Origin of the sequence: Scandinavium sp. NPDC088450, from assembly GCF_044900545.1 — a bacterium.
Lineage (GTDB): Bacteria > Pseudomonadota > Gammaproteobacteria > Enterobacterales > Enterobacteriaceae > Scandinavium.
In genome coordinates, this window is the sequence record NZ_JBJDNI010000006.1 from 115,344 (window position 1) to 213,850 (window position 98,507).

Below are 98,507 nucleotides of genomic sequence, written 5' to 3' on the forward strand. Positions count from 1 at the left end.
AACTGATTCATAAATAATCAATCAGTTAGCGATAAAGCGTTTCTCTTCCGTCAGTACCTGAAGCAGCAAGCTCAGCTGCGGCTTCTGATCTTCAATCTGCTCGCCATCGCGATCCCAGGAACGGTAGCTGCCGTTATGGTTCAACACCACGGTGACCTTCGGCGTGGTGATCGCCAGGGCGCTGTTATTGGCGGCTGTCACCCAGTTGTGACGGCGCGCGGCGCTGAACAAGTCCTGACCCTGTGAGTATTCGTTTGCTGGCGTGCTGACGTGAAGCAGGCGCTGCATCAACGTGGTCATCACATCTTTATGATCCGTCAGTGTGTTGATTTGCTGAGCCGGGGTACCGGGCCAATGGATAATCAACGGTACCTGCAGCTGGTTACGGGACCACTCAAAGTTCGCCCCTTGTTTATCCAGCGCAACACCATGGGCGGCGGTGATGATCACGACCGTTTTTTCAAGCTTGCCGGAGTCTTTCAACGCGGTCAGCACACGATTGATTTGTTCATCCACATTCGCAGCGGCACGGCTGTAACGACGGTTAAAGCCTTGCTTCTGCGTGTCACCCAGTGTGGTGCCGTTGAACGATACCCACGAGAACCAGCGGTTTTCTTCCTGGGCGTAGCTGCCCAGCCAGTTGATCCACTGACTGGCGGTGTCTGCGTCGCTCTGCGTTTTTGACGGCGGCAGCGAGAAGTCTGACAACAGCGCCTGGCGATACATCGGGCTACTGAAGCCATCCGATGAGAACAGGCCGAGCTGATAGCCTTGCTGGTTCAACGCGGAAATGAGGGCTGCAGGAATACGTGCTGACAGCACACCGTCCATATAGCTCGGCGAAATACCGTAGAACAGGCCAAAGATACCGCTGTCTGCGGCATCACCGGAACTCATGTGCTGAGTGAAGTTAATGTTCTGCTGGGCGAAACTGCCCAACGCAGGCATCTGCTTCTCAAAGCGGGAATAGTTGAGGCTATCGACGGTAATCAGCAGAACGTTTTGCCCCGGCCCCATATCGCGATAACGCAAATCGCTCAGCGGATACTGCACGGAAACGGCTTCAGGATCGCCTTGCTCAATCAGGCGGCGCTGATAGTCCTGCGCATCCAACAGGCCATGTTTCTCCAGAAACTTACGCGCCGTCATTGGATAGGAGAGGGGCAGATTCGCGCGCTGCATGGTGATGGGGCGATAGAAATTCGCATCCGCCCAGATATACATCACGTGAGTGGCAACAAAGGCGGTAAACAGGAACCAGGCCACTGGGCGAGCGTAATGACGGCGGCGCGTCAGGCTGCGCAGCTTCTGCCAGCTCCAGGTGGCAAACAGCATCTCAATCAGCAAAATGACCGGGACGCTGATAAACATCAGCTGCCAGTCACGGGCCATCTCGTTTTGGTCAGGGTTGATAACCAGTTCCCAGACGATGGGATTGAGGTGCAGGTGAAAACGGGTAAAGACTTCGCTGTCTATCAGCAACAGCGTCATGCCTGTGGTGGCGAGAATGGCGGATAAGAAACGCATTAACCGCTGGGACATCACCACAAACGTGAGAGGAAAGAGGATCAGCAGATAGGTGGCAAACACCAGAAAGCTGAAATGCCCGACGAGGCTGATGTACGAGTACACGCGACCCGACAGCGTCGTCGGCCAGTCGGCGACAAACAGATAACGGCTACCCAACACCGAGGCCAGCAGAATGTTGAACAGGGCAAACCAATGCCCCCAACTGACCATCTGGGAGACTTTTTCTCGGTAGGGCTGACGATGAGTCACCATAAACTGTTTGTCGTCTTCCTTAGTTTGCCGGTTCGTCGCTTACAGAAGATTGCAGCGCCTGAGCAAAGGAGCGGGCAATCGCCTGACGCTGGGCGGGGGCGACGCTTGTGTTAATCAGGTTAGTCACCATATTGCCCAACACCATCAGTGACAGGTCGGTGGGTGCCTTGTGTTTTTCCAGCACGTTGGCTAATTCTGCGAGCAGCTGCTCAACGTGTTCATCACTGTAGCGGGAGAGTTGTGGCATAAATCAAAATCTGTTGTTCAGGAAAGGGCAACATATTACCGTAGCAGCATCTTTTTTTCCGCTTTTTTTCGCCTTTACACAGTTGCGCCTGCGGTGGTTGAATACCGCCCGGTCTAAAAGGAGAGTTTAACATGAGTCTGGATATCAACCAGATTGCCCTGCACCAGATGATCAAGCGTGACGAAGATAACCTTGAAGTGGTGCTGCGCGATAGCTTGCTGGAGCCAACGGCAACGGTCGAAGAGATGATGGCCGAGCTGCACCGGGTTTACAGTGCAAAGAACAAAGCTTACGGCATGTTCAACGAAGATAGCGAACTGGCTGAGTCGCTTCGCCTGCATCGTCAGGGTGAGGAAGATTTCCTGGCGTTCAGCCGTGCAGCAACCGGTCGTCTGCGTGATGAGCTGGCAAAATACCCGTTTGCTGACGGCGGCATCGTGCTGTTTTGCCATTATCGCTATCTGGCGGTGGAGTATCTTTTGGTCGCGGTGCTCAATAACCTGAGCAGTATGCGCGTCAACGAACAGCTGGATATCAGCTCCACTCATTATTTGGATATCAACCACGCTGATATTGTGGCGCGTATCGATCTTACCGAGTGGGAAACCAATCCGGAATCGACCCGCTATCTGACGTTCCTGCGCGGGCGCGTTGGGCGCAAAGTTTCAGATTTCTTTATGGACTTCCTCGGCGCGGGCGAAGGACTGAACGCGAAAAAGCAGAACCGTGCTTTGATGCAGGCCGTCGATGATTTCACCGCAGAAGCGCAGCTCGATAAATCTGAGCGTCAGAACGTGCGTCAGCAGGTGTATACCTACTGCAATGAGCAGCTTCAGGCAGGCGAAGAAATTGAAGTTGAGTCGCTGTCGAAAGAGTTGTCGGGCGTCGCCGAAGTGAGCTTCCAGGAATTTACTGCGGAAAAAGGCTATGAGCTTGAAGATAGCTTCCCGGCCGATCGCAGCGCGCTGCGTCAGTTAACCAAATACGCGGGCAGCGGCGGTGGGTTGACCATTAATTTTGATGCACTCCTGCTCGGCGAACGTATTTTCTGGGACCCGGCGACCGATACACTGACCATTAAAGGCACGCCACCGAATCTGCGCGACCAGCTTAAACGTCGCACTGGCAGCAATTAAGCCATAAAAAAACCCCGCCGAAGCGGGGTTTTTTCTCAACCAGTCAGCAGCAATTAAGCGCGAACGAAGTCGATGTGAGTTACTTTTGGCTTGTAAGCGTGACGCTGAACAGCCTGTACCTTCACTTTTTCTTCTTTACCATCAACAACCAGGGTCAGAACGTCAGCATAAAACTCGTCTTTAGACTGAGCGTTAAATACTTTGTCGTGAGCCAGTTCGATAGCTACCGGAGCAGCTGCGCCACCGTAAACGATAGCGGGAACTTTGTTAGCTGCGCGCAGGCGGCGGCTCGCACCCTTACCCTGCTCTTTACGTACTACTGCGTCAAAAGTAAACATTGAAGTCTCTCTTTAAATTAATCCTGTTACAGGCGACCCAGCAACAGGTAAGTGATCTGCTTTGCACATGCAAAAGCGGGCGGTATTATAGCCCCCAATCCTGCGAGGGGCAATGAAAAGAACGTCTTTGTTCATCCAGCGTCATTCCGGGCCGCCGCCGGAAATCGCGGCGGTCTTTAGCGCGGGACAACAAACAGGGCTTTGCATCCCGGGCACAGAATGGCTTGTCGGAGTCGAATTTTGGAGGAGGGCTGCGTCGATTTGGCCCCACATTCGGGGCAGGTAACCGTAGTGTTCGCTGTATTGCCGATGAATTTCAGTGCGTTATCGAACCAGGACATGATGATGAACCTTCCAGTGAACGGGATTCACCCTACCATGAAAGTGTGCAAAGCCTTTCACGGTATCGTCACAAAGCGGAAAAGGCCTCCTGCGAGGCCTGCTCTTGTTAAAGCTGACTGACTTTCCCCTGGAAAATCACCGGGCCGGAAGGGCCAGCCAGTTTCGAGCCGCCAACAGGTTCCAGACTGATGGCCAGCACGGTCTGATTATCCAGCGTCTCACCAGGCAACTTGAAGCTGTTTCGATCGTGATGAACGATAAGCCCCAATGAACGCGGTGCTGCGATGCCCTTAATAAGCCACAGCTGCAAGTTTTTATCCTGTGGGAGCGTGACGTTCAGTGCGGAAACCTGAATCACCGAAGCTGCTTTGTCCAGACTCACCACAAACTGTGCATTCGGCTGAGTCCCGTTCAGTACGGCGATAGGCTGCAGTTCTGGTGTGTTATAGACATGAGTGAAGATAACAACTCCCGTCATTGCTGCCGCCAGAGCCCAGCCAAGCCAGAACAGCGGGCGTTGGCGAGACGGTGAAATCACCGATATAGGGCGCTGAATCAGATCGTGCTCGATGTGCTGCCAGAGCGCAGGCGAGGGCGTGACATCACGAGTTGTCACGTCGATACCGCTGAAGGCTTTTTGCCAGTGCAGCACCTCGGCGGCAAAGTGTTCATCTTCATTAAGGCGTTTATCAAGCTGCTGCCGTGTCTGATTGTCGGTCAGCCCCAGCACATATTCCGCCGCGATAAGCGTTTCTTTGTCCTCGACACTCATAGGCCAATACACTCCCTGAGATGCGTCAACGCGCGGCGGATCCAGCTTTTCACGGTGCCTTCAGGCTGGCTCATGGAAAGGGCAATTTCGGTTTGCGACAGGCCGCGATAATAGGCCAGGGCAATGCTTTGGCGCTGCTCGGCAGGTAAGTGCTCCATGCAGTGCTGAAGGCGACGGGCTTCCTGATGAACGTCTTCGGCGGGTAATGGGGCCTGAAATCCTTCCTCTGCTTCGCTGATGTCGTCCACGGAACAGCAGCGATTTTCGTGCTTGCGAAGATAATCAATGGCCCGGTTTCTGGCGATGTGGCTGAGCCAGATTTGCGGCTCGCTGCGCTGTTCATCGTAATACATTGCCGATTGCCAGATTTGAATGAAGGTATCGTGCAGGATCTCTTCTGCCCAGTCACGGCGTCTGACCATTCGCAGAATAATGCCAAACAGCCTGGGGGAGAGAAGGCGATACAGTTGCGCCAGCGCGTCTTTATCCCCGCAGGCAATCTGGCTCATTAATCCGGCATTTATAGAGGGTGCGTTGGTTGTCATTCGATTCCCTGTTAAAGGTGCAGTCACACGAAACGTGACTGCACTCAGTATAGGCAACCGTTTATGGCATCAGCACAGTATCGATCACTTCAATCACCCCATTGCTCTGATTCACGTCGTAGGTGGTGATATTGGCAATATTGCCGCGCACGTCTTTCAACTGAATATTATGTGGCCCGTTGGCCATCACCCACAGGGATTCCCCATTGACGGTTTTCAGCTCCGCTTTGCCGCCACCGGCTTTGATTTTTTTCTCCAGCGCTTTCATATCCAGTTTCCCGGCCACCACGTGATAGGTCAGAACGCTGGTGAGTTTTTGTTTGTTTTCAGGTTTGAGCAGGGAGTCCACTGTGCCTGGAGGAAGTTTTTCGAAGGCGGTATTGGTGGGGGCAAAAACGGTAAAGGGCCCACTCCCTTCAAGCGTTGGCACCAGCCCGGCTGCTTTGACCGCCGCCACAAGGGTGGTGTGATCTTTCGAATTGACGGCATTCTGAACAATATTTTTAGAAGGATACATGGCCGCACCGCCGACCATGACGGTGTTGTTATCCATCATTGCCGCCTGAGAGGCGCCGCTAAAGACCAGAGCAGAAAAAAGCAGAGTTGGCAGGAATTGTTTCATTTTCACTTCCCTCATTCAGATTTTGGATGGGGCTGATGTGCCCTCATCTGTTAATACGATTGAGGAAAGAAAACGGATGCAAAAAAAACGAAAAATTATCGTAATTCGTTTGCCCGACGAAAACGCCCTTCATAATCAAAGACTTTTTCACGGACTTGCCAGAACTGACCTTTCTTACGGGCGACGACAAAATCGGGGTGCCGCAGCAAAACTTCCTGCGCAATGATATCAGCAGGGGTTATCCAGCGTAGCGGCACGCCGGGTGTGCGAGTATGCGGGCGGATAAACAGCTGTTCGAAAGCGGTCTTTTGCGCGGGTGTCTGCAGGCGGAAGCGCTCACTAACATCTGCCCCGTCTTCATCGTAATAGGTGATTTTTAGCCACGGGCCTTTTTCGTCCGCGCCATGTTGAAGTGACATCCCACTGCAGCGTAACACCAGGGCATCTTTCAGCTTCAGCGCGGCTTTCAGCATGTCGTCCGGGTCGACCAGGACCGTGTCACATTCCCGGCAACGGCGGGCGGCAATGTCGTTTTCTGCATTGCACTGCGGGCAGTTTTTAAACCGAAAACGAAAATCGCATTGCTCGCGATGGCCTTCATCATCTTCGAGCCAACCCTGACAGCGACGACCAAAGTGTTCGATTAACGTGCCGTCCGACGTGGTTTTGCCCCAGAAGGTGTTGGCAAACCCACAGGCCGGGCAAAAGACTTGTACCGGCACGTTGTCACTTTTGCCTTTTGGCGCACCGACTTCCGGGGCGAAAAGGTCGTGCGGATTACCAGCGTAATCCAGAATCAGGCAGTCGGTTTTTCCCGGAGAGAGGCGCAGGCCGCGGCCAACAATTTGTTGGTAAAGACTCACTGATTCCGTGGGGCGCAGGATAGCAATTAAATCGACGTGCGGCGCATCGAAGCCGGTCGTGAGTACCGCCACATTGACCAGATAGCGGAATTTCTGCGCTTTAAACTCTTCAATCAGGCGGTCGCGTTCCGGTGTGGGCGTTTCACCAGTAATCAGCGCGGCATCGCTCGCAGGCAGCAGCCCGGTTATCTCTTTGGCGTGTTCGACAGTCGAAGCGAAAATCATCACCCCTTGGCGGTTCTGCGCAAATTCGACAATCTGGCTGATGATATGCGGCGTCACTCGTTGCTGTTTTTTCAGCTCGCGATTAAGGTCTGACTCGCTAAACAGGCCATTACTTTGCACCTGTAAACGGCTGAAATCGTACTGCACCACCGGCATATCCAGGCGCTCCGGCGGCGTCAGAAAACCATGCTTAATCATGTAGCGCAGTGGCAGCTCATAGATGCAGTCGCGGAACAGCGCTTTTTCATCGCCGCGTACCATGCCGTGATAATGGAAGCGATAAATCCAGCCTTTGCCCAAACGAAACGGCGTGGCGGTTAACCCCAAAAGACGTAAGTGAGGATTCACCTGCCGCAGATGCGCCAGGATTTGCTGGTACTGGCTGTCGTCGTCATCGCTAATACGGTGACACTCATCGACGATAAGCAGGGAAAACTCACCCTTGAAATGGTCGAGGTTACGCGCCACCGACTGAACACTGCCAAACACCACTTTCCCGTGGCTCTCTTTACGTTTCAGGCCTGCCGCATAGATGTCAGCTTCCAGCCCCAATGCGAGGTACTTGGCGTGGTTCTGTGCGACGAGCTCTTTGACGTGAGCCAGCACTAATACGCGGCCGCGCGCAAGACGCGCCAGCTCAGCGATCACCAGGCTTTTGCCTGCGCCCGTGGGCAGAACAATCACCGCAGGCTGCTGATGCTGGCGAAAGTGGGCGAGGGTAGCGTCAACCGCTTCCTGCTGATAAGGGCGAAGAGTAAAGGTCATCTTTCCGGCGTCATTTTTCATTCGAATAAAATCAGGAAAATCAATTCATTGATTTTCGGCAGCCAAGCACAAAGAAGGAAAAACCACGCTTTTTCCTTCTTTGTTAGCATTCTAACAGTATGCCATGAATCTTTTCGCTTGAGTGGCTTAGCAGGGCCGTTATACTTGAACGCTGAAATTGCTTCTTTAATCGGGCCAGGCCCGACACCGCACTCTTACAGGCTAAAAATACTTCATGCGACTCGATAAGTTTATCGCTCAGCAACTCGGCGTAAGCCGTGCCATTGCCGGGCGCGAGATCCGCGCCAGCCGCGTTACCGTGGACGGCGAGATTGTCAAAAGTACTGCGTTCAAAATCCTGCCAGAACACGATGTGGAATACGACGGAAACTCGTTAGCACAGCAAACTGGCCCGCGTTACTTCATGCTGAACAAACCGCAAGGCTATGTGTGTTCCACGGATGACCCGGATCATCCGACGGTGCTGTACTTCCTCGATGAACCTGTAGCGCACAAGCTGCATGCAGCAGGGCGTCTGGATATCGACACCACCGGGCTGGTGCTGATGACCGATGACGGACAGTGGTCGCACCGCATCACCTCGCCGCGTCACCATTGCGAGAAAACCTATCTGGTCACGCTGGAATCTCCGGTTGCCGATGACACAGCTGAACAATTTGCCAACGGCGTTCAACTGCATAATGAAAAAGATCTCACTAAGCCTGCACAGCTCGAAGTGATCACCCCGACAGAAGTCCGGTTGACCATCAGCGAAGGCCGTTATCATCAGGTGAAACGTATGTTTGCCGCCGTGGGTAACCACGTGGTCGGGCTGCATCGTGAACGTATTGGTGAGATTAGACTTGATGACAATCTGGAGCCGGGGGAATACCGCGCGCTTACGGAAGATGAAATTGCCAGTGTCGGCCTGACGCCGCGCTAAATCAGGAGTATCTCAGTGACCACCAGGCAGCACTCATCGTTGGGTATCGTTTTCATCCTTGGCCTGTTGGCCATGCTGATGCCACTCTCCATTGATATGTATCTCCCGGCGCTGCCGGTGATCTCTGCACAGTTTGGCGTGCCTGCGGGCAGCGCTCAGATGACCCTCAGTACCTATATTCTGGGATTTGCCCTCGGGCAGTTGCTGTACGGGCCGATGGCAGACAGTATCGGGCGTAAGCCGGTTATTCTTGGCGGCACACTAGTGTTTGCTGGGGCTGCAGTAGCTTGTGCGTTATCGCAAACCATTGACCACCTGATTGTCATGCGCTTTTTCCACGGTCTTGCAGCGGCTGCGGCGAGCGTGGTGATTAACGCCCTGATGCGCGATATCTACCCGAAGGAAGAGTTCTCCCGCATGATGTCCTTCGTCATGCTGGTGACGACAATTGCGCCGCTGGTGGCACCCATGGTCGGGGGCGCGGTGCTGGTGTGGTTTAGCTGGCATGCGATTTTCTGGATCCTCGCCATTGCTGCTCTGCTGGCGTCGACCATGATCTATTTCTTCATCGACGAAACGCTGCCGCCTGAACGTCGCCAGAAGTTTCACATTCGTACCACCATGGGCAACTTTGCCTCGCTGTTCCGCCACAAGCGGGTGTTGAGCTACATGCTGGCCAGCGGTTTCAGCTTTGCCGGGATGTTCTCCTTCCTCAGCGCCGGGCCGTTTGTGTATATCGAACTGAACCACGTTTCACCGCAGCACTTTGGTTATTACTTTGCGCTGAACATCGTGTTCCTGTTCATCATGACCATTATCAACAGCCGCTTTGTGCGCCGCGTCGGGGCGATAAACATGTTCCGCGCAGGCCTGTGGATTCAGTTTGCGATGGCCATGTGGATGGTGATAACCGCGCTGCTTGGCGCTGGATTCTGGTCGCTGGTGGTGGGTGTGGCCGCTTTTGTCGGCTGCGTGTCGATGGTTTCCTCGAACGCGATGGCGGTTATTCTTGATGAATTCCCACACATGGCAGGAACCGCGTCTTCCCTGGCGGGCACTTTCCGCTTTGGGATTGGCGCGCTGGTGGCTGCGTTGCTGTCGATGGCGACGTTTACCACCGCCTGGCCGATGCTGATTTCCATTGCCGTCTGCGCCACCAGTTCCGTTCTCTTCTACTTCTACGCCAGCCGTCCCCGCAAGACCTCGCACTAAGCAAAGCATCGGCGTAAGAAAGGGGGCGATATCGCCCCTTTTTTGATGCGCATCAACCGCTACGCTTTTCGTACACCTAATCTATGTTTCTTTTATGTAAAATCAATTAGTGTAAAAAGTCACATTGTTGTAGATAAAAAAATTGTGTTAGATCACAAAAACGGGTACATATAGCGCCGTAGTGCATCTTGACATGAATTCTGATGACAAAAAGAGTGAGTTCTCCCGTTAAAGGGCGGTGAACGTTTTCTCTTCAGGATGCAGGACGTTTTGTAAACAGTGTGTTAATATGGATGTGAAATATTTGTGAGGCACTTTGCTTCCGGGGAAAAAGACGTGAATACATTACAGCTCTCTATCATACATCGACTGCCGCAGAGCTATCGTTGGTCCGAGGGTTTTGCAGGCTCCAGAGTTGAACCGATTCCGCAAAACGGCAACGCCGACGATAACAGCCTTGTGGCGCTGAAATTGCTTAGCCCGGCAGGGGATAAAGCCTGGCCAGTGATGCAGAAACTCAGCGAGGCGCTGACCGATATCGAAGTGCGCAGCTCCGTGCTGGAGTGCGAAGGTGAACCTTGCCTGTTTGTTGAAATGCAGGATGAGTTCGCCGCGACCTGCCGCCTGAAAAACTTCGGCGTGGCTATCGCAGAACCTTTCTCAGGCAACAATCCTTTCTGATTTTCAGCTCAGGGTAATCAGCTGGCGAGTGTACTCGTGTGCAGGCTCGTCAAACACGCGCTGACACTCACCCTGCTCGACGACTTCCCCCTGACGCAGCACCATCACCTGATGGCACAGTGAACGCACGACGTGCAGGTCATGGCTGATAAAGATATACGCCAGCTGATGCTTTTGCTGAAGAGACTTCAGCAAGGCCAGAATTTGCGCCTGAACGGTTCTGTCCAGCGAAGAGGTCGGCTCGTCGAGCACGATAAGCTGCGGTTTGAGGATCAGCGCGCGGGCGATAGCAATACGCTGGCGCTGGCCGCCTGAAAATTCTGCCGGGTAACGCCAGCGAGTCTCAGGATCAAGGCCCACTTCTTTCATCACGTTAATCACCTCGGCTTCCCGCGCTTCACTGGAAAGCGTCGGCTGGTGCACGCGTAACCCTTCTTCAATAATTTGCAGCACATTCAGACGCGGATTGAGCGACGAATTCGGGTCCTGAAACACTACCTGAATGCGGTGACGCAGGGGCAGCATTTGCTTGCGCGTGCGGCCTGCTATCGGCTGCCCGGCAAAGGTAATTTTCCCGGATGAAGCAATCAACCGCAGCAGCGCGAGGCCTGTCGTGCTTTTCCCCGAACCCGATTCGCCCACTAAACCCAGTGTTTCACCCGTTCGTAAGGTGAAAGAGAGGTTGTTGACCACGGTGTTCTCAGCCACGGTACGTCGCAGCAACCCCTTGCGAATGGGGAAGGCAACCCGAAGATTTTCGACTTCCAGCAACGGTGAACTGTCCGTTTTCAGGGGGATGGGTTCACCCGCTGGTTCGCTGTTCAGCAGTTTAATGGTGTAAGGGTGCTGAGGATGAGAAAACAGCTTCAGGGCGAAGCTCTGTTCCACGCAGCGCCCGTTTTGCATGACGGCAACGTTGTCGGCCAGCTTGCGCACAATGCTCAGATTATGGGTGATGAACAGCAACCCCATGTTCAGCTCTTTGCGAAGTTCGCGCAGCAATTGCAGAATTTGCGCCTGCACGGAGACATCCAGCGCGGTGGTTGGCTCATCGGCAATCAGCAGCTCCGGGCGTGTCAGAAGCGCCATGGCAATCATCACACGTTGACGTTCACCGCCTGAAAGCTGATGCGGATAATCATTCAGTCGCTGTCGGGCGTTGCGGATCCCCACGCGATCCAGACAGGTTAAGATCTCACCCCGAGCCGCTTCTTTACGCATCCCGCGGTGAATCGACAACACTTCATAAAGCTGTTTTTCAAGAGTATGCAGCGGATTCAGGGAAACCATCGGCTCCTGAAAAATCATCGCGATGCGGTTACCACGCACGCTTCTGAGCATGCGCTCGTCTGCCTGTAACAGGCTTTCGCCGTGGAAACGAATATCGCCAGTCGGGTAACTGACTGGTGGCTCAGGCAACAGGCGCAATATGGAAAGCGCGGAGACACTTTTGCCAGAACCTGATTCACCGACCAGGGCCAGCGTTTCCCCGGCCTCGATGTTCAACGACAGTTCACTCACCACGGTGCGAGCTTCGCCTCTGGCGGTGAAGGCAATCGAGAGGTTGTCGATGGCTAATAAAGGTTGTGTCATGTTAAACCGCCTTTCCGGGGTCAAAGGCGTCGCGCACGGCCTCACCGATAAATATCAGCAGTGACAGCAACAGGGCGACGGAGACGAAGGCGGTGATGCCCAGCCACGGAGCCTGCAAATTGTTTTTCCCTTGCAGCAGCAGTTCACCGAGCGAAGGCGAACCAAGAGGCAAACCAAACCCAAGAAAATCGAGCGAGGTGAGGGTGGTGATAGAGCTGCAAAGAATAAAAGGCATAAAGGTCAGTGTGGCGACCATCGCGTTTGGCAGCATGTGGCGGAAAATAATCGCCCGGTCGCTGACGCCCAAAGCCTGAGCCGCCCGAATGTAGTCAAAATTACGGGTACGCAAAAACTCCGCACGAACCACGCCCACCAGTGTCATCCAGCCAAAAAGGACAGTGATGGCCAGTAGCCACCAGAAATTAGGCTGCACCACACTTGAAAGCAGAATGATTAAAAACAGCGTCGGCATCCCTGACCACACCTCGATAAAGCGCTGGCCCCATAAATCGATTTTCCCGCCGTAATAGCCTTGCACCGCGCCTGCCAGCACGCCCATCACGCTGGAACACAGCGTCAACATCAGGCCAAAAAGCAGTGAAATGCGAGTGCCATACAGAATCCGCGCCAGCACGTCGCCGCCGTTTGCATCAGTGCCCAGCCAGTTTTGTGCGGAAGGTGGAGAAGGGAAGGGGTGGTCGGTTGCGAAGTTAATCGATGTCGCGCCAAAACGGATCGGTGCCCACAGGACGCGGCCGTGATCGCTCAGCTGCTTTTGCAACCAGGGGTCCTGATAATCCGCCGCCGTAGCAAACTGGCCGCCAAATTCTTTTTCGCTGTAGGTTTTTAGCGCCGGGAAGTAGATCTCGCCGTGGTATTCGACGATAAGGGGGCGATCGTTGGCGATCAACTCCGAGCAGAGGCTGCAGGCAAAAATAATAAGAAACAGAATCAACGACCAAAAGCCGCGTCGGTTATGACGAAAACGCGCCCAACGGGCCTGGTTGACGGCGTTTAAACGTGGCATCAGCGTCCCTCAAAATCGATGCGCGGATCGACCAGCGTGTAGGTGATGTCGCTGACAATATTCAGCAGTAGGCCTATCAGGGTGAAGATGTACAGCGTACCGAACATGACCGGATAGTCTCTGGACACGGTGGCTTCGTAGCCTAAAAGCCCAAGCCCGTTTAGCGAGAACATCACTTCGATAAGCAGCGAACCGGTAAAAAACATACTGATGAACGTGGCTGGAAATCCTGCGATCACCAGCAGCATGGCGTTACGGAAGATATGCCGCCAGAGAATATTTTTCTCGCTAACGCCTTTCGCCCTGGCGGTCACCACATACTGTTTGCGAACTTCATCGAGAAACGAGTTTTTGGTCAGCATGGTCAGGGCGGCAAACCCGCCAATCACTGTGGCGAGCACCGGCAATGTGATATGCCACAGATAGTCGGTTATCTTCTGATACCACGGCAGAGTGTCAAAATTAGGCGAAACCAGCCCGCGTAGCGGGAAGATGTCGTAATACGTACCGCCAGCAAACAGGACAATCAGTACGATGGCGAACAGAAATGCCGGAATGGCATATCCCACGATGATAAACGCGCTGCTCCAGGTATCGAAGCGACTGCCGTTTTGCACGGCTTTGCGTATCCCCAGTGGAATCGACACCAGATAGATTATCAGCGTGCTCCATAACCCCAGCGTTATCGACACCGGTAAGCTTTGCTTAATCAGGTGTAACACCGACGCGCTGCGAAACAGGCTGTCGCCAAAGTCAAAACGCACATAGTCCCAGAGCATCTTGAAATAGCGTTCGTGCATGGGCTTATCAAAACCGTAGCGGTGGGTTAATTCGGCGATCACTTCGGGATCAAGACCGCGGCCGCCACGATACTGGCTCTCACTGATATTGCCCACGCCTGTCCGCGCATGCGTTGCGCCCATGCCGGAGGAACCGCTGCCCGGCATCGCGCCTGGTTGACCAAACTCAATCGCCGCAATCGCCTGATCGACCGGGCCGCCAGGCGCAATCTGCACGATGAAAAAGTTAATGGTGATAATGGCCCACAGCGTCGGAATAATCAGCAGCAATCGGCGAATCAGATAGGCACCCATCTTCGTTCCTTAACGCCGGGCTTCCGGCAATTTCGCCGCTTTGTTCACGTCATACCACCAGGTGTCAAAGCCCAGAGAGTAGACAGGTCGCGTGGTGGGATGCGAGAATTTATCCCAGTACGCCAACCGGTCCGAGGCCATGTACCACATGGGGATCTGGTAGAAATTCCAGGTCAGCACCCGATCGAAGGCTCGACCCAGAGGCAGCAGTTTCTGCTTGTTGCCTTCCCAGCGAATCATTTGTTGAATCAGGTTATCAATCACCGGGCTGCTGACGCCAGGGCCGTTGTAAGACGAATTGATGTAGGCGGAAGACCAGTAGATTTGCAGATCGCTGCCGCTCGGCCAGGGCATTGCCCGCCACAGACGCGGCATCATGTCGTAGTCGCGGGAGCGCATCCGATTGGTGGCCTGTGAAATGTCCACCTGGCGGATGTCCATCTTCACGCCCAACCTTTCCAGGTTATGCTGGAAGGGCATCACCCACTGATTGTTGCCCGCTGAGGGCAGCAGCAGTTCAAACTGTAGCGGTTTGCCTGTGGCGGCATTCACTCGCTGCTGGCCTTTCAGCACCCATCCGGCATCGTTCAACAGCTTATCTGCTTTCAGCAGATTTTCTCGGTCAAAGCCATTGCCGTTCGATTTCGGTGGCTGGTAGATGGAAGTAAACACTTCCGGCGGCAAATCCTTTTTCATCGGTGCCAGCAACACCAGTTCATCCGCATCCGGGTAGCCTCGCGCCGCATACTCGGTATTCAGGAAGTAGCTGTTTGCCCGGCTGTACGCGCCGTAAAACAGGGCTTTGTTCATCCATTCAAAATCAAACGCCAGGCCGATGGCTTCACGGACTTTGCGATCCGCAAACACCGGACGTTGAATATTGAACGTCAGCCAACGAGCATCCTGCGCGGAGTCGTTTTTTTCTTTCTCTTTGACGATGTAATGATTGCTGAAGTTTTTGCCGATGTAGCGGGTCGCCCAATTTTTCGGGCTGGTTTCGGTGCGGTAATCGAAAGCGCCAGCCTTAAAGGCTTCAAAGGCAACATTGTCATCGAGATAGTAATCATAGCGAATCGTGTCGAAGTTCCAGCGACCGCGGTTCACTGGCAGGTTAGCGGCCCAGTAATCTTTCACTCGCGAATAAACCACGTACTGCCCCATGCGCCAGGCGGTGATTTTGTAAGGCCCGCTGGCTAATGGCGGTGTTGAAAGCGGATCGCTGAGCTTATGATTACGCCAGAATTTTTCTGGCATGACGGGCAGCGTGAAGAGGCTAAGCATGTCCTCTTTGCTCGGTTTGGCGAGTTCGATGCGTACGGTTAAAGGGGCGATAGCTTTTACCGTGGTGCCTTTATACACAATGCGGAATTGCGGGACGCCTTCGGTCATGAATTTATGGAAGGTGAACGCCACATCCTGAGCGGTTATTGGCCTGCCATCGTGAAAACGAGCGTGGGGATTGAGCGTGACTTCAGCCCACGAAAAATCGTCGGCATAGCGGGCCATATCGGCAATCAGCGGATAGTAGCTGCCAGGCTCATCATCAGACGTGGTAAACAGCGCGTCATACAGCGCATCGGTGCGTTCAGCGGCATTGCCGCGCAGGGCAAAGCGGTTAAAGTTGTCGTAAGCCCCTAACGCGGAGAGCGTCACCGCACCCCCTTTCGGTGCGGCGGGGTTCACATAGTCGTAGTGGGTGAAGTTAAAGGCATACTTCGGTTCGCCAATCACAGCAAACGCGTAGCTCTCTTTAATGGTTTGCGCGTGCACTGTCAGGGAAAACAGCGTCAGCAGCAACAGACCCATGCGCACAACACTCACCGATATCTCATCCTTCTGCGGTCATTAACAGGCAAGTAGACTCATCCTGTTGAATCATAAGTGACGCTCAGGCCGTTGTGAAATAATTCTCAGGTTTGGCATGGGCTTCTACCAGTTTTTCCAGCGTCAGCGGGCGGCTAATCCAGTATCCCTGCAGGAAATTAACGCCGTGCTGGCGCAGCCAGTTTGCCTGTTCCTGGGTTTCTACGCCTTCGGCAACGGTCACCAGACTCATCTTCTTCGCAAGCGTGAGCACGGCATCCAGCACCGGAGAGGTCACGGTCTCTGTACCGATAGCATTGACGAAGCCACGGTCGATTTTCAGGTAGTCAAATGAATAGCGTTCCAGATAGATAAGCGCGCTGTGGCCGGTGCCGAAATCGTCAATCGCAATTTCATACCCTTCATGATGCAGCCATTCAAAGAGTTTCATCGCCTGGCGCTGATTCAACATATCGCGTTCGGTAATCTCTAACACTAGCTGGAAATAGTTGGGCGGTAACATCGCACTGAGATCGCGTAAATCCTGCTGGAAACTCTCCGCCAACAAATGCGCTGGCGCGATGTTAATGCCAAGTTTCGCCCCTGGCGGCAGGAGTTGTTGTAAGACAGGGGCGTCTTTGGCGATGAGATCAAACAGATGACGCGTTAGCGGGACAATGAGCTGCTGAGCTTCCGCAAAGTTGATAAAAGCATCCGGCGGAATTTCACCTGCACTTGGGTGTTTCCATCTCATCAGCACTTCCACGCCGCGGATTTGCATGGTTTCTGCTTCTACGACGGGCTGGTACACCACATAAAACTGATTGCGCTTGATGGCCGACGTAATCTCTTTACCGGGGCGCAAACGTACAGTCAGCACGTAATAACAGAGCAAGCCCGTCAGCAGCCCGCACATCGCCCCCATCAGCAGCGAGAATTGCATATTCTCCGTCGCCCACGCATCGCCGTAAATGTAGATGGTGAGCGGCAATCCGTTGAGTTTGGCGACCCGCACGGGTTTGCCTTTGAGTGCTCTCTCAGATATGGGCTGAGGGCTAAACGTCGATATCGCCGTGCCATTGGCGACCAGTGCTACGCCGGTGAACTCATTTTGCCTGGAGGAATACAGGATCCACGGCATCAGGCTGGCGTTGATCGAAGCAAAGATCCCACGGTTTTCCATCAAAGGGCTACGGACCCACAGCGCGAAGGCCGGTTTTTGCGGCATCATCGGCGTGCCCGGCAGGATCTCCATATCGATTTTTTTATGGGTATCGACCTGCGGAACTAACTGCTTCATGGGCACATGCATTTCACCGGTTGCAGAGGAACAGGTGGCATTGTCATTTTCGACTAACAGAAACGCCCGTACGTTCAGGCTAAAGGCGGCCCGCGAAGTGAGCTCAGAAGCGACGTCCGCGCAGCGACTCAGGGTCAATGGCTGCAGTTTATCCATCGTGGTGAGCAATTCGCCAAAGTAATCGTTCAGATAGGATTGCAGGTCATGGGTGATGGTGTCGAACTGCGTGGAGCGCTTGTGGTGAAAGAGAGCTAACTGAATGCTTCCCGAAAGCAGGGCGACCACCACTCCCAGCAACAGGCTGGAGAAGAGGATTTTTCGACCGACCGAGAAGTAGCGGGTGAACATAGAGGTATTTTATCCGTGGTATTTGAAACGGTAATTCAACGCCTTGGGACGCCATGCACCGTCTTTCCAGCATAGTCTATTTCGCCATCCTGGCAGGCACGGACGAAAGAAGAAAAAAAAAGCACTGCTTAGCAGTGCTTTCATTTTGACTCTTGCTGTCAGCCAAGGGAAAACCGGCAGCAAGAGAGACATCAGGAACGGCTCAGGACGCGTCGCGCTTCGTTGTAGCGCTTGTTCCAGTAGGGCTCGTTCATGCTGGAAATCGTCACACCGCTGCTGGTGGAAGCATGAACAAACTGGTCATTACCGATGTAAATACCGACATGACGACCCGTAGAACCGGCACGGAACAGGACTAAATCACCGGTACGCAGTTTGCTGCGTGAGATTGATTTGCCCATTTCCTGCTGCTCATAAGTGGAGCGAGGCAGGTCCATACCAAACTGTTCACGGAAGGTACGCTGTACAAAAGCGGAACAATCGATACCACGTTTGGTGTCACCACCCAGACGATAACGAACGCCTTTCCAGCTTGCATATTGTTCCATCAGACGCGACTTAACGTCGAGATTACGCACCATGGATTCAAATTCATCCTGAGAGGCTTGCAGTGATGAAGGATCTTCAGATCCCACAGCATGCGTCTCAGAATGCATATTCTTTGCGGTGTTCGTGGTACTACATGCAGAAAGCAAAACTGCGACTGCTACCGCGGGGATGGCCCGCAGGATGTATCTCAAAATTGGTTGAGATGTGACCATATTGTTTATTTTCCCTTGAAGTCCTTAACGATAAAAACCGTTATAAAAATGCCAAACGTGACGAGACTAAATACCTGCCGACAATGAGACAATTCCCGATTCCCGGAATTGTGCAGTACCGCACAAATTTATTCACTTACTGAATAATTTATCTCTGAAAGGCAAAACGAGATTGAGAGTACCCTATCAGTCCCAGACTGACTAGGCCTTTTCTTGGTTTTTTTATAAGAAATTGTGATAGCGATTGCGGGGTTTCAACTAAGCGGAAAAATGGCGGCAAAACTGCGCGAAAAATAAGCAACCGACTCATTTTTAAGCAGATAATGATGACAGGAAGATGAACGCCTAAATTAAATTTCACTCAGAAAAAACTCAGGGATCCAAAACGATCCCTGATGAGTGCGATTATTTTTTGTTGGAAATTTGTTTAATTTTTGTTTGGGACTGTCGGGAGATGACGATCAAAGAGGGCAATCGTCTTATCGCTGAGCGGTGTCAACAGTATCCACGGCATCCCAATCAGCACCGCGGTTAGCGATCCGACAGCAATATCGGTAAACCAGTGAGCGCCGATCATCACGCGCGGGAAAGCAAAAACCACAAAAATAATCAGGGCAACCCACGCCGCTTTCTGGCCAAAATATCGCCACATAAAGGTCGCGAATATCAGCAGCATCATTCCGTGATCGCCCGGGAAACTGTCCTTCGACGCATCCTTGGTTGAAATATGCAGCAAATCGCTGACCCGATGCACATCAGGGAAAAAGAGAGAAGGGCTGGCGCGTTTTACCGGCATTAAATGTTGCGCTAACTGATTTACCACCACGGCGGAAAGTAACATCACCAGGCCGATAATCATGATTCTTCGACGCCCTGCTGAGGGTTCTTTCAGCCAGAAGCTCAGCATCAAGCCGCCCATGGCCAGCAGCGAGCACCCGTCAAAAGCGCGGTTATTGGTAATGGCCAGCAACCAGACGTAGGCTCGATTCTGCGCCACGCCCTGGTTGAAGAAATGAAAGATCGCGGAATCGACAGGGAACCAAAAGCCATGGTTTGGCATCAGGTACCAGCTGAGAAAGAGCGCAAAACCGGCGACATTAAGCAGTAAAATAAGGGGAATTCGAGTTTTCATAGCACAATCTTCAAGACAAAAAACAACGTCGGACCATACCGACGTTAACTTAAACGAAGCTTCAACAAGGCGGACTGCAAACTGTTCCAGTCCGTTTCGGTATCATTAATCAGTTCGATGCGGCTGTCCGGTGGCGCAACGGCCTGGGTTTCAATTCGCAGATCCGCACCCTGACGGTTGATTCTCACTAATCCTTCCTGGATTCGCAGCACACCTTTTACTCTGGAAACCGGCGCCAGACGGGCCCATTCCAAAATGCCGATGGTATCGAAGACGGTATCTGCATCAAAAATCCAGCCGCAGGCCTGATGGCCCTGACCGCTATTGATACTGCGACGCCAGTGCTGATGCTCAGGCAGAGATAATGCTGCCAGCCCTTTGTTGGAGGCGTGGCTGTGCGAATGGGCCGCGCTTTCCGGGAGCTGTGCCAGATTACGACGCGGCAAATCGAGCAGCGAAGCGTCGATCTCACCTTGAGTTGTTTCAACAAACTGACGATCGCCGCCAAAGTTGTCCCACCAGGTGCTGAAGGCGACTTTGCTTTCCTGCGTTGCCCGGTCGCTTTTGTTGGCCACAATGATGTCTGCCGCAGCGAGCTGATCGCGGAAGTTTTCATTGTTCACCACTTTCTCATCCAGCAACTGGCGAGGGTCGAGCACGCAAAGCGTGGCACGCAATTCAATCCACGGTTCATACACTGGTGCGGTCAGAATATCGAGGATCTGCTTTGGATGACCGAGCCCCGTTGGTTCAATCAACAGACGATCGGGTTTGGCCTGGCGCAGCAACGTATTAAGCCCAACTTGCATAGGTAAACCGTTGACACAACACATGCAGCCGCCGGGGATCTCTTTGAGCAATGCGCCGCTGTCGGCCAGCAAAGCGCCGTCGATCCCGACTTCACCGAACTCATTCACCAGCACAGCCCATTTTTCATTAGCAGGTTTGTTGGCCAGTAAATGGAGAATCGAGGTCGTTTTACCGCTGCCAAGAAAACCGGTAATCAGGTTGGTTATGGTCACGTGGGCTCCAGGTTGCATAACGGTGTCAGTGTAATACTGTAACAAGAACCCGTTATCCTGGCGAAAAACGACGGAAAAGAGAAGGGAATGCGCGGACAGAAGGGGATTCTGTCCGCTAAAAAGCAGGAACTGTTAAATCTTGAGGGTATTCTTCACCGCCTGACGAGCACCTTGCTGAACAAGTCGCTGCCAGGCTTGCTGAATTTCGGTCACAAATCGAGTGTTCTGCGGCAGGTCCTGGCCAAAAATCTCGCTCAGCGTGAGCAGGGCGGTGACGCGGTCGTCTTCGCTACTGGAGGCGACAATAGCTTTGATCTTATCCGCAAGCGGATCGCGAACATCAATAGCATGCCCGTTTTCATCGGTGCCGCTGACGTAACGCATCCAGCCCGCTACGCCCAGGGCAAGCAGGGGCCACTGGCTTTCGCGTTCCAGATGGACACGAATGCCCTCTAGCATGCGCTGTGGCAGTTTTTGACTGCCGTCCATCGCAATTTGCCAGGTGCGGTGTTTCAACGCTGGGTTAGTGAAGCGTGTGATGAGGCTGTCGGCATAAGCCTGCAAATCAACGCCCGTAATGCGTAAGGTTGGCGCTTGTTCCTGCATCATTAACTGTAAGGCGGCGTCGCGGAAATCCTCGTCTTGCATGCAGTCGCTGATGTGGTCATAGCCCGCCAGATAGCCAAGATAGGCGAGGAACGAATGGCTGCCGTTCAGCATCCGCAGTTTCATCTGTTCCCAGGGAAGAACATCACTCACCATCTGTGCGCCAGCCAGTTCCCACTCAGGACGGCCTGCGACAAAGTTATCTTCAACGACCCATTGAATGAACGGCTCACTGCTGATCGCGCAGGGATCTTCAACGCCCAGCGTCGCTGTGATTTCAGCTAGCGATTCTTCCGTTGCGGCCGGAACGATCCTGTCGACCATGGTGCCCGGAAAACTGACGTGTTCAGCAATCCACTCGGCGAGTTCAGGCGAACGCTTCTGTGCCATGCCCAGCACGGCATTTTTCACCACATGGCCGTTGTCAGGAATGTTGTCGCAAGACAGAACCGTAAACGGAGCCAACCCGCGTTCGCGGCGGCGATGCAACGCTTCCACCAGAATGCCAGGGGCAGAGTGGGGTTCTGCAGGATTTTCCAGATCGTGGACGATCCGCGGTTGTGTCACATCCAGACGGCCCGTTGCCGGATCGATGCAATACCCTTTTTCAGTGATCGTCAGGGAAACAATCGCCACCTGCGGCTCACAAAATTTTTCGATGATCGCCGCCAGAGAGTCGAGCTTTGCATTGAGGCACTCATGCACCGCGCCAATCACAATGGGCTGATTGCCGTCCGCCCCTTTTTCCAGCACGGTATAAAGATGATCCTGAGCGCGAAGCTGACTCATCAGCACATCGCCGCTGAACAGGCTGATTTCGCATAGTCCCCAGTCGCCACCTTTCGCATTAAGCACCCGGTCGGTCAGTAACGCCTGATGCGCACGATGAAATGCCCCAAACCCGAAATGCACAATTCGCGAACGGAGCTGCTGACGGTCATACTGAGGCAACTGTACGTTGTCAGGGAGCGTCGCGGTGGCAATCGTCTTCATTATATAAACACCTGCTTAACCATTAATTAACAACGAGCAGTGTAAAGTTATATGACAGCAAATTGAATTGGTGTGCCGTATTTATCCGGGGAATGTGAGCTGGATCAATCAATGTCAGGCCGAAAATTGACCCTGCTAAATAAACATGTATGGTAGTCGTCATCGAAGTGACCAATATTGGTATGACAACTTAAGAGGGTGAAACAATGGAACAAACCTGGCGTTGGTATGGACCGAATGATCCGGTTTCTCTTGATGATGTGCGCCAGGCTGGCGCCACCGGTGTTGTGACGGCACTGCACCATATTCCGAACGGTCAGGTCTGGCCGGTCGACGAGATTCAGGCTCGCAAGGCATTACTGGCCGAAAAAGGGCTGACCTGGTCGGTAGTCGAAAGCATTCCGGTACACGAAGACATCAAAACCCAGTCTGGTGAGTGCAAAACCTGGATTGCGAACTATCAGCAGAGCATCCGTAATCTGGCTGCCTGTGGCATTGATACCGTGTGCTACAACTTCATGCCGATTCTGGACTGGACGCGTACTGACCTCGAATACACGCTGCCAGATGGCTCAAAAGCGCTGCGTTTCGACCAGATTGCCTTTGCCGCCTTTGAAATCCATATCCTCAAACGCCCTGGCGCGGAAGCTGATTACAGTGCTGAAGAGCAGAAGCAGGCGCAGGATTACTTCAACAAGATGAGCGCGGCAGAAATCGAAAAGCTGACCCGCAACATCATCGCTGGCCTGCCTGGCGCGGAAGAGGGTTACACCCTCGACCAGTTCCGTCAGCGTCTGGCGGAATATGACCACATCAGCAAAGACACGCTGCGTGAAAACATGGCTGTTTTCCTTCGCGCCATCGTACCGGTCGCTGAAGAAGTGGGCGTGCGCCTGGCTGTGCACCCGGACGATCCACCGCGTCCAATCCTCGGTCTGCCGCGTATTGTTTCAACCATTGAAGATATGCAGTGGCTGAAAGAGACCGTCGACAGCATCAATAACGGTTTCACCATGTGTACCGGCTCGTACGGTGTGCGTGCAGATAACGACCTGGTGAAAATGATTGAGACCTTTGGCGATCGCATTCACTTCACTCACCTGCGTGCCACCTGCCGCGAAGAGAATCCGAAGACGTTCCACGAAGGTTCTCACCTGAACGGTGACGTGAACATGGTTGCGGTGGTCGATGCCATTCTGTCTGAAGAGTCTCGCCGTAAGAAAGCAGGCGATCTGCGTCCGATTCCATTCCGTCCGGACCACGGCCATCAGATGCTGGACGATCTGAAAAAGAAAACTAACCCGGGATATTCGGCGATTGGCCGCCTGAAAGGCATGGCTGAAGTGCGCGGTGTTGAGCTGACGCTCAAGATGACCAAATACCCTGAACTGCTGTAACGGACACTGCCGGATGGCGGCTAATGCCTTATCCGGCCTACAACACGTTTGGCGGTTCAAACCGTAGGCCTGCTAAGCGTAGCGCCAGCAGGCAATAAAAAAGGGCAACTCAAATGAGTTGCCCTTTTTCCGTTTCGGCATCGATCAGTCTGCGCGACCCATATAGCGTTTTTCTTCGATATGGATACGAATTTTCTCGCCAGCGCTGAGATATTCCGGAACCTGAACGACCAGGCCAGTCGTCAGTGTCGCAGGTTTGTTGCGGGCACTTGCTGACGCGCCTTTAATGCCAGGAGCCGTTTCTACAATTTCCAGATCAACGGTCTGTGGCAGTTCGAGCGCCAGTAACTGGCCGTCCCACAGAAGAACCTGCATATCCGGCATACCGCCTTCAGGAATAAAGAGCAGCTCTTCTTCAATCTGATCTTTGGTGAAGGTGTACGGCGTGTAATCTTCTTTATCCATGAAAACGTATTCGTTTCCATCGATGTAAGAAAAGTCCACGAAACGACGGTTGAGGCTCACGGTGTCCACGATGTCATCGCCTTTAAAGCGTTCTTCCACTTTCAGGCCGGTACGCACGTCGGCGAAGCGCATTTTGTACAGGGTCGCTGCACCACGGGCGCTCGGGGACTGGATATCGATGTCTTTCACAATCAGCAATTTGCCGTTGTAATTCAGCACCATACCTTTTTTGATTTCATTCGCTCTTGGCATTGCAATAATCCTGTTTCAAAAGAGTCAAAAATATCGCGTCAAAGTACTCGTGCCGGGGCTTTCAGGCAAGTGGAATTCGCCGGATTTGTGAAAAGGTGATAAGGTGCGGTTCCCGCTAAATGAGAGACTCAATGATGGATTGCCGACCGGACTGTGGCGCCTGCTGTACCGCGCCTTCGATTTCCAGCCCGATCCCGGGAATGCCTGAGGGCAAACCTGCTAACACACCCTGTGTGCAGCTTGATGCTCAACAGCGCTGTAAGATTTTTGGCTCACCGCTGCGTCCAAAAGTGTGCGCCGGGCTGAAGCCTTCCTTCGAGATGTGCTCCACCAGCCGTGAACTGGCGATGACTTACCTTATTCACCTGGAAGCCCTTACCGCACCTTAAACGTCTTTAATTTTTAACAGGCCGACAGCGCTCAGCACGCACATCACCAGCGCAATCCAGAACACCGCATGATAGCTCCAGATTTCTGCCACAACGCCTGCCATTGAACCCGCGATTATCCAACCCACACGCGTCGTGTTGCTGTAAAGCGTGGTGGCGGCTCCGGCCTGGCCAGGCATCAAATCCTGAAAATAGAGCATGCCAATCCCGGCGAGAATACCGATATAGATAGCGTTCAGCAGTTGCATTACCAGCAACAGAGCAGGGGAATGCACGGTGAGCATACCTGCATAAAACAGCACGCCAGCGACCACGGCGATACGCATCAGGAAGCGCTTGCCAAAGCGCTTTGCGTAGTAACCGGCTATCAGCATGGTAGGAATTTCAAGGCCCGCGGCGGTGCCCATCATCACGCCGACCAGTTTCTCCGGCAGATGCAATTCACTGATGATAAACAGCGGCATATTGATGATGTACAGGCTGTTGGTGCCCCACATCAGGGTGCAAATACCGAACAGCAACAGCGCATCGCGGCGGTTGGTGCGCGGCGCTTCAATATGCGTACCGGCTGCTGGGCGTGCTTTCAGCATGCTCGGCAGGAACATCCAGACGATGATTGCACAAACAATATAAGCCGCTGCTGCGGACAGATACATCGCGGTAAAACCAAACCCCATTGCCAGCGCATAGGCGATCGGCGGGCCAATCACCCAGGCCAGAGAAACCTGAGCACGCAGGATGGAGCTGAACATGACGGCTTCGCGGCCCGTTTTATCCGCATGCTCACGCGCCAGCGCGAACATTTGTGGGTTTGATGTCGAGCCGAAGCTGCTCAGAAAGACGCCGATAAACAGCAGAATGAAATAGTTCCGGTTCCAGGCGAACAGCACGCAGGCCAGCATGCCCAGCAAGCAGCAAAAGACGATGAGCTTTTTTCTGTCGCCCTGCCTGTCGGAACGCCCCGCCAAAAACTGGCTGACCAGAATGCCGATCACCGCACTGCCGGTAAAGAAGAACCCCACCATCGCCGGGCGGACGTGAACCTCTTCGGTCAGAAATAAGCTCAGCGTGGGCGTCTGCAATGCGCCGGCAATTCCTGTGAGGAAAGCGACGAGCAGAAAAGCGGAGGACGTCAGGTCAAATCCCCTACGAGGGGCGGCAGCGGTCGTGTTCAGCATGTTGGGTTATCAGAGGATCAGCAAGACGCAGGAGTTTACGCTGACTGTCAGAAAATAAACAGGGAGCGCGTCAAGTTAGACACGAAAAATCAAAATGGCATTTCACTCCTGAAATACTTGGCGCTGAAGGTGGCTGAACGAAGCGCTGAAACGCGTTTTGAGCTTCAGCAAATGTGGCGAGAATGATAATAAAATGTGCAGTAGCTCTAAATTCTTACATCAGAAAGCCAACTTTGCTTGCAGATTAATCAAGGCTGACACAGACTTCTTGAAACGTTTCAGCGTCGTTCTGAAGTCAGTACGCCTCAGGGTGGCGCATTTTTTCTCACCATGGCTGAAACGATTCAATTCAGCGAGAGAGGAGACCCATGTTCCAGTTATCAGCTCAGGATATTCATCCTGGCCAACAGGCCGGGAATAAAGAAGAGGCCATTCGCCAGATAGCGTCAGCGCTGGTGAACGCCGGCAATGTCGCCGGAGGTTACGTCGACGGAATGCTGGCTCGCGAGCAGCAAACCTCCACGTTTCTTGGCAATGGCATTGCCATTCCCCATGGCACCACCGACACCCGCGACCAGGTGCTGAAAACCGGCGTTCAGGTTTATCAGTTCCCACAGGGTGTGAGCTGGGGCGAAGGCCAGACGGCTTACGTCGCTATTGGTATCGCCGCCAGTTCTGATGAACACCTCGGTTTGCTGCGTCAGCTGACTCATGTACTGAGCGACGACAGCGTGGCCGAACAGCTGAAAAGCGCGACCACAGCGGAAGAGCTGCGTGCACTGCTGATGGGAGAAAAACAGAGCGAAGCGCTGAAACTCGATAACGAGACGCTGTCGCTGGATGTCGCGGCGACGGATCTGGTGACGTTGCAGGCACTGAACGCAGCGCGCCTGAAAGAAGCCGGTGCGGCTGATGCGGTCTTTGTGGCTCACGTCATTAATGACAAGCCGCTGAACCTGGGCCAGGGCATCTGGCTGAACGACAGTGCTGAAGGCAACCTGAAAAGTGCGGTTGCTGTCAGCCGTGCCGCGGCACCGTTTGCCGTTGACGGGCAATCAGCTGCATTGCTGGTGACCGTTGCCATGGCCGATGAACAGCCGACTTCGGTCCTTAATCGCCTGAGTGCGTTGCTGCTGGAGAACAAAGCTGAACGTTTGCTGAATGCGGACGCGGCGACGCTGCTTGCGTTGCTGACCAGTGATGAAGCGCCAGCGGAAGATGTACTGAGCGCCGAGTTTGTGGTGCGTAACGAACACGGTCTGCATGCACGTCCGGGCACCATGTTGGTCAACACTATTAAGCAATTCAACAGTGACATTACCGTTACCAACCTCGACGGCAGCGGTAAACCTGCCAATGGGCGTAGCCTGATGAAAGTCGTCGCGCTGGGTGTGAAGAAAGGCCATCGTCTGCGTTTCACCGCTCAGGGTGAAGATGCGCAGGTGGCACTGAATGCCATCGGTGAAGCCATCGCCGCCGGTCTTGGGGAGGGCGCATAATGAGCAGACGTGTTGCTACTATTACCTTAAACCCGGCCTACGATCTCGTCGGTTTCACACCAGAAGTTGAACGGGGTGAAGTGAACCTGGTTCGCACCACCGGCCTGCACGCCGCGGGCAAAGGCATTAACGTCGCCAAAGTGCTCAAAGATTTGGGCATTGATGTCACCGTGGGCGGCTTCCTGGGAAAAGACAACCAGGACGGTTTTCAGCAGCTCTTCAGCGAGCTTGGCATCGCCAACCGTTTCCAGGTCGTCCAGGGCCGTACGCGTATTAACGTCAAGCTGACGGAAAAAGACGGCGAAGTAACCGATTTTAACTTCTCCGGTTTTGAAGTGACGGCAAATGACTGGGAACGTTTCGTCAACGATTCCCTCACCTGGTTAGGGCAGTTCGACATGGTCTGCGTGAGCGGCAGTTTGCCCGCAGGCGTGAGCCCGGAAGCGTTCACCGACTGGATGACTCGCCTGCGCAGCCAGTGCCCTTGCATCATTTTCGACAGCAGTCGTGAAGCGCTGGTGGCTGGACTGAAAGCGGCGCCATGGCTGGTGAAGCCAAACCGTCGCGAGCTGGAAATCTGGGCAGGCCGTAAGTTGCCAGAGATGAAAGACGTGATTGAAGCCGCGCACGCTTTGCGTGAGCAAGGCATCGCCCACGTGGTGATTTCACTGGGTGCTGAAGGCGCACTGTGGGTCAACGCTTCCGGTGAATGGATTGCCAAGCCGCCGTCAGTGGAAGTCGTCAGCACAGTGGGTGCCGGGGATTCCATGGTCGGCGGTCTGATTTACGGCCTGTTGATGCGTGAATCCAGTGAACACACTTTACGTCTGGCGACCGCGGTGGCTGCACTGGCCGTCAGTCAAAGTAACGTAGGTATTACCGATCGTACCCAGTTGGCCGCGATGATGGCGCGCGTTGACTTACAACCCTTCAATTAACAGCAGGAGAGGCATAATGAAAACGCTGCTGATTATCGACTCCGGACTCGGACAGGCGCGCGCCTATATGGCGAAAACCCTGCTGGGGGCGGCGGCCCAAAAGGCCCATTTAGAGATTATCGACAACCCGAACGATGCTGAACTGGCTATCGTGTTGGGCTCTGCGCTGCCTGCTGACAGCGCGCTGAACGGCAAACAGGTTTACCTCGGCGACGTCAATCGCGCTGTGGCACATCCGGAACTGTTCCTGAGCGAGGCTAAATCCCACGCCGAACCTTATGCGACCCCAGCGGCGCTGGTTCCAGTTGCCAAAAGCGGGGCTAAACGCATTGTGGCCGTTACCGCGTGCCCAACAGGTGTGGCGCATACCTTTATGGCGGCTGAAGCCATCGAAACCGAAGCGAAAAAACGCGGCTGGTGGGTAAAAGTAGAAACGCGTGGCTCTGTTGGTGCAGGCAACGCCATTACGCCGGAAGAAGTGGCTGAAGCCGATCTGGTTATCGTTGCCGCAGATATCGAGGTGGACCTGGCGAAATTCGCGGGCAAACCGATGTATCGCACTTCCACGGGGCTGGCGCTGAAGAAAACCGCTCAGGAACTGGATAAGGCCGTTGTTGAAGCTCAGCCTTATCAGCCTTCTGGCAACGTCCAGTCTGCGAGCAAAGATAGCGGTAAGAAAGGCGGGGCGTACAGCCACCTGCTGACCGGTGTTTCTTATATGCTGCCGATGGTCGTCGCGGGCGGTCTGTGTATCGCACTGTCTTTCGCGTTCGGGATTACGGCCTTTAAAGAAGAGGGCACGCTGGCGGCGGCGCTGATGCAAATCGGTGGCGGTTCCGCATTCGCTCTGATGGTGCCAGTGCTGGCAGGGTATATCGCCTTCTCTATCGCAGACCGTCCAGGCCTGACGCCGGGTCTTATCGGCGGTATGCTCGCAGTGAGCACTGGCTCTGGCTTTATCGGCGGGATCATCGCTGGTTTCCTCGCGGGTTATGTCGCGAAAATGATCAGCACCAAAGTGAAGCTGCCGCCAAGTATGGAAGCGCTGAAACCGATTCTGATCATTCCGCTGCTTTCCAGCCTGATTGTGGGCCTGGCGATGATCTACCTGATCGGTAAACCTGTTGCGGGTATTCTGGCGGGTCTGACTCACTGGCTGCAAACCATGGGCACGGCGAACGCGGTTCTGTTGGGGGCAATCCTTGGCGGGATGATGTGTACTGATATGGGCGGGCCGGTGAACAAGGCGGCGTATGCCTTCGGCGTCGGTCTGCTGAGTACACAAACCTATGCGCCGATGGCGGCGATTATGGCGGCCGGAATGGTGCCACCGCTGGCGCTGGGTCTGGCAACGATTGTTGCACGCAATAAGTTTGATAAAGCGCAGCGTGAAGGCGGTAAAGCGGCGTTGGTGCTGGGGCTGTGCTTCATCACCGAAGGGGCGATTCCTTTCGCTGCCCGTGACCCAATGCGTGTTCTGCCTTGCTGTATCGTTGGTGGAGCAGTGACTGGGGCTATCTCCATGGCGATCGGCGCGAAACTGATGGCACCACACGGTGGTCTGTTCGTTCTGCTGATCCCAGGCGCTATCACGCCGGTGCTGGGTTACCTGATGGCGATTATCGCCGGTACGCTGGTAGCGGGTCTCTCTTATGCGGTGCTGAAACGCCCTGAAGCAGAAGTTGTGGCGAAAGCGGCTTAATTCAGACGCGTTAAAAAAGGGCCGACTATTCGGCCCTTGAGACTGATGACAGACCTCTAACGAATGCAGTTTGTCATTAGTGACCGAACAACAAATAAGGAAAATCAATTTATTGATTTTCGGCTGATAACCACAAAGAAGGAAAAACCACGCTTTTTCCTTCTTTGTCAGCAATAAGAAGGGCCGACTATTCGGCCCTTTTTCTTTTTATGCAGCGGCAACTTCTGTTTGCTGCGCCTTCAGCCAGGCAATTTCTTCCGCCCAGATATCCGGATTGATGGTTTCCAGAATCAATGGGATGCCGTCGAAGCGGTTGTCTTGCATTATCCAGCGGAAAGCATCATGTCCGATGTTGCCTTCGCCCAGACTGTGGTGGCGGTCGACACGGCTGCCAAAGGTACTTTTGGCATCGTTCAGGTGCATACCGCGCAGATAGTCAAAGCCCACGATACGTTCGAAATCGGCAAAGGTTTTTTCACACGCTTCGGCGGTGCGTAAGTCGTAACCCGCCGCAAAAGCGTGGCAGGTATCGATGCAGACACCGACGCGAGATTTGTCTTCCACGCCGTCGATAATGGCCGCCAGATGTTCAAATTCGAAGCCCAGATTACTTCCCTGACCCGCCGTGTTTTCGATAACGGCAACCACGCCTTCTGTCTGCGAAAGTGCGATGTTGATCGACTCCGCAATACGCGCCAGGCATTCATCAACAGGGATTTGCATCAGGTGGCTACCCGGGTGGAAGTTCAGCAGAGACAGCCCAAGCTGTTCGCAACGCTGCATCTCATCCAGAAACGCCTCGCGGGATTTTTCCAGCGCGTCGGCGACAGGGTGGCCCAGGTTAATGAGGTAGCTATCGTGGGGCAGAATTTGCGCCGAACTGAAGTGGTATTTTTCACAAGCCGCTTTGAAGTCGTCAATCACGTCGCTGGTGAGCGGGGCGGCGCGCCACTGGCGCTGGTTCTTGGTGAACAGGGCAAACGCGGTGGCACCGATTTCCGCTGCCCGGATAGCAGCATTTGCCACGCCGCCGGAAGCGCTGACGTGGGCTCCGATGTATTTCATAAAAAACTCCTGTTAACCCCGCCGAGGGGAAATCATCACAAAGGCTAATCATAGCGAGGATAACAGGAGAGTGGTACTGCCCTTATGCCATCAGGGCATGAACCGCTACGTTAATGATGCCGCCGCCCACTATCAGCCACACGAATAATACCAACGCCATCAGCAGAGGTTTTGCACCTGCTTTTTTCAGCGCGCTGACGTGGGTGGTCAAGCCCAGGGCGGCCATTGCCATTGCCAACAGAACGGTATCCAGTGTGACCAGCATATCGACGACTGCTTTTGGTAACAGGTGGAACGAGTTGAAAATGGCGACCACGATGAACAGGATGGCAAACCACGGAATCGTGATTTTGCTTTTCTCACCGTTTCCGGCTGGAGCCAGTTGCTTAACGCGAGCCGCCAGAATCAACAGGAACGGAGCCAGCATCATCACGCGCAGCATTTTGGCGATAACCGCGGCATTCTCAGCATCCGGGCTAACGGCATGTCCCGCAGCCACAACCTGCGCCACTTCATGCATGGTAGAACCCATATAAATGCCGTACGTCTCAGGGCTGAACCAGTGCGCCAACAGCGGGTACATGGCCGGATAGAGGAAAATCGCAATTGTGCCGAAAATCACCACTGTGGCTACGGCAACCGTCACTTTACTGGATTCCGCTTTCACTACGGGCTCAGTGGCTAATACTGCTGCGGCCCCGCAGATACTGCTGCCCGCGCCAATCAGCCAACTGGTGTGCTTATCCAGACCAAACACTTTTTGCCCCAGCAAGGTCGCCAGCATAAAGGTGCTGGTGAGCGTCAGCACATCAATAGCGATGCCGCTGATCCCTACGTCCGCAATTTGCGAAAACGTCAGACGAAAGCCATAAAGAATGATACCCAGGCGCAGCAAATGCTGTTTGGCAAACAACACGCCGCCGTCGCAGCGCTGCCAGATTTTGGGGTAAACCGTGTTGCCGATAACCATCCCCAGCAGGATTGCCAGCGTCAGGGCGCTAAAGCCCGCACCAGAAATCGCCGGAAAACTGCCTGCCCATAACGCGACGCCGGTGATCAACGCGCTCAGCGCCAGCCCGGGAATGAAGTGCCACAGCGAGTGGCGATGCGTATTGAGAGTGAGTGCTGTCATAACCTTCTCCTTTATCTGGGCTAAAGGTTACGCCGGGCTGGTTTAAAGATAAAATTGATTATATATTTATAATCAATCGTAATAACTGGTATATCCGTCATACTTCGAGCCGCAGGGCTTTGGTCTGTCGCTCGATTTATCCAGGGCATCAATGAGGAATCCCATGCACATCACCCTACGCCAACTGGAAGTGTTCGCCGAAGTCCTGAAGAGTGGCTCGACCACCCAGGCCTCACAGATGCTGGCGCTTTCGCAGTCGGCGGTCAGTGCGGCGCTCACCGATCTTGAAGGGCAGTTGGGCGTTCAGCTGTTTGACCGCTTCGGTAAACGGCTGGTGGTTAACGAGCATGGGCGGCTGCTTTACCCGCGTGCGTTGGCGACGCTGGAGCAGGCCACGGAAATCGAGCAGTTGTTCCGTGAAGACAACGGCGCGATCCGTGTGTTTGCCAGCAGCACTATTGGCAATTACATCCTGCCGGAAGTGATCGCTCGCTACCGCCGGGATTTCCCTGCTTTGCCACTCGAACTGAGCGTCGGCAATAGCCAGGATGTGATTAACGCCGTCAGCGATTTCCGGGTCGATATCGGGCTGATTGAAGGCCCGTGTCATTCGGCGGACATCATCGCCGAGCCGTGGCTGGAAGATGAGCTGGTGGTGTTTGCCGCACCGGGTTCCTCTTTATTAGAAGGGGAGGTGACGCTGGCACGTCTCGCCGCCGCCCAATGGATCTTGCGTGAAAAAGGTTCCGGTACCCGCGAACTGGTCGATTATCTGCTGCTTTCCCATCTCCCCGAATTTCGTCTCGGTATGGAATTAGGCAATTCTGAAGCCATTAAACATGCCGTCCGCCATGGGCTTGGCATTAGCTGTCTCTCACGCAGAGTGATTGCCGAGCAGCTCGACAGCGGCACGCTGGTTGAAGTGCAGGTCCCGCTCCCACGCCTGACGCGCATGCTCTGGCGGATCCACCATCGACAAAAACACCTCTCCAATGCCCTCAAGCGCTTCCTGCGTTACTGCGAGATCTAACGGCCTGGCAAAGCGGCAACATAAGGGCTTTACTTATAATCCGCGAGCCATCATGAAGCTCTCTTATAACTGCGCATTTCCACCGGATGGAACGGTGATCGTCTGCTAGAATTGCGCCTCATTTTTTGGATGGACAGCATTTTTATATGGTTTCCGAAACTAAAACCACAGAAGCGCCCGCGCTGCGTCGCGAACTCAAGGCGCGTCACCTGACGATGATCGCCATTGGCGGATCAATCGGTACAGGGTTATTTGTTGCCTCTGGGGCAACCATTTCACAGGCGGGCCCTGGCGGCGCTCTGCTTTCTTATATGCTTATCGGTCTGATGGTTTACTTCCTGATGACAAGCCTCGGTGAACTGGCGGCTTATATGCCGGTATCCGGTTCGTTTGCGACCTACGGTCAGAACTATGTCGAAGAAGGCTTTGGTTTCGCACTCGGCTGGAACTACTGGTACAACTGGGCTGTGACCATCGCGGTTGACCTCGTTGCTGCACAGTTGGTCATGAACTACTGGTTCCCGGACACCCCAGGCTGGATCTGGAGCGCACTGTTCCTCGGCATCATGTTCCTGCTGAACTGGATCTCCGTTAAAGGCTTTGGTGAAGCTGAATACTGGTTCTCGCTGATCAAAGTGACCACCGTCATTATCTTTATCATTGTCGGCGTGTTGATGATTTTCGGCATCTTTAAAGGCGCGCAGCCAGTGGGCTGGAGCAACTGGACAACCGGCGATGCACCGTTTGCCGGGGGCTTTGCGGCGATGATTGGCGTGGCGATGATTGTCGGCTTCTCCTTCCAGGGCACTGAGCTTATCGGTATCGCTGCGGGTGAATCCGAAGACCCGGAGAAGAACATTCCTCGCGCGGTGCGTCAGGTATTCTGGCGTATCCTGCTGTTCTATGTGTTCGCTATCCTGATTATCAGCCTGATCATTCCTTACACCGATCCAAGTCTGCTGCGTAATGACGTGAAAGATATCTCCGTCAGCCCGTTCACGCTGGTCTTCCAGCACGCCGGTCTGCTGTCTGCGGCGGCGGTGATGAACGCCGTTATCCTGACTGCGGTTCTGTCTGCGGGTAACTCCGGGATGTATGCGTCCACACGTATGCTGTACACCCTGGCTTGTGACGGCAAAGCGCCACGTATTTTCTCCAAACTGTCGAAAGGCGGCGTGCCACGCAACGCGCTGTATGCCACCACGGTTATCGCCGGGCTGTGCTTCCTGACCTCCATGTTTGGCAACCAGACCGTTTACCTGTGGCTGCTTAACACGTCCGGTATGACGGGCTTTATCGCCTGGCTGGGCATTGCCATCAGTCATTATCGTTTCCGTCGTGGTTACGTGATGCAAGGGCACGACATTAACGATTTGCCATACCGCTCTGGTTTCTTCCCGTTAGGGCCAATCTTCGCCTTTGTGCTGTGCCTGATTATCACGCTCGGCCAGAACTACGAAGCCTTCCTGAAAGACACCATTGACTGGGGCGGCGTAGCGGCAACCTACATTGGTATTCCGCTGTTCCTCGCCATCTGGTTTGGCTACAAAATTGCGAAGGGCACCCATTTCGTGCGTTACAGCGAAATGCACTTCCCGGAACGCTTCAAGAAGTAATCATCAGAAGCTTTCTGCCCAAACCCTCCCATCGTGGAGGGTTTTTTCTTTGTGTTATCCGTTGTTTCTGCTGACACACATGGTCACAATTAAATTGATAATTGTTATCATTCTCTTTATCATCTTCGCACTTTCAGGATGAAGCCACTCCCCCGCATCTTGTCCGAGGACGCCTCCGGACCAGGGTGACCAGCCACATCTCTTTTGACTCAGACACGTTGACGCGCGTCGCATCAGGCGGGCGAGAGACGGTGAGCTTTTTTTGTTGTGTTTACCTCATGGAGAATGGAAATGTTCAGGTTGAATCCCATCGTTCGGGGCGGGTTGTGCGCGTCCGTATTCACACTGGCGACGCCAGTTCTTGCCGCTAATGACGGCGAAACGCTGGTGGTTACCGCCGCGGCCACGGAGCAAAGCGTGAAGGACGCGCCTGCCAGTATCAGCGTGATTACCCAGCAGGATCTGCAGCGTCGCCCGGTACAGAATCTGAAAGATGTTCTCCAGGATGTGCCTGGCGTGCAACTCACCAACGAAGGTGATAACCGCAAAGGCGTGAGTCTGCGCGGTCTGGACAGCAGCTACACCCTGATTCTGGTGGATGGCAAACGCGTCAATTCCCGTAACGCCGTTTTCCGTCATAACGACTTTGACCTGAACTGGATCCCGGTGGATGCCATCGAGCGAATCGAAGTGGTGCGCGGCCCGATGTCCTCGCTTTACGGCTCTGATGCGCTCGGCGGCGTGGTGAATATCATCACCAAAAAGATTGGCCAGAAATGGCATGGTTCCGTTACGGCGGACACCACCCTTCAGGAACACCGTGACCGTGGCGATACCTATAACGGCCAGTTCTTCACCAGCGGCCCACTGGTTGACGGCGTGCTGGGCATGAAAGCTTATGGCAATTTGTCTAAGCGCGAAAAAGACGAACAGCAGAAATCCTCCACTACCGCCAGCGGCGAATCTCCTCGTATCGAGGGGTTCACCAGCCGCGATGCAAACGTCGAATTAGCCTAGACGCCAAACGACAATCACGACTTCACCGCAGGATACGGGTTCGACAGGCAGGACAGGGATTCCGACTCGCTCGACAAAAACCGTCTTGAGCGCCAAAACTACTCCTTGAGCCACAATGGACGCTGGGATGTCGGCAACAGCGAACTGAAGTTCTACGGCGAAAAAGTGGATAACAAAAACCCGGAGCAGGCCGGGGTGATCACGTCTGAGAGCAACTCCATCGACGGCAAATATGTTCTGCCGTTGAGCCCCATCAATCAGTTGCTGACGCTCGGCGGTGAATGGCGTCACGACAAGCTTGAAGATCCGGTGAATTTAAAAGGCAGCGGTAACACCTCAGCCAGCCAGTACGCGCTGTTTATTGAAGACGAATGGCGGATTTTTGAGCCGCTGGCGCTGACCACCGGCGTGCGTATGGACGACCACGAAACGTACGGCGATCACTGGAGCCCGCGCGCCTATCTGGTCTATAACGCGACCGATACCGTCACGGTCAAAGGTGGCTGGGCAAACGCGTTTAAAGCCCCGTCTTTATTGCAGCTTAGCCCGGACTGGACAACAGGTTCCTGTCGTGGCGCTTGTGAAATCGTCGGTAGCCCGGACCTGAAACCGGAAACCAGCGAAAGCTACGAACTGGGGCTCTATTACGCGGGTGAAGAAGGCTGGCTGGAAGGCGTGCAGGGCAGTATCACGACCTTCCAGAACAACGTGGACGATCGTATCAGCATCAGCCGTACCGCCAACGTTAATCAGGCAAAAGACTACCCGAACTATGTGGGGCTTAATGCCGATGGTGAGCCGATTTTCCGCTATTACAACGTCAATAAAGCACGCATTCGCGGGGTAGAAACTGAGCTGAAAGTGCCGCTGGCGGAAGACTGGAAAGTGACGCTGAATTACACCTACAACGACGGGCGTGACCTGAGCAACGGCGGCAATAAACCGCTGTCCGAACTGCCGTTCCATACCGCGAATGGTGTCGTGGACTGGCAGGCGACGCAAGACTGGTCGTTCTATGTGCAGGCCAATTATTCTGGTGAGAAACGCGCCATTGCCACCGGTGGAGCAACGCCTGGCGGCTACGTTATCTGGAATGCGGGAGGTGGCTGGCAGGCGACGAAAAACGTCAAACTGCGCGCCGGGGTGATGAACCTGACGGATAAAGACCTTAGCCGCGACGACTACAGCTACAACGAAGACGGACGCCGTTACTTTATGGCGCTGGATTACCGTTTCTGACAGAGCCTATGTTTTACTCCCCTCGCCCCGTGGGAGAGGGGCTGGGGGAGAGGGCATCAGACCGCACGAAAGCATTACTTCATCAAATGCTGCGCATGGAAGCGCAGATGATCTTCGATAAAGGACGCAATAAACCAATAGCTGTGATCAAACCCGGACTGAATACGCAGCGTCAGCGGCCAGTTTTTCTGTCGGGCGGCTTCGGCCAGCACGGCGGGTTGTAACTGATCCGCCAGAAACTGATCGCTATCCCCCTGATCAATCAGCGTAGGGATCGCATTATCCACATCGCTGTTCAGCATCAGGGCGCAGCTGTCCCACGCTTGCCAGGCTTTTTGATCTTCACCCAGATAAGCCGTAAACGCTTTTTGCCCCCATGGAACGCGGCTTGGGTTCACAATCGGCGCAAATGCAGACACGCTCACATAGCGACCTGGATTTTTCAGCGCCAGCACTAATGCCCCGTGTCCACCCATTGAATGGCCTGAAATCGCACAGCGATCAGCCACGCTGAACTGTTGCTGAATCAGCTTCGGCAGTTCGTCGGCGAGGTAATCATACATGCGGTAATGTGCGGCCCACGGCGCTTGTGTCGCGTTCAGGTAGAAACCTGCGCCTTTGCCCAAATCATAGGCTTCATCATCAGCCACATTCTCACCACGCGGGCTGGTATCTGGCATCACCAGCACAATACCGAGTTCGGCGGCAACGCGCTGTGCTCCGGCTTTGGTCGCAAAGTTTTCGTCAGTGCAGGTTAAACCTGACAGCCAGTACAGCGCTGGCGGCGGGGTGTTCTCCCGTGGCGGTGGCAGAAAGATGCTGAACGTCATGGCGCAGTTCAGCGTGCTGGAGTCGTGCCGCCAGCGCTGCTGCCAGCCTTCAAAACAACGGTGCTCTTCGAGCAGTTCCATGCATGGCTCCCTGATAAATGATTGAAAATGACCTGTTTCATCATACAGATCATCGACGGCGATGAGTAACTTTCACTTCCGCATTGTGTTTACATGTTGCATCATAAACACAACTTTACATTAACACTTGAGGCGAACATGGCGCTACGCACCGCGCTGAGTGGTTTTGTCATGCTGGTGGTGGCAATGGGGATAGGGCGCTTTGCCTTTACACCTCAGGTGCCGCTGATGATGGCTGAAGACCAGCTGACGCTGACCACCGCCGGGCTGGTGGCGGCCATGAATTACCTGGGCTATCTGGTAGGAGCCTGGGACGCCATGCGTGCCAGCCGTCGGGTGGAAGGGCGTTTGTTCGCAGGCATTGCCGGAGCCGTCATAGTCACGCTGCTTTCTGCCTGGGCCGATAACGCCTGGTTCCACGGCTTGTTGCGATTTGTGATTGGCTGCATGAGCGGTTGGGCGATGGTGCTGACTGCCGCCTGGACTAACGAAAAACTGGCCCACGCCGGGCGTCCTGGCCTGAGTGCCGCTGTTTTTGCCGGGCCGGGTGCGGGGATTGCGATAAGCGGTTTACTGGCTGTTTACATTCATTCAGGCAATCTTAGTGCGGCGGCTGGCTGGTTGCTCTACGGTCTGCTGGCGCTGGTGTTAATCGCCTTTATTTCCCATTGGTTGCCGCGCCCTGGTGAGTTACATCGCCCCGGCGTGAAACCTGAGTCATTGGTCTTAACGCCAGATTTGCGCCGTTTAGTCTGGAGCTACAGCCTGGCCGGGTTTGGCTATATTCTGCCTGCGACCTTTCTGTCACAGATGGCGGCAGCCCGATTTCCGGGCAGCGTATTTGCTCAGTTCTTATGGCCCGTGTTTGGTGCTTCGGCGGTGATCGGCATTGGATTAAGCATTCTGCTGCGCGACGTGGGGCACAGCCATCAACGGCTCGCTGTCGTTTTATGGCTTCAGGCGCTTGGCGTGTTAGCCGCATGGCTGCTGCCGGGCATGAGTGGTCTGGTGATTGGCGCGTTGCTGGTGGGCGGCGGTTTTCTTTGTGCCGTCCAGCTTTCGCTGCTGTATGGGCGCGAACTGGCCCCGCAGCATACTCGTTACATGGCAGGCTTATTGACCACAGGATACGCCATCGGTCAGCTTGTCGGGCCGATGACTTCCGCGCTTTCAACCTGGCTAACGCAACGTTTGGAACCGGCGCTGGGCGTAGCGGCTATCGCGCTATTCATTGGCGGCGCGCTGGTCTGGCGTTCTCAGCATGAAAGGTTAAGCCAATTTCAATAATTATCGCCGTGAATACTGGATTCTGTGCGCGGCCTCACGCACAATGAGTGCTCACTTTGCCCTCAGAGAGCGAAGGTCGCCACACCTGCAGGAGATACCCTAAATGCCATCATTGAGTAAAGAAGCCGCCCTGGTTCATGAAGCGCTGTTGGCGCGTGGTCTGGAAACACCGCTGCGTCCTCCCGTTGATATGGACAAAGAAACTCGTAAGCACCTGATTGCTGGTCATATGACCGAAATTATGCAGCTCCTGAATCTTGACCTCAGCGATGACAGCCTGACTGAAACGCCACATCGCATCGCAAAAATGTATGTGGATGAAATTTTCTCCGGCCTGGATTACGCCAACTTCCCGAAAATCACCGTCATTGAAAACAAAATGAAGGTAGATGAGATGGTGACCGTGCGTGATATCTCGATGACCAGCACCTGCGAGCACCATTTCGTGACTATCGATGGTAAAGCGACCGTCGCGTATATCCCGAAAGACACCGTTATCGGCTTGTCGAAAATCAACCGTATTGTGCAGTTCTTCGCTCAGCGCCCACAGGTGCAAGAGCGTTTGACTCAGCAAATCCTCGTGGCGCTGCAAACGCTGCTGGACACCAACAATGTGGCTGTTTCCATTGATGCGGTGCATTACTGCGTCAAAGCGCGCGGCATTCGTGATGCAACCAGTGCGACCACGACCACCTCGCTCGGTGGTCTGTTCAAATCAAGCCAGAACACCCGCCAGGAGTTTCTGCGCGCGGTTCGTCATCACAACTAATTAGCAAAAGCAGGGACTTCATGGAACGAAACGTCACGCTGGATTTTGTTCGCGGCGTTGCCATTCTGGGGATCCTGCTTCTCAATATCTCCGCCTTTGGTTTGCCGAAGGCGGCCTATCTTAACCCGGCCTGGTATGGCGCGATCACTGAACGCGATGCCTGGACATGGGCAATCCTCGACCTGTTCGCTCAGGTAAAATTTCTGACGCTCTTTGCCCTGTTATTTGGTGCTGGTTTGCAGCTGTTACTGCCGCGCGGCAAGCGCTGGATCCAGTCCCGGTTGTCTCTTCTGGCGCTGCTCGGTTTTTGCCATGGCTTGTTATTCTGGGATGGCGACATCCTGCTGGCGTACTCGCTCGTCGGGCTGGTGTGCTGGCGAATGGTGCGTGAAGCGCACAGTGCAAAATCGATGTTTAACACCGGCGTTGTACTGTATCTGATTGGCATTGCAGTGCTGGTTTTCCTCGGATTTATTTCTGGTGATGCGCCAAACCGTTCGTGGGTGCCAGATGCCGCGAATCTGCAATACGAGCAATACTGGAAGCTGAAGGGCGGGTTTGAAGCCATCAGCAACAGGGCGGACATGCTGTCAGATAGTCTGTTGGCATTAGGCGCGCAATACGGCTGGCAGCTGGCGGGCATGATGTTAATGGGCGCCGCGTTGATGCGCAGCGGCTGGCTGAAAGGCCAGTTCAGCTTGTTACATTACCGCCGCACCGGTGCGCTATTGATTGCGCTTGGCCTGCTGATAAACGTGCCTGCGATAGTGGCTCAATGGCATCTGGACTGGTCTTATCGCTGGTGTGCGTTCCTGTTACAGGCTCCAAGAGAGCTGGGCGCACCGTTGCAGACCATCGGTTATGCTGCGCTGGCCTATGGCTTCTGGCCACAGATTTGCGCATCTCGTGTGGTGGGAGCCGTAGCGTGTGTGGGCCGCATGGCGCTTTCCAATTATCTGCTGCAAACCCTCATCTGCACCACGCTGTTCTATCATCTTGATCTGTTTATGAAATTTGATCGCTTCCAGCTGTTAGCTTTCGTCCCGGCTATTTGGCTGGTGAATATATTGTTCTCTGTTTTCTGGCTGAGTCATTTCCGCCAGGGGCCGATGGAATGGCTGTGGCGGCAGTTAACCGCAAGGGCTGCAGGGGTATCCATTTCTAAAACATCCAGATAACGATCTGGATCACAATCATTAACAAAACGGATGTAACCGTTTCCATCCTTGTGAGCTTCTTCACGTAGTCCTTCCCGACTCACTGCCAGAATAGCCTCCTTGCTCAACACAGGGGGTGACTGTGAGTTGCTGCCATTTTCAACAGGACGGTGGTTATGATCACCATTCGTGATGTGGCCCGCCATGCGGGTGTTTCCGTCGCGACCATTTCCCGCGTGCTTAATAACAGCCCGCTTGTCAGTCCTGAAACTCGTGAACTGGTGATGAAAGCCGTTTCGGAGTTGGGTTATCGGCCCAACGCCAACGCCCAGGCACTGGCCACTCAGGTCAGTGACACCATCGGCGTGGTGGTGATGGATGTGTCGGATGCCTTTTTCGGTGCACTGGTCAAAGCGGTCGATACCGTTGCTCAGCAGTTTCAAAAAAACGTACTGATTGGCAACAGTTACCACGAGGCAGAGAAAGAGCGAAACGCGATTGAGGTGCTGATTCGCCAGCGCTGCAATGCGCTTATCGTGCATTCCAAAGCATTAAGCGATGCCGAGCTTGGGGAGTTTCTCGATCAGATCCCCGGGATGGTGTTAATCAATCGCATTGTGCCGGGCTATGAATACCGCTGTGTCGGGCTGGATAACGTCAGCGGCGCGATGATGGCGACGCGCATGCTGCTCAATCAAGGGCATACGCGTGTCGGCTATCTTGGCTCCAGTCACGGAATCGAAGACAACCAGATGCGTCATGAAGGATGGCTGCGTGCATTGAGCGAGCAGGGCATTGCTGCGCCCGAAGTATGGGTGGGCACAGGCTCGCCAGATTTGCAGGGTGGCGAAGCGGCGATGGTGGAGCTGCTCGGGCGAAATCAGGGGCTTACGGCGGTGTTTGCCTACAACGACAACATGGCGGCCGGGGCGCTGACGGCGCTGAAAGACAACGGCATTGCGGTGCCGCAGCATCTCTCATTGATTGGTTTTGATGATATCCCGATTGCGCGTTACACCGATCCGCAGCTCACGACGGTGCGTTATCCCATCGTTTCAATGGCGAAACTGGCCACCGAGCTGGCGTTGATGGGGGCGGCCGGGAAGCTTGATAGCAGCGCAACTCACTGTTTTATGCCGACGCTGGTGCGCCGTCATTCGGTGGCGCTGAAGCAATCTGTGGGGTCGATCACTAACTTATAATGTGCCGTGATGTAACCGCTTTCAATTTGTGAGTAAATTCACAGTATCTTAACATTCGCCTGACTATGATGTCAGCGTTTGTAAGGCTGAAACGCTATGTAACGGTGATTAATCAGTTTTTATATAGCAATAAAGCGCTAAGCAATCAATTTTACGCTCGTCTGGATTGTTACCGAACACGGAAGATGGTTTTTGTAGAATTTTAACTTCGGCGGTCAGTAACTTTTCTTTAACGTTTTGCCCGCCACGATAAGCTACCCTGCATAAAAATAACCGGAGATACCATGAATAAGAAGGTGTTAACCCTGTCCGCTGTAATGGCAAGCATGTTGTTTGGCGCGGCTGCTCATGCAGCAGATACCCGTATCGGCGTAACTATCTATAAATACGACGATAACTTCATGTCTGTGGTGCGTAAAGCGATCGAGAAAGACGGCAAAGCCTCACCAGACGTTCAGCTGCTGATGAATGACTCGCAGAACGACCAGTCCAAACAGAACGACCAGATCGACGTGCTGCTGGCGAAGGGCGTAAAAGCTCTGGCTATCAACCTCGTTGACCCGGCTGCGGCAGGCACCGTTATCGAAAAAGCACGTGGTCAGAACGTGCCGGTGGTGTTCTTCAACAAAGAGCCATCCCGCAAAGCGCTGGACAGCTACGACAAAGCCTTCTACGTCGGTACTGACTCCAAAGAGTCCGGTATCATCCAGGGCGACCTGATTGCAAAACACTGGAAAGCGAACCCAAATTGGGATCTGAACAAAGACGGCCAGATTCAGTTCGTGCTGCTGAAAGGCGAGCCAGGCCATCCAGATGCTGAAGCTCGTACCACCTACGTTATCAAAGAGCTGAACGACAAAGGCTTCAAAACTCAGCAGCTGCAGCTGGATACCGCGATGTGGGATACCGCTCAGGCTAAAGACAAAATGGACGCGTGGCTCTCTGGCCCGAACGCTAACAAAATCGAAGTGGTTATCGCCAACAACGATGCGATGGCAATGGGTGCAGTAGAAGCGCTGAAAGCCCACAACAAAACCAGCATTCCTGTGTTTGGTGTGGATGCGCTGCCAGAAGCTCTGGCACTGGTGAAATCTGGCGCAATGGCGGGCACCGTGCTGAATGATGCGAACAACCAGGCCAAAGCAACGTTTGATCTGGCGAAAAACCTGGCTGACGGCAAAGAAGCCGCTGCGGGCACCAACTGGAAAATCGAGAACAAAATCGTTCGCGTTCCTTACGTAGGTGTTGATCAGGACAACCTGTCTCAGTTCATCGGTAAGTAATTTTTTAATACGACGTCATTGAAATATCTCCCGTGCTGGACGGTCAGCACGGGAAAACATTCGCGCAGCCAGGGTTAACTATGGTCAGCAATAAAATAGAATCGTCAGGCGAATTCTTGTTGGAAATGAGCAGTATCAACAAGTCATTTCCCGGCGTTAAAGCGCTCGATAATGTTAATTTGAAAGTTCGTCCTCACTCTATTCATGCCTTAATGGGGGAGAACGGAGCGGGCAAATCGACATTATTAAAATGTTTGTTTGGGATCTACCAAAAAGATTCCGGTAGCATTATTTTTCAGGGAAAAGAGATCGACTTCCATTCTGCTAAAGAAGCCCTTGAGAATGGTATTTCTATGGTGCACCAGGAACTTAACCTGGTTCTCCAGCGTTCGGTCATGGATAACATGTGGCTGGGGCGTTACCCGACCAAAGGCATGTTTGTCGACCAGGACAAAATGTATAACGACACCAAGGCGATATTCGATGAGTTAGATATCGATATCGACCCGCGTGCGCGTGTAGGCACATTATCTGTATCACAAATGCAGATGATCGAAATTGCCAAAGCATTTTCCTATGACGCCAAAATTGTGATTATGGATGAGCCCACTTCTTCCTTAACGGAAAAAGAAGTGACCCATCTGTTTAAAATTATTCGTAAGCTGAAAGAACGCGGCTGCGGTATTGTTTATATTTCCCACAAAATGGAAGAAATCTTCCAGCTGTGTGATGAAATCACCATCCTGCGTGACGGTCAGTGGATTGCTACTCAGCCGCTGGAAGGCCTGGACATGGACAAGATCATCGCCATGATGGTCGGCCGTTCATTGACCCAGCGCTTCCCGGAAAAACACAACACGCCGGGTGAAACCATTCTTGAAGTGCGCAACCTGACGTCTCTGCGCCAGCCGTCCATCCGCGATGTCTCCTTTGACCTGCGTAAAGGCGAGATCCTCGGCATTGCCGGGCTGGTCGGGGCTAAGCGTACAGACATCGTGGAAACGCTCTTCGGCATCCGTGAAAAATCCAGCGGCACCATTATGCTGCACGGTAAAAAAATTAATAACCACAGTGCTAACGAAGCGATTAACCATGGTTTTGCCCTGGTCACGGAAGAGCGTCGTTCCACCGGGATTTACGCTTATCTGGATATCGGCTTTAACTCGCTTATCTCCAATATTAAGAAATACAAAGGTAAAACCGGGCTGCTGGATAATTCCCGCATGAAGAGTGATACCCAATGGGTTATTGACTCAATGCGTGTAAAAACGCCAGGCCATCGTACTCAGATTGGATCACTGTCGGGTGGTAACCAGCAAAAGGTGATTATCGGCCGCTGGTTGTTAACCCAACCTGAAATATTAATGCTGGATGAACCGACGCGTGGGATTGACGTAGGTGCCAAGTTTGAAATTTATCAGTTGATAGCAGAACTGGCGAAAAGAGAGAAAGGGATCATCATCATCTCCTCCGAGATGCCTGAACTGCTGGGTATTACTGACCGTATTCTGGTTATGAGTAATGGTCAGGTTGCTGGCATTGTTGATACTAAAACTACCACGCAGAACGAAATTTTACGTCTTGCGTCTTTGCACCTTTAAGATCAGGGGCTCCTCATGAGTGCGTTAAATAAGAAAAGTTTTCTCACTTATCTGAAAGAAGGCGGAATTTACGTCGTTCTTTTAGTGTTACTGGCCATTATTATTTTCCAGGACCCCACGTTCTTAAGTCTGCTGAACTTGAGTAACATCCTGACTCAGTCTTCCGTTCGTATCATTATCGCACTGGGTGTGGCAGGGCTTATCGTGACGCAAGGGACAGACCTGTCCGCCGGACGTCAGGTTGGTCTGGCGGCGGTTATCGCCGCAACGCTGCTGCAATCCGTGGATAACGCCAACAAAGTGTTCCCGGACCTTGCAACTATGCCTATCCCACTGGTCCTGTTGATCGTCTGTGCTATCGGCGCGGTCATTGGCCTGGTCAACGGCATCATCATCGCTTACCTGAATGTGACGCCGTTTATCACCACCTTGGGTACGATGATCATCGTTTACGGTATCAACTCCCTGTATTACGACTTCGTGGGCGCTTCTCCGGTTTCCGGCTTTGATTCCCACTTCTCGACGTTCACGCAAGGGTTTATCGCGCTGGGCAGTTTCCGCTTGTCCTACATCACCTTCTACGCGTTGATTGCGACGGTCTTTGTCTGGATCCTGTGGAACAAAACGCGCTTCGGTAAAAACATCTTCGCTATCGGCGGTAACCCGGAAGCGGCGCGTGTTTCAGGCGTAAACGTCGCCCTGAACCTGCTGATGATTTATGCGCTGTCTGGTGTGTTCTATGCCTTCGGTGGGATGCTGGAAGCGGGGCGTATCGGCTCGGCGACTAACAACCTCGGCTTTATGTACGAACTGGATGCGATTGCGGCCTGCGTGGTGGGTGGCGTGTCGTTCAGCGGCGGTGTCGGGACCGTTATCGGCGTAGTGACCGGTGTTATCATCTTCACCGTTATCAACTACGGCCTGACCTACATCGGCGTGAACCCGTACTGGCAATATATTATCAAGGGCGCAATCATCATCTTCGCTGTCGCACTTGATTCCCTGAAGTATGCCCGTAAGAAGTAATCTACCGCGTAGCAGCGACAAAACCCGCCGGAGAACGGCGGGTTTTTTATTTTGTCTCGGCGGGGTTTTTTGTCATTAATGTTTCCAGCAGTGATGCTGAAACAGGTATAAGTCCCATTTTCAAACCAAAAGGTTTAAAGACCCGATTCATCACTTCAAGGGAGTAGTTACCCTTATTGTTTTCGATATCCGAAATGGTCTTACGTGAGACGGAAACGAGTTCAGCATACTTTTCCTGTTTCAAGCTAAGGATCTCGATTCTAAGTTTCCGCAAGGCTTCCCCCTGACTTACTTGTCCGGTGATAACTTGAAAGGTTATAGAACGAATTAACTCCGTTCTCTCAATCGCGTTAATGTGAGGAACTTCAGAGGTCGCACGCTGGCGGTTTTCGTTTTTCTTGAGCTCTACACCTTCTGGTATAAGTCGCTCAGATTGCTCGCTGGAGAGATTCTGTTGGCGTAAGTGCTCAATCGTTTGGCGTATCTCTTGTTGTTTATCAGGACGGCTCATAATAATCCCCAGCGAGACAGTTTTTCAGGAATAGTGCTAAAGCCCATTGCCGTGAGTTCCTGGTAGTAGTGAAACTCAGCTCGCAGGATATTACAGTCCACTTCGCTACGTGAGCCACGTGGATATTTCACCAAATACCAGTCATCTTTGCAGTCACAATTATCCTGCCAGCTATCAATCCAGACACGCTGATCTTCACGGCAGCGAAGCAATAGCTTCGGTGCCTCGCCTCCGGCCCCTGTAGCGCCTCCTGCAGAAGCTCCTCTTTGTTGGGCGTAATCTAAGAAATCAGCGGCACGATTTTTTACGTCATCAAAGGAAAAGGTGATTGTTTCTGCATATGGGCTGGCTTCAGGTAAAGATTCCTTAATTCGCAGATTGCCAACAGGGGCGATAGTACCGTATTTCAGTAAAACGAAGTTTTGCTGAGCCGCGCTTAATCCTTCCAGATCGAGGTAGTTGATCCAATAGCGCCGGCTGGAGCCGCTTGGAATAACGTCGTCCAGCCATTTCATCCAGCCAGGTTTACCGTCGTTATCGAAGTAAAGCGAGACAGGATGATTTGTGGAAACAGCATGGCAATCATCCATTTCAAGATATTCAATAGCATAATCAGTCAGATAATGGATCTCTGTCGTCTGCCAATCGTTTCTGTCGGAGGCAGGAAAAGTCAGGGTTGCAATATCTTCCCACTGCTCATTCAGATAAGCCTGTACGGTAAGTTGCTCCATAATGCCTCCTGGTATAATGAGTGAAATATTACACCTTAAATGAAGGCTTATCCATTAATGACACTTTTATCGCACATTAATGGGATGCTTAAAGATTTGTGTAACTTATAAGTTACATTAATTGTTCAAATGAAGAGAGATTACTTCTGCAATTCAAGCAACTGATCGGGAGTCACCGCCGGATAACCTTGCGCATCTTCAGGGACTTCTTGTTGGGCCGGAATCGGAACTAAGGGGCCCAGGAAGCGAGGTTCGCGTTTGAAGAGATAGAGATCGGCCAGCGCACCAAAGCGGGCGCCAAATTCACGCACACGAACATTCCACATATTTTTAGGCGAAGGCACTGCGTAGCACTGCGCCTGAATGCCCATGTGCAGGGCGATAAACAGCGCGCGTTCGCAATGGAAGCGTTGGGTGATGATGATGAAATCGTTGGTGTCGAAGACTTTACGCGTGCGCACGATGGAATCGAGCGTACGGAAACCTGCGTAATCCAGCACGATATCCGCCGGATCGACGCCTGCGGCGATCAAATCCTTACGCATGGTCATCGGCTCGTTGTAGCTTTGCAGGGCGTTATCACCACTCAACAGCAGGTAGTTCACCTTTCCGCTGTTATAAGCATTGAGTGCGCCCTGAATGCGATAACGGTAATACTGATTGATAACACCGGTGCGGTAATACTTCGCTGTGCCCAGAACGACGCCGACCTGACGGTAGGGCAAGTCCTGCAGTTCGTCGTAGATATACGGGGCGGTTTTCCAGCTGATCCAGCGGTCAAGACCCAACGCAGTCAACAGCAGCAGGCCGAAGAGGACTAACAGGCTGTATAAAATGCGCTTTAACATGGACTTGACTCAGTGGTGGAAGAATATTCACTCAGGCTACTTTACCCGCCGGGCAAGAGCAAGAAACAGCAGTTTAATTGGGGGGATTTTCATCAACGCGGGCCAAACGACCCGCATTGAGGTTAGGCCAGCAGTGCGCGGTCGATGTTCTGACAGCCCAGTGCTTTCAGCGTTGCTGCCGTGGCATCCCACTGGATAAGCGGTGCATCTGCACGTTCAGCAAGCATCGCTCGCTGGATATCTGAATAGTCATAACCGTTCAGACTCAGCAGGTTCAGCGCACCCTGAAGCGGAGGCAGCGTTGGGTTGAAGGCCGCATTCTCGGCATAGCTACCGCTGAAAATCGTGCCGTCTTTCAGTTCAAGAGCCACCCCCGACGGGGAATTGCTGTAAGGCGCATGGCATTTGTTAGCCGCTTTGATTGCGGCTTGAGTCAGCTCGTCACCTTCAAGTGGATAACCGTGGTCCTGCGCATCCATCAGCAGGGTTTTGATCTCCAGGTCTTTCGGGCCAAAGGCGTCCGGCAGATAGTCTTTCAGTGAATGTGGCTCGCGGCCCGGCAGGTTGATTTGCAGCTCAAGGCCGCTGTTCAGTTCATTCATAAACTGGCGGCAGTGACCGCACGGCGTGTAGTTCACGGTGATGGCTTTCAGCGCTTTTTCACCGCGCAGCCAGGCATGGCTGATGGCGCTTTGTTCGGCGTGCACGGTTTGCTGCATGGTGGCACCGATAAATTCCATGTTGCCGCCAAAATACCAGTTACCGCTAACGCCGCGAGCGATAGCGCCCACGTTGAAATGCGACAAATCAGCACGGGCACAGGCGGCCGCCAGTGGCAGCAGCGCGAAAGCCAGCGCGTCTTCATCCAGTCCCGTGGCTGATTTCAGCGTGGAGACCTGCCCGGCGCTAAACAGGGCAGGGAAGTGCGTATCAGCCAGCATCGGGGCCAGGGCTGACTGCAATTCTGCGCTAAGCTGCGGGAAAGCAGAGTGAAAACGTGGGTGCATGGCGTTGCCTCATTACAGGTTTAAGGGATCGTAGTGTACGGACCTGTTACCGGATAATGTGTGATTTATATCTCACTATTTATGCAACTTATGAAATTTGAATGAAATTTGTGTGATGTGTCGCGTTATCCCACCACGGCCAGGATCAGCGGAAACAGGAACGGGGCCAGCAGCGAAGTGATTATCCCACAGATAACCAGTGCCAGAGAGCTGAACGCGCCTTCCTGAAAATCCAGTTCCGCACAACGTGCAGTGCCGAGTGCGTGAGAAGCAGTTCCCATCGCCAGACCGCGCGCTGCTTTGGTGTGAATGCGCATCAGATTCAATAAGGTGTGGCCAAACACTGCGCCAAGGATCCCGACGAAAATCACGCACACCGCACTGATAGCCGGAATGCCCCCGATGCTGCCGCCGACCGCCATCGCAATGGGGGTTGTCACGGATTTCGGCAGAACGGATGCGGCGATTTCAGGGGTTGCTCCCATCAGCAGCGCAACTGTTGTGCCAGTCACCATCGCCACCACGCTACCGACAAAACAGATAGTAATAATGGATTTCCAGCGGGCGCGAATCTGATGCAACTGTTCGTACAGCGGAAAAGCCAGCGCCACGACAGCGGGTTGCAGCAGATCGTTGAGGATTTTGCTGCCCTGGAAATAGTGATCGTAGGGAATGCCAGTCAGCAGCAGGAAAGGAATAATCACCACCATGGCGACCAGCAAAGGGTTCAGCAGTGGCATTTTGAAGTGAGCCGCGAGTTTACGTGCTGCGAAGAACACCACCAATGTGAGCGGCAGAGACCACCAGATGTCGTGCATCATTTGTCGGCTCCTTTCTGGCCTACCACTTTGCGTTCACCGTGAACGATATGCGAGCTCCAGCTCACCACCAAAAACACCACCAGCGTGCTGACAGCACAAGACACCACCACCGGGCCAAACTGGGCACGCAGCAAGTCGTAATACTGCATCACGCCCACGCCAATCGGCACAAACAGCAGCGCCATATAGCGGATAAGCACGTAGCAACCGGGGTTAACCCATTTCGCGGGAAGGATTTGCAAAGCCAGCAGCACAAACAGGATAAGCATCCCGATAATGCTACCGGGAATGGTGATAGGTAACAGCGAAGCGAGAAAGATGCCAGCGTACAGACAGGCGTAAATCAGCACAAATGCACGCAGGTATTGCCAGATGATGTTCAATGATTTGCTCATGGTCGTCGCCCTTGATGGAACGCATTCATCATACAATTAAAGCCAGTTATGTGCTACCGATCACATCATGAATTCTGAGCATACTCACTATTCCTTTTCGCCACACGTCGCAAATCGCCTGAATAAAGGAGAAATCAATAGCTTTCAGTGTAGTACAGAAGGGGCTTCAAACCGTGCGACAACAACGCTACCATAGCGCCTCTTTTTCCTCCGGATACTGATATGCGTGTTCTGCTGGCGCCGATGGAAGGCGTGCTCGACTCACTGGTTCGCGGCCTGCTGACTGAAGTTAATGATTACGATTTGTGCATCACCGAGTTCCTGCGTGTGGTGGACCAACTGCTGCCGGTAAAATCCTTCCATCGCTTGTGCCCGGAGTTGCTCAATCATAGCCGTACGGCTTCCGGCACGCTGGTTCGTGTTCAGCTCTTAGGCCAGTATCCTGAGTGGCTGGCGGAAAACGCAGCGCGTGCGGTAGAACTGGGGTCGTGGGGCGTTGATCTTAACTGCGGTTGCCCGTCGAAAGTGGTCAATGGCAGTGGCGGCGGGGCGACGCTACTTAAAGATCCTGATTTGATCTACCGCGGGGCCAAAGCCATGCGCGAAGCCGTTCCCGCGCATTTGCCCGTCACGGTGAAAGTGCGTCTCGGCTGGGACAGCAGCGACCGGCAGTTTGAGATTGCCGATGCGGTGCAACAGGCCGGAGCCACGGAACTGGTGGTTCACGGTCGTACCAAAGACGATGGTTACAAAGCTGAACGTATTAACTGGCAGGCGATCGGTGAGATCCGTCGTCGGCTGACGATTCCGGTGATTGCTAATGGTGAAATCTGGGACTGGCAAAGCGCACAGGACTGTATGGCGGCTACCGGTTGCGATTCAGTGATGATTGGTCGCGGCGCGCTGAATATCCCCAACCTCAGCCGGGTGGTGAAATACAACGAGCCGCGCATGCCGTGGAACGGAGTGATGCAGTTGCTGCGAAAATACAGCCGTCTGGAAAAGCAGGGCGATACTGGCCTGTATCATGTCGCGCGCATCAAGCAGTGGCTGGGCTATCTGCGTAAAGAGTATGCCGAGGCCACTGAACTGTTCACCACCATCCGCATCTTGCAGGATTCCGCGTCCATTGCCGCAGCCATAGAACGCGAATCTGTCCGCTGGCCTTAAGCGGGCTTACGCGCACTCAACAGGAAAATCATCGGGCGCTCTTTTTCTTCCTCGAGCGCTGGATTCGCAGCAATTTGTGCGGCGTCCGGACCCCATTCATCGACGTGCTCAATCACAAACCCAGCGGCAGTCAACGCGTTAATCCACGTGGAAAGTTTGCGATGCTGCTTTTTCACGCCTTCCGCAAACCAGTTACTGATGCGCACCCCTTCCTGCTGATAATGATTCACAGGCCAGGATTTTTGCCCCTCATTATCGACAAACCAGCCTTGCTTCAGCGCAGCGGTGTAGATGGGATGCTCGGCGGAAAATACGATTTTCCCGCCTGGTTTCAGCGCCTGAAATAGCGTGGCGAAAAGCCCATCGATATTTTCCAGGTAATGCAACGCCAAAGAACTGTAGGCGAGATCGAGACTTGCAGCAGGCAGTTGCAGGGCTTCCAGGTCTTCGCGCTGATAGGTTATTTGCGAACCTGATGTCATTTCACGTGCGCGTTCCAGCATCTTTTCTGACACGTCGAGCCCCAGAATATTCGCTGCGCCTTGTTCCTGCGCCCAGCGGCAAAACCAACCGTAGCCACAGCCTAAATCGATAAGGGATTTGCCCTGAATCTCGGGCAGCATTTTTTGCAGTGCTGGCCATTCTGGCGCACCGTCCAGCCCTTTCACCGAGCGGTCAAGGGTGGCGTAACCGGCAAAAAACTGCGGGTCGTCATAAATATTTTGGGCCATAGGTCCTCCTGAACGTTTGCCTTCACTGGCTGGGGGAAGTATACGGACTTTCACTCTTAATGATGTGAATTATGAATACATTCGACTAATCAATGGATTATGCAAATACTCAGGAGAAGCATGTCGGGATATGTCAGGCTATTGCTTTTTGTGCAGTGCCACGCTTTCCTAAACGCTCATTTGCATTTTTAGATTAAGATGCGCGTCCTTTCCGAAGACAGAAAATTCTATGAAACGTACTGCTCTCTATGCCGCAATGATCGGTCTGCCGCTGGCTGTTGCCTTGTCCGGCTGTGCGCCGTCTCATGACACTGGCGCACCTTTACAACAGCAATTACCGGCAACGCATGTTGATAACTCACTGCCTGCGGCGCTGCAAAATGGCTGGCCGCAAAGCAGCTGGTGGCAGGATTATCACGATCCGCAGTTGAATACTCTGATCAGCAGCGCGTTGAGCAATGCCCCTGATATGCAGGTGGCAAAACAACGTATCAAACTGGCGGAAGCGCAGGCACAGATGGCGCAGTCTCAGCTTGGCCCGGAAGTGGATTTTGGCGCGAATGTTGAACGCCAGAAAATGTCCGCAGAGGGCCTGATGGGGCCGTTTGCCACCGACGAAGGCGGCAACACTGGCCCGTGGTATACCAACGGGACTTTCGGGTTAACCGCGAACTGGGATCTCGACCTGTGGGGTAAAAACCGCGCACTGGTGCAGTCTCGTATCGGTGAAGTCAAAGCCCGTGCCGCCGAGCTGGCGCAAACCCAGCAAGTGCTGGCAAGCAGCGTCGCACGTCTGTACTGGCAATGGCAGACAGAAGCGGCAATCAAACAGGTGCTTGAACAGGTTAAAAACGAGCAGAGCAACATTATTTCCGTCGACAAAGCGTTGTATCAGCGCGGCATTACCTCTTCCGTGGAAGGCGCTGAAAACGACATCAACGTCAGTAAAACCGATCAACAGTTGACGGAAGTTGCGGGCAACATGAAGGAAATTGAAGCCCGTCTGATGGCGCTCACCAACAGCCAGAGCAGCAAATTGTCGCTGCATCCGGTTACGCTGCCTGCGGTGAAAACCCAGATGCCAGCCACGTTGGGTTATGAACTGCTGGCTCGTCGCCCTGATTTGCAAGAAGCACATTGGTACATTCAGGCTTCGATGAGCGAAGTGGATGCCGCGAAAGCCGCGTTCTATCCGGATATCAACCTGATGGCTTTCCTGCAACAGGACGCGCTGCACTTGAGTGATTTGTTCCGCCATTCCGCGAATCAGATGGGCGTGACAGCAGGCTTAACGTTGCCAATTTTCGACAGCGGGCGCCTGAACGCCAATCTTGATATCGCCGATGCGCAGCGCGATCTCTCGGTGGCGAACTACAACAAAGCCGTGGTAGATGCGGTGAATCAGGTGGCGAAAACGGCAAGTCAGGTTGAAACGCTGATGGAGAAAAACCAGCAACAGCAGCAGGTCATCAAAGACGCGGATCGGGTTGTACAGCAAGCTCAGGCACGTCTTGCCGCCGGGATCGTATCTGGCTCTCAAGTCAGCCTCGCGAAGCTGTCGCCTTTGCAAGAGCAGATAGGTGCCCTGCGCCTGCAGGGTCAATGGGTGGACGCCAGTATCCAGCTGACTTCCGCACTGGGCGGTGGCTACCACTACACCGGCAAATAACACCTCTCACCGACTTTCCTATACTTACCTCCTGGGTCAACGCCAGGAGGTTCCCATGACGACAAAAGTCGCGGTCGTGACCGCATCCGATTCCGGTATCGGTAAACAGTGTGCCTTGCAGCTTGCGCAGAAGGGGTTCTCGGTCGGTGTGACCTGGCACTCTGATGAACAAGGTGCAAGGCAAACTGTGCAGGAAATTACCGCCCTCGGCCAGCAAGCGCAGGCCATTCAGCTTGATTTAAGCCATCTTCCGCAAGGCGCACAAGCGCTTGAAACGCTGATTCAACGGTTAGGTCGTATTGACGTATTGGTGAATAACGCCGGGCGAATGACCAAAGCTTCGGTGCTGGATGTCACCCTTGACGACTGGCGCGCCACCTTTTGTGTGGATGTGGAAGGGGCGTTGCTCTGCTCCCAGATTGCGGCCCGGCATATGATTGCGCAGGGCGACGGAGGGCGAATCATCAATATCACCTCGGTGCACGAACATACGCCGTTGCCGCAGGCCAGCGCATACACTGCCGCAAAACATGCATTAGGTGGGCTAACGAAGTCACTGGCGCTGGAGCTTGTCAGCCACAATATTCTGGTCAATGCGGTCGCGCCCGGGGCTATCGCCACGGCGATGAATAATCTCAGTGATGACGATGTGAAGGCAGGTTCGATGCCGCATATCCCGATTGCCCGCCCAGGGAAAACCGAGGAAATTGCGGGCATGGTGACATGGCTGTGTTCGGATGATGCTTCGTATGTCACCGGGCAGTCGATGATCGTGGACGGCGGTTTTATGCTGGTCAATCCGCAGTTTTTGAACGAGAAAAGCTAACGATTAAGGCGCAAATTACTGCGCCTTTTTGTCTTTACGCCAGAACCACACGCGCACCGCGATAACGGCCGCAACCACAATAATCAGCCACGCCCAGTGTTTAAGGTGCTGGTCGAGATTGTGAAGCCATGGCCCAATGACTTCCCCACCCAAGTAGCCAAGCGTCGTGAACAGTAACGCCCACACAACCGCGCCAAAAATATTCAGCGGTAAGAACACTTTGGGGGGCAAGCGGCTGGCGCCAATCAGCACCGGGCCAATCACCCGGAAGCCGTACATAAAACGGGTGCCGATCACAAACAGGTAAGGGTGATTCTGGATGAGCTTTTGCGCCTTTTGAATTTTCTTCTGATGGCGGGAAAAGCGCTTTAACAAGCGGCCGCCGAAATGACGCCCAAGCAGGTAAAGTACCTGGTCACCAATCATGCCGCCGAGGGCGACCGAAACGACCACAAGCCAGAATTTTAGCAACCCCTGGTGGGCTGCCACACCGCCAAGCAGGGTGACGGTTTCTCCCTCAGCAATCGACCCAACCACCAGCGCGGCATAGCCGTAATGGCTAATCAGACTATTGATATCCATACAGGTTTACAGGCTCCCTGAAACTTCAGTTCTTTTAAGCATACACCTCTGAATCACAATCACCAGGCAACGGGTTGACTCCTTATTGGCTCTTTTTTGAGCTGTACAAACTATAATCTCCAGCCTGCATTATACTTACGGTGTGCTGTACGAAGCCGTGAAAGGGGGCTTTATGAACCATGTCTGGGGACTTTTCTCCCATCCTGATCGTGAAATGCATGTTATTCAGAGCGAAAACGAAACTGTTTCGCACCACTACACTCATCATGTTCTGGCGATGGCGGCCGTGCCGGTGGTCTGCGCCTTTATCGGCACCACGCAAATTGGCTGGAACTTCGGCGATGGCACGATAGTTAAACTCTCGCTGTTTACCGGTTTCGCGCTGGCCGTGCTGTTTTACGCGTTGATGCTGGCCGGGGTAGCGGTGATGGGCCGTGTCATCTGGTGGATGGCGCGTAACTATCCTCAACGCCCGTCGCTGAAACGCTGCATGGTGTTTGCCGGGTATATCGCGACCCCGATTTTTCTTAGCGGGATTGTGGCGCTCTATCCGCTGGTCTGGCTTTGTGCGCTGGTGGGCACCATAGCGCTGTGCTACACCGGTTATCTGCTTTATATCGGTATTCCGACCTTCCTGGGAATCAATCGTGAAGAAGGCCTGAGCTTTGCCAGTTCGACACTTGCCATCGGGGTGCTCGTTTTGGAAGTGCTGCTGGCGCTGACGGTGATCCTCTGGGGCTATGGCTACCGCCTGTTCTGACCTCAACCATAGCTGGTGCTGATTATATTAGCGCCAGCTATGCATCATTTATTCACGATTAACTTCTGGTATGAGAAAGCTCTGGCACGGTATGATGCGGCCTTGCGTTTGTCTTGCGGACAACGGCCTGACTTCCCTAACTTGCATAATTACCAGACTTCTCATCATGCTAAAATTTCGAGTTTCCTTGCTCAGCCTGGCGCTGATGCTGGCTGTGCCTTTTGCGCCTCAGGCGCTTGCTAAACCTGCCGCGACGGCGAATGCATCCCAACCAGAAATTGCTTCTGGCAGCGCGATGATCGTGGACCTCAACACCAACAAAGTGATTTACGCCAGCGAGCCGGATCTGGTGCGCCCGATTGCGTCGATAACCAAGTTGATGACCGCCATGGTGGTGCTGGATGCGCATCTGCCGCTGGATGAAATGCTGAGCGTGGATATTAGCCAGACGCCTGAAATGAAAGGGATTTATTCGCGTGTACGCCTGAACAGCCATATCAGCCGCAAAAACATGCTGCTGCTGGCGCTGATGTCCTCAGAAAACCGTGCTGCGGCAAGTCTGGCGCACCATTATCCTGGCGGCTATGACGCATTTATTCGTGCAATGAATGCAAAAGCCAAATCGCTGGGCATGACCCACACCAAATACGTAGAGCCCACCGGGCTGTCTATTCATAACGTTTCGACTGCGCGTGACCTCACCAAACTGCTGATAGCCACCAAACAGTACCCGCTGATTGGTCAGTTGAGCACCACCAAAGAAGACATGGCGACCTTCAGCAACCCGAACTACACGCTGCCGTTCCGTAACACTAACCATCTGGTGTATCGCGAAAACTGGAATATCCAACTGACCAAAACTGGCTTCACCAACGCTGCCGGTCACTGTCTGGTGATGCGTACCGTGATGAACAATCGCCCGGTGGCGATGGTGGTGATGGATGCTTTCGGGAAGTACACACACTTTGCCGACGCCAGCCGTCTGCGCACCTGGATTGAAACCGGGAAAGTGATGCCGGTTCCGCCAGCCGCGCTGAGCTATAAGAAGCAGAAGGAAGCGCAGATGGCGAATGCCATTCTGAATGAGCAGCCTGCCACGCAGGCGGACTAAGATTCGCTGATGGAAGTGCCGGGTGGCGGCTACGCCTTACCCGGCCTACAAAAGCTCTGGACTGGGTTCGTAGCCGCAACCGGGCAATTCCCCTCCCAGCAAAAATTTATTCAGGCAACGTCCAGTCGCCATCATTTAAAGGCCGCTGAACAATCAACGTATCTCGCCAGTCACCCATTTTATACCCCACGCTTCTCAGCTGACCTGCCACTTCAAAGCCGTGTTTTTTATGCAATCGCAATGAACCTGCATTGTTATTGCCGTCGCCGATAACGGCAACCATCTGTCGCCATTGGCCTTGTTCACACAGCTCAATCAGCTTCGTCAGCAGGGAACTGCCGACACCGCGGCCTGTCATGCTGGCATCGACGTAGATAGATTCTTCAAGGGTGTAGCGGTAGGCAGGGCGAGGGCGATATTGGCTGGCGTAGCAGTAGCCGACAATAATGCCGCGATACAACGCCACCAGCCACGGCAAACTTTGCTGGCTGACGAGAGCCATACGCTCACGCATTTCGTCAACGGAAGGGGGCACTTCTTCGAAGGAGGCGCGGCCGTTTAACACATGCCAGGCGTAAAGTGAGGCGATCGCATCGGCATCGTCGGGCTTTGCTTCACGGATCTCCACTTCAGGGCCATATAAAACATCTACTGCTGACATGATGTTAACTCCTCAGTCTGGCTGGTCAGAGAAACGTTTCTCTGACCGTTCAGGCCTACTGTAATACGGAGTCTGGCCGCATTAAACACCTCCCCCTTAATTCAGGGGGGGCGTTGCTTCAGTTACGTTATCGGCTTGTTCCGACGGGCGAGCTTCTCCCCAGTATTTCTGCTTACTGGTCTTACCAATGCCGGGGTTCATGCTGTTGGTCGGGTCATTTTCACGATAAAACTGTTTTAAACTGTCGGCGGCTTCATAAAGATGGCCAACGTTATGTTCCGCAGGATATTGTGCGCCGCGCTCACGGAGCAGGGCGAGCATTTGCTCTTTCAGCGCGTGAGCATCCACGCCTTTCTTCACGATGTAATCCTGGTGGAATACGTGACACATAAAGTGACCGTAATAGAGCTTGTAGACAATCTGGCTGTCGATTTCCGGCGGCAACTGTTCAAACCATTCGGTGTCATTACGACGCAGGGCGATATCTAACGCCAGGATGTCTTCCACTTCATCGGCATGCACGGCCTGATAGCGAATGGCTGCGCCTGCTGCTGCGAAGCGGTGAAGAAACGCTTTGCTGCCTTCTTCTGGTGTACAGGCGAAAAATGCGCCTTCAGCGGATTGGAAATACTCCGCTAACCAGGTCTGCGCTTCATCAATACCGTCGCCTGCCATCTTGAGCATTAAATGATGCTCGTACTGGTTACGGTAACTTTTCATTCGCTCTGGCAAATGCGCCGGGAAGGCATGCCCCAACTTCTGCATAAAGCGGTCGGTGAAGTGCGGTTTGAACAGCGGCACTTTCTCCAGCATCGCGTCGGTGCGGCCTTTCAGGGTGAAGAAGAACGGCATTTTGTCGGTGCCGAGCTTGTCGATCATCAGGAAGGTGTCTTTGCCGTACTGCTCGGCGATGTCATAGATATCGCGGTGCATGTACTCGCCCGCCACCGGCAGATTGGCGAAATTCGCCAGCATATGACGACGAATTTCCGTCAGCACTTCTGGCTGATTGGTGCCGATGTAAAACACCTGCTGGCGTTTTTCCGCTTCAAAGGTGTCGAGGCGTGCAGCGAAAACAGCCAGTTTTCCGGCGCAGCCAGAGGATTCAAACAGGCGCTCCGGATCGGCGTTGTAACGCGCCGGGGTATCGGCATCAACGTCGCGTACGCGGGTCACGTAATCATGATCATGCGCATGACGGCCATCATGCCTTACGTCACTGTCCTTAATGCGGTCATCGTCAAGCTTGCTAAGGATTTGCTCTGGCGTTTCGCCCAGATCAATACCCAGATGGTTCACCAGCTGCAATTTCCCGTCTTCGTTGATACGTGCGAAGAGCGACATTTCGGTGTACGCCGGGCCGCGCTGAACCAGCGATCCGCCGGAGTTATTGCAGATCCCGCCGATCACCGAAGCGCCGATACAGGAAGAGCCGATCACGGAGTGAGGCTCACGGCCCAGCGGTTTGAGCGCTTTTTCAAGCGAATACAGCGTGGTGCCCGGATAAGCCAGAACCTGCTGGCCTTTATCCAGCAGGTGCAGTTTGTCGAGGCGCAGGGTGCTGATAATGACAATCTGCCTGTCGTAATCGTTGCCGTTCGGGGTTGACCCTTCGGTCAGGCCTGTGTTGGCGGCCTGCATCAGAATGATTTTGTCGGCGTCGACGCAGGCGCTCAGGACGCGCCAAAGTTCGAGCAAACTGCCGGGAAAGACAACGGCGAGTGCATCGCCTTGTCCGGAACGAAAGCCCTTGCGATAGCGGGCGGTTTTGGCCGGGTCGGTCAGCAGGTGTGAATGGCCGACAAGGCGTGTCAGTTCTGCGATGAAAGCGGTGTTATCAGTTGTTGTTGTGGAGGACATCATCCCACTCCTTGTGGTGTAGCAATTAGTGCGTGCCTCAAGGATAGCGCTTTGTATGACAATTTGGAGCAAGAATGCAGCGAAAAATCGGAGCGTTACCCCTCCTTTGTGTTCGCTACCTCTTCTGGCTTATGGCAAACTGCTGTTTTTGGCACGCTTTTGCCGAGATACCCGGCCCGTTGAGAGAGTGAATAGAAGATGAAATGGCTATGTTCTGTAGGGGTTGCCGTTAGCCTTGCGCTGCACCCGGCGATGGCAGACGAGATGTTCGGTAATCACCCATTAACCCCGCAGGCGCGGGATGCGTTTGTCACCGATCTGCTGAAAAAAATGACCGTGGATGAAAAAATCGGTCAGCTTCGTCTGATTAGCGTCGGGCCAGATAACCCGAAAGAAGCCATCCGCGAGATGATCAAAGACGGGCAAGTCGGCGCCATTTTCAACACTGTCACGCGTCAGGATATCCGCGCGATGCAGGATCAGGTGATGCAACTCAGCCGCCTGAAAATTCCTCTGTTCTTCGCTTACGACGTGGTTCACGGTCAGCGTACCGTCTTCCCGATTAGCCTTGGTCTGGCTTCTTCCTTTAACCTCGATGCGGTGCGTACCGTAGGGCGCGTTTCGGCCTATGAAGCCGCAGACGATGGGCTGAATATGACCTGGGCGCCGATGGTGGATGTCTCGCGCGATCCGCGCTGGGGCCGTGCTTCCGAAGGCTTTGGTGAAGATACTTATTTAACGTCGATGATGGGTAAAACCATGGTCGAAGCGATGCAGGGTAAAAGCCCGGCAGAACGCTACTCCGTGATGACCAGCGTCAAGCACTACGCGGCTTACGGCGCGGTAGAAGGCGGCAAAGAGTACAACACCGTCGACATGAGCCCACAGCGTCTGTTCAACGACTACATGCCTCCGTACAAAGCGGGGCTGGATGCGGGTAGCGGCGGCGTGATGGTTGGTCTCAATTCGCTGAACGGCACGCCAGCCACCTCGGATTCGTGGCTGCTCAAAGACGTGCTGCGCGACCAGTGGGGCTTCAAAGGCATCACCATTTCTGACCATGGCGCTATCAAAGAACTCATCAAGCATGGTACGGCGGCTGACCCGGCTGACGCGGTTCGCGTAGCCATCAACGCTGGTATCGACATGAGCATGAGCGATGAGTATTACAGCAAATACCTGCCGGAGTTGATCAAGAGCGGCAAGGTGACGATGGCGCAGGTAGACGACGCGGCACGCCATGTGCTGAACGTCAAATATGACATGGGTCTGTTCAACGATCCGTACAGCCATCTGGGGCCAAAAGACTCTGATCCACAGGACACCAACGCCGAAAGCCGTCTGCATCGTCAGGATGCACGTGAAGTTGCGCGTGAAAGCCTGGTGCTGCTGAAAAACCGCCTTGAAACGCTGCCATTGAAAAAATCCGGCACGATCGCCGTGGTTGGCCCTCTGGCTGACAGCAAGCGTGACGTGATGGGAAGCTGGTCTGCGGCAGGCGTTGCCGATCAATCTGTTCCGGTACTGGACGGCATTAAAAATGCGGTCGGCGATAACGCGAAAGTGATTTACGCCAAAGGCGCGAACATCACCAATGACAAAGATATCGTTAACTTCCTCAACCTGTACGAAGAAGCAGTGAAGGTTGACCCACGCACACCGAAAGCGATGATTGATGAAGCGGTTGCCGCTGCTAAACAGTCCGACGTGGTTGTGGCTGTGGTCGGCGAAGCGCAGGGCATGGCGCATGAAGCTTCCAGCCGTACCGATATCAGCATTCCACAAAGTCAGAAAGACTTGATTGCCGCCCTGAAAGCGACCGGGAAACCACTGGTGCTGGTGCTGATGAACGGCCGTCCGTTAACACTGGTGCAGGAAGACCAGCAGGCCGATGCGATTCTGGAAACCTGGTTCGCGGGCACGGAAGGCGGCAATGCCATCGCCGACGTGCTGTTCGGGGATTACAACCCATCGGGCAAGCTGCCGATGTCCTTCCCGCGCTCTGTGGGTCAGATCCCAACGTATTACAGCCACCTGAATACCGGCCGCCCGTATAACGCCGATAAGCCGAACAAGTACACCTCCCGCTACTTTGATGAAGCGAATGGTCCGCTGTATCCGTTCGGTTACGGCCTGAGCTACACCACCTTCAGCGTGTCTGATGTGAAGCTTTCTTCACCAACGATGAAGCGTGATGGCAGCGTGACGGCAAGCGTTGACGTGACGAACACCGGCAAGCGCGAAGGCGCAACCGTCATGCAGATGTACGTGCAGGACGTGACCGCCTCGATGAGCCGCCCGGTGAAACAGCTGCGCGGCTTTGAGAAAGTGAACCTCAAGCCGGGTGAAACCAAAACCGTCAGCTTCCCGATTGATGAGAGTGCGCTGAAGTTCTGGAATCAGCAGATGAAATACGCCGCTGAGCCAGGCAAATTTAACGTCTTTATCGGCGTGGATTCTGCCCGCGTGAAACAGGGCGAGTTCGAACTGCAGTAAACCCAATGCCGGGCGGCGACTTCGTCTTGCCCGGCCTACAACTCCCGCATTTTCTGTAGGCCGGGCAAACAACGTGCCGCCCGGCAATACAGCCCAAATTTTGCCGCTTCGCTTAAAACCTGCTTTCTATTTCAACATTTGAGATTTCGTAACGGCCAATCCTGGGCTATCTTTTTAATCTAACGCCCTGAAAATACACAGCAGAAGAGGAATAAGCATGACAGTGAAAACATGGGGTATTGCCGGGGCGCTGCTGCTTGCAGCTACCGCGCAGGCGGCGGAGCCTGTCAAAGTGGGGTCAAAAATTGATACCGAAGGGGCTCTGCTGGGCAACATCATTTTGCAGGTGCTGGACAGCCACGGCGTGAAAACCGTCAACAAAGTACAGCTTGGCACCACGCCAGTTGTCCGCGGCGCAATCACTTCAGGTGAACTGGATATCTATCCGGAATACACCGGCAACGGCGCTTTCTTCTTCAAAGATGAAAACGATCCGGCCTGGAAGAACGCGGCTCAGGGCTACGAAAAAGTGAAGAAGCTGGATGCTGAACAAAACAAGCTTATCTGGCTGACGCCTGCTCCGGCGAATAACACCTGGACCATCGCGCTGCGCAAGGACCTGGCCGAGAAAAACAAACTCACTTCGCTTGATGATTTAAGCGCTTACCTGAAAAAAGGCGGCACCTTTAAGCTGGCCGCTTCGGCGGAGTTTATCGAACGCCCGGATGCGTTACCGGCCTTTGAAAAGGCCTACAACTTCAAACTCGACCAGAGCCAATTGCTTTCACTGGCAGGCGGTGACACGGCGGTGACTATCAAAGCCGCGGCTCAGCAAACGTCGGGCGTGAATGCGGCGATGGCCTACGGAACCGACGGCCCGGTGGCTGCGCTGGGGCTGCAAACGCTGACTGACCCTAAAGGCGTGCAGCCAATCTATGCGCCCACTCCGGTGGTGCGTGAAGCCGTACAAAAAGAGTATCCGCAGATTGGCGACTGGCTGAAACCGGTCTTTGAAAAGCTGGATGAAAAGACGTTGCAAACGCTGAATGCCAGCATTGCAGTTGAAGGGCTGGAAGCGAAGAAAGTGGCTGCTGACTGGCTGAAACAACAAGGGCTAGTGAAGTAACTTCGTGCGAATATCCTGTCATAACCGTGTGGTGCTGCTGTTGGTGCTGATTGCACTGGCAGCAGCCGTTCTGCCGTTTGTTAACTACGCGCCAAACAGGCTGGTGTCAGGCGAAAGCCGCCAGCTCTGGCAAATCTGGCCATTTCCTCCCGCGCTTTTACTGATTGCGCCGCTGCTGCTGGCGGGGCTGAGCCTGATCCCTGGCCGTCTTGCGTTAGCGTTCACCTTGCTCCTGGCACAATTGCTGTTTGTTGCGCTTTTCTGGAGCAGCGGCAAGGCTGCGACCTGGCTTGCGCAAAGTGGAAGCCCGCTGGCACGAACCTCGCCCGGTAGCGGATTATGGCTGTGGCTGGCGGTCACGCTGCTGATTTGCAGTGATGCGATTCGCCGGTTGGCTGCGGGTTCTCTCTGGCGTTGGCTGTTGAATGCGCAAATCTGGATCTTGCCTGTGGCGCTGTTGTGGTCTGGCGAACTGGACTCCCTTTCGTTGATGAAAGAGTACTTCAATCGCCAGGACGTCTTTGACAGTGCGCTCCAGCAGCATCTGATTTTGCTGTTTGGTACGCTGCTGCCGGGTTTGCTGATTGGCGTGCCGCTTGGCCTGTGGTGCTGGCGCTATCAAGGCAGGCAAACCCGTGTCTTCACCGTGCTGAATGTCATTCAAACCATTCCTTCCGTGGCACTGTTTGGCTTGCTGATTGCGCCGCTTGCCGGATTGGTAAAACACTTTCCGTTACTTTCCAGTTGGGGAATCGGCGGCACAGGGCTGACGCCTGCTTTAATCGCCCTGGTGCTGTATGCACTGTTGCCACTGGTGCGCGGTGTGGTGGCGGGTATGCAACAGGTCGCTGCGGATGTCATGGAAAGCGCGGCGGCGATGGGCATGAGCCGTACGCAGCGCTTCTGGAAAGTACAGCTGCCGCTGGCCTTGCCTGTGCTTTTACGCAGCTTACGCGTGGTCACAGTGCAAACCGTCGGAATGGCGGTTGTCGCGGCGCTGATTGGCGCAGGCGGCTTTGGTTCGCTGGTCTTCCAGGGCCTGCTCAGCAGCGCGCTGGATCTGGTGTTGCTTGGGGTGATCCCGGTGATCGCTCTGGCGGTGGTGGTGGATGCGCTGTTCAGTCTGTGGATAGCCTTACTGGAGGGCGACGCCCATGATTGAATTTCAGCAGGTGACAAAATTATTCGACGGCAAACCAGCGGTCAAAGAGCTGGATTTGGAGCTCAAAGAAGGGGCGTTTTCGGTGCTGATTGGCACCTCCGGCTCCGGAAAATCCACCACCCTGAAGATGATTAACCGTCTGGAAGAGCACGACAGCGGCACCATTCGCTTTGCCGGAGAAGACATCCGCCAACAGCCCGTGTTAGCGCTGCGTCGGCGTATGGGCTATGCAATCCAGTCGATTGGTTTGTTTCCCCACTGGACGGTGGCGCAAAACATTGCCACGGTGCCGCAGCTGCAGAAATGGAGCAAAGCACGAATCAATGAGCGTGTGGATGAGTTAATGGCGCTGCTGGGTCTTGAACCGTCAATGCGCGATCGCCTGCCGCACCAGCTTTCCGGCGGACAACAACAGCGCGTCGGCGTGGCTCGTGCGCTGGCGGCCAATCCTGAAGTGTTGTTGATGGACGAACCGTTTGGCGCGCTCGATCCGGTGACCCGCAACTCGCTGCAACAAGAGATGCGCCGCATTCACCAGTTGCTTGGGCGCACGATTGTGCTGGTGACGCATGACATCGATGAAGCGTTGCGCCTTGCCGATCATCTGGTGCTGATGGACAACGGCGAAGTGGTGCAGCAGGGCACGCCGCTGTCGATGCTGACGTCGCCGGAAAATGATTTTGTGCGTGAGTTTTTCGGTCGCAGTGAACTTGGGGTGAGGTTACTTTCCCTGCGAGGCGTAGCCGACTTTGTGCGTCCGAATGAACAAGTTGCAGGCGAACCGCTGCAAGCGTCGATGTCGTTGCGCGAAGCGTTATCGCTGTTTGTCGCCAGACGCAGTGAAGTCTTGCCGGTGGTTGACGAGGACGGTAAACCCTTCGGTGCTTTGCATTTTGCCGATTTGCTGAAAGGAGAGGCGAAAAGTGAAAGCCCTGCGTGATCCGCTGCTCTGGCTGCTGGTGGTGTTTGGGGTATTGCTGACGGTGATGCCCTACAGCGCGCCGTTCTTTAGCGCGCTTTTTCCGGAGTTGCCACGCCCGCTTTATCAGCAGCAAAGCTTCTGGTCGTTGACCCTGGCGCATTTTTCGCTGGTGGGTATTTCCAGCCTGGTAGCAACGCTGATTGGCGTGGGAGCAGGCATTGCGGTGACGCGCCCGGCAGGAAGGGAGTTTCGCTCGCTGGTGGAAACTATCGCCGCAATGGGGCAGACATTTCCGCCCGTGGCGGTACTGGCCATCGCCGTGCCGGTGATGGGGTTTGGCCGAGAACCAGCCATTATCGCGTTGATTTTGTATGGTGTGTTGCCGGTGTTGCAGGGTACGCTCGCCGGGCTGGCTTCAGTGCCCGCGGGTGTGTTGAGCGTGGCGCAAGGCATGGGAATGAACGGCTGGCAGCGTCTGCTGAAAGTGGAACTGCCGCTGGCGGCCCCGGTGATGATTGCCGGTATTCGCACCTCGGCTATCGTCAACATTGGTACGGCGACCATCGCGTCAACGGTCGGCGCGAATACCCTGGGCACGCCGATCATTATCGGTCTGAGCGGCTTTAATACGGCGTATGTGATTCAGGGGGCGATACTGGTGGCGATGGCGGCCATTATTGTTGACCGCGCCTTCGAGCGTCTGGCCCAGATGCTCAGCCGACACCACCGCGCACGATAAACGAGTAGCCTGCGAGCATAACGCCGCTGACACCGCCGATGGCCATCAGAACGAAGAGGGTGATCACAGCCAGTTTGGCAGGTTTCATGATGTGCTCCTTTTGTTAATCTGACGATTATACGGTGAAGCACGCTTGTTAATGAACCCTTAATTTCCCAGGCGCAGCACGTTTAGCCCCTGGTCGCGCCAGAGTTGAAGTTGTTCAATCTGGCCGGAAGGGGAGGCATCGCCACACCACACCAGCAGGGTTTGCCCATCGAACAGTTCCGGGCGCAGATGATGCAGCGAGTGCGCCAGAACGTCCACACGCCAGCCTTGCTCGCAGGCTATCCAGCCTTCCAGCCACAATCGGGTGGTATCGGTAATGTTCCAGCCAACCACCAGCGCATCGCGTCCCTGTCGTTTACGGGCAGAGGCCATACACAAGGAAATGTAGTTAATCAGCACGCCATCCAGCACACTAAGCAGCGCCTGAAGCGTGGGTTGAGAACTTTGCAAACGCAGACGTAAAGGAATAAAAAGGTGGCTCACCAGTGTCTGAGCGGGGTAGTCACGGCCTCGCTCTTTGATCCACAGCCTCAGCCGATTGAGATTGCCGTCCTGCAAAAAACGCAGCAGGGTTTCCTGATGTTCACGCCAGCCGCTCTGCTGCTCCGCTGACGCTTCGGTCAGCAGCGTTTTCACTTTACTGACCTGAACGCCGGTCTCAATCCAGCGTTTAATTTCGCGGATCCTGTCGATATCTCCGTCATTAAACAACCGATGTCCGCCATCGGTTCGTTGGGGCTTTAACAGGTCATAACGCCGCTGCCAGGCACGCAGGGTTACCGGATTTACATCACAAAGCAGAGCCACTTCACCAATTGTGTAAAGCGCCATGTCTCACCTCAGCTCGCGCATCCCCATCATAACTGTAGACGGCTTTCGTCGAACCAGGAAGAAGTGGTCGATTTTTGTTCACTTCTGCGCGCGAGGATCGCGAAAAAGTGTGATCTTCTGCTGGAAATTCTGCTTTTGCCCTGGCGGTCAAAGAAACGTTTCGCTCCTTAGTGTAGGGTACGCCCTTTCATATAGCGCGTGGTCTGTGGGTATGTACGAGTTTAATCTGGTGTTGCTGCTGCTTCAGCAGATGTGTGTCTTTTTGGTCATCGCGTGGTTGATGAGCAAAACGCGCCTGTTTATCCCGCTGATGCAGGTCACCGTGCGTCTCCCCCATAAGTTGCTGTGCTACGTCACCTTCTCCATCTTTTGCATCATGGGCACTTATTTTGGCTTGCACATCGAGGATTCTATCGCCAACACACGCGCGATAGGCGCGGTCATGGGTGGCCTGTTGGGTGGGCCGGTGGTAGGTGGTTTGGTTGGTTTAACTGGCGGTTTGCACCGTTACTCAATGGGCGGTATGACAGCGCTGAGCTGCATGGTGTCGACCATTGTCGAGGGTTTACTCGGCGGCCTGGTACACAGCATTCTTATCCGTCGCGGTCGTAGCGATAAAGTTTTTAATCCCCTCACGGCCGGGGCGATTACCTTTGTGGCTGAGATGGTGCAGATGGCGATCATTTTGCTCATCGCACGTCCGTTCAGTGACGCGCTGCATCTGGTGCAAAGCATCGCCGCGCCGATGATGGTCACCAATACCGTCGGTGCCGCGCTGTTCATGCGTATCCTGCTCGATAAGCGGGCGATGTTTGAAAAATACACCTCTGCGTTTTCCGCGACAGCCCTCAAAGTGGCGGCGTCCACCGAGGGGATTTTGCGGCAAGGATTCAACGAAGAAAACAGTATGCGCGTGGCCCAGGTGCTGATTCAGGAACTGGATATCGGCGCGGTGGCAATCACTGACAGAGATAAGCTGCTGGCCTTCACCGGCATTGGCGACGATCACCATCTGCCCGGTAAACCTATTTCTTCGCGCTACACGCAAAAAGCCATCGACACCGGCGAAGTGGTGTATGCCGATGGCAACGAAGTGCCGTATCGCTGCTCGATTCACCCTCACTGCAAACTGGGGTCGACGCTGGTTATTCCATTGCGCGGGGAAAACCAACGGGTGATTGGCACCATCAAACTGTATGAAGCGAAGAATCGGCTGTTCAGCTCAATCAACCGTACGCTGGGCGAAGGTATCGCGCAGTTACTCTCGGCGCAGATTTTAGCCGGGCAATATGAACGGCAAAAAGCGCTGCTCACTCAGTCAGAAATCAAACTGCTCCACGCGCAGGTCAATCCTCATTTCCTGTTTAACGCCCTGAATACGTTGATGGCGGTGATCAGACGAGACAGTGAGCAGGCCGGGCAACTGGTGCAGTATCTGTCGACCTTCTTCCGTAAAAATCTCAAGCGCCCGTCGGAGATTGTGACTCTGGCAGATGAAATTGAGCACGTGAACGCCTATCTGCAAATCGAAAAAGCCCGCTTCCAGGCGCGGTTACAGGTGCAGCTCAGCGTGCCGCCTGCGCTGGCACATCATCAGCTACCGGCCTTCACCTTACAGCCGATAGTGGAGAACGCCATTAAACACGGCACGTCGCAGTTGCTGGGCGTGGGCGAAATTACAATACGAGCCAGCCTTGATGAACGCTGGCTGCAGTTGGACATTGAAGATAACGCCGGACTGTATCAGCCGAATCCGCAGTCCAGCGGGTTGGGCATGAACCTGGTCGACAGGCGTTTACGGACTCGATTTGGCGATGAGTGTGGAATAACTGTTGCCTGCGAGCCGGAAAAATTCACCCGTATTACTCTGCGACTGCCTCTGGAGGACAACGCATGCTGAAAGTGTTAATTGTGGATGATGAGCCTCTGGCACGCGAAAATCTGCGCATCCTGCTTGAAGCGCAAGCAGATCTGGAGATAGTCGGTGAGTGCGATAACGCGGTTGAGGCCATTGGGGCAGTGCACCGTTTGCGCCCGGACGTGCTGTTTCTGGATATCCAGATGCCGCGGATCAGCGGGCTGGAAATGGTCGGCATGCTCGACCCGGAACATCGCCCGTGGGTGGTTTTTTTGACCGCCTTTGATGAATATGCGGTCAAGGCGTTTGAAGAGCATGCTTTTGATTATTTGCTGAAACCGATTGAAAAACCGCGGCTGGATAAAACACTCGCTCGGTTGCGACAGACCCGAACACAGCAGGATATGTCGCTGCTGGGTGAAAGCCAGCAGGCGCTGAAGTTTATCCCTTGCACCGGGCACAGCCGTATCTGGTTATTACAGATGGAAGACGTGGCGTTCGTCAGTAGCAGAATGAGCGGTGTCTTTGTCACCGATCGTGAAGGAAAAGAAGGCTTTACCGAACTGACGCTGCGCACCCTGGAAAGCCGCACGCCGCTGCTGCGCTGCCATCGCCAGCATCTGGTGAACATGTCGCATCTGAAAGAAATCCGCCTTGAAGAGAACGGTCAGGCTGAGCTGTTGCTTAAGGCCGGGCAAACGGTGCCAGTCAGTCGTCGCTATCTTCGCAGCCTGAAAGAGGCGATAGGGCTGTAAAACTGGTACACTTCGCGCTAATCGCATCATCGATAGCTGAAGGCACTATGGTAAGTAATGATATTTTGCGCAGCTTGCGCTACACACTGAAATGCAACAACAACGATCTGGTGCGCATTCTGGCGCTGGCCGGAATGGAATCCACGTCAGCAGGTTTCGATACCTGGATGACCAAAGAAGATGAAGAAGGCTTTGTTCGCTGCCCGGACATTATCCTGTCTGGTTTTTTGAACGGTCTCATCTACGACAAACGCGGGAAAGATGAGTCTGCACCAGAGCTGGCGCTTGAGCGTCGGATCAACAACAACGTGGTACTGAAAAAACTGCGCATCGCGTTTTCTCTGAAAACCGACGACATTCTGGCGATCATGACCGAGCAAAAATTCCGTGTTTCAATGCCGGAAATCACCGCGATGATGCGTGCTCCGGATCATAAAAACTACCGTGAATGTGGTGACCAGTTTATGCGTTATTTCCTGCGTGGGTTGACCAATCGGGTCCACGCCGCGAAGCCATAATATTCTTCCCAGAATAAGCGCGAAAAAAAGCCGGAGACATGCTCCGGCTTTTTCGTTTATTTCACCTGCTGACCAGGCTGCGCACCGCTGTCCGGGCTTAACAGGAAAATATCTTTCCCGCCAGGGCCTGCGGCCATCACCATGCCTTCTGAAATGCCGAAGCGCATTTTGCGTGGGGCCAGGTTAGCGACCATCACCGTCAGGCGACCAATCAGCGCTTGTGGGTCTGGATACGCGGAACGAATGCCGGAGAAGACATTGCGTTTCTCGCCGCCGAGATCCAGCGTCAGTTGCAGCAGCTTGTCAGAGCCTTCCACGAACTGGGCGTTTTCAATCAGCGCGATACGCATATCGACTTTTGCGAAATCATCAAAGGTGATGGTTTCCTGAATCGGATCGTCCGCCAGCGGGCCGGTCACCGGGGTGCTGTTCAGGGCTTTCACTTCTTCCTTAGAGGCTTCAACCAGCGCTTCAACCTGTTTCATGTCGATACGGTTGTAGAGCGCTTTGAAGGTGTTCACCTTGTGGCTGAGCAATGGCTGAGCAATCGCATCCCAGCTCAGTTCGCTGTTGAGGAAGGCTTCAGAACGCTCTGACAGCAGTGGCAGAACCGGCTTCAGGTAAGTCATCAGCACGCGGAACAGGTTGATGCCCATGGAGCAGATGGATTGCAGGTCAGCATCGCGGCCTTCCTGTTTTGCCACCACCCAAGGAGCCTGCTCATCGACATAGCGGTTAGCCAGGTCAGCCAGCGCCATGATTTCGCGGATGGCTTTACCGAACTCACGGCTTTCCCAGGCTTCACCGATAGTCTGTGCTGCGTCGGTAAAGGTTTTGTACAGCACAGGGTCAGCCAGTTCAGCCGCCAGCACGCCGTCGAAACGCTTGGCGATAAAGCCTGCGTTACGGGACGCCAGGTTCACCACTTTGTTAACGATGTCGGCGTTCACACGCTGGACGAAATCTTCCAGGTTGAGGTCGATATCGTCGATGCGGGAAGAGAGCTTCGCGGTGTAGTAATAACGCAGGCTGTCAGCATCGAAGTGGTTCAGCCAGGTGCTGGCTTTGATAAAGGTGCCGCGAGATTTTGACATCTTCGCACCGTTCACCGTCACATAACCGTGGACGAACAGGTTGGTGGGCTTGCGGAAACCGCTACCTTCCAGCATGGCTGGCCAGAACAGGCTGTGGAAGTAGACGATGTCTTTACCGATGAAGTGATACAGCTCAGCATCGGAGTCTTTTTTCCAGTATTCATCGAAGCTGGTGGTGTCGCCGCGCTTGTCGCACAGGTTTTTGAAAGAACCCATGTAGCCAATTGGCGCGTCCAGCCAGACGTAGAAATACTTGCCCGGCGCACCTGGGATTTCGAAGCCGAAATACGGCGCATCGCGGGAGATATCCCACTGTTGCAGGCCGTGTTCAAACCACTCCTGCATCTTGTTCGCTACTTGCTCCTGCAGCGCGCCGCTGCGGGTCCACGCTTGCAGCATTTCGCTAAAGGATGGCAGGTCAAAGAAGAAGTGTTCAGATTCACGCATCACTGGCGTCGCGCCAGACACCACGGATTTCGGCTCGATAAGCTCGGTTGGGCTGTAGGTTGCGCCGCACACTTCGCAGTTGTCGCCGTACTGATCCGGGGATTTACATTTCGGGCAGGTGCCTTTAACGAAACGGTCCGGCAGGAACATGCCTTTTTCCGGATCGTAAAGCTGAGAGATGGTGCGGTTCTTAATAAAACCGTTCTCTTTCAGGCGACCATAAATAAGCTCAGACAGCTCACGGTTCTCGTCGCTGTGCGTCGAGTGGTAGTTGTCATAGCTGATGTTAAAGCCCGCAAAGTCGGTCTGATGCTCCTGACTCATTTCGGCAATCATCTGCTCCGGGGTGATACCAAGCTGCTGAGCTTTCAGCATGATTGGCGTACCGTGGGCGTCGTCGGCGCAGATGAAATTGACCTGATGGCCGCGCATTCGCTGGTAACGGACCCAGACATCAGCCTGGATATGCTCCAGCATATGACCGAGGTGGATGGAGCCGTTGGCGTACGGCAGAGCGCACGTTACCAGAATTTTTTTCGCGACTTGAGTCATAGTGAACATTACTTCCTGCTTTTGAAAGGGGTATCGAGTTTACCAAACTGGCCTTTATTGCGCTACGCAAGCGGGGCATTAATCCAGAGTTGAATAATTATTACCTGCCAGCGGCTCTCGCAGTTACAATTAGACCTTTCAGAACACCTAAAAAGGAGTCGGGATGAGTTCACAATCCCAGGCCAAATCCCCGGAGCGTTTGCGTGCGATGGTTGCAGGCACGTTGGCCAATTTTCAGCACCCAACCCTGAAGCACAACCTCACCGCGCTCAAAGCGCTGCATCACGTGGCGTGGCTCGATGACACCGTGCATATCGAAATTCAAATGCCCTTTGCCTGGCACAGCGCTTTCGAAGAGCTCAAAGAGCAGTGCAGCGCTGAGCTGCTGCGCATCACTGGCGCGAAGGCTATCGACTGGAAGTTGTCGCATGCTATCGCCACGCTGAAACGCGTGAAAAACCAGCCGGGTATTAACGGCGTGAAGAACATCATTGCCGTCAGTTCAGGTAAAGGTGGTGTGGGCAAATCGTCCACGGCAGTGAACCTGGCGCTGGCGCTGGCCGCTGAAGGGGCGAAGGTGGGCATTCTGGATGCAGATATCTACGGCCCGTCCATTCCGATGATGCTGGGCGCAGAAGATCAGCGTCCTACATCGCCAGACGGCACCCACATGGCGCCAATCATGAAATTTGGCCTGGCCACTAACTCCATTGGTTATCTGGTGACTGACGACAACGCCATGGTATGGCGGGGTCCGATGGCAAGCAAAGCGTTGATGCAGATGCTGCAAGAGACGCTGTGGCCGGATCTGGATTATCTGGTGCTGGATATGCCACCGGGCACCGGTGATATTCAGCTGACGCTGGCGCAAAACATTCCTGTAACCGGCGCACTGGTGGTCACCACACCGCAGGATATCGCGCTTATCGATGCCAAAAAAGGCATCGTGATGTTCGAAAAAGTCGAGGTGCCGGTGCTCGGCATTGTCGAAAACATGAGCATGCACATTTGCAGCAACTGCGGCCACCACGAACCGATTTTCGGTACCGGCGGTGCAGAGCGCCTGGCGCAGCAGTACCACACGCAACTGCTGGGGCAAATGCCACTGCACATCAGCCTGCGCGAAGATCTCGACCGCGGCACGCCAACCGTTGTGGCGCGCCCTGACAGTGAATTCACCAGCCTGTATCGCCAGCTCGCCGGGCGTGTTGTTGCCCAGCTGTACTGGCAAGGCGAAGTCATCCCGGGTGATATCGCATTCCGTGCTGTCTGATTTCGTCGCCTAAAGCCTCATACCAGGCCACCTTCTCAGGTGGCTTTTTTCATACTAAGGGGTGCAACCCTTTCGAGGTATTCAGCCAGCGTGGGGCTTGCATGGTGTCTGCCAGAAAACTGGTGAGATCGTAGAGTAATCCTTGCAGCGTTTCATCAATGCGCAGGGTGCGCGGGCTGCCGGAGAGCAGTTCGCTCAGGGCGATGCAATATTCACACAGCAAGTCACTTTCTGTGTCCATTGTCGGTGAGGTTGTGGGCCGAACATTGACGGTGAACTGTTCGACCAGGGCGTCAGGGATCGGATCGTTCAGTGTGGGGTGAAGCAGGCTCAGACACTGGTGCAGACGCTGATAAAGCGCTTGTTGTGTCAGCATATCCTCTTCATCGAGGGCCGTGGCAGCGAGATTTTCGCAGTGCTTTATCGTGTCGATAAAATCGCTCTCAGGTTCCACTTCAACGTACATAAGGGGGTGGGTCCAGACTGCTGGTGCTTCCATTGCGATCGCCTCCATGATGGCGTAACCACTGTTTTTATATACAGGCATTGTAAGCGATGATGAAGAGACAGCAACGAGGAATAGCGCAACCAGGATCGCAAAACGGAATGAAAATGAATGTATGCAGTGGGCAGAGGCATCAGGCCAGACGGTAATGCATCAGCCAGTAATCGCCGTCAGGCGAAATTCCCTGGGCTTCCTGCTGCCATCCGTGACGCAGGTAAAACTGCAGGGCATGTTCATTTTGCACCAGGCATTTCAAGGCTCCGGTGCTGGTGAAGGTGGACTGCACCTTTTCCAGCAAGGCATGGCCAACGCCTCGCCCCTGAAAGTCGGGATCGACGAATAAATTATGCAGGAAATTATCGCTTTCCCACACCGAAGCAAACCCGGCGCGGTGCCCGTCAATGTCGGCTACCCAGAGTTGTTCGTCGAGTGTGGCGGCGTCGAAATCCTCAAGCTGCCACTCTGACGAGTTCATCCAGGGCCAGCTGATTTTACGGGCGCGAAGAAATAAGGTGCGCAGGAAAGGGCGATCAGATTCTTGTCCGGGGCGAATGATCATGCTCTTCTCCGGCGTGAAATGACTGTGAGCACCAGGGATGCTCACAGCGGGCACGATTAGCGATGATAGAAAATCTCGCCGTCGTAGACTTTAAGGATTTTGCCATCAGCGTCGGTGATCAGCACGTAGTTGCCACCCATATACGTCCAGTGGCTTCCCGCGTCAGGGGCTGGCAGGTTACGTAACTGCCACTGTTTAATGTTGTACTCTTCAGTGCGGTACATTTCCGGCACGGCATCGCCGATGTTGAAATGGGTGAAATCCGCAATAAACTCTTTCAGTTCATATTTCTGAATCCCGGAAGTCGACACCGTTGCGGGTGCAGCCGATACCGCACCGGCTGTCGCCAGCAGTACGCCCAGAAGCATCATTTTTGTTTTACGCATTACCTTCTCCACACAGTCTTTCAATCGATAGCCGGGACTAAAATTCGCAGCCCCGTATCATTCCTGATGCGACTGCCTGCTGGCAAGTGTCTTGCAAGCAAAAAAGTGTAAGCAAACCCCGAAAAACGCGGATGTTTGTAGTCTGGAAAGGGCTTTTTGAGACGATTCCGGTGAATCCGGTTTACACTATCAGGCGTTAACGACAGGAGAAGAAAATGCTCAGACTGGAAGATCTGACATTGTTTGTGCGTGCCGCGGCACTGGGCAGCTTCAGCGTGGCGGCACGAGAAGCCGGTTTTGCGCCGGCTCAGGTGAGCGCCGCCATCAAACGCCTTGAAACTCAGCTCAATATCCGGTTATTCGCGCGTTCGACGCGAAGCCTGCGCTTAACGCCGGAGGGGGAAACCTGGCTCCCTTACGCCACGCAAATGCTGGAAACGTTGCAGGCCGGGCTGCAAAAAATTCAGGCACCGGAAGATGAAGTACGCGGAACGTTGCAGATTGCGGTGCCTTCAGATTTAGGGCGCAACCTTTTGCTCTCTGTGTTTCAGGATTTCAGGCGACGTCACCCGGCGCTGCGGCTGAGAATATTATTCTCGGACAATTTAACCGACGTGTTTAAAGACCCCGTTGATGTCGCTTTTCGTTACGGCGTGATTGACGACGCTTCGTTTATTTCTCTGCCGGTCGCCGCGGAAAACCGCCGGGTGCTGGTGGCCTCACCGGAATGGATCTCTCGCAATGGCGAACCCAAAACACTGGAAGATCTTCAACAAAAGAATGCGCTGACTTATCTGTTGCGAGGCAGGCTTTACGATCGCTGGACGTTGTTCCGCGACGGACAGCGGCACGAGGTTCAGGTCAACAGCAGCATTATGAGCGACGACGCGGAAGTGATTCACCGCCTGGCGCTGGCGGGTGAAGGCATCGCCAACAAGTCATGGCTGGATGTGTGTGAGGATGTGGCAGAAGGGCGATTGCGCTTAATCTTGCCGGACTATCAAGGCGATGTCGTGCCCCTGAATATGATTTGCCCGCACCGTAAACAACTCTCTGCCGGTGTGCGCTTGCTGTATGATGCGGTTCGTGAAAAATGCGCTCCGCTTATCCAAAAATATCCAGTCTGATCCTGCCCTTACGGCATAATAATAGTGACTTCATGTTTTGATACATTATTGTTGTGCCTTAAAAATGTCTTTCAGAGCATCCTCGTGGATATTGGAGTGGGAAAAGTGATATTTATTTTAAAATAACCTTGTGTTTGTCGTGATAAGTGAATGTCGGTATTCTTTGTCTGCCAATCCTGTCTGCACTAGCTGACACTTCAAATAAGCCAGTTGATACATGTATAAATTGACGATTCATCCTTCAAGATACTTGAAGGAGGAAAATACGCTATTTAACACCCTTATGCTTATTGCAACGACGCTGCTGTTTTACAGCTTAAGCAACGCGTTGCAGGTTGAGGGGCATGTCGCGCTGTTCTGGCCTTTAAACGCCGTGCTGGTAGGGTTGTTTTCTCGGTATTCTTTCTTCAACCGTCCTTATTATTATACGGTCAGTCTGCTGTCGTTATTGGTGTGGGATAGCTTCTTCACAATAAACAGTCCAGGGGCGGTGCTGGTGAATGTCTCCAATATTAGTTTCGTGCTGATATTGGTGAACTGTATTTTGCGAGAAGGCCCAGCCACAGCAGAAACGGTAAAATTAAATGTATTGCGACTCTACAGCTATTGCTTGCTTAGCGCATTACTGTGTTCTGTGCCTGGAAGTTATGGTTTTGCGTTATCCGGTTCTGCGTCATTTCGTGATGTTTATCCGGTCTGGTTTAGTGAAGAATTTTCGACCAGCGTCCTGATCTTACCGTTTTTATTGACGTGGACAGGCTCACTGAGCTTTCGCTCGTTTGCGCCTAAAAAGTTAATACCGCTGATCACGCTGATCCTGAGTCTGACGGTTTCAGGGCTGAGCGGCGGCATTGGCAGTTTGTCGATGACGCTTCCGGCTTTGATTTGGTGCGCTATCAGCTACTCGCTACCGACGACCTGCCTGTTGACGATGCTGACGGGCACGGCGGAAGTGCTGATGGTGGATGCTCATTGGGTGTATACCAACCTGACCGGGCACATTACCCAGGTGTTCTCCGCGCGCATGGGCATTGCTTCCATTGCCATTAGCCCGGTGATTGTGGCGGCGAGCGTACAGGCGATTAACACCCTGGTGAAGCAGCTGTCAGCGCGAGCCAATTACGACTATTTGACGCGAGTGCATTCCCGCTACGGATTGTATGAGCAGTTGAAAGCGCAGGATCAGAAGGCGGTCAACACCCCGCTGAATGTCATGTTGCTGGATATCGACCACTTTAAAAACATCAATGATACCCACGGTCATGATTGCGGCGACAACGTGCTCTCGGCCTTTGCCAGCCGGGTTCAGGAAGTGGTCGGTGAGCAAGGCATTGTGGCGAGAATGGGGGGCGAAGAATTTGCCGTCGTCATGCCTGATGCCTCAGAGGGAAAAGGCTATCGCCTGGCGGAGGCCATTCGCGAAGAAATAGAACAAATGGAGCTGACGTGGGGAAGCGACACCTTAACGCTCACCGTCAGCATCGGGCTTAGCCATGGTGAAGCCGCACGCCGTGGCATTGTTGACTCGTTCGACAGGTTGCTCACAGAAGCGGATCACTATTTGTATCAGTCCAAAAAGACCGGCCGCAACAGGACGAGCGCGGCACCTTCGGTCATGGATAAACATCTGGCGCATTCTGCCTCCTGAGAGGCCATCGTGCCTCTACCATCAACCTCTCATTCTTTAGAGCTTAACCGTCCCGAGATCTATGGAAATGTCGTCCTTAAAAGCGTACCCGTTCACCTTGTTCAGAAGCGTGATGGTCATTTTGTTGGTTACTCTAATAGTGATGGTCACCTCGGCGACCTGCTTTTTTGACTATCAAAGCCGCCAGAACGGTAATCAGATGAGCCAGCAATTGCTGCTGACCCAAAGCGAAATGGCACAGCACATGCTGGAAGAGTACCTCGATAACCCTCATGAATTGAGCCATCTGTTGCAGCAGTATTTGCAGGGCGGGCAAAGCAGTCTTAACAATGAAATGATCCGCCCGGAAATGGTGTACCTGACCTCGCGGGCGTTTTCGGCTATTCCTGCCTTCCACAGCTTTTCCTGGTCTGAGGCCAACGGTGAACATTTTGCGATTTTACGCGACAAACCTGGCAGCCGGATTTATCTCGAACGCACAGACAGCCGGAACCCGAACCTGCTCATCAGCTACAACGGGCTGAGCGAAGAGACCAACATCGTCAAATCCAATGACAACTTCGATGTTCAGGCCCAGCCCTGGTTTCGTTCGGCGCAGCTTCAGCACAACCCCTGGTGGACGACCACGCCTGACAAACAAGGGCTAATCGCCACCTTGCACTCTCCGGTTTATGCCAACAAAGGGCGGTTTCTGGGCGTGATTTCCAGCAGCCTGAGAGTGGCTGAGATGAGCCAGTTTCTGGAAAGCATCAAACCCGGTAGCGACTATTCGTTGATGCTGATTGGCCCGGATCAGCAGGTGATCGCCAGCACGGATAACGCACCTCCTTCCGCTCAACTTGCTGATCCGCAGAGTGAAGACGCTATTCAGACGTTTGAAGTGGGCCAGAAAACCTGGCTTGCGACCACGTTTGATGTTCAGGACAGTGAGCATTTGCTGAACTGGCGCGGTGTATTGATGGTACCGAAAACGGCGGTGCTGGCCGGGAGCAAGCAGCAGCACCTGCTTATCTCATTGAGCATTGTGATAGTGATTCTGCTGTTGATGGCCGCGCTGGGCGTGGTGATCATGCGTTTCACCGGTTCGTTGAAGGAAACCGTTAAAAAACTCCGTCAGCGTGGGCTGACACCGTGGCATAAAGAGCAGGGAAGCCAGTTCTTCCCTGAGTTGGTTGAACTAAATCAGGCGTTATCGAGCGTCTCACAGGCTTACCCAGCGGCAGCAGGATCACCGCGAAACAGCCTCGAAGAAGATTCTGACACCCACTTTCTGACCCGTGGCGGCCTGCTGCATACAGCTGAGCTGTACGACAACCGTAATTTGCTGGCCATGATTCAGGTCAGCAACTTCAACTCGGTAAAAAATGCCCTCGGCACTACGCTTGCCAAAGAATTTATTCAGCATTTTGCAGAGCGCCTGCGCAGCCTGTTGCCGGAAGGCGCGTTGTGCTGCCGCGACCGTGAAGACACCTTCATCATCGCCTTTGCTGGAATGTATGAACACAAAGACGTGACCTGGTACCGTTCAATCTTGTCGTCCGTTTTCCGCATGAACCCGACGGAAATGGGCGGAGAGTCGCCTCTCTTCACCGGGCATGTGGGCATGGTGATTGAGCCTGTCACCAAAGAGAACATCAGCGAGTGCCTGCGAAATGTAAGCCTGGCCGTTCAGCATGCTCAGAGCCAACGCAACGGCACCTGCGAGCTGTTCACGCCGGAAATGCGTGAAGAAGAAGTGCATAACCTGCGTCTGCATCAGGCGCTGCGCGACGATTTGCAGAATGAAGGTTTTCACCTGGTCATGCAGCCTATCGTGCCTTTTGTCGAAGGTGCGCCCTGTTGTGAAGGTGAGTGCCTGATTCGCTGGCAATCCAATGTGCTGGGCTTTGTGCCTCCGGACAAATTTATCGCCCTGGCGGAACATACCGGGATGATCGTCCCGCTGGGCAAATGGATTATTGAAACCGCCTGCCGTGAGCTTGCGGATTTCATTGCGCGCGGTGCTCCGAAGGACTTTAAGCTGCATGTCAACATTTCTGCGGTTCAGCTCTCGCAGCCAGATTTCTCCCGCCATCTGCTGGAATGCATTCACCGTTACGAGCTGAACAACAGCAACATCTGTATCGAGATAACCGAAAGCGTGCTGCTGCACGACACGCACCGCATTGTCGAGATCCTCGCTTATCTGCGTCGTCTGGGCATTTCCGTGGCGATAGATGACTTTGGTTCGGGGTATTCAAGCCTCTCATATTTGCATTCGTTGCCGTTCGATTGCCTGAAAATCGACAGAGGGTTCGTGCGCAACGTACTGGATGACAAGAAAAGTGAAGCGGTGATCGCTTCGGTGTTAATGCTGTCGCAAAGCTTTGAGGTGCCGCTGGTGGCGGAAGGGGTGGAGACAGCGGAAATGGCAGCCAAGCTGCTGGCGATGGGATGCGATTTGGCGCAGGGATATTACTACTCACGACCGAAACCTTTTGCCGATTTTACCCCGGCAGAAGGCCAGTTTGTTGTTCTGCCTGACTGACAGACTGGCGAAACCAGAGACGAGTTATGCTTATCCTGAAAGAGAAGTTCTCCGTTGATGCTTACCCGCTGACGCTGACCAAAACGATTCTGTTAACCCTGGTGGTGACCTTCTGCTTTGTGCTGGTCACGATGTACGCTTTTTTGCATTTTGAGGGGTATAGCTTCCTCGACGCCATGAGCGAGAAAATGCTCTCCGCGAAAAAGGCGACCATTGAACGTGCCATCAATGATTATGTCGATGTGCCGCTGCAATCCAATGCCATTCTGGTGCATGCGATTGGTCAGGAAGAGGGCGACAACCTGCCTGTCCGTGAGCTGAGCAGTAACCTTATCAATAACATCAACAACGTCTTCTCCGATCGCCATTACCTGAACCTGCTGGAATTTGGCAGCATTAACGGCGACTTTATCGGGGTGTCTCATGACCGGGCCAGAGAGGATTATCTGGCGTTGAAAGATACCAGCACCGCGGGGTTACTGACGTTTTACAGCCACTTAAGTTCGGAATCGGCGGTCATCAAAACCACGCCTGATTACGATCCTCGTCGCCGGGAATGGTACACCGCTGTTGCCAAAGACAAACGTTCGCACTGGACTCGCCCGTTTATTGATTACAACGATCCGGGTATTACCGGTATCGCCTGGAGCTCACCGGCATTTAATCACCACGGAAAATTTGTCGGCGTGGTCGCCAGCGAGCTGCACTTCGATGAGCTCAACCAAAATCTGCAGAAATTCAAACCTTATCCCAACAGCATTTTGCTTATCGTCAACGACCAACATGAACTGGTGGCTTCATCACTTCCGGCTACAGCACAAGCTGCCTCGGTGAAGGCGGGCCAATTGCCCCCTTTACACAAGCTTAGCGAAAGCAGTAATGCAGAAGTGGTGGCCGCAGGGCAAGCCATTCTCCAGCAGGCAAAACCCGGCATGCTGTCAATGAAGGTCAAAGGGCAGGATTACTACGTTGATACCTTTGCCATCCAGGATCAGGAAGCGCAGTTGAACTGGAAGGGGGTGATCATCAGCCCGGCGGAAGCCACTTCACAGACCATTCTCAATTACGGAAAGGTGATGTTGCTGGTGCTCTTTATCGCCTGTGGATTGGGGTTGTTGGCGGTAGTTTGGGTACTCTCCCGAGCCACGCGCCCGCTGCTTGAAATCGCTCGTAAAGCCGACGAACTGGTGACTCACCGCTGGACGCCGTCCACCGACAAGCGCCATTTTCCGGAAATTGCCTCACTCGAAACGACCTTTATGGCGCTGTCGCACAAGCTCGCAGAAAGCTTCGAACTGCAGCGTAAGAAAATCGAAGAAGATGAAGACACGCAACTCTGGACTCGGGCGGGTTTGCTGCAACAACCGTCGCTGTATAAAAAGCGTAACCTGGTCGCGTTGCTACAGATTGGCAATATGTACAGCGTAGTGAATGCGCTGGGTTCCGAATTTGGTGATGCTTTCATTAACGAGTTTATTCGCCGTCTGCGCGACCTGTTGCCGACAGACACGCTGATCGCCCGTGATACCACGGACAAACTGCTGGTGGTTTTCCCGGGTGTAAACCAATACAAGGATTACCAGCGCTATTGCGAGATACTCGGCTCCTTGTTCATGGGCGATGCGCATGAACTGCATGGCGCAGACAATAAATACGTCTACACCGGTAACGTCGGGATGGTGCTTTCGCCCGTCACGGAAGCGTCATTCCCCTCGATTCGACGCGAGGTGGGGATTGCGCTGTTGCAGGCCGAATCTGTAGGGAACGGCGTGGTGACGCTCTTTTCTCAGGAAATGTACGAGCGCGAACTCTACAACATCCAGTTGCACGAGCATCTCCATGACGCTATTCATCACCACGAGTTCCATCTGGTGCTGCAACCGATCATCGATCAGCGCCACGAAGGGCATTGTCGGGAAGGTGAGTGCCTGCTGCGCTGGCATTCACAGGCCCTCGGGGACGTATCGCCGGACAGATTTATTCCGCTGGCGGAAGAGACCGGGCTGATTGTTCCGTTGGGGAAATGGGTTATCGAAGAAGCGTGCCGTGAACTGGCGATGATGATTGCCCGCGGTGCGCCACAGGACTTCCTGCTGCACATTAACGTGTCGGCCATCCAGTTATTACAGCAGGACTTTGCCTGGCACTTAATCGACAGCATACGCAGCAACGGCCTTGCCAACAGCAATATCTGTATTGAAATCACTGAAAGCGTGTTGATGCAGGATATGCAGCGCATCGGCAAAATGCTCGGCTATTTGCGCCGTCATGGAATTTCAATCTCGCTTGATGATTTCGGCTCCGGGTTCTCGAGCCTTTCTTATCTGCACGCGTTGCCGTTTGACAGCATTAAAATCGACCGCAATTTTGTCTCCGGCGTGATGGGCGATGAAAAAGCACAGTCGGTCATTAATTCCCTGATTGTGCTGGCAAGTGGCTTCAACGTGCCGCTGATTGCTGAAGGCATCGAAGATGAAAGCGTAATGCAGAAGCTCAAAGCGCTCGGTTGCCAGAAAGCACAAGGCTACTATTTCCGTCGCCCCGCCGAATTTTCCACCTTCCGCTGTGAAGGCGGTGAGTTCTTTTACCAGTCGGAAGAAGAGGGCAGCGAAGCACTGGTGTGACTGCGGAGCATCCTTATTGTCCGGCGGCGCTGAGCTTGCCAGGCCTACAAGAATGATGTTCACCGTAGGCCGACGCAAGGCGAAGCCTTCACCCGGCATCGGTTGCTCTTTTTCCCCGGACTCTGCTAAAAAAGATGGAATCATAGCCGGGGAGGAAGCCTACACAGATGCAGCAGGACAAACGCAAGCCGGTGTTTAAGGCGATGGATTACATCAGCCAGAACCTGTGTCTGAACCCGACGCTGGAAGAGATTGCAGGCTCGGTGGCGTTGTCGAGCTTTCATTTTCATCGCCTGTTTCGGGCTCAGGTGGGGGAAACCGTGGCGGAGTTTACCCGCCGATTGCGGATGGAAAGGGCGGCCAACTGGTTGCTGGTTTATCCGCAGACCGACATTACCGGGCTCGCGCTGCGGGTGGGTTTTTCCAGCTCGCAAAACTTTGCCAAAGCTTTTCGTCTGCATTTTTCCGTCTCGCCTGGGGAATATCGCCGCCGTCACATTCAGGTAACAAACAGCAAGCCTGGAAACGTCACGGCGCAGAAAAGTGCCTATTCTCACACCACGCCCAACGTTAACGGCATTCTTAGCGCACGTTTGGCAGAGTTGCCCGCTCGGCGAGTGGCGTATATGCGTCGCTTCGGGCCGTACGGCAAAGAAACCTGTGAACAGACGCATCAGGATTTACTTGCCTCGCTGCCTGAACGCACGCCTTCAGAACCCGCAGGTACGCTTTGTGTTTACTGGGATTCACCGGAGATCACAATGCAGTCGCGCTGCCGGACAGATGTTGCGGTTGAAATTGGCGCAACGGAAAAAACCGGGCGAGGTATTGCCGTTCAGATCCTTGCCGCTGGGCTGTATTGCGTCTGCAAATGTGCTGTGTATGGCGAAGACATTGATGCCGCCTGGCAGCAGGCTTTCGACTGGATAAAATCTCGCGGGTTTATTAAGAGCGATAAGCCTTGCTATGAATATTATTATTCCGAAACGGATGTCGACAAAAATTATTACGTGTTCGATCTTTGTATTCCTTTGCAAACCACACCAGAAGCATAAATCAATAACACCTACGCGATATTCGCAACGCAACGGAGCAATCAATGAAAACCTCACGGCTATTTCTGGTGTGCGCACTGGCCGCAACCTCATTACCTGTATTTGCCCAACAGACAGTCACTCTTATTTATGGTGGCGACATTTATAGCGCCGATCCGAATAATCCACACCCGGAAGCCATTGCAATTGAAGGGCAAAAAATCATCGCGGTGGGGAAATATCAGGACGTACAAAAACAGGCCGGCAAGGATGCCACACGTCTTGATTTGCAGGGTAAGTACCTGATGCCGGGTTTGATAGACAGCCATGCGCATGTGGCTTATGCTGGATTCCAGACTGTCACGTTAGCGCTTCCGGATGGGTTGAAGAACGCGAAGGACATTCAGGCCTTCGTTACTGAAAATAAAAATAACCCTAAACTCAATCTTAACGGCGTACAGTTTTACAGTAATCTCTCGTTATATTATTGGAATAATATTCCGTTATTGTCTTCCGTGTTTAATGCACCTGAATATCAAAATATTCCTGTGGTATTAGCCGGTTCAGATGCGCATACAGGATGGGCGAATCAGGCAATGCTGCGCAAAGCAAAGTTAACTGATGACAGGCTCACGAATGCAGATAAAGGGATTAAAGCAGGAACAGGATTAACCGAGGGAAAAATAAATGGATTTGTCTCAGAAGGTGCGTGGGATTACGTACTGAGCGCGATCCCGCCTGTCGATGATAAAAAGATAGCTGAAGGGATAACCGCAGGCGCCGCGGTGATGAACGGTTTTGGACTCACCGCGTGGATGGACCCAATCAGCAACGTGCGCCCGCTGGCACCCGTTTTTAACGCTCATCCTGGGCGAAATGATGAAGGTCTGTTGCCAGCCTACACTGCGCTTGCACAGGCCGGAAAACTCAACGCGCATGTGACCGGGCTGGCGTTGGTGAACATTCATTCCACGCCTGCGGCGATTGATGATGTTGTGGCAGTGAGAGAGAAATTTTCGCACACTCCAGACGTGCGCTTGGGCGGCATCAAAATCTTCCAGGATGGCGTAATTGAATATCCTGCGCAGACCGCCAAACTTAGCGAGCCTTACCTGAATCGACCCGGTTACAGCGGAGATAACTCACTGGACAAAGCACAGTTTTGCCAGTTGATTGCCAAAGCAGATGCGGAACACTTGATTGCTCATTTCCATGCCATCGGCGACCGCGCGGTATCAGAAGCACTGGATGCGATTGCCTGTGCGCGTAAGCAAAATGGCGACAGTCAGGTGCTGCACAGCATTACGCATCTGGAAGTTGTCAGCCCCGACAGCATTCCTCGTTTCCAGCAGTTGAACGTGGCGGCATCAATGCAGTTGCTGTGGGCTGGAAAAGACGCCGCTTCCACCACGCTCATCGACGGAAAAGTACCTGCGCCGCTCTTAAAACATCTTTATCCGGCAGGGGATTTGTATCGCCATCATGCGCTCATTGCCGGTGCGAGCGACTGGCCGGTTTCCAGCCCAAATCCGCTGTTGGCTATCTACACTGCAGTCACCCGCATGGGCGAACTGGGGCAACTACCGCCTGACAGCGAAAAAGTTGGACGCGCCGAAATGTTGCAGGCCTACACGCTCAATGCCGCTAAAGTGATTGGCCGCGACAAAGAGATTGGCTCAATTGCCGTCGGGAAAAGTGCAGATCTGGTGCTGTTTGACCGTAATCTGGAAAAAGTCAGCATCGAAGAACTGCGCGATGCCAAAGTCCTCTGGACGTTGTTTGAAGGCCGTAAGGTTTATCAGGCGAACTAACCCTTTCACATCGACTTCACGCGGGCTACTTTCTCAGCCCGCGCTTCACTCTGCAACCCCACGCACAGCTCACCTGGTCCGTATTACGTAATCCTAGTTTATTGATATTATTGTCTTTTTCTTATTTAAGAAATATTCTGATTTAAGAAATAGCAAGGGACAAAGTCTCAAAGGAATGGGTAAAAATGTCGATGATAAACCTGAGTACCCCAGGCGGTGCGACAGCCGCAGAGAACGAGATTGATCTGGGGCGTCTGCTGGGAGAGCTTATCGACCACCGGGTGATGATTGTGAGTATTACCGCCTTGTTCACGCTGGTTGCGGTTGTCTGGGCGCTGTTCTCCACCCCCGTTTATCAGGCTGATGCGCTGGTACAGATTGAGCAAAAGCAGGGAAATGCGCTGCTCAATAGTCTCAGCCAGATGATGCCCAACACCTCGCCGGAATCGGCACCTGAACTGCAACTTCTGCAATCCCGCATGATCCTCGGTAAAACCATTGATGACCTCAATCTGCGCAGCCAGGTTCAGCAGGTCTATTGGCCGGTGCTAGGCCGTGGCTGGGCGCGCCTCACCGGGAAAAAACCAGGCACCGTCACCCTCAACTGGCTGCATATGCCTCGCGTTCACGGCAAAGCCCAGACGCTGTTGCTGACCGTGGGGAAAAAAGGGCGCTTTCGGTTATCGGGTAAAGGTTTCTCCGTGGACAGTGCGCCCGGTGAAATGGTCGAACTGGGGGGGATCTCCGTCAATATTCGTTCCATTGATGCACCCCCCGGCACTCGCTTTATCCTCAAACGCCTGACGGAACTGGAAGCGATAAACGAGCTGCAAAAGGGCTTTTCGGTGAGCGAGCGTGGCAAAGACAGCGGCATGCTGGGGCTGACAATGAAAGGCGACAACCCGCAGCACATCGCTGATGTCCTCAACAGCATAGCGAACAATTATCTGCAACAGAACGTGGCGCGGCAGGCTGCTCAGGACTCCCGCAGTCTCGATTTTTTACAGACACAGCTGCCGAAAGTGCGAGGCGAACTGGATCAGGCGGAAGATCGCCTGAACCGCTACCGCAAAGCCAGCGATTCAGTCGATCTCAATCTGGAAGCCAAATCCGTGCTGGAGCAGGTGGTGAATGTCGACAATCAGCTTAACGAGCTGACATTCCGTGAAGCCGAAGTCTCGCAGCTCTACAAGAAAGATCACCCGACTTATAAAGCGCTGATGGATAAACGTCGCACGCTGGAGAACGAAAAAGTGCGCCTGAGCAAGCGTGTGTCAACGATGCCGTCGATGCAGCAGGAAATCTTACGTTTGAGCCGCGATGTTGAATCTGGCCGGGCGGTGTATCTGCAATTGTTGAACCGCCAGCAGGAACTGAGCATTGCGCGTTCGAGCGCGATCGGTAACGTTAGAATCATCGATGAAGCGGTCACCCAGCCGCGGCCTGTTGCGCCGAAGAAAACGCTAATCGTGATGTTGGGCGTGATGCTGGGGTTGATGGTGTCTGTCGGCGGTGTATTCATGCGAAGCATGCTGCGTCGGGGGATTGTTTCCCCGGAACAGCTGGAGGAGAAGGGTATCAACGTTTATGCCACGGTGCCGTTGTCCGAGTGGCTGCAAAAGAACCAGCGCCAGCGTAGCAAACAGAAGCTATCACACAGCTATCTGGCGCTTGATAACCCGGCTGATCTGGCGGTGGAGTCCATCCGCAGTCTGCGAACCAGCCTGCATTTTGCGATGATGGAAGCGCCTGATGCGGTGCTGATGATTTCAGGCGCCACGCCGGACAGCGGCAAAACGTTTGTCAGCAGCACCCTGGCGGCGATTGTCGCGCAATCGGCACTGCGCGTACTTTATATCGATGCCGATATGCGCAAAGGCTATGCCCACGAGTTGTTCACGCTGCCCAATGAGAAGGGGCTCTCCGATGTCCTCTCTGGTAAAACGCCCCTGGAGCAAGCCGTGCAGGCTTTCCCTGCCGGCGGGTTCGATGTGCTGACTCGCGGCCAGGTGCCGCCTAATCCTTCTGAATTGCTGATGCACGAACGTTTCCGCTCTCTGCTGCACTGGGCGAATAACGCCTACGACATGGTGATTGTTGACACTCCACCCATTCTGGCGGTGACAGATGCAGCAGTGATTGGCCGCAGCGCAGGCACCAGCCTGGTGGTGGCGCGTTTTGGCATGAACAGCGTGAAAGAGATGACGGTCTGCGTGCAGCGCCTGGAGCAGGGCGGCGTCAAAGTGAAAGGCGCGATACTCAACGGCGTGGTCAAACGAGCCAGCAGTCGACTGGGTGAAGGCTATCACCATTATGGATACCGCTACGACGAAAAAAGCGGAGTCTGATGACACCCTTATTGAACAGCACGTTTCACCCCAATGTGCAGGGTGAAAAAAATTAAGGCGAGAATTGCTGATAAAAATGACGCTAATTTCGGTAATAAATGTTTTTTGGCTATTTGTTCATCGTGCAAATCTGAAGGGGATATAAACGCAACATAGTTGCGCCTTATTTCACTTTAAGGCAATGGACTATTATATTCTGGAATGCTGAAAAATGAGCTCACCTTGATTTTTGTTACTTTATTTTAACGTCATTTTTAGTGGGCTTTATTAAGGTATTTTCATGTTAAAAAAGTGTGTTGGGTGGGTGTGTGATGGGCGATAAAACGTCTTTTATTGCAGCGGATAAAGTATTTTAAAGAGTGAGTTAAGCGGTAAAAATAATGTGATTATCTATCCGCAGGCGAAGGCGCATGAAATTGCGGTCGGTTGTTATTTTTTAACTTGGGAATTATCCTACTCCAGCGACTTCACTTATTACTATCTCCAGACGTCAGACCCTATTTTCGCAACCCATCTTCGCACACTGGCAGCCAGAGCCAGGGCGGTGGCATGGATGATATTCCGTGCCTTTCAGGGACGGAAGTCAGCCCGGGCGTATACCCGGTTAACTAGCCTGAATATTCAGGTTCAATCAGTCCATTCATTGAATGAGGAACATAAATGAAAAAGACGCTTTGTGCAGTTCTGGCTGCGCTGACCTTCGCCGCAGTCGCACCTTCCGCGGTCGCCGCAACTGAAGCAGCTGCAGGCACCACGGCTGCAACCGCAGGGACCACTGGCGGCGTGGCCGCTGGCGCAGTAGGCACCGCCACCGTCGTGGGTGTGAGCGCCGTTGCTGGCCTCGCCACACTGGCGGTTGTTGCGGCCAACGACAGCAGCGATGGCTCTAAAAACACCACCACCACCACTGCCACGCGTTAAGGCGGTTTGCGCTGAGTGACTCACTCAGTGCCTGTTACCCGGCGGCGCAGTTGGCCCCGGGTAATTTCACCCTGAAGCGGTTTAGGGATTCATTTTGAGAAGGAGTTAGGGTGCGAGTGCTGATTTTTCCCTTGATAGGGCTGTTCCTGCAAGGGTGTACGCCCAGCCAGCAAAGTATGGTGGACACGTTCTCCGCATCGCTGCGCGGTGCGCCGGACGTAGTGGTGGCAGATGAAGAGATTCAGGCTCTGCCCTACGCCACGATGTATCTGCGGCTCAACGACGGTCAGCGCATTTTTGTGGTGCTCGGCTATCGGGAAAACGGCCTCAACAAATGGCTCACTCAGGATCACGCGATGATCGTGACGGACCACGGGCGGCTGGAAAAAACCGTCGGCCTGCACAGCAACCTTCTGGAAGTGACTCATCTTGCCAGCGATCCGCTGAGAAATGCCGCGCAGCTACAAAATGGTCAGCAATGGCAGCGTGACATCCGTTGGACCGAAGACGGTGAGCTACGTTCCGCCCGACTGACCTCAACGTTTACCTCTGCGGGGAAAAGCACGCTGATGATTGCCGGTCAGCCTGTTGAGACACAACTGTGGCGGGAAACCGTGCGCAGCGCTTCACCGCAGCGCGAATGGCAAAACACGTTCTGGATTGAGAACACTACCGGGCTGGTTCGTCAGAGTCAGCAAATGATTGGCGCAGGCGTACTGCCCGCAGAAATGACGCTCCTGAAACCCGCCCCATGAAAATGCTTCTAACGCTGCTGACAGGCACCTTACTGCTCGCCACTTCCGCTCTCGCTGCAAAAGACAGCGTGGTGACGATTTACGGCCCCCAATCCGGGCAACAGATCAGGGTTGAGAATGTTCAAACCCTGGCTCAGCTGGTGACCTCACCTGAAGTGAGCGCCAACGCCTGGTGGCCAGGTGCCATTATCACCACCACGGCGGCAAGCCAAAAGGCCAAAGCCCAGCAGCAACACATTTTGCAGCAGCTCAACACCTGGCAACAGCAGGCGAAAGGGCCGCTGGCCGCGACGTTGCGCAGTGTTAAAGCACAGCTTGCCAGCTTTACGGTGGTAGGTCGTTTATCGGTGAATCTGGACCCGGACGTGGTACGCACTCAGCCCCATGCCAATGTTCGCCTGCAAGGTGAATACCAGCTTTATCTGACGCCGCGACCGGACACCGTCACATTGCTGGGTGCGATTGATTCGCCAGGCAAGCAACGCTGGCTACCGGCAACCAGCGTACGTGATTACTTCAAAGGCCAGCTATTTTTGGCGGGAGCCGACACCAGCCACGTTACGGTGATTTCACCTTCCGGGGAGCAAAACGTTGCGCCGATAGCGCTGTGGAACGATCTGCATCGCGAGGCCGAACCCGGCAGCGTGATTTGGGTTGGTTTTGCCGAAGGTGAGCGTGGCTTGAATGAACAGATTATTCGTCTGCTGGCACAAAGGGAGGCGAAACCATGAAACAACGTCTGTTGCTGAGTTGCCTGGCGGTGGCTGTTTCCAGCGCTTGTTATGCCGAAACTGAAACATTCCCCGATCCGCTCGGCCCGTCTCAGTCGGATTTTGGCGGCACCGGCCTGCTGCAAATGCCTAACGCCCGCATCGCCCGTGAAGGGGAGTTCAGCCTCAACTATCGCGATAACGATCAGTACCGTTTTTATTCGACGTCGATTGCGCTGTTCCCGTGGCTGGAAGGCACCATTCGCTATTCCGATGTCCGTACCCGCAAATACAGCAACAACCCGGATTTCAGCGGCGACCAGAGCTACAAAGACAAGTCCTTCGATTTCAAAGTTCGACTGTGGGAAGAGTCAGCCTGGATACCGCAACTGGCATTAGGCAAACGCGATATTGCCGGAACGGGTTTATTCGACGGTGAGTATCTGGCGGCCAGCAAAAGGGTTGGGCCGGTTGATCTGACTTTCGGCATGGCGTGGGGATATCCGGGCAATAGCGGCAATATCAGTAACCCTTTCTGCCGCATGAATGATAAGTACTGCACCCGAGCAGAACTGAACGATGCAGGTGATATCAGCTTCAGCGACATGTTCCGTGGCCCGGCAGCGCTGTTCGCTGGCGTGGAATACCAGACTCCGTGGCACCCGCTGCGCCTCAAGCTGGAGTATGACGGCAACGATTATAAGAACGAGTTTGCGGGCCACATCAAACAAGCCAGCCCGTTTAACGTTGGCGCAGTTTACCGTGCCGCCGAATGGGCAGATTTGACGCTGAACTACGAGCGTGGCAACACGCTGATGTTCGGTTTTACGCTGCGGACCAATTTCAACGATCTGCGCCCGGCGTTGCGGGATAACCCGAAGCCGCACTATCAGCCAGCGCCGGAGACAACGGGGCTGCAGTACACCGCCGTTGCGAGCCAGCTCACTGAATTAAAATATAACGCCGGATTTAACGCCCCGGAAATGCTCCAGCGGGATAACACGCTCTATCTGCGCGGCGAGCAGTACCGTTATCGCGATTCGCGGGAAGCCGTGGATCGTGCCAATCGCATTCTGATTAATCACCTGCCGGAAGGCGTTGAAACGCTGAGCGTGACGCAGACGCGCAATCATCTGCCCATGGTCACCACGGAAACTCAGGTCTCCAGCCTGCGCCAGCAGCTTGAGGGCTATCCTCTCGGGCAGGAAAAAACGCTGGAACAGCAACGCGTGGAGCCGGTTGATTTCTCCGCCTGGGGGCGTGGTTATCGCATCAAAGAGAGCCGTTTCAATTACTCCCTTTCGCCAACCCTTGCTCAGTCGCTCGGTGGCCCTGAAGGGTTCTATATGTTCCAGGTTGGGCTATTAGCAAGCGCCAACTACTGGCTGACGGATAACCTGCTGCTCGACGGTGGCGTGTTCGCCAACCTCTACAACAACTACGACAAATTTAACTCCTCGCTCCTGCCTACAGACTCAACGTTGCCGCGAGTAAGAACCCACATTCGCGACTATGTCGCCAACGATGTTTACGTCAACAACCTGCAGGGTAACTACGTTCGTCGCCTCGGGCAGGGCTTTTACGGCCAGCTCTACGGTGGCTATCTGGAAACGATGTACGGCGGCGTCGGAGCTGAAGTGCTTTTCCGTCCGCTGGATGCCAGTTGGGCACTGGGAATGGACGTGAACTACGTCAAACAACGCGACTGGAACAACATGATGCGCTTTACCGACTACAGCGCGCCGACAGGTTTTCTGACTGCTTACTGGAACCCGCCGCAGGTCAATTCGGTATTGATGAAGCTCAGTGTCGGCCAGTATCTGGCGAAAGACAAAGGCGCGACGCTGGATGTCGCTAAGCGTTTTGACAGCGGCGTGACCGTGGGCGTGTGGGCGGCGATGACCAATGTCTCAAAAGAAGACTACGGCGAAGGCGGCTTCAGCAAAGGCTTTTATGTCTCTGTGCCGCTGGATCTGATGACCATCTCGCCAAACCGCAACCGCGCCGTGGTGTCCTGGACGCCGTTAACGCGTGATGGCGGGCAAATGCTCGGCCGCAAATATCAGCTCTACGGCATGACCGCAGAACGCGAAATGCCCGTGGGGCAATAACCCTGAACACCTTGATGAATGATAGTGAGACATGAAAAAGCGAATCTTTAAATTTTCCCTGCTGGGTCTGGCGCTTGTGACGCTGAGCGGCTGCACTGTGGTGCCCGGTCAGGGGCTGAGCACCCGTGGCAAAGATGTCATCGAACTGCCGGACAGCCAGTACGACCTCGATAAAATGGTCAACGTCTACCCGCTGACGCCAGGGCTGGTCGATAAACTTCGCCCGCAGCCGGTGACTTCTCGCGCCAATCCGCTGTTGGATGAACAACTGACTCAGTATGAATACCGCATTGGCGTGGGCGATGTGCTGATGGTCACCGTCTGGGATCACCCGGAACTGACGACGCCTGCGGGCCAGTATCGTAGCGCCAGCGACACGGGCAACTGGGTGAATGCCGACGGGGCGATTTTCTACCCTTATATCGGTCGGCTGAAGGTGGCCGGGAAAACGCTGACTCAGGTTCGCGCCGAGATAACCGCGCGGCTGGATAAAGTGATTGAGAGCCCGCAGGTGGATGTCAGCATCGCCGCATTCCGTTCGCAGAAAACGTATGTGACGGGCGAAGTGGCGAAGTCTGGCCAACAGCCAATCACCAACATTCCGCTGACGGTGATGGATGCCATCAACAACGCAGGCGGCCTGACCGCAGACGCCGATTGGCGCAACGTGGTGCTCACGCATCAAGGGCAGGACACAAAAATCTCACTGTATGCACTGATGCAGCGCGGAGATCTGACCCAAAACAAACTGCTGCATCCAGGCGATATTCTTTTCGTGCCGCGCAATGACGATCTGAAAGTCTTTGTGATGGGCGAAGTGGGCCGCCAGAGCACGCTCAAAATGGATCGCAGCGGCATGACGCTGGCAGAAGCGCTCGGCAATGCTGAAGGCATGAAGCAGGAGATGTCCGACGCCAGCGGCGTGTTTGTCATTCGCTCACTGAAAGGCAAGCAGGGCGGCAAGATTGCCAACGTTTATCAGCTCAATACCAAAGATGCCACGGCGATGGTGCTCGGCACGGAATTCCCGCTCGAACCTTACGACATCGTGTATGTCACCACTGCGCCGCTGGTGCGCTGGAATCGCGTGATTTCGCAACTGGTCCCGACTATCTCCGGCGTTCACGATCTCACCGAAACCGCGAGGTTTATCAAATCATGGCCAAACTAAGTTTCCACTCCATTCTGGTGGTGTGCACCGGAAACATTTGTCGTTCGCCCACGGGCGAGCGCTTGCTGCGTGAAATGCTGCCGCACGTTCAGGTTGATTCTGCGGGGACCGCAGGCTTAACCGGAAAACCAGCAGATTCGGCGGCTTCCCAGGCGGCGGAGAAAAACGGGTTATCCCTTGAAGGCCATATCGCCCGCAAAATCACGCCCGCCATGGCGCGGGAGTATGACCTGATTCTGGTGATGGAATCCGAGCATATTGCTCAGGTGACGTCGATGGTGCCAGAAGTCAGGGGCAAGACGCTGTTCTTCGGCCAGTGGCTTAAGGAAAAAGAGATCCCGGATCCTTACCGCAAAAGTCACGAAGCGTTCGATCATGTTTACGGCCTGATGCAACAGGCCAGTCAGGAATGGGCAAAAAGGCTCAGCTAAATTCACGGAAGTTGTGTTATGTCGACCAAAAACCTTAGCGCGCCGCAGGGCGCTGCCACGGCAGAGAATGAGATTGATTTGGGCCGTCTGCTTGGCGAACTTCTTGACCATGCAAAGCTGATTATCGGGATAACCGCGCTGTTCACCGTGCTGGCGGTGGTTTACGCGCTGTTCTCCACGCCAGTCTATCAGGCTGACGCCATGATTCAGGTGGAGCAAAAGCAGGGCAACGCGCTGCTCAGCAGCCTGAGCCAGATGATGCCGAATGCCTCGCCGGAATCGGCCCCTGAAATGCAGTTGCTGCAATCCAGGATGATCCTCGGCAAAACCATTGATGACCTGAGCCTGCGTAACGTCGTTCAGCAAAAGTATTTCCCGGTCTTTGGCCGCGGCTGGGCGCGTTTAACCGGTGAACAACCAGCTGAACTGGCTATCAGCTGGATGAACATTCCGCGTCTTTACGGCAAGTCGCAAATCCTGACGCTGACCGTAGGCGAAGAAGGCCGTTATCACCTTGAAGGTGAAAGCCTCAGCGCTGACGGCGTACAGGGGCAATTGCTGGATGTGGACGGCATTTCGCTGAAAATCGCGGATATTCAGGCGCGACCGGGCACCCGGTTCACGCTCAGCCAGCAAACGGAGCTGGAAGCGATTAACGATTTGCAGCTCAGTTTTGCCGTCAACGAGCGTAGCAAAGACAGCGGTATGCTGGGGCTGACCATGACCGGTGACGACCCGCAGCTTATCGCCCGCATTCTCAACAGCATTGCGGATAACTATTTGCAGCAAAATATCGCCCGCCAGGCCGCACAAGATTCGCGCAGCCTGGAGTTCCTGCAAAGCCAGTTGCCAAAAGTGCGCGGCGAGCTGGATGAGGCTGAAAGCAAGCTCAACAGCTACCGTCAGGAACGCGACTCGGTCGATCTCAATCTGGAAGCCAAATCGGTGCTCGAACAGATTGTGAATACCGACAATCAGCTGAACGAACTGACCTTCCGTGAGGCGGAAATTTCGCAGCTGTACAAGAAGGATCACCCGACCTACAAAGCGCTGATGGATAAACGCCAGACGCTGGAACAGGAAAAAAAGCGCCTTAACAAACGCGTTTCGGCGATGCCTGCGACGCAACAGGAAGTGCTGCGTTTGAGCCGCGATGTCGAATCTGGTCGTGCGGTTTACCTGCAATTACTCAACCGCCAGCAGGAACTGAGCATTGCTCAGTCGAGCGCCATCGGTAATGTGCGCATCATCGATTCTGCGGTGACTCAGCCGCAGCCCATTAAGCCAAAAAAGGCGCTGGTGGTGGTGATGGGGCTGATGCTTGGCCTGTTTATTTCTGTCGGCCTGGTGCTGGCACGCGCGATGTTGCGCCGTGGGATTGAATCGCCGGAACAGCTGGAAGAGCAGGGCATCAACGTGTACGCCACCGTGCCTGTGTCTGAATGGCTGGAAAAGAAAACGCGTTTGCGCAGCAAAAACATCTTCTCGACCACCTTCCGCCATCGCACCAAAAACGTGCCGTTTCTGGCGGTGGATAATCCGGTCGATCTTGCTGTTGAGGCCGTGCGTGGTCTGCGTACCAGCCTGCACTTCGCGATGATGGAGTCGTCGAATAATTTGCTGATGATATCCGGTGCCACGCCGGACAGCGGCAAAACGTTCGTCAGCAGCACGCTGGCGGCGATTGTGGCGCAGTCCGGGCAAAAAGTGCTGTTCATCGATGCCGATATGCGTCGCGGTTATTCTCATGAGCTGTTTTCAATGGACAACCACGCGGGGCTGTCGGATGCGCTGGCGGGCAAAGTGGAAACCAGCTCTGTGATCCGCACCTTCGACAAAGGCGGTTTTGACGTGATCACCCGTGGGCAAGTGCCGCCCAATCCGGCGGAGCTGCTGATGCATGAACGTTTCCGTCACTTGATGGAATGGGCAAGCGAGCACTACGACATGGTGATTATCGACACGCCGCCGATTCTTGCGGTGACCGATGCCGCGGTGATTGGCCGTATCGCAGGAACCAGCCTTGTAGTGGCGCGTTTCGGGATGAACAGCGTCAAAGAGATGACCGTGTGTGTTCAGCGTCTGGAACAAGGCGGGGTGAACATCAAAGGCGCGATCCTCAACGGGATAGTCAAACGCGCCAGCAGCCAGTACGGCTACGGGTATCACCATTACGGCTACAGCTACGCCGAAAAAGAGTAAATCAGCCCCCGCACTGCGGGGGTTTTCTTAAGCAAAGCGTTATGCGAAGGAGAGCGCAGCATGCTGACAGGCATCACGATAGATTTTTTGATGGTATTCCTTAGCGGCTTTACCGGGCTGGCAGTCGCCAGAAAAACGGCTCCGGTCATTGGTCTGCTGGATAAACCTGATGCGCGTAAAGTTCATGACGGGCATATTCCGCTGGTTGGGGGCATTTCGGTGTGGATAGCGCTCTGTGCGGTGCAGATGCTCAACCCGGGCTGGCTCGATGCGCAGCCTATTTTCTGGTTTTGTCTCTCGCTGCTGTTGATTGTCGGCGTTATCGATGACCGCTTCAACTTGCCCGTAATGCCGCGGATCATCGCTCAGGCGCTGACTGCTGTACTGATGATGTACTCCGGAAACACACTCTGGACGCTTGGGGAAATTGTGCCTGGCTACGTGATGGTGCTGGGCGCAGCGGGATATCTGTTGACGCTGGTCGCCATCTGGGCATCGATTAATGCTTTCAATATGATAGATGGCATTGATGGATTACTCGGGGCGGTTTCCTGTGTCACCTTTTCGGCGCTGGCCTGGCTCTTTTACCAGCATGGTCAACACGGAGAAGGCCAGTGGAGCCTGGCGCTGGTGCTGGCATTACTGCCGTATCTGGCTGCCAATCTTGGTCTGTTCGGCGGTAAAAAACGCAAAGTGTTTATGGGCGATGCCGGGAGCACGGTCCTTGGCTTTGCCGCCATCTGGCTGCTGGTGGTCGCCACGCAGTCTGAACAACCGGTGATGACACCCGTCACAGCGCTGTGGCTGATTGCGATACCGCTGGCTGACATGGGCGCGGTGTGTTTACGTCGCCTGTGCAGCCGGGTTAGTCCGTTTCGCCCTGATCGCGGGCATATCCACCATATCGTCATGAAATGTGGGTTCAGCCCGCGCCAGACACTGGCCATCTTGTTCGCAGCAGCGGTACTTTGTGCAGCCGTGGGCATTGTGTTCGGGAGCGTTGAAATGCCCGAATGGATAAGCCTCGCACTTTTTTTGTTGGCGTTTGCTGGCTGGTACCGCTTCTCATCCCGGGTTTTCCATCGCTAGAAGCAAGCTACCTGTTTTGTGGTTGCGTTCCAGGCATTCCCCAAATTATGTTGCTGTATTAAGACGGATTTGGGAGGGGACTATCGTGACAACGCCTGCTTTAGAAACCGCGCGACTGCTGCTCAAACCGCTGCAGTCAGAAGATGCCGTGCAGATCCAACAGAAATTCCCGCGCTGGGAAATCGTGCAGTATCTGGTCTCCACCGTGCCGTGGCCTTTTCCTGAAGGTGCGGCGCAAAACTACGTCGATAACGTCGCCTTAGCCGCCACCAAAAACGGCACCGGCTGGTTCTGGTCGCTACGTCGCAAAGAAGCGGAAAACGAGCTGATAGGCGTTATCTGTCTGATGGACCAGCCTGATAACAACCGTGGTTTCTGGCTGGTGCCAGAATGGCAAGGGCAAGGATTGATGAGCGAAGCCTGCGATGTGGTCAACGACTTCTGGTTTGCGACACTGGGTAAAGATGTGCTGCGCGCGCCAAAAGCGGTCACCAATCAGCGTTCGAAAAACATCTCCTCCCGCAGCGGCATGCGGCTGGTCCGCAAGCAAATGGGCCAGTATGTTTCTGGGGATCTTGAGACTGAGCTTTGGGAAATGACTCGCGAGATGTGGGAGAGGGGGAAAGGGCGGGGGTGAGCGGGGTGTATGAACCGGTCACATGGGTAACAACATTGACCGGTCACATGGGTGACACCTTCATATCAATCGAGCCGGATTATACGATGGTTTATTTTGT

The 98,507-nt window shown here is 54.0% G+C and carries 86 protein-coding genes and 1 pseudogene; 49 read left to right on the forward strand and 38 right to left on the reverse strand.

The window, feature by feature from the left end:
* Positions 1–21: 21 nt before the first annotated feature.
* Both yejM and ACI2I2_RS07650 read right to left on the reverse strand, forming a co-directional pair.
* Positions 22–1,782, reverse strand: a complete 1,761-nt coding sequence (gene yejM / locus ACI2I2_RS07645) for an LPS biosynthesis-modulating metalloenzyme YejM (protein WP_404657373.1) — start codon at positions 1,780–1,782, stop codon at positions 22–24.
* A 19-nt stretch (positions 1,783–1,801) separates the two neighbouring features.
* Positions 1,802–2,029 carry a YejL family protein gene (locus ACI2I2_RS07650; RefSeq protein ID WP_404657374.1) on the reverse strand — a complete coding sequence of 76 codons (228 nt, stop codon included), beginning with the start codon at positions 2,027–2,029 and terminating at the stop codon, positions 1,802–1,804.
* A gap of 131 nt (positions 2,030–2,160) precedes the next feature.
* On the opposite strand from ACI2I2_RS07650, the gene yejK reads away from it, so the two are divergent.
* Positions 2,161–3,165 carry a nucleoid-associated protein YejK gene (gene yejK / locus ACI2I2_RS07655; protein WP_404657375.1) on the forward strand — a complete coding sequence of 335 codons (1,005 nt, stop codon included), beginning with the start codon at positions 2,161–2,163 and terminating at the stop codon, positions 3,163–3,165.
* A gap of 53 nt (positions 3,166–3,218) precedes the next feature.
* Here the strand turns inward: yejK and rplY are convergent, their stop codons facing one another.
* From rplY to ACI2I2_RS07685, 6 genes are all read right to left on the reverse strand, one after another.
* On the reverse strand, positions 3,219–3,503 hold the full coding sequence (gene rplY / locus ACI2I2_RS07660; protein ID WP_404657376.1) for a 50S ribosomal protein L25: 285 nt from the start codon (positions 3,501–3,503) through the stop codon (positions 3,219–3,221).
* Between the two features lie 176 nt (positions 3,504–3,679).
* Entirely contained in the window at positions 3,680–3,844 is a 165-nt protein-coding gene (locus tag ACI2I2_RS07665) for a YnfU family zinc-binding protein (RefSeq protein ID WP_330982504.1), read from the reverse strand.
* A gap of 107 nt (positions 3,845–3,951) precedes the next feature.
* On the reverse strand, positions 3,952–4,617 hold the full coding sequence (locus tag ACI2I2_RS07670; RefSeq protein ID WP_404657377.1) for an anti-sigma factor domain-containing protein: 666 nt from the start codon (positions 4,615–4,617) through the stop codon (positions 3,952–3,954).
* Complete coding sequence (locus ACI2I2_RS07675) at positions 4,614–5,162, reverse strand: sigma-70 family RNA polymerase sigma factor (protein WP_404657379.1); 549 nt, start codon at positions 5,160–5,162, stop codon at positions 4,614–4,616. The genes ACI2I2_RS07670 and ACI2I2_RS07675 overlap by 4 nt, the downstream gene beginning before the upstream one ends.
* A gap of 61 nt (positions 5,163–5,223) precedes the next feature.
* A complete protein-coding gene (locus ACI2I2_RS07680) occupies positions 5,224–5,784 on the reverse strand; it encodes a fasciclin domain-containing protein (RefSeq protein ID WP_404657380.1) in 561 nt (186 codons plus the stop codon).
* Positions 5,785–5,879: 95 nt separating this feature from the next.
* On the reverse strand, positions 5,880–7,637 hold the full coding sequence (locus ACI2I2_RS07685; protein WP_404657381.1) for a DEAD/DEAH box helicase: 1,758 nt from the start codon (positions 7,635–7,637) through the stop codon (positions 5,880–5,882).
* Positions 7,638–7,872: 235 nt separating this feature from the next.
* On the opposite strand from ACI2I2_RS07685, the gene rsuA reads away from it, so the two are divergent.
* The 3 genes from rsuA (at position 7,873) to ACI2I2_RS07700 (ending at position 10,473) form a co-directional block, all read left to right on the forward strand.
* Positions 7,873–8,580 (forward strand): 16S rRNA pseudouridine(516) synthase RsuA, encoded by a 708-nt coding sequence (gene rsuA, locus ACI2I2_RS07690; RefSeq protein ID WP_404657382.1) that lies wholly within the window; start codon positions 7,873–7,875, stop codon positions 8,578–8,580.
* 15 nt (positions 8,581–8,595) lie between these two features.
* A complete protein-coding gene (locus ACI2I2_RS07695; RefSeq protein ID WP_404657383.1) occupies positions 8,596–9,792 on the forward strand; it encodes a Bcr/CflA family multidrug efflux MFS transporter in 1,197 nt (398 codons plus the stop codon).
* Between the two features lie 336 nt (positions 9,793–10,128).
* Positions 10,129–10,473 (forward strand): YejG family protein, encoded by a 345-nt coding sequence (locus tag ACI2I2_RS07700; RefSeq protein ID WP_404657384.1) that lies wholly within the window; start codon positions 10,129–10,131, stop codon positions 10,471–10,473.
* A gap of 3 nt (positions 10,474–10,476) precedes the next feature.
* On the opposite strand, the gene yejF is transcribed toward ACI2I2_RS07700, so the two are convergent.
* From yejF to ACI2I2_RS07745, 9 genes are all read right to left on the reverse strand, one after another.
* Positions 10,477–12,066, reverse strand: a complete 1,590-nt coding sequence (gene yejF, locus ACI2I2_RS07705) for a microcin C ABC transporter ATP-binding protein YejF (protein WP_404657385.1) — start codon at positions 12,064–12,066, stop codon at positions 10,477–10,479.
* Between the two features lies 1 nt (position 12,067).
* Positions 12,068–13,093, reverse strand: coding sequence for an ABC transporter permease (locus ACI2I2_RS07710; protein ID WP_404657386.1), 1,026 nt, complete (start codon positions 13,091–13,093; stop codon positions 12,068–12,070).
* Positions 13,093–14,187 carry a microcin C ABC transporter permease YejB gene (locus ACI2I2_RS07715; protein WP_404657387.1) on the reverse strand — a complete coding sequence of 365 codons (1,095 nt, stop codon included), beginning with the start codon at positions 14,185–14,187 and terminating at the stop codon, positions 13,093–13,095. The genes ACI2I2_RS07710 and ACI2I2_RS07715 overlap by 1 nt, the downstream gene beginning before the upstream one ends.
* 9 nt (positions 14,188–14,196) lie before the next feature.
* Positions 14,197–15,993, reverse strand: coding sequence for an extracellular solute-binding protein (locus tag ACI2I2_RS07720; protein WP_404657453.1), 1,797 nt, complete (start codon positions 15,991–15,993; stop codon positions 14,197–14,199).
* 82 nt (positions 15,994–16,075) lie between these two features.
* Positions 16,076–17,638, reverse strand: coding sequence for a cyclic di-GMP phosphodiesterase (locus tag ACI2I2_RS07725; RefSeq protein WP_404657388.1), 1,563 nt, complete (start codon positions 17,636–17,638; stop codon positions 16,076–16,078).
* A gap of 191 nt (positions 17,639–17,829) precedes the next feature.
* Positions 17,830–18,399, reverse strand: a complete 570-nt coding sequence (mepS, locus tag ACI2I2_RS07730) for a bifunctional murein DD-endopeptidase/murein LD-carboxypeptidase (protein ID WP_330982492.1) — start codon at positions 18,397–18,399, stop codon at positions 17,830–17,832.
* 427 nt (positions 18,400–18,826) lie between these two features.
* Positions 18,827–19,531: a phosphatase PAP2 family protein gene (locus ACI2I2_RS07735; RefSeq protein ID WP_404657389.1), complete on the reverse strand. Its 705-nt coding sequence runs from the start codon at positions 19,529–19,531 to the stop codon at positions 18,827–18,829.
* A gap of 44 nt (positions 19,532–19,575) precedes the next feature.
* Positions 19,576–20,553, reverse strand: coding sequence for a CobW family GTP-binding protein (locus ACI2I2_RS07740; protein WP_404657390.1), 978 nt, complete (start codon positions 20,551–20,553; stop codon positions 19,576–19,578).
* Between the two features lie 132 nt (positions 20,554–20,685).
* Complete coding sequence (locus ACI2I2_RS07745; RefSeq protein ID WP_404657391.1) at positions 20,686–22,152, reverse strand: mannitol dehydrogenase family protein; 1,467 nt, start codon at positions 22,150–22,152, stop codon at positions 20,686–20,688.
* A gap of 206 nt (positions 22,153–22,358) precedes the next feature.
* On the opposite strand from ACI2I2_RS07745, the gene uxuA reads away from it, so the two are divergent.
* Positions 22,359–23,549, forward strand: coding sequence for a mannonate dehydratase (gene uxuA, locus ACI2I2_RS07750; protein WP_404657392.1), 1,191 nt, complete (start codon positions 22,359–22,361; stop codon positions 23,547–23,549).
* A gap of 144 nt (positions 23,550–23,693) precedes the next feature.
* Here uxuA and yeiP read toward each other — a convergent pair whose 3' ends face one another.
* Complete coding sequence (gene yeiP / locus ACI2I2_RS07755) at positions 23,694–24,266, reverse strand: elongation factor P-like protein YeiP (protein WP_330982487.1); 573 nt, start codon at positions 24,264–24,266, stop codon at positions 23,694–23,696.
* A gap of 134 nt (positions 24,267–24,400) precedes the next feature.
* Here yeiP and ACI2I2_RS07760 point away from each other — a divergent pair, with 134 nt between their 5' ends.
* Complete coding sequence (locus tag ACI2I2_RS07760; protein ID WP_404657454.1) at positions 24,401–24,655, forward strand: YkgJ family cysteine cluster protein; 255 nt, start codon at positions 24,401–24,403, stop codon at positions 24,653–24,655.
* On the opposite strand, the gene setB is transcribed toward ACI2I2_RS07760, so the two are convergent.
* Complete coding sequence (gene setB, locus ACI2I2_RS07765) at positions 24,652–25,833, reverse strand: sugar efflux transporter SetB (RefSeq protein WP_404657393.1); 1,182 nt, start codon at positions 25,831–25,833, stop codon at positions 24,652–24,654. The genes ACI2I2_RS07760 and setB overlap by 4 nt on opposite strands.
* A 368-nt stretch (positions 25,834–26,201) precedes the next feature.
* On the opposite strand from setB, the gene fruB reads away from it, so the two are divergent.
* From fruB to fruA, 3 genes are read left to right on the forward strand one after another with little or no spacing between them, the layout of a single operon-like run.
* Positions 26,202–27,332 carry a fused PTS fructose transporter subunit IIA/HPr protein gene (gene fruB / locus ACI2I2_RS07770; RefSeq protein WP_404657394.1) on the forward strand — a complete coding sequence of 377 codons (1,131 nt, stop codon included), beginning with the start codon at positions 26,202–26,204 and terminating at the stop codon, positions 27,330–27,332.
* A complete protein-coding gene (gene fruK, locus ACI2I2_RS07775) occupies positions 27,332–28,270 on the forward strand; it encodes a 1-phosphofructokinase (protein ID WP_404657395.1) in 939 nt (312 codons plus the stop codon). Before fruB ends, fruK begins: the two co-directional genes overlap by 1 nt.
* A gap of 16 nt (positions 28,271–28,286) precedes the next feature.
* Entirely contained in the window at positions 28,287–29,972 is a 1,686-nt protein-coding gene (fruA, locus tag ACI2I2_RS07780; protein WP_404657396.1) for a PTS fructose transporter subunit IIBC, read from the forward strand.
* 207 nt (positions 29,973–30,179) lie between these two features.
* Here fruA and nfo read toward each other — a convergent pair whose 3' ends face one another.
* Together nfo and ACI2I2_RS07790 are read right to left on the reverse strand one after the other, a co-directional pair.
* Entirely contained in the window at positions 30,180–31,037 is an 858-nt protein-coding gene (gene nfo / locus ACI2I2_RS07785; protein ID WP_404657397.1) for a deoxyribonuclease IV, read from the reverse strand.
* Positions 31,038–31,119: 82 nt separating this feature from the next.
* Positions 31,120–32,169, reverse strand: a complete 1,050-nt coding sequence (locus ACI2I2_RS07790) for a YeiH family protein (RefSeq protein ID WP_404657398.1) — start codon at positions 32,167–32,169, stop codon at positions 31,120–31,122.
* A 163-nt stretch (positions 32,170–32,332) separates the two neighbouring features.
* Here ACI2I2_RS07790 and yieE point away from each other — a divergent pair, with 163 nt between their 5' ends.
* From yieE to cirA, 3 genes and pseudogenes are all read left to right on the forward strand, one after another.
* Positions 32,333–33,199, forward strand: a complete 867-nt coding sequence (gene yieE, locus ACI2I2_RS07795; RefSeq protein WP_404657399.1) for a DNA-binding transcriptional regulator YeiE — start codon at positions 32,333–32,335, stop codon at positions 33,197–33,199.
* A 146-nt stretch (positions 33,200–33,345) separates the two neighbouring features.
* Complete coding sequence (gene lysP / locus ACI2I2_RS07800) at positions 33,346–34,815, forward strand: lysine-specific permease (RefSeq protein ID WP_404657400.1); 1,470 nt, start codon at positions 33,346–33,348, stop codon at positions 34,813–34,815.
* Between the two features lie 291 nt (positions 34,816–35,106).
* A pseudogene (cirA, locus tag ACI2I2_RS07805) lies at positions 35,107–37,071 on the forward strand (catecholate siderophore receptor CirA).
* Positions 37,072–37,145: 74 nt separating this feature from the next.
* Here cirA and fghA read toward each other — a convergent pair.
* Positions 37,146–37,982 (reverse strand): S-formylglutathione hydrolase, encoded by an 837-nt coding sequence (fghA, locus tag ACI2I2_RS07810; RefSeq protein ID WP_404657401.1) that lies wholly within the window; start codon positions 37,980–37,982, stop codon positions 37,146–37,148.
* 138 nt (positions 37,983–38,120) lie between these two features.
* On the opposite strand from fghA, the gene ACI2I2_RS07815 reads away from it, so the two are divergent.
* From ACI2I2_RS07815 to mglC, 7 genes are all read left to right on the forward strand, one after another.
* The gene (locus ACI2I2_RS07815) at positions 38,121–39,269 is read left to right on the forward strand and encodes a YbfB/YjiJ family MFS transporter (protein ID WP_404657402.1); all 1,149 of its coding nucleotides are present in this window, start codon (positions 38,121–38,123) and stop codon (positions 39,267–39,269) included.
* A 103-nt stretch (positions 39,270–39,372) separates the two neighbouring features.
* Complete coding sequence (folE, locus tag ACI2I2_RS07820) at positions 39,373–40,038, forward strand: GTP cyclohydrolase I FolE (RefSeq protein WP_330982459.1); 666 nt, start codon at positions 39,373–39,375, stop codon at positions 40,036–40,038.
* A 20-nt stretch (positions 40,039–40,058) separates the two neighbouring features.
* Positions 40,059–41,216, forward strand: a complete 1,158-nt coding sequence (yeiB, locus tag ACI2I2_RS07825) for a DUF418 domain-containing protein YeiB (protein ID WP_404657403.1) — start codon at positions 40,059–40,061, stop codon at positions 41,214–41,216.
* 155 nt (positions 41,217–41,371) lie between these two features.
* A complete protein-coding gene (gene galS, locus ACI2I2_RS07830; RefSeq protein ID WP_404657404.1) occupies positions 41,372–42,397 on the forward strand; it encodes an HTH-type transcriptional regulator GalS in 1,026 nt (341 codons plus the stop codon).
* A gap of 284 nt (positions 42,398–42,681) precedes the next feature.
* Positions 42,682–43,680 carry a galactose/glucose ABC transporter substrate-binding protein MglB gene (mglB, locus tag ACI2I2_RS07835; protein ID WP_404657405.1) on the forward strand — a complete coding sequence of 333 codons (999 nt, stop codon included), beginning with the start codon at positions 42,682–42,684 and terminating at the stop codon, positions 43,678–43,680.
* Positions 43,681–43,760: 80 nt separating this feature from the next.
* Entirely contained in the window at positions 43,761–45,281 is a 1,521-nt protein-coding gene (gene mglA, locus ACI2I2_RS07840) for a galactose/methyl galactoside ABC transporter ATP-binding protein MglA (protein ID WP_404657406.1), read from the forward strand.
* Between the two features lie 15 nt (positions 45,282–45,296).
* On the forward strand, positions 45,297–46,307 hold the full coding sequence (gene mglC, locus ACI2I2_RS07845) for a galactose/methyl galactoside ABC transporter permease MglC (protein ID WP_404657407.1): 1,011 nt from the start codon (positions 45,297–45,299) through the stop codon (positions 46,305–46,307).
* 46 nt (positions 46,308–46,353) lie between these two features.
* On the opposite strand, the gene ACI2I2_RS07850 is transcribed toward mglC, so the two are convergent.
* The 6 genes from ACI2I2_RS07850 to ACI2I2_RS07875 form a co-directional block, all read right to left on the reverse strand.
* On the reverse strand, positions 46,354–46,818 hold the full coding sequence (locus ACI2I2_RS07850) for a helix-turn-helix transcriptional regulator (RefSeq protein ID WP_404657408.1): 465 nt from the start codon (positions 46,816–46,818) through the stop codon (positions 46,354–46,356).
* Positions 46,815–47,549, reverse strand: coding sequence for a hypothetical protein (locus ACI2I2_RS07855; protein WP_404657409.1), 735 nt, complete (start codon positions 47,547–47,549; stop codon positions 46,815–46,817). Before ACI2I2_RS07855 ends, ACI2I2_RS07850 begins: the two co-directional genes overlap by 4 nt.
* A gap of 140 nt (positions 47,550–47,689) precedes the next feature.
* Entirely contained in the window at positions 47,690–48,397 is a 708-nt protein-coding gene (gene sanA, locus ACI2I2_RS07860; protein ID WP_404657410.1) for an outer membrane permeability protein SanA, read from the reverse strand.
* Positions 48,398–48,519: 122 nt separating this feature from the next.
* Positions 48,520–49,404: a cytidine deaminase gene (gene cdd, locus ACI2I2_RS07865; RefSeq protein ID WP_404657411.1), complete on the reverse strand. Its 885-nt coding sequence runs from the start codon at positions 49,402–49,404 to the stop codon at positions 48,520–48,522.
* A 125-nt stretch (positions 49,405–49,529) separates the two neighbouring features.
* Positions 49,530–50,225 (reverse strand): CidB/LrgB family autolysis modulator, encoded by a 696-nt coding sequence (locus tag ACI2I2_RS07870; protein WP_404657412.1) that lies wholly within the window; start codon positions 50,223–50,225, stop codon positions 49,530–49,532.
* Positions 50,222–50,620 carry a CidA/LrgA family protein gene (locus tag ACI2I2_RS07875; protein ID WP_404657413.1) on the reverse strand — a complete coding sequence of 133 codons (399 nt, stop codon included), beginning with the start codon at positions 50,618–50,620 and terminating at the stop codon, positions 50,222–50,224. The genes ACI2I2_RS07870 and ACI2I2_RS07875 overlap by 4 nt, the downstream gene beginning before the upstream one ends.
* Before the next feature lie 222 nt (positions 50,621–50,842).
* On the opposite strand from ACI2I2_RS07875, the gene dusC reads away from it, so the two are divergent.
* Complete coding sequence (dusC, locus tag ACI2I2_RS07880) at positions 50,843–51,790, forward strand: tRNA dihydrouridine(16) synthase DusC (RefSeq protein ID WP_404657414.1); 948 nt, start codon at positions 50,843–50,845, stop codon at positions 51,788–51,790.
* Here the strand turns inward: dusC and ACI2I2_RS07885 are convergent.
* Positions 51,787–52,521, reverse strand: coding sequence for a methyltransferase domain-containing protein (locus ACI2I2_RS07885; protein ID WP_404657415.1), 735 nt, complete (start codon positions 52,519–52,521; stop codon positions 51,787–51,789). The genes dusC and ACI2I2_RS07885 overlap by 4 nt on opposite strands.
* 229 nt (positions 52,522–52,750) lie before the next feature.
* Between ACI2I2_RS07885 and mdtQ the strand changes: the two genes are divergently transcribed.
* Both mdtQ and ACI2I2_RS07895 read left to right on the forward strand, forming a co-directional pair.
* Positions 52,751–54,190 carry a multidrug resistance outer membrane protein MdtQ gene (gene mdtQ / locus ACI2I2_RS07890; protein ID WP_404657416.1) on the forward strand — a complete coding sequence of 480 codons (1,440 nt, stop codon included), beginning with the start codon at positions 52,751–52,753 and terminating at the stop codon, positions 54,188–54,190.
* Positions 54,191–54,245: 55 nt separating this feature from the next.
* Positions 54,246–55,016: an SDR family oxidoreductase gene (locus ACI2I2_RS07895; RefSeq protein WP_404657417.1), complete on the forward strand. Its 771-nt coding sequence runs from the start codon at positions 54,246–54,248 to the stop codon at positions 55,014–55,016.
* Between the two features lie 15 nt (positions 55,017–55,031).
* Here ACI2I2_RS07895 and ACI2I2_RS07900 read toward each other — a convergent pair whose 3' ends face one another.
* Complete coding sequence (locus ACI2I2_RS07900; protein ID WP_404657418.1) at positions 55,032–55,598, reverse strand: DedA family protein; 567 nt, start codon at positions 55,596–55,598, stop codon at positions 55,032–55,034.
* Between the two features lie 172 nt (positions 55,599–55,770).
* Here ACI2I2_RS07900 and ACI2I2_RS07905 point away from each other — a divergent pair, with 172 nt between their 5' ends.
* Positions 55,771–56,358 carry a Yip1 family protein gene (locus ACI2I2_RS07905; protein WP_404657419.1) on the forward strand — a complete coding sequence of 196 codons (588 nt, stop codon included), beginning with the start codon at positions 55,771–55,773 and terminating at the stop codon, positions 56,356–56,358.
* 166 nt (positions 56,359–56,524) lie between these two features.
* Positions 56,525–57,469 carry a D-alanyl-D-alanine endopeptidase gene (pbpG, locus tag ACI2I2_RS07910; RefSeq protein WP_404657420.1) on the forward strand — a complete coding sequence of 315 codons (945 nt, stop codon included), beginning with the start codon at positions 56,525–56,527 and terminating at the stop codon, positions 57,467–57,469.
* A 106-nt stretch (positions 57,470–57,575) separates the two neighbouring features.
* Here pbpG and ACI2I2_RS07915 read toward each other — a convergent pair whose 3' ends face one another.
* Complete coding sequence (locus ACI2I2_RS07915) at positions 57,576–58,130, reverse strand: GNAT family N-acetyltransferase (protein ID WP_404657421.1); 555 nt, start codon at positions 58,128–58,130, stop codon at positions 57,576–57,578.
* Between the two features lie 96 nt (positions 58,131–58,226).
* On the reverse strand, positions 58,227–59,990 hold the full coding sequence (gene dld / locus ACI2I2_RS07920; protein WP_404657455.1) for a D-lactate dehydrogenase: 1,764 nt from the start codon (positions 59,988–59,990) through the stop codon (positions 58,227–58,229).
* Positions 59,991–60,188: 198 nt separating this feature from the next.
* Between dld and bglX the strand changes: the two genes are divergently transcribed.
* The 5 genes from bglX to ACI2I2_RS07945 all read left to right on the forward strand — a co-directional run bounded on the left by bglX (position 60,189) and on the right by ACI2I2_RS07945 (position 66,435).
* Positions 60,189–62,486 (forward strand): beta-glucosidase BglX, encoded by a 2,298-nt coding sequence (gene bglX / locus ACI2I2_RS07925; RefSeq protein ID WP_404657422.1) that lies wholly within the window; start codon positions 60,189–60,191, stop codon positions 62,484–62,486.
* Between the two features lie 217 nt (positions 62,487–62,703).
* The gene (locus ACI2I2_RS07930) at positions 62,704–63,612 is read left to right on the forward strand and encodes an ABC transporter substrate-binding protein (RefSeq protein ID WP_330982439.1); all 909 of its coding nucleotides are present in this window, start codon (positions 62,704–62,706) and stop codon (positions 63,610–63,612) included.
* 4 nt (positions 63,613–63,616) lie between these two features.
* On the forward strand, positions 63,617–64,774 hold the full coding sequence (locus ACI2I2_RS07935; RefSeq protein ID WP_404657423.1) for an ABC transporter permease: 1,158 nt from the start codon (positions 63,617–63,619) through the stop codon (positions 64,772–64,774).
* On the forward strand, positions 64,767–65,714 hold the full coding sequence (locus tag ACI2I2_RS07940; RefSeq protein WP_404657424.1) for an ABC transporter ATP-binding protein: 948 nt from the start codon (positions 64,767–64,769) through the stop codon (positions 65,712–65,714). Before ACI2I2_RS07935 ends, ACI2I2_RS07940 begins: the two co-directional genes overlap by 8 nt.
* Positions 65,698–66,435: an ABC transporter permease gene (locus ACI2I2_RS07945; RefSeq protein WP_404657425.1), complete on the forward strand. Its 738-nt coding sequence runs from the start codon at positions 65,698–65,700 to the stop codon at positions 66,433–66,435. Before ACI2I2_RS07940 ends, ACI2I2_RS07945 begins: the two co-directional genes overlap by 17 nt.
* Here the strand turns inward: ACI2I2_RS07945 and ACI2I2_RS07950 are convergent.
* Both ACI2I2_RS07950 and mlrA read right to left on the reverse strand, forming a co-directional pair.
* On the reverse strand, positions 66,410–66,523 hold the full coding sequence (locus ACI2I2_RS07950) for a protein YohO (protein WP_330982435.1): 114 nt from the start codon (positions 66,521–66,523) through the stop codon (positions 66,410–66,412). The genes ACI2I2_RS07945 and ACI2I2_RS07950 overlap by 26 nt on opposite strands.
* Positions 66,524–66,582: 59 nt before the next feature.
* Positions 66,583–67,314, reverse strand: coding sequence for an HTH-type transcriptional regulator MlrA (mlrA, locus tag ACI2I2_RS07955; RefSeq protein ID WP_404657426.1), 732 nt, complete (start codon positions 67,312–67,314; stop codon positions 66,583–66,585).
* Between the two features lie 211 nt (positions 67,315–67,525).
* Here mlrA and ACI2I2_RS07960 point away from each other — a divergent pair, with 211 nt between their 5' ends.
* Genes ACI2I2_RS07960 through ACI2I2_RS07970 form a run of 3 tightly spaced genes read left to right on the forward strand, consistent with a single transcriptional unit; the run spans position 67,526 to position 70,445 of the window.
* Positions 67,526–69,214 (forward strand): LytS/YhcK type 5TM receptor domain-containing protein, encoded by a 1,689-nt coding sequence (locus ACI2I2_RS07960; protein WP_404657427.1) that lies wholly within the window; start codon positions 67,526–67,528, stop codon positions 69,212–69,214.
* Positions 69,208–69,927, forward strand: a complete 720-nt coding sequence (gene btsR, locus ACI2I2_RS07965; RefSeq protein WP_404657428.1) for a two-component system response regulator BtsR — start codon at positions 69,208–69,210, stop codon at positions 69,925–69,927. The genes ACI2I2_RS07960 and btsR overlap by 7 nt, the downstream gene beginning before the upstream one ends.
* A gap of 47 nt (positions 69,928–69,974) precedes the next feature.
* Complete coding sequence (locus tag ACI2I2_RS07970; protein ID WP_330982431.1) at positions 69,975–70,445, forward strand: DUF1456 family protein; 471 nt, start codon at positions 69,975–69,977, stop codon at positions 70,443–70,445.
* Positions 70,446–70,501: 56 nt separating this feature from the next.
* Here the strand turns inward: ACI2I2_RS07970 and metG are convergent, their stop codons facing one another.
* The gene (metG, locus tag ACI2I2_RS07975) at positions 70,502–72,538 is read right to left on the reverse strand and encodes a methionine--tRNA ligase (protein ID WP_404657456.1); all 2,037 of its coding nucleotides are present in this window, start codon (positions 72,536–72,538) and stop codon (positions 70,502–70,504) included.
* A gap of 163 nt (positions 72,539–72,701) precedes the next feature.
* Here metG and apbC point away from each other — a divergent pair, with 163 nt between their 5' ends.
* Positions 72,702–73,811 (forward strand): iron-sulfur cluster carrier protein ApbC, encoded by a 1,110-nt coding sequence (apbC, locus tag ACI2I2_RS07980; RefSeq protein ID WP_404657429.1) that lies wholly within the window; start codon positions 72,702–72,704, stop codon positions 73,809–73,811.
* Positions 73,812–73,860: 49 nt separating this feature from the next.
* Here the strand turns inward: apbC and ACI2I2_RS07985 are convergent, their stop codons facing one another.
* The 3 genes from ACI2I2_RS07985 to ACI2I2_RS07995 all read right to left on the reverse strand — a co-directional run bounded on the left by ACI2I2_RS07985 (position 73,861) and on the right by ACI2I2_RS07995 (position 75,261).
* The gene (locus ACI2I2_RS07985) at positions 73,861–74,310 is read right to left on the reverse strand and encodes a hypothetical protein (protein WP_404657430.1); all 450 of its coding nucleotides are present in this window, start codon (positions 74,308–74,310) and stop codon (positions 73,861–73,863) included.
* 139 nt (positions 74,311–74,449) lie between these two features.
* On the reverse strand, positions 74,450–74,875 hold the full coding sequence (locus ACI2I2_RS07990) for a GNAT family N-acetyltransferase (protein ID WP_404657432.1): 426 nt from the start codon (positions 74,873–74,875) through the stop codon (positions 74,450–74,452).
* A gap of 56 nt (positions 74,876–74,931) precedes the next feature.
* Positions 74,932–75,261: an RcnB family protein gene (locus ACI2I2_RS07995; RefSeq protein ID WP_404657433.1), complete on the reverse strand. Its 330-nt coding sequence runs from the start codon at positions 75,259–75,261 to the stop codon at positions 74,932–74,934.
* A gap of 215 nt (positions 75,262–75,476) precedes the next feature.
* Here ACI2I2_RS07995 and ACI2I2_RS08000 point away from each other — a divergent pair, with 215 nt between their 5' ends.
* From ACI2I2_RS08000 to ACI2I2_RS08075, 16 genes are all read left to right on the forward strand, one after another.
* A complete protein-coding gene (locus ACI2I2_RS08000; RefSeq protein WP_404657434.1) occupies positions 75,477–76,388 on the forward strand; it encodes a LysR family transcriptional regulator in 912 nt (303 codons plus the stop codon).
* 283 nt (positions 76,389–76,671) lie between these two features.
* The gene (locus ACI2I2_RS08005) at positions 76,672–78,036 is read left to right on the forward strand and encodes a diguanylate cyclase (RefSeq protein ID WP_404657435.1); all 1,365 of its coding nucleotides are present in this window, start codon (positions 76,672–76,674) and stop codon (positions 78,034–78,036) included.
* A 67-nt stretch (positions 78,037–78,103) separates the two neighbouring features.
* On the forward strand, positions 78,104–80,563 hold the full coding sequence (locus ACI2I2_RS08010) for an EAL domain-containing protein (protein ID WP_404657436.1): 2,460 nt from the start codon (positions 78,104–78,106) through the stop codon (positions 80,561–80,563).
* Positions 80,564–80,589: 26 nt separating this feature from the next.
* Positions 80,590–83,187 carry an EAL domain-containing protein gene (locus ACI2I2_RS08015; protein WP_404657437.1) on the forward strand — a complete coding sequence of 866 codons (2,598 nt, stop codon included), beginning with the start codon at positions 80,590–80,592 and terminating at the stop codon, positions 83,185–83,187.
* Positions 83,188–83,354: 167 nt separating this feature from the next.
* Positions 83,355–84,242 carry a GyrI-like domain-containing protein gene (locus tag ACI2I2_RS08020; RefSeq protein WP_404657438.1) on the forward strand — a complete coding sequence of 296 codons (888 nt, stop codon included), beginning with the start codon at positions 83,355–83,357 and terminating at the stop codon, positions 84,240–84,242.
* Between the two features lie 44 nt (positions 84,243–84,286).
* A complete protein-coding gene (locus ACI2I2_RS08025) occupies positions 84,287–86,032 on the forward strand; it encodes an amidohydrolase (protein ID WP_404657439.1) in 1,746 nt (581 codons plus the stop codon).
* Between the two features lie 185 nt (positions 86,033–86,217).
* Complete coding sequence (locus ACI2I2_RS08030; protein ID WP_404657440.1) at positions 86,218–88,380, forward strand: polysaccharide biosynthesis tyrosine autokinase; 2,163 nt, start codon at positions 86,218–86,220, stop codon at positions 88,378–88,380.
* Positions 88,381–89,040: 660 nt separating this feature from the next.
* On the forward strand, positions 89,041–89,301 hold the full coding sequence (locus ACI2I2_RS08035) for a hypothetical protein (protein WP_404657441.1): 261 nt from the start codon (positions 89,041–89,043) through the stop codon (positions 89,299–89,301).
* Positions 89,302–89,411: 110 nt separating this feature from the next.
* Positions 89,412–90,056 (forward strand): YjbF family lipoprotein, encoded by a 645-nt coding sequence (locus tag ACI2I2_RS08040; protein WP_404657442.1) that lies wholly within the window; start codon positions 89,412–89,414, stop codon positions 90,054–90,056.
* Positions 90,053–90,787, forward strand: coding sequence for a capsule biosynthesis GfcC D2 domain-containing protein (locus ACI2I2_RS08045; RefSeq protein WP_404657443.1), 735 nt, complete (start codon positions 90,053–90,055; stop codon positions 90,785–90,787). Before ACI2I2_RS08040 ends, ACI2I2_RS08045 begins: the two co-directional genes overlap by 4 nt.
* Positions 90,784–92,877, forward strand: coding sequence for a YjbH domain-containing protein (locus ACI2I2_RS08050; protein ID WP_404657444.1), 2,094 nt, complete (start codon positions 90,784–90,786; stop codon positions 92,875–92,877). The genes ACI2I2_RS08045 and ACI2I2_RS08050 overlap by 4 nt, the downstream gene beginning before the upstream one ends.
* 31 nt (positions 92,878–92,908) lie before the next feature.
* Positions 92,909–94,048 (forward strand): polysaccharide export protein, encoded by a 1,140-nt coding sequence (locus ACI2I2_RS08055; protein WP_404657445.1) that lies wholly within the window; start codon positions 92,909–92,911, stop codon positions 94,046–94,048.
* On the forward strand, positions 94,036–94,479 hold the full coding sequence (locus tag ACI2I2_RS08060) for a protein tyrosine phosphatase (RefSeq protein WP_404657446.1): 444 nt from the start codon (positions 94,036–94,038) through the stop codon (positions 94,477–94,479). The genes ACI2I2_RS08055 and ACI2I2_RS08060 overlap by 13 nt, the downstream gene beginning before the upstream one ends.
* A gap of 18 nt (positions 94,480–94,497) precedes the next feature.
* Positions 94,498–96,681: a tyrosine-protein kinase gene (etk, locus tag ACI2I2_RS08065; RefSeq protein ID WP_404657447.1), complete on the forward strand. Its 2,184-nt coding sequence runs from the start codon at positions 94,498–94,500 to the stop codon at positions 96,679–96,681.
* A gap of 60 nt (positions 96,682–96,741) precedes the next feature.
* Positions 96,742–97,770 carry a UDP-N-acetylglucosamine--undecaprenyl-phosphate N-acetylglucosaminephosphotransferase gene (wecA, locus tag ACI2I2_RS08070; RefSeq protein ID WP_404657448.1) on the forward strand — a complete coding sequence of 343 codons (1,029 nt, stop codon included), beginning with the start codon at positions 96,742–96,744 and terminating at the stop codon, positions 97,768–97,770.
* Positions 97,771–97,855: 85 nt separating this feature from the next.
* Entirely contained in the window at positions 97,856–98,407 is a 552-nt protein-coding gene (locus ACI2I2_RS08075; protein ID WP_404657449.1) for a GNAT family N-acetyltransferase, read from the forward strand.
* Positions 98,408–98,507 lie beyond the last annotated feature (100 nt).

Excerpts from the sequence above, each read along its gene's own strand:
- ACI2I2_RS08045 (WP_404657443.1), top strand. The coding sequence starts at position 90,053 with ATGAAAATGCTTCTAACGCTGCTGACAGGCACCTTACTGCTCGCCACT.
- ACI2I2_RS07950 (WP_330982435.1), bottom strand. The coding sequence starts at position 66,523 with ATGAAACCTGCCAAACTGGCTGTGATCACCCTCTTCGTTCTGATGGCC.
- ACI2I2_RS07970 (WP_330982431.1), top strand. The coding sequence starts at position 69,975 with ATGGTAAGTAATGATATTTTGCGCAGCTTGCGCTACACACTGAAATGC.
- ACI2I2_RS07930 (WP_330982439.1), top strand. The coding sequence starts at position 62,704 with ATGACAGTGAAAACATGGGGTATTGCCGGGGCGCTGCTGCTTGCAGCT.
- mglB (WP_404657405.1), top strand. The coding sequence starts at position 42,682 with ATGAATAAGAAGGTGTTAACCCTGTCCGCTGTAATGGCAAGCATGTTG.
- ACI2I2_RS08050 (WP_404657444.1), top strand. The coding sequence starts at position 90,784 with ATGAAACAACGTCTGTTGCTGAGTTGCCTGGCGGTGGCTGTTTCCAGC.
- ACI2I2_RS07665 (WP_330982504.1), bottom strand. The coding sequence starts at position 3,844 with ATGTCCTGGTTCGATAACGCACTGAAATTCATCGGCAATACAGCGAAC.
- ACI2I2_RS07915 (WP_404657421.1), bottom strand. The coding sequence starts at position 58,130 with ATGTCAGCAGTAGATGTTTTATATGGCCCTGAAGTGGAGATCCGTGAA.
- yejF (WP_404657385.1), bottom strand. The coding sequence starts at position 12,066 with ATGACACAACCTTTATTAGCCATCGACAACCTCTCGATTGCCTTCACC.
- btsR (WP_404657428.1), top strand. The coding sequence starts at position 69,208 with ATGCTGAAAGTGTTAATTGTGGATGATGAGCCTCTGGCACGCGAAAAT.
- ACI2I2_RS08030 (WP_404657440.1), top strand. The coding sequence starts at position 86,218 with ATGTCGATGATAAACCTGAGTACCCCAGGCGGTGCGACAGCCGCAGAG.
- mglA (WP_404657406.1), top strand. The coding sequence starts at position 43,761 with ATGGTCAGCAATAAAATAGAATCGTCAGGCGAATTCTTGTTGGAAATG.
- ACI2I2_RS07875 (WP_404657413.1), bottom strand. The coding sequence starts at position 50,620 with ATGAGCAAATCATTGAACATCATCTGGCAATACCTGCGTGCATTTGTG.
- pbpG (WP_404657420.1), top strand. The coding sequence starts at position 56,525 with ATGCTAAAATTTCGAGTTTCCTTGCTCAGCCTGGCGCTGATGCTGGCT.
- ACI2I2_RS08055 (WP_404657445.1), top strand. The coding sequence starts at position 92,909 with ATGAAAAAGCGAATCTTTAAATTTTCCCTGCTGGGTCTGGCGCTTGTG.
- ACI2I2_RS07905 (WP_404657419.1), top strand. The coding sequence starts at position 55,771 with ATGAACCATGTCTGGGGACTTTTCTCCCATCCTGATCGTGAAATGCAT.
- ACI2I2_RS07710 (WP_404657386.1), bottom strand. The coding sequence starts at position 13,093 with ATGCCACGTTTAAACGCCGTCAACCAGGCCCGTTGGGCGCGTTTTCGT.
- rsuA (WP_404657382.1), top strand. The coding sequence starts at position 7,873 with ATGCGACTCGATAAGTTTATCGCTCAGCAACTCGGCGTAAGCCGTGCC.
- ACI2I2_RS07870 (WP_404657412.1), bottom strand. The coding sequence starts at position 50,225 with ATGATGCACGACATCTGGTGGTCTCTGCCGCTCACATTGGTGGTGTTC.
- dusC (WP_404657414.1), top strand. The coding sequence starts at position 50,843 with ATGCGTGTTCTGCTGGCGCCGATGGAAGGCGTGCTCGACTCACTGGTT.
- ACI2I2_RS07960 (WP_404657427.1), top strand. The coding sequence starts at position 67,526 with ATGTACGAGTTTAATCTGGTGTTGCTGCTGCTTCAGCAGATGTGTGTC.
- yejM (WP_404657373.1), bottom strand. The coding sequence starts at position 1,782 with ATGGTGACTCATCGTCAGCCCTACCGAGAAAAAGTCTCCCAGATGGTC.
- mdtQ (WP_404657416.1), top strand. The coding sequence starts at position 52,751 with ATGAAACGTACTGCTCTCTATGCCGCAATGATCGGTCTGCCGCTGGCT.
- ACI2I2_RS07760 (WP_404657454.1), top strand. The coding sequence starts at position 24,401 with ATGGATTGCCGACCGGACTGTGGCGCCTGCTGTACCGCGCCTTCGATT.
- galS (WP_404657404.1), top strand. The coding sequence starts at position 41,372 with ATGATCACCATTCGTGATGTGGCCCGCCATGCGGGTGTTTCCGTCGCG.
- ACI2I2_RS07685 (WP_404657381.1), bottom strand. The coding sequence starts at position 7,637 with ATGACCTTTACTCTTCGCCCTTATCAGCAGGAAGCGGTTGACGCTACC.
- ACI2I2_RS07790 (WP_404657398.1), bottom strand. The coding sequence starts at position 32,169 with ATGACAGCACTCACTCTCAATACGCATCGCCACTCGCTGTGGCACTTC.
- lysP (WP_404657400.1), top strand. The coding sequence starts at position 33,346 with ATGGTTTCCGAAACTAAAACCACAGAAGCGCCCGCGCTGCGTCGCGAA.
- ACI2I2_RS07725 (WP_404657388.1), bottom strand. The coding sequence starts at position 17,638 with ATGTTCACCCGCTACTTCTCGGTCGGTCGAAAAATCCTCTTCTCCAGC.
- ACI2I2_RS07900 (WP_404657418.1), bottom strand. The coding sequence starts at position 55,598 with ATGGATATCAATAGTCTGATTAGCCATTACGGCTATGCCGCGCTGGTG.
- ACI2I2_RS07815 (WP_404657402.1), top strand. The coding sequence starts at position 38,121 with ATGGCGCTACGCACCGCGCTGAGTGGTTTTGTCATGCTGGTGGTGGCA.
- ACI2I2_RS07715 (WP_404657387.1), bottom strand. The coding sequence starts at position 14,187 with ATGGGTGCCTATCTGATTCGCCGATTGCTGCTGATTATTCCGACGCTG.
- ACI2I2_RS07940 (WP_404657424.1), top strand. The coding sequence starts at position 64,767 with ATGATTGAATTTCAGCAGGTGACAAAATTATTCGACGGCAAACCAGCG.
- folE (WP_330982459.1), top strand. The coding sequence starts at position 39,373 with ATGCCATCATTGAGTAAAGAAGCCGCCCTGGTTCATGAAGCGCTGTTG.
- ACI2I2_RS08010 (WP_404657436.1), top strand. The coding sequence starts at position 78,104 with ATGTCGTCCTTAAAAGCGTACCCGTTCACCTTGTTCAGAAGCGTGATG.
- fruB (WP_404657394.1), top strand. The coding sequence starts at position 26,202 with ATGTTCCAGTTATCAGCTCAGGATATTCATCCTGGCCAACAGGCCGGG.
- nfo (WP_404657397.1), bottom strand. The coding sequence starts at position 31,037 with ATGAAATACATCGGAGCCCACGTCAGCGCTTCCGGCGGCGTGGCAAAT.
- ACI2I2_RS07990 (WP_404657432.1), bottom strand. The coding sequence starts at position 74,875 with ATGATCATTCGCCCCGGACAAGAATCTGATCGCCCTTTCCTGCGCACC.
- mglC (WP_404657407.1), top strand. The coding sequence starts at position 45,297 with ATGAGTGCGTTAAATAAGAAAAGTTTTCTCACTTATCTGAAAGAAGGC.
- ACI2I2_RS07680 (WP_404657380.1), bottom strand. The coding sequence starts at position 5,784 with ATGAAACAATTCCTGCCAACTCTGCTTTTTTCTGCTCTGGTCTTTAGC.
- ACI2I2_RS07675 (WP_404657379.1), bottom strand. The coding sequence starts at position 5,162 with ATGACAACCAACGCACCCTCTATAAATGCCGGATTAATGAGCCAGATT.
- bglX (WP_404657422.1), top strand. The coding sequence starts at position 60,189 with ATGAAATGGCTATGTTCTGTAGGGGTTGCCGTTAGCCTTGCGCTGCAC.
- cdd (WP_404657411.1), bottom strand. The coding sequence starts at position 49,404 with ATGCACCCACGTTTTCACTCTGCTTTCCCGCAGCTTAGCGCAGAATTG.
- ACI2I2_RS07670 (WP_404657377.1), bottom strand. The coding sequence starts at position 4,617 with ATGAGTGTCGAGGACAAAGAAACGCTTATCGCGGCGGAATATGTGCTG.
- ACI2I2_RS07745 (WP_404657391.1), bottom strand. The coding sequence starts at position 22,152 with ATGAAGACGATTGCCACCGCGACGCTCCCTGACAACGTACAGTTGCCT.
- ACI2I2_RS08060 (WP_404657446.1), top strand. The coding sequence starts at position 94,036 with ATGGCCAAACTAAGTTTCCACTCCATTCTGGTGGTGTGCACCGGAAAC.
- mepS (WP_330982492.1), bottom strand. The coding sequence starts at position 18,399 with ATGGTCACATCTCAACCAATTTTGAGATACATCCTGCGGGCCATCCCC.
- ACI2I2_RS07735 (WP_404657389.1), bottom strand. The coding sequence starts at position 19,531 with ATGAAAACTCGAATTCCCCTTATTTTACTGCTTAATGTCGCCGGTTTT.
- apbC (WP_404657429.1), top strand. The coding sequence starts at position 72,702 with ATGAGTTCACAATCCCAGGCCAAATCCCCGGAGCGTTTGCGTGCGATG.
- fruA (WP_404657396.1), top strand. The coding sequence starts at position 28,287 with ATGAAAACGCTGCTGATTATCGACTCCGGACTCGGACAGGCGCGCGCC.
- mlrA (WP_404657426.1), bottom strand. The coding sequence starts at position 67,314 with ATGGCGCTTTACACAATTGGTGAAGTGGCTCTGCTTTGTGATGTAAAT.
- ACI2I2_RS07985 (WP_404657430.1), bottom strand. The coding sequence starts at position 74,310 with ATGGAAGCACCAGCAGTCTGGACCCACCCCCTTATGTACGTTGAAGTG.
- yejK (WP_404657375.1), top strand. The coding sequence starts at position 2,161 with ATGAGTCTGGATATCAACCAGATTGCCCTGCACCAGATGATCAAGCGT.
- ACI2I2_RS07650 (WP_404657374.1), bottom strand. The coding sequence starts at position 2,029 with ATGCCACAACTCTCCCGCTACAGTGATGAACACGTTGAGCAGCTGCTC.
- ACI2I2_RS07995 (WP_404657433.1), bottom strand. The coding sequence starts at position 75,261 with ATGCGTAAAACAAAAATGATGCTTCTGGGCGTACTGCTGGCGACAGCC.
- ACI2I2_RS08025 (WP_404657439.1), top strand. The coding sequence starts at position 84,287 with ATGAAAACCTCACGGCTATTTCTGGTGTGCGCACTGGCCGCAACCTCA.
- fghA (WP_404657401.1), bottom strand. The coding sequence starts at position 37,982 with ATGGAACTGCTCGAAGAGCACCGTTGTTTTGAAGGCTGGCAGCAGCGC.
- ACI2I2_RS08035 (WP_404657441.1), top strand. The coding sequence starts at position 89,041 with ATGAAAAAGACGCTTTGTGCAGTTCTGGCTGCGCTGACCTTCGCCGCA.
- yeiP (WP_330982487.1), bottom strand. The coding sequence starts at position 24,266 with ATGCCAAGAGCGAATGAAATCAAAAAAGGTATGGTGCTGAATTACAAC.
- ACI2I2_RS08020 (WP_404657438.1), top strand. The coding sequence starts at position 83,355 with ATGCAGCAGGACAAACGCAAGCCGGTGTTTAAGGCGATGGATTACATC.
- ACI2I2_RS07885 (WP_404657415.1), bottom strand. The coding sequence starts at position 52,521 with ATGGCCCAAAATATTTATGACGACCCGCAGTTTTTTGCCGGTTACGCC.
- ACI2I2_RS07720 (WP_404657453.1), bottom strand. The coding sequence starts at position 15,993 with ATGGGTCTGTTGCTGCTGACGCTGTTTTCCCTGACAGTGCACGCGCAA.
- setB (WP_404657393.1), bottom strand. The coding sequence starts at position 25,833 with ATGCTGAACACGACCGCTGCCGCCCCTCGTAGGGGATTTGACCTGACG.
- sanA (WP_404657410.1), bottom strand. The coding sequence starts at position 48,397 with ATGTTAAAGCGCATTTTATACAGCCTGTTAGTCCTCTTCGGCCTGCTG.
- dld (WP_404657455.1), bottom strand. The coding sequence starts at position 59,990 with ATGTCCTCCACAACAACAACTGATAACACCGCTTTCATCGCAGAACTG.
- etk (WP_404657447.1), top strand. The coding sequence starts at position 94,498 with ATGTCGACCAAAAACCTTAGCGCGCCGCAGGGCGCTGCCACGGCAGAG.
- yeiB (WP_404657403.1), top strand. The coding sequence starts at position 40,059 with ATGGAACGAAACGTCACGCTGGATTTTGTTCGCGGCGTTGCCATTCTG.
- fruK (WP_404657395.1), top strand. The coding sequence starts at position 27,332 with ATGAGCAGACGTGTTGCTACTATTACCTTAAACCCGGCCTACGATCTC.
- metG (WP_404657456.1), bottom strand. The coding sequence starts at position 72,538 with ATGACTCAAGTCGCGAAAAAAATTCTGGTAACGTGCGCTCTGCCGTAC.
- uxuA (WP_404657392.1), top strand. The coding sequence starts at position 22,359 with ATGGAACAAACCTGGCGTTGGTATGGACCGAATGATCCGGTTTCTCTT.
- ACI2I2_RS08000 (WP_404657434.1), top strand. The coding sequence starts at position 75,477 with ATGCTCAGACTGGAAGATCTGACATTGTTTGTGCGTGCCGCGGCACTG.
- ACI2I2_RS08015 (WP_404657437.1), top strand. The coding sequence starts at position 80,590 with ATGCTTATCCTGAAAGAGAAGTTCTCCGTTGATGCTTACCCGCTGACG.
- ACI2I2_RS07895 (WP_404657417.1), top strand. The coding sequence starts at position 54,246 with ATGACGACAAAAGTCGCGGTCGTGACCGCATCCGATTCCGGTATCGGT.
- ACI2I2_RS07850 (WP_404657408.1), bottom strand. The coding sequence starts at position 46,818 with ATGAGCCGTCCTGATAAACAACAAGAGATACGCCAAACGATTGAGCAC.
- yieE (WP_404657399.1), top strand. The coding sequence starts at position 32,333 with ATGCACATCACCCTACGCCAACTGGAAGTGTTCGCCGAAGTCCTGAAG.
- ACI2I2_RS07855 (WP_404657409.1), bottom strand. The coding sequence starts at position 47,549 with ATGGAGCAACTTACCGTACAGGCTTATCTGAATGAGCAGTGGGAAGAT.
- wecA (WP_404657448.1), top strand. The coding sequence starts at position 96,742 with ATGCTGACAGGCATCACGATAGATTTTTTGATGGTATTCCTTAGCGGC.
- rplY (WP_404657376.1), bottom strand. The coding sequence starts at position 3,503 with ATGTTTACTTTTGACGCAGTAGTACGTAAAGAGCAGGGTAAGGGTGCG.
- ACI2I2_RS08005 (WP_404657435.1), top strand. The coding sequence starts at position 76,672 with ATGCTTATTGCAACGACGCTGCTGTTTTACAGCTTAAGCAACGCGTTG.